At 57.2% G+C, this 115,343-nt stretch carries 97 protein-coding genes, 1 tRNA gene, 1 other RNA gene and 5 riboswitches (2 of these 104 cut by a window edge); of the genes, 57 read left to right on the forward strand and 42 right to left on the reverse strand.

Annotated features, from left to right (window positions below; all coding sequences use genetic code 11):
- A protein-coding gene (gene groL / locus QWU00_RS02820; protein WP_006557940.1) for a chaperonin GroEL crosses the window boundary here: on the forward strand, positions 1-150 show its final stretch. It extends 1,491 nt beyond the left edge of the window; only the last 150 of its 1,641 coding nucleotides appear in the window; the start codon falls outside the window, past its left edge; the stop codon is at positions 148-150.
- Between the two features lie 228 nt (positions 151-378).
- Positions 379-2,082, forward strand: a complete 1,704-nt coding sequence (gene ade, locus QWU00_RS02825; RefSeq protein ID WP_035379615.1) for an adenine deaminase — start codon at positions 379-381, stop codon at positions 2,080-2,082.
- A gap of 481 nt (positions 2,083-2,563) precedes the next feature.
- Here ade and cysE read toward each other — a convergent pair whose 3' ends face one another.
- Together cysE and QWU00_RS02835 are read right to left on the reverse strand one after the other, a co-directional pair.
- Positions 2,564-3,364, reverse strand: coding sequence for a serine O-acetyltransferase (cysE, locus tag QWU00_RS02830; RefSeq protein ID WP_052051298.1), 801 nt, complete (start codon positions 3,362-3,364; stop codon positions 2,564-2,566).
- An 83-nt stretch (positions 3,365-3,447) separates the two neighbouring features.
- Positions 3,448-4,689 carry a UbiH/UbiF/VisC/COQ6 family ubiquinone biosynthesis hydroxylase gene (locus QWU00_RS02835; protein ID WP_035379613.1) on the reverse strand — a complete coding sequence of 414 codons (1,242 nt, stop codon included), beginning with the start codon at positions 4,687-4,689 and terminating at the stop codon, positions 3,448-3,450.
- 213 nt (positions 4,690-4,902) lie between these two features.
- Here QWU00_RS02835 and QWU00_RS02840 point away from each other — a divergent pair, with 213 nt between their 5' ends.
- The gene (locus QWU00_RS02840; protein WP_035379569.1) at positions 4,903-5,241 is read left to right on the forward strand and encodes a P-II family nitrogen regulator; all 339 of its coding nucleotides are present in this window, start codon (positions 4,903-4,905) and stop codon (positions 5,239-5,241) included.
- Position 5,242: 1 nt separating this feature from the next.
- Here the strand turns inward: QWU00_RS02840 and QWU00_RS02845 are convergent, their stop codons facing one another.
- Together QWU00_RS02845 and QWU00_RS02850 are read right to left on the reverse strand one after the other, a co-directional pair.
- Positions 5,243-6,025 (reverse strand): DUF4422 domain-containing protein, encoded by a 783-nt coding sequence (locus QWU00_RS02845; RefSeq protein WP_304651022.1) that lies wholly within the window; start codon positions 6,023-6,025, stop codon positions 5,243-5,245.
- Positions 6,026-6,203: 178 nt separating this feature from the next.
- The gene (locus QWU00_RS02850) at positions 6,204-7,166 is read right to left on the reverse strand and encodes a glycosyltransferase family 17 protein (RefSeq protein WP_081939028.1); all 963 of its coding nucleotides are present in this window, start codon (positions 7,164-7,166) and stop codon (positions 6,204-6,206) included.
- Positions 7,167-7,492: 326 nt separating this feature from the next.
- On the opposite strand from QWU00_RS02850, the gene QWU00_RS02855 reads away from it, so the two are divergent.
- Together QWU00_RS02855 and QWU00_RS02860 are read left to right on the forward strand one after the other, a co-directional pair.
- Positions 7,493-8,887, forward strand: a complete 1,395-nt coding sequence (locus QWU00_RS02855; RefSeq protein WP_052051296.1) for an ammonium transporter — start codon at positions 7,493-7,495, stop codon at positions 8,885-8,887.
- Between the two features lie 201 nt (positions 8,888-9,088).
- Positions 9,089-9,592: a hypothetical protein gene (locus tag QWU00_RS02860; RefSeq protein ID WP_035379567.1), complete on the forward strand. Its 504-nt coding sequence runs from the start codon at positions 9,089-9,091 to the stop codon at positions 9,590-9,592.
- 86 nt (positions 9,593-9,678) lie between these two features.
- Here QWU00_RS02860 and QWU00_RS02865 read toward each other — a convergent pair whose 3' ends face one another.
- The 3 genes from QWU00_RS02865 to QWU00_RS02875 are packed head-to-tail and all read right to left on the reverse strand — an operon-like array spanning position 9,679 to position 12,632.
- On the reverse strand, positions 9,679-10,635 hold the full coding sequence (locus tag QWU00_RS02865) for an aspartyl protease family protein (RefSeq protein ID WP_187668669.1): 957 nt from the start codon (positions 10,633-10,635) through the stop codon (positions 9,679-9,681).
- Positions 10,636-10,638: 3 nt separating this feature from the next.
- Positions 10,639-11,601, reverse strand: coding sequence for a prolyl aminopeptidase (pip, locus tag QWU00_RS02870; protein ID WP_035379565.1), 963 nt, complete (start codon positions 11,599-11,601; stop codon positions 10,639-10,641).
- Complete coding sequence (locus QWU00_RS02875) at positions 11,598-12,632, reverse strand: tyrosine recombinase XerC (RefSeq protein WP_035379563.1); 1,035 nt, start codon at positions 12,630-12,632, stop codon at positions 11,598-11,600. The genes pip and QWU00_RS02875 overlap by 4 nt, the downstream gene beginning before the upstream one ends.
- A 120-nt stretch (positions 12,633-12,752) precedes the next feature.
- On the opposite strand from QWU00_RS02875, the gene QWU00_RS02880 reads away from it, so the two are divergent.
- The 3 genes from QWU00_RS02880 to QWU00_RS02890 all read left to right on the forward strand — a co-directional run bounded on the left by QWU00_RS02880 (position 12,753) and on the right by QWU00_RS02890 (position 17,946).
- Positions 12,753-15,014 (forward strand): primosomal protein N', encoded by a 2,262-nt coding sequence (locus tag QWU00_RS02880; RefSeq protein WP_035379561.1) that lies wholly within the window; start codon positions 12,753-12,755, stop codon positions 15,012-15,014.
- Between the two features lie 250 nt (positions 15,015-15,264).
- Complete coding sequence (locus tag QWU00_RS02885) at positions 15,265-16,440, forward strand: acyltransferase family protein (RefSeq protein WP_035379559.1); 1,176 nt, start codon at positions 15,265-15,267, stop codon at positions 16,438-16,440.
- 36 nt (positions 16,441-16,476) lie between these two features.
- Positions 16,477-17,946, forward strand: coding sequence for a phospholipase D-like domain-containing protein (locus QWU00_RS02890; protein WP_035379557.1), 1,470 nt, complete (start codon positions 16,477-16,479; stop codon positions 17,944-17,946).
- A gap of 124 nt (positions 17,947-18,070) precedes the next feature.
- On the opposite strand, the gene yajC is transcribed toward QWU00_RS02890, so the two are convergent.
- The gene (gene yajC / locus QWU00_RS02895) at positions 18,071-18,436 is read right to left on the reverse strand and encodes a preprotein translocase subunit YajC (protein WP_176364820.1); all 366 of its coding nucleotides are present in this window, start codon (positions 18,434-18,436) and stop codon (positions 18,071-18,073) included.
- Positions 18,437-18,606: 170 nt separating this feature from the next.
- On the opposite strand from yajC, the gene QWU00_RS02900 reads away from it, so the two are divergent.
- The 4 genes from QWU00_RS02900 to mutT all read left to right on the forward strand — a co-directional run bounded on the left by QWU00_RS02900 (position 18,607) and on the right by mutT (position 22,216).
- Positions 18,607-19,479, forward strand: a complete 873-nt coding sequence (locus tag QWU00_RS02900; protein ID WP_035379603.1) for an ATP-binding protein — start codon at positions 18,607-18,609, stop codon at positions 19,477-19,479.
- A 44-nt stretch (positions 19,480-19,523) separates the two neighbouring features.
- Positions 19,524-20,018, forward strand: a complete 495-nt coding sequence (locus tag QWU00_RS02905; protein WP_006559280.1) for a DUF2721 domain-containing protein — start codon at positions 19,524-19,526, stop codon at positions 20,016-20,018.
- 112 nt (positions 20,019-20,130) lie between these two features.
- Positions 20,131-21,237 (forward strand): aromatic ring-hydroxylating oxygenase subunit alpha, encoded by a 1,107-nt coding sequence (locus QWU00_RS02910; protein WP_035379555.1) that lies wholly within the window; start codon positions 20,131-20,133, stop codon positions 21,235-21,237.
- Complete coding sequence (gene mutT, locus QWU00_RS02915) at positions 21,230-22,216, forward strand: 8-oxo-dGTP diphosphatase MutT (RefSeq protein WP_006559885.1); 987 nt, start codon at positions 21,230-21,232, stop codon at positions 22,214-22,216. Before QWU00_RS02910 ends, mutT begins: the two co-directional genes overlap by 8 nt.
- Positions 22,217-22,275: 59 nt before the next feature.
- Here the strand turns inward: mutT and QWU00_RS02920 are convergent, their stop codons facing one another.
- Positions 22,276-22,731 carry a nucleotidyltransferase domain-containing protein gene (locus QWU00_RS02920; RefSeq protein ID WP_081939027.1) on the reverse strand — a complete coding sequence of 152 codons (456 nt, stop codon included), beginning with the start codon at positions 22,729-22,731 and terminating at the stop codon, positions 22,276-22,278.
- Between the two features lie 142 nt (positions 22,732-22,873).
- Positions 22,874-22,953: riboswitch (SAM riboswitch) on the forward strand.
- Between the two features lie 113 nt (positions 22,954-23,066).
- Here QWU00_RS02920 and metZ point away from each other — a divergent pair.
- From metZ to folE, 3 genes are all read left to right on the forward strand, one after another.
- On the forward strand, positions 23,067-24,269 hold the full coding sequence (gene metZ, locus QWU00_RS02925; RefSeq protein ID WP_035379550.1) for an O-succinylhomoserine sulfhydrylase: 1,203 nt from the start codon (positions 23,067-23,069) through the stop codon (positions 24,267-24,269).
- Positions 24,270-24,444: 175 nt separating this feature from the next.
- Complete coding sequence (gene apaG, locus QWU00_RS02930; protein ID WP_035379548.1) at positions 24,445-24,918, forward strand: Co2+/Mg2+ efflux protein ApaG; 474 nt, start codon at positions 24,445-24,447, stop codon at positions 24,916-24,918.
- 41 nt (positions 24,919-24,959) lie between these two features.
- On the forward strand, positions 24,960-25,574 hold the full coding sequence (gene folE, locus QWU00_RS02935; protein WP_035379600.1) for a GTP cyclohydrolase I FolE: 615 nt from the start codon (positions 24,960-24,962) through the stop codon (positions 25,572-25,574).
- A gap of 306 nt (positions 25,575-25,880) precedes the next feature.
- Here folE and QWU00_RS02940 read toward each other — a convergent pair whose 3' ends face one another.
- The 3 genes from QWU00_RS02940 to moaB all read right to left on the reverse strand — a co-directional run bounded on the left by QWU00_RS02940 (position 25,881) and on the right by moaB (position 27,735).
- Positions 25,881-26,540 (reverse strand): POTRA domain-containing protein, encoded by a 660-nt coding sequence (locus QWU00_RS02940; RefSeq protein ID WP_035379546.1) that lies wholly within the window; start codon positions 26,538-26,540, stop codon positions 25,881-25,883.
- 66 nt (positions 26,541-26,606) lie between these two features.
- Positions 26,607-27,188, reverse strand: coding sequence for a DJ-1/PfpI family protein (locus QWU00_RS02945; protein ID WP_035379544.1), 582 nt, complete (start codon positions 27,186-27,188; stop codon positions 26,607-26,609).
- Entirely contained in the window at positions 27,181-27,735 is a 555-nt protein-coding gene (gene moaB, locus QWU00_RS02950; protein WP_035379542.1) for a molybdenum cofactor biosynthesis protein B, read from the reverse strand. The genes QWU00_RS02945 and moaB overlap by 8 nt, the downstream gene beginning before the upstream one ends.
- Positions 27,736-27,938: 203 nt before the next feature.
- Here moaB and QWU00_RS02955 point away from each other — a divergent pair, with 203 nt between their 5' ends.
- Positions 27,939-29,399 carry a carbohydrate porin gene (locus QWU00_RS02955; RefSeq protein ID WP_035379540.1) on the forward strand — a complete coding sequence of 487 codons (1,461 nt, stop codon included), beginning with the start codon at positions 27,939-27,941 and terminating at the stop codon, positions 29,397-29,399.
- Here QWU00_RS02955 and QWU00_RS02960 read toward each other — a convergent pair.
- Together QWU00_RS02960 and QWU00_RS02965 are read right to left on the reverse strand one after the other, a co-directional pair.
- Positions 29,383-32,109, reverse strand: a complete 2,727-nt coding sequence (locus tag QWU00_RS02960; RefSeq protein WP_035379538.1) for an AAA family ATPase — start codon at positions 32,107-32,109, stop codon at positions 29,383-29,385. The two genes, QWU00_RS02955 and QWU00_RS02960, sit on opposite strands and share 17 nt — an antisense overlap.
- Positions 32,106-33,254, reverse strand: a complete 1,149-nt coding sequence (locus tag QWU00_RS02965) for a metallophosphoesterase family protein (RefSeq protein WP_035379536.1) — start codon at positions 33,252-33,254, stop codon at positions 32,106-32,108. Before QWU00_RS02965 ends, QWU00_RS02960 begins: the two co-directional genes overlap by 4 nt.
- A 317-nt stretch (positions 33,255-33,571) precedes the next feature.
- Here QWU00_RS02965 and QWU00_RS02970 point away from each other — a divergent pair, with 317 nt between their 5' ends.
- From QWU00_RS02970 to QWU00_RS03005, 8 genes are all read left to right on the forward strand, one after another.
- Positions 33,572-35,656, forward strand: a complete 2,085-nt coding sequence (locus tag QWU00_RS02970) for an FUSC family protein (protein WP_035379535.1) — start codon at positions 33,572-33,574, stop codon at positions 35,654-35,656.
- Positions 35,656-35,862: a DUF1656 domain-containing protein gene (locus tag QWU00_RS02975; protein WP_006559760.1), complete on the forward strand. Its 207-nt coding sequence runs from the start codon at positions 35,656-35,658 to the stop codon at positions 35,860-35,862. The genes QWU00_RS02970 and QWU00_RS02975 overlap by 1 nt, the downstream gene beginning before the upstream one ends.
- A 15-nt stretch (positions 35,863-35,877) precedes the next feature.
- A complete protein-coding gene (locus QWU00_RS02980) occupies positions 35,878-36,840 on the forward strand; it encodes an efflux RND transporter periplasmic adaptor subunit (RefSeq protein WP_035379534.1) in 963 nt (320 codons plus the stop codon).
- 116 nt (positions 36,841-36,956) lie between these two features.
- A complete protein-coding gene (locus QWU00_RS02985) occupies positions 36,957-37,793 on the forward strand; it encodes a hypothetical protein (RefSeq protein WP_150395647.1) in 837 nt (278 codons plus the stop codon).
- Positions 37,794-37,955: 162 nt separating this feature from the next.
- Positions 37,956-41,300, forward strand: a complete 3,345-nt coding sequence (locus QWU00_RS02990) for an efflux RND transporter permease subunit (protein WP_052051294.1) — start codon at positions 37,956-37,958, stop codon at positions 41,298-41,300.
- A gap of 92 nt (positions 41,301-41,392) precedes the next feature.
- Entirely contained in the window at positions 41,393-41,632 is a 240-nt protein-coding gene (locus QWU00_RS02995; RefSeq protein ID WP_035379533.1) for a DUF3297 family protein, read from the forward strand.
- Positions 41,633-41,734: 102 nt separating this feature from the next.
- A complete protein-coding gene (locus QWU00_RS03000; RefSeq protein ID WP_035379532.1) occupies positions 41,735-42,994 on the forward strand; it encodes an NAD(P)/FAD-dependent oxidoreductase in 1,260 nt (419 codons plus the stop codon).
- Between the two features lie 871 nt (positions 42,995-43,865).
- A complete protein-coding gene (locus QWU00_RS03005) occupies positions 43,866-45,002 on the forward strand; it encodes an MFS transporter (protein ID WP_231551648.1) in 1,137 nt (378 codons plus the stop codon).
- 73 nt (positions 45,003-45,075) lie between these two features.
- On the opposite strand, the gene QWU00_RS03010 is transcribed toward QWU00_RS03005, so the two are convergent.
- The 6 genes from QWU00_RS03010 to ribD all read right to left on the reverse strand — a co-directional run bounded on the left by QWU00_RS03010 (position 45,076) and on the right by ribD (position 52,372).
- Positions 45,076-47,670, reverse strand: a complete 2,595-nt coding sequence (locus QWU00_RS03010) for an MMPL family transporter (protein ID WP_035379530.1) — start codon at positions 47,668-47,670, stop codon at positions 45,076-45,078.
- 112 nt (positions 47,671-47,782) lie between these two features.
- Entirely contained in the window at positions 47,783-48,823 is a 1,041-nt protein-coding gene (locus tag QWU00_RS03015) for a lysylphosphatidylglycerol synthase domain-containing protein (protein WP_035379528.1), read from the reverse strand.
- Positions 48,824-48,875: 52 nt separating this feature from the next.
- Complete coding sequence (gene ribH, locus QWU00_RS03020) at positions 48,876-49,358, reverse strand: 6,7-dimethyl-8-ribityllumazine synthase (RefSeq protein WP_006558368.1); 483 nt, start codon at positions 49,356-49,358, stop codon at positions 48,876-48,878.
- 46 nt (positions 49,359-49,404) lie between these two features.
- Positions 49,405-50,748, reverse strand: a complete 1,344-nt coding sequence (locus QWU00_RS03025) for a bifunctional 3,4-dihydroxy-2-butanone-4-phosphate synthase/GTP cyclohydrolase II (protein ID WP_052051292.1) — start codon at positions 50,746-50,748, stop codon at positions 49,405-49,407.
- A complete protein-coding gene (locus tag QWU00_RS03030) occupies positions 50,733-51,335 on the reverse strand; it encodes a riboflavin synthase (RefSeq protein ID WP_035379525.1) in 603 nt (200 codons plus the stop codon). Before QWU00_RS03030 ends, QWU00_RS03025 begins: the two co-directional genes overlap by 16 nt.
- Positions 51,320-52,372 carry a bifunctional diaminohydroxyphosphoribosylaminopyrimidine deaminase/5-amino-6-(5-phosphoribosylamino)uracil reductase RibD gene (gene ribD / locus QWU00_RS03035; protein WP_222942037.1) on the reverse strand — a complete coding sequence of 351 codons (1,053 nt, stop codon included), beginning with the start codon at positions 52,370-52,372 and terminating at the stop codon, positions 51,320-51,322. Before ribD ends, QWU00_RS03030 begins: the two co-directional genes overlap by 16 nt.
- Before the next feature lie 101 nt (positions 52,373-52,473).
- Positions 52,474-52,623: riboswitch (FMN riboswitch) on the reverse strand.
- Between the two features lie 439 nt (positions 52,624-53,062).
- On the opposite strand from ribD, the gene QWU00_RS03040 reads away from it, so the two are divergent.
- Genes QWU00_RS03040 through petA form a run of 3 tightly spaced genes read left to right on the forward strand, consistent with a single transcriptional unit; the run spans position 53,063 to position 55,807 of the window.
- Complete coding sequence (locus QWU00_RS03040) at positions 53,063-54,307, forward strand: cytochrome b (protein ID WP_231551647.1); 1,245 nt, start codon at positions 53,063-53,065, stop codon at positions 54,305-54,307.
- Positions 54,308-55,132, forward strand: coding sequence for a cytochrome c1 (locus QWU00_RS03045; protein ID WP_081939025.1), 825 nt, complete (start codon positions 54,308-54,310; stop codon positions 55,130-55,132).
- A 3-nt stretch (positions 55,133-55,135) separates the two neighbouring features.
- Complete coding sequence (gene petA / locus QWU00_RS03050; protein WP_035379521.1) at positions 55,136-55,807, forward strand: ubiquinol-cytochrome c reductase iron-sulfur subunit; 672 nt, start codon at positions 55,136-55,138, stop codon at positions 55,805-55,807.
- Positions 55,808-56,174: 367 nt separating this feature from the next.
- Here the strand turns inward: petA and QWU00_RS03055 are convergent.
- The 3 genes from QWU00_RS03055 to QWU00_RS03065 form a co-directional block, all read right to left on the reverse strand.
- A protein-coding gene (locus tag QWU00_RS03055) for an IS3 family transposase (protein ID WP_150395605.1) occupies positions 56,175-57,262 on the reverse strand; the annotation gives its coding sequence in 2 pieces (ribosomal slippage) (positions 56,175-57,001 and positions 57,001-57,262; 1,089 coding nt in all).
- A 206-nt stretch (positions 57,263-57,468) separates the two neighbouring features.
- The gene (locus tag QWU00_RS03060) at positions 57,469-58,032 is read right to left on the reverse strand and encodes a peroxiredoxin (RefSeq protein WP_238706766.1); all 564 of its coding nucleotides are present in this window, start codon (positions 58,030-58,032) and stop codon (positions 57,469-57,471) included.
- Between the two features lie 159 nt (positions 58,033-58,191).
- Positions 58,192-59,757, reverse strand: coding sequence for an outer membrane beta-barrel protein (locus tag QWU00_RS03065; RefSeq protein ID WP_081939058.1), 1,566 nt, complete (start codon positions 59,755-59,757; stop codon positions 58,192-58,194).
- Between the two features lie 373 nt (positions 59,758-60,130).
- On the opposite strand from QWU00_RS03065, the gene QWU00_RS03070 reads away from it, so the two are divergent.
- The 5 genes from QWU00_RS03070 (at position 60,131) to QWU00_RS03090 (ending at position 62,834) form a co-directional block, all read left to right on the forward strand.
- A complete protein-coding gene (locus tag QWU00_RS03070) occupies positions 60,131-60,688 on the forward strand; it encodes a flavodoxin family protein (RefSeq protein ID WP_035380355.1) in 558 nt (185 codons plus the stop codon).
- Positions 60,689-60,852: 164 nt separating this feature from the next.
- Complete coding sequence (locus QWU00_RS03075; RefSeq protein WP_035380357.1) at positions 60,853-61,293, forward strand: hypothetical protein; 441 nt, start codon at positions 60,853-60,855, stop codon at positions 61,291-61,293.
- Positions 61,294-61,495: 202 nt separating this feature from the next.
- Positions 61,496-61,741, forward strand: a complete 246-nt coding sequence (locus tag QWU00_RS03080) for a hypothetical protein (protein WP_035380359.1) — start codon at positions 61,496-61,498, stop codon at positions 61,739-61,741.
- Entirely contained in the window at positions 61,738-61,905 is a 168-nt protein-coding gene (locus QWU00_RS03085) for a hypothetical protein (RefSeq protein ID WP_156105415.1), read from the forward strand. Before QWU00_RS03080 ends, QWU00_RS03085 begins: the two co-directional genes overlap by 4 nt.
- Positions 61,906-62,132: 227 nt before the next feature.
- Positions 62,133-62,834, forward strand: coding sequence for a YfdX family protein (locus tag QWU00_RS03090; protein ID WP_035380503.1), 702 nt, complete (start codon positions 62,133-62,135; stop codon positions 62,832-62,834).
- Positions 62,835-63,075: 241 nt separating this feature from the next.
- Here QWU00_RS03090 and QWU00_RS03095 read toward each other — a convergent pair whose 3' ends face one another.
- From QWU00_RS03095 to QWU00_RS03125, 7 genes are all read right to left on the reverse strand, one after another.
- Complete coding sequence (locus QWU00_RS03095; protein WP_035380361.1) at positions 63,076-64,002, reverse strand: LysR family transcriptional regulator; 927 nt, start codon at positions 64,000-64,002, stop codon at positions 63,076-63,078.
- Positions 64,003-64,102: 100 nt separating this feature from the next.
- Positions 64,103-65,161: a GTP 3',8-cyclase MoaA gene (gene moaA, locus QWU00_RS03100; RefSeq protein ID WP_035380363.1), complete on the reverse strand. Its 1,059-nt coding sequence runs from the start codon at positions 65,159-65,161 to the stop codon at positions 64,103-64,105.
- A gap of 38 nt (positions 65,162-65,199) precedes the next feature.
- The gene (locus QWU00_RS03105; RefSeq protein WP_035380365.1) at positions 65,200-67,503 is read right to left on the reverse strand and encodes an FdhF/YdeP family oxidoreductase; all 2,304 of its coding nucleotides are present in this window, start codon (positions 67,501-67,503) and stop codon (positions 65,200-65,202) included.
- 94 nt (positions 67,504-67,597) lie between these two features.
- On the reverse strand, positions 67,598-68,062 hold the full coding sequence (locus tag QWU00_RS03110; protein WP_035380366.1) for a nitrate reductase associated protein: 465 nt from the start codon (positions 68,060-68,062) through the stop codon (positions 67,598-67,600).
- Between the two features lie 54 nt (positions 68,063-68,116).
- Positions 68,117-68,266, reverse strand: coding sequence for a DUF2474 family protein (locus tag QWU00_RS03115; RefSeq protein WP_081939059.1), 150 nt, complete (start codon positions 68,264-68,266; stop codon positions 68,117-68,119).
- Complete coding sequence (gene cydB / locus QWU00_RS03120; RefSeq protein WP_035380368.1) at positions 68,253-69,272, reverse strand: cytochrome d ubiquinol oxidase subunit II; 1,020 nt, start codon at positions 69,270-69,272, stop codon at positions 68,253-68,255. Before cydB ends, QWU00_RS03115 begins: the two co-directional genes overlap by 14 nt.
- 3 nt (positions 69,273-69,275) lie before the next feature.
- Positions 69,276-70,709 carry a cytochrome ubiquinol oxidase subunit I gene (locus QWU00_RS03125; RefSeq protein ID WP_035380370.1) on the reverse strand — a complete coding sequence of 478 codons (1,434 nt, stop codon included), beginning with the start codon at positions 70,707-70,709 and terminating at the stop codon, positions 69,276-69,278.
- Positions 70,710-71,046: 337 nt separating this feature from the next.
- On the opposite strand from QWU00_RS03125, the gene QWU00_RS03130 reads away from it, so the two are divergent.
- The 3 genes from QWU00_RS03130 to QWU00_RS03140 all read left to right on the forward strand — a co-directional run bounded on the left by QWU00_RS03130 (position 71,047) and on the right by QWU00_RS03140 (position 73,586).
- Complete coding sequence (locus QWU00_RS03130; protein ID WP_035380372.1) at positions 71,047-72,063, forward strand: Dyp-type peroxidase; 1,017 nt, start codon at positions 71,047-71,049, stop codon at positions 72,061-72,063.
- 11 nt (positions 72,064-72,074) lie between these two features.
- Entirely contained in the window at positions 72,075-72,869 is a 795-nt protein-coding gene (locus tag QWU00_RS03135) for a family 1 encapsulin nanocompartment shell protein (RefSeq protein ID WP_035380374.1), read from the forward strand.
- Between the two features lie 378 nt (positions 72,870-73,247).
- Positions 73,248-73,586 carry a tRNA-binding protein gene (locus QWU00_RS03140; protein ID WP_035380376.1) on the forward strand — a complete coding sequence of 113 codons (339 nt, stop codon included), beginning with the start codon at positions 73,248-73,250 and terminating at the stop codon, positions 73,584-73,586.
- 210 nt (positions 73,587-73,796) lie between these two features.
- On the opposite strand, the gene QWU00_RS03145 is transcribed toward QWU00_RS03140, so the two are convergent.
- On the reverse strand, positions 73,797-74,879 hold the full coding sequence (locus tag QWU00_RS03145) for a Rieske 2Fe-2S domain-containing protein (RefSeq protein WP_035380504.1): 1,083 nt from the start codon (positions 74,877-74,879) through the stop codon (positions 73,797-73,799).
- 329 nt (positions 74,880-75,208) lie between these two features.
- A riboswitch (cobalamin riboswitch) is annotated at positions 75,209-75,445 on the reverse strand.
- 421 nt (positions 75,446-75,866) lie between these two features.
- Between QWU00_RS03145 and QWU00_RS03150 the strand changes: the two genes are divergently transcribed.
- A complete protein-coding gene (locus QWU00_RS03150; protein ID WP_035380378.1) occupies positions 75,867-76,766 on the forward strand; it encodes a LysR family transcriptional regulator in 900 nt (299 codons plus the stop codon).
- Positions 76,767-76,771: 5 nt separating this feature from the next.
- On the opposite strand, the gene QWU00_RS03155 is transcribed toward QWU00_RS03150, so the two are convergent.
- Positions 76,772-79,030, reverse strand: coding sequence for a TonB-dependent receptor (locus tag QWU00_RS03155; RefSeq protein WP_035380380.1), 2,259 nt, complete (start codon positions 79,028-79,030; stop codon positions 76,772-76,774).
- 83 nt (positions 79,031-79,113) lie between these two features.
- Positions 79,114-79,331: riboswitch (cobalamin riboswitch) on the reverse strand.
- Between the two features lie 97 nt (positions 79,332-79,428).
- Positions 79,429-79,645: riboswitch (cobalamin riboswitch) on the forward strand.
- Between the two features lie 128 nt (positions 79,646-79,773).
- On the opposite strand from QWU00_RS03155, the gene QWU00_RS03160 reads away from it, so the two are divergent.
- From QWU00_RS03160 to QWU00_RS03170, 3 genes are all read left to right on the forward strand, one after another.
- On the forward strand, positions 79,774-80,187 hold the full coding sequence (locus QWU00_RS03160) for a hypothetical protein (protein WP_035380382.1): 414 nt from the start codon (positions 79,774-79,776) through the stop codon (positions 80,185-80,187).
- Between the two features lie 63 nt (positions 80,188-80,250).
- Positions 80,251-82,317, forward strand: coding sequence for a TonB-dependent receptor plug domain-containing protein (locus tag QWU00_RS03165; protein WP_052051370.1), 2,067 nt, complete (start codon positions 80,251-80,253; stop codon positions 82,315-82,317).
- The gene (locus tag QWU00_RS03170; protein WP_262411404.1) at positions 82,317-83,765 is read left to right on the forward strand and encodes a PepSY domain-containing protein; all 1,449 of its coding nucleotides are present in this window, start codon (positions 82,317-82,319) and stop codon (positions 83,763-83,765) included. Before QWU00_RS03165 ends, QWU00_RS03170 begins: the two co-directional genes overlap by 1 nt.
- 146 nt (positions 83,766-83,911) lie before the next feature.
- Here the strand turns inward: QWU00_RS03170 and QWU00_RS03175 are convergent, their stop codons facing one another.
- Both QWU00_RS03175 and QWU00_RS03180 read right to left on the reverse strand, forming a co-directional pair.
- Complete coding sequence (locus QWU00_RS03175) at positions 83,912-84,688, reverse strand: RBBP9/YdeN family alpha/beta hydrolase (protein WP_052051371.1); 777 nt, start codon at positions 84,686-84,688, stop codon at positions 83,912-83,914.
- 36 nt (positions 84,689-84,724) lie between these two features.
- Complete coding sequence (locus QWU00_RS03180; RefSeq protein WP_035380384.1) at positions 84,725-85,381, reverse strand: peroxiredoxin; 657 nt, start codon at positions 85,379-85,381, stop codon at positions 84,725-84,727.
- A gap of 160 nt (positions 85,382-85,541) precedes the next feature.
- On the opposite strand from QWU00_RS03180, the gene QWU00_RS03185 reads away from it, so the two are divergent.
- Positions 85,542-85,718 (forward strand): hypothetical protein, encoded by a 177-nt coding sequence (locus tag QWU00_RS03185; RefSeq protein WP_156105416.1) that lies wholly within the window; start codon positions 85,542-85,544, stop codon positions 85,716-85,718.
- A 25-nt stretch (positions 85,719-85,743) separates the two neighbouring features.
- Here the strand turns inward: QWU00_RS03185 and QWU00_RS03190 are convergent, their stop codons facing one another.
- The 3 genes from QWU00_RS03190 to betC form a co-directional block, all read right to left on the reverse strand.
- Positions 85,744-86,811, reverse strand: coding sequence for an MFS transporter (locus QWU00_RS03190; RefSeq protein ID WP_035380386.1), 1,068 nt, complete (start codon positions 86,809-86,811; stop codon positions 85,744-85,746).
- Between the two features lie 77 nt (positions 86,812-86,888).
- Entirely contained in the window at positions 86,889-89,279 is a 2,391-nt protein-coding gene (locus tag QWU00_RS03195; protein WP_166443795.1) for a TonB-dependent receptor, read from the reverse strand.
- Positions 89,280-89,286: 7 nt separating this feature from the next.
- Positions 89,287-90,819, reverse strand: coding sequence for a choline-sulfatase (gene betC, locus QWU00_RS03200; RefSeq protein WP_035380388.1), 1,533 nt, complete (start codon positions 90,817-90,819; stop codon positions 89,287-89,289).
- 118 nt (positions 90,820-90,937) lie between these two features.
- Here betC and QWU00_RS03205 point away from each other — a divergent pair, with 118 nt between their 5' ends.
- Positions 90,938-91,870 carry a LysR family transcriptional regulator gene (locus QWU00_RS03205; protein ID WP_035380390.1) on the forward strand — a complete coding sequence of 311 codons (933 nt, stop codon included), beginning with the start codon at positions 90,938-90,940 and terminating at the stop codon, positions 91,868-91,870.
- Between the two features lie 380 nt (positions 91,871-92,250).
- Here the strand turns inward: QWU00_RS03205 and QWU00_RS03210 are convergent, their stop codons facing one another.
- The gene (locus tag QWU00_RS03210) at positions 92,251-95,040 is read right to left on the reverse strand and encodes a bifunctional aconitate hydratase 2/2-methylisocitrate dehydratase (RefSeq protein WP_035380392.1); all 2,790 of its coding nucleotides are present in this window, start codon (positions 95,038-95,040) and stop codon (positions 92,251-92,253) included.
- 644 nt (positions 95,041-95,684) lie between these two features.
- A tRNA-Ser gene (locus QWU00_RS03215) sits at positions 95,685-95,774 on the reverse strand.
- A gap of 215 nt (positions 95,775-95,989) precedes the next feature.
- Between QWU00_RS03215 and rplU the strand changes: the two genes are divergently transcribed.
- From rplU to proB, 4 genes are all read left to right on the forward strand, one after another.
- Positions 95,990-96,304: a 50S ribosomal protein L21 gene (gene rplU, locus QWU00_RS03220; protein WP_006559166.1), complete on the forward strand. Its 315-nt coding sequence runs from the start codon at positions 95,990-95,992 to the stop codon at positions 96,302-96,304.
- 48 nt (positions 96,305-96,352) lie between these two features.
- Positions 96,353-96,622 carry a 50S ribosomal protein L27 gene (gene rpmA / locus QWU00_RS03225; protein WP_006559167.1) on the forward strand — a complete coding sequence of 90 codons (270 nt, stop codon included), beginning with the start codon at positions 96,353-96,355 and terminating at the stop codon, positions 96,620-96,622.
- 109 nt (positions 96,623-96,731) lie between these two features.
- Positions 96,732-97,754, forward strand: coding sequence for a GTPase ObgE (obgE, locus tag QWU00_RS03230; RefSeq protein WP_035380397.1), 1,023 nt, complete (start codon positions 96,732-96,734; stop codon positions 97,752-97,754).
- 185 nt (positions 97,755-97,939) lie between these two features.
- Positions 97,940-99,070, forward strand: a complete 1,131-nt coding sequence (gene proB / locus QWU00_RS03235) for a glutamate 5-kinase (RefSeq protein WP_035380398.1) — start codon at positions 97,940-97,942, stop codon at positions 99,068-99,070.
- Positions 99,071-99,110: 40 nt separating this feature from the next.
- Here proB and QWU00_RS03240 read toward each other — a convergent pair whose 3' ends face one another.
- Together QWU00_RS03240 and QWU00_RS03245 are read right to left on the reverse strand one after the other, a co-directional pair.
- The gene (locus QWU00_RS03240) at positions 99,111-99,776 is read right to left on the reverse strand and encodes a hypothetical protein (RefSeq protein ID WP_035380516.1); all 666 of its coding nucleotides are present in this window, start codon (positions 99,774-99,776) and stop codon (positions 99,111-99,113) included.
- Between the two features lie 86 nt (positions 99,777-99,862).
- On the reverse strand, positions 99,863-100,135 hold the full coding sequence (locus QWU00_RS03245) for a DUF2312 domain-containing protein (RefSeq protein WP_006559171.1): 273 nt from the start codon (positions 100,133-100,135) through the stop codon (positions 99,863-99,865).
- A 259-nt stretch (positions 100,136-100,394) separates the two neighbouring features.
- Between QWU00_RS03245 and zwf the strand changes: the two genes are divergently transcribed.
- Both zwf and QWU00_RS03255 read left to right on the forward strand, forming a co-directional pair.
- On the forward strand, positions 100,395-101,867 hold the full coding sequence (zwf, locus tag QWU00_RS03250; RefSeq protein WP_035380399.1) for a glucose-6-phosphate dehydrogenase: 1,473 nt from the start codon (positions 100,395-100,397) through the stop codon (positions 101,865-101,867).
- The gene (locus QWU00_RS03255; RefSeq protein WP_035380400.1) at positions 101,864-102,313 is read left to right on the forward strand and encodes a hypothetical protein; all 450 of its coding nucleotides are present in this window, start codon (positions 101,864-101,866) and stop codon (positions 102,311-102,313) included. Before zwf ends, QWU00_RS03255 begins: the two co-directional genes overlap by 4 nt.
- A 156-nt stretch (positions 102,314-102,469) precedes the next feature.
- Here QWU00_RS03255 and QWU00_RS03260 read toward each other — a convergent pair whose 3' ends face one another.
- Positions 102,470-103,513, reverse strand: coding sequence for an alpha/beta hydrolase (locus QWU00_RS03260; RefSeq protein ID WP_052051379.1), 1,044 nt, complete (start codon positions 103,511-103,513; stop codon positions 102,470-102,472).
- Positions 103,514-103,656: 143 nt separating this feature from the next.
- Between QWU00_RS03260 and rnpB the strand changes: the two genes are divergently transcribed.
- The 10 genes from rnpB to QWU00_RS03310 form a co-directional block, all read left to right on the forward strand.
- Positions 103,657-104,068, forward strand: an RNA gene (gene rnpB / locus QWU00_RS03265) — RNase P RNA component class A.
- 312 nt (positions 104,069-104,380) lie between these two features.
- Positions 104,381-104,854, forward strand: a complete 474-nt coding sequence (gene mraZ, locus QWU00_RS03270; protein WP_035380402.1) for a division/cell wall cluster transcriptional repressor MraZ — start codon at positions 104,381-104,383, stop codon at positions 104,852-104,854.
- Positions 104,851-105,867 (forward strand): 16S rRNA (cytosine(1402)-N(4))-methyltransferase RsmH, encoded by a 1,017-nt coding sequence (gene rsmH, locus QWU00_RS03275; RefSeq protein WP_035380404.1) that lies wholly within the window; start codon positions 104,851-104,853, stop codon positions 105,865-105,867. Before mraZ ends, rsmH begins: the two co-directional genes overlap by 4 nt.
- A complete protein-coding gene (ftsL, locus tag QWU00_RS03280) occupies positions 105,864-106,850 on the forward strand; it encodes a cell division protein FtsL (RefSeq protein WP_035380405.1) in 987 nt (328 codons plus the stop codon). Before rsmH ends, ftsL begins: the two co-directional genes overlap by 4 nt.
- Positions 106,851-106,886: 36 nt before the next feature.
- The gene (locus QWU00_RS03285) at positions 106,887-108,950 is read left to right on the forward strand and encodes a peptidoglycan D,D-transpeptidase FtsI family protein (RefSeq protein ID WP_035380406.1); all 2,064 of its coding nucleotides are present in this window, start codon (positions 106,887-106,889) and stop codon (positions 108,948-108,950) included.
- Entirely contained in the window at positions 108,947-110,494 is a 1,548-nt protein-coding gene (locus QWU00_RS03290) for a UDP-N-acetylmuramoyl-L-alanyl-D-glutamate--2,6-diaminopimelate ligase (RefSeq protein ID WP_035380407.1), read from the forward strand. Before QWU00_RS03285 ends, QWU00_RS03290 begins: the two co-directional genes overlap by 4 nt.
- Positions 110,491-111,882: a UDP-N-acetylmuramoyl-tripeptide--D-alanyl-D-alanine ligase gene (locus tag QWU00_RS03295; RefSeq protein ID WP_035380409.1), complete on the forward strand. Its 1,392-nt coding sequence runs from the start codon at positions 110,491-110,493 to the stop codon at positions 111,880-111,882. The genes QWU00_RS03290 and QWU00_RS03295 overlap by 4 nt, the downstream gene beginning before the upstream one ends.
- Before the next feature lies 1 nt (position 111,883).
- Positions 111,884-112,978, forward strand: a complete 1,095-nt coding sequence (mraY, locus tag QWU00_RS03300; RefSeq protein WP_006558217.1) for a phospho-N-acetylmuramoyl-pentapeptide-transferase — start codon at positions 111,884-111,886, stop codon at positions 112,976-112,978.
- Complete coding sequence (murD, locus tag QWU00_RS03305) at positions 112,975-114,402, forward strand: UDP-N-acetylmuramoyl-L-alanine--D-glutamate ligase (protein WP_035380410.1); 1,428 nt, start codon at positions 112,975-112,977, stop codon at positions 114,400-114,402. Before mraY ends, murD begins: the two co-directional genes overlap by 4 nt.
- On the forward strand, positions 114,402-115,343 hold the 5' portion of the coding sequence (locus QWU00_RS03310) for an FtsW/RodA/SpoVE family cell cycle protein (protein WP_006558219.1). It continues 225 nt past the right edge of the window; the window shows 942 of its 1,167 coding nt (coding positions 1-942); it begins with the start codon at positions 114,402-114,404; its stop codon lies off the right edge, out of view. The genes murD and QWU00_RS03310 overlap by 1 nt, the downstream gene beginning before the upstream one ends.

Raw genomic sequence — 115,343 nt, forward strand, 5'->3', positions numbered from 1 at the left:
ACCAAGGTTGTTCGCACGGCTCTGCAGGATGCAGCTTCTGTTGCCGGTCTGCTGATCACCACCGAAGCTATGGTGGCAGAACGCCCGGAAAAGAAAGCGGCTCCGGCTGGCGGCCCTGACATGGGCGGCATGGGCGGTATGGACTTCTAAGGTCCTTTTTCCTTACCGTTTTGGACGGCGGCTCCGGCTGCGTTCCGAAACGGGCGGAAAGCCTGAAAGGCGAGTGGCAACTTTGGTTGCCCTCGCCTTTTTCTTTTAAAGAAACAGCATTTGCCTTCCCCACCCGTATCAGGAACAATAACGGATCGGGGCTGATGAGGATTTTTGGAGACTGAGGCCTCAGCCAGCCTCCTGCTTTACGGGGGAAATGAAACAGGCATGACAGGCAGCACACTTTCCAACCGCATTGCACAAGGTTGCGGAACTGAAATAGCGGATACGGTCATCAAGAATGTCCGGCTGTTTGATCTGGTGACCGGAGAGCTTATTCCCACGGATATCGCCCTGTGTGGGGACAGAATTGTCGGCACGCTGGACACGTACGAGGGCAAGCGCGTTATTGAAGGCCGGAACCGTATTGCCGTACCGGGCTTCATTGATACGCACCTGCACGTTGAATCCTCGCTGATCACGCCTTTTGAATTTGACCGCTGCGTTCTACCCCATGGTGTAACCACCGCCATTTGCGACCCGCACGAAATGGCGAACGTCCTGGGGCGGGCAGCGCTGGACTACTTCACGGAAGCCGCGACCCGCACCATCATGGATCTACGGGTCAATCTCTCCAGTTGTGTGCCTTCTACGGCGCTGGAAACCTCCGGCGCATGCCTTCGGGCCGCAGACCTTGCCCCTTACCGCACACACCCCAAGGTGATCGGCCTGGCGGAATTCATGAACATTCCGGGGGTTCTGAACTGTGACCCGGAGTGCATAGAAAAGCTGGAAGCCTTTGAAGGCTGCCATATTGATGGACATGCGCCCCTTATGCGGGGCCGCAAGCTGAATGGCTATCTGGCGGCTGGCATCACCACCGATCATGAAGCCACCACAGCCGAAGAAGCCTTGGAGAAAATCCGTAAAGGCATGATGGTGCTGATCCGCGAAGGCTCCGTCTGCAAGGATCTCAGAGCCCTTGTGCCTTTGCTCACACCACAGACGGCACAGTTCTTCGCGTTCTGCACGGATGACCGTAACCCGCTTGAAATCGCCCATGAGGGCCATCTGGATTACCTCATCCGGCTTGCTATCTCTCTGGGCGTGGAGCCTCTGGCCGCCTATCGCTGTGCCACACTCAGCGCGGCACAGGCTTTTGGCCTGCGGGACAGAGGGCTGATCGCCCCCGGCCGCCGCGCGGATATTGTCCTGCTGGATGACCTGCGCGAATGCCGTGTTTCAGACGTGATCAGCGCGGGCAGACTGGTAAATGATGCCCTGTTTGAAACACGGGATATCCTCCCCGCAACAGGTATTGGCAGCGTGCAACTCCCTGCCCCCGTGACTGCCGTTGATATGCTTGTGCATGGTGATGGAACAGAACGCCCCGTTATTGGCCTGATACCGGGCCAGATCATAACGCCTTTCCTCAAGGCCGATCTGCCTACCGAGGAGAGCGTGGTGCTGCCAGATGTCACGCAGGATATTGCCGCTGTCTGTGTGGTGGCGCGCCACGGGCATAACGACAACATAGGTCGGGGCTTTGTGAAGGGCTTTGGTCTGACCAGTGGGGCCATTGCCTCCTCCGTGGGGCATGACAGTCACAATATCTGCGTAGTGGGCATGGACCCGGCTGACATGGCAGAGGCTGTGAACCATCTGGAAAAGCTGGGCGGAGGCTTTGTTGTTGTGCAGCACGGTAAGGTTCTGGCGGACATGCCCCTGCCCGTGGCTGGCCTGATGAGCGATGCACCGTTCGAGACCGTACGTGACCAGCTTATCACGCTCCGGGCCGCTGCCCGCACCCTCGGCTGCACGCTGGAAGAACCCTTCCTGCAACTGGCCTTCCTACCGCTGCCCGTTATTCCCCACCTGAAAATCACGGATTTCGGGATGGTCGATGTGAACAGAATGGAAGTGCTCTCCTGAATCCTCGCCTACGTCCCGAGAAAGCCATAGCCTCCCGTCGCCGTCCCGCTCACTTGCTTTTTTAAGGGGCTTTAGAAAGTGATTGCCCCCTCCCCAGACCGGAGGCTGGGAGGCTGGGAGGCTGGGAGGCTGGGAGGCTGGGAGGCTGGGAGGCTGGGAGGCTGGGAGGCTGGGAGGCTGGGAGGCTGGGAGGCTATTCAAAAGGTGCAGTCCCAAGCAACGCAAGGGATTTTTGGGGCTAGAACGGGCCTTTGAAGAGCATCGGACAAAAGAAAAACCGGGGGACAACAAACAAGAAGCCTTTAGGGCGAACGTTTACCCACGCTGGTGAGAGAAACGTCTCTCGTTTCTTTGTCCCATCAGGATGAGAAAGCCCGTTGTTCGGCGTGGAAGCAGAGTGCGTGTGAAAAACACACTCTGCTTCCACTTCCTATTTTCTCTTAGGCGCGGAGATTGCGGGGGGCCTTAGACTGCAAGCCGCTCAGATAATATAGTCAATCGGCGGTAGCATCTGGTCCATGGTCAGGGCAGGCATGCCGGAATGACGCGTTCCCACCTTGCGGGCCGGGTTACCAACCACAGTGGTAAAGGGCGGCACGGATTCCAGCACAATGGACCCCGCCCCAATTTTCGCACCTTCCCCAATTTCAATATTGCCCAGCACCTTCGCCCCGGCACCAATCAAGACACCACGGCGCACCTTGGGGTGTCGGTCACCGCTGTGTTTGCCGGTTCCGCCTAGGGTAACTTCCTGCAACAGGGAAACGTCATCCTCGATAATGCAGGTTTCACCCACCACAATGCCTGTGCCGTGATCAAACAATATCCGTCTGCCCAGACGGGCTGCCGGGTGAATATCCACGCCAAACAGTTCGGAGGCGCGGCTTTGCAGATGCAACGCCAGATGCCGCCTGCCCTCATGCCAGAGCCAGTGCGCAATGCGATAGCTCTGCACGGCATGAAACCCTTTGAAGAACAGGAACGGCGTAACATAATCCGGGCAGGCAGGATCACGTTCCCGAATAGCCACCATATCGGCTGCGGCAGCACACACAATCTCGGGCTGCGCGTCCAGCCCTTCCATCACCAGTTCAGAGAGCGCATCTGCCGCAACGGAGCGATCCCCCAGCTTGCGCCCCAACAGGGCAGCCAGTGCGGAGGCAAAATCGGAGTGGCTGCGGATACCCGTGGCCAGCAGGCCGCGCACCAGAGGGTCATTGCAGACACACGCCTGGGCGATCATCTGTTGCCACAGGACTTCCAGTTGAGGGCCGCACGCCATGCTGGCCTCATCAAAATGACTGGATAGAACAGAATTGGAATGCACCTTGTTCATCGGTGAGTTCTCTCCAGAATGAGAAACGATCACATCCCCATGGCGTGGCGCACAAAAGCCTTGCGCAGCTTGGGAAAGCGGTTGACGCCTGCAATACCCAGATCACGCGCCAGACGAATAACGGGATTGTTGTTGCTGAACAGTCTATCAAGAGTATCTGTTGCCGCAAGCATCAGCATATTGGCGGGCCGACATCGCGCCTGATACCGCGCCAGCAACGCCGAGCCACCCAGATCCTCGCCCTTTGCGTGCGCAGTAATCATAATGTCACTCAGCGCGATAATATCCCGAAACCCCAGATTAAGCCCCTGCCCTGCAATAGGGTGAATGCCATGGGCGGCATCCCCAACAAGCAGCAGGCGCGTATCCGTGTAACGCTGCGCATATTGAGCAGAAAGCGGATAGGTCCAGCGCCGCCCCACCGGCGTCACCTTGCCCAGCCGGGTGTTCCCCATACGGCGTTCGATCTCGCGGGCAAACACCTCATCCGGCAGAGCGGCAAACCGTTCGGCTACGCCATCCTTATCACTCCACACAATAGCGGACAGATAGGGGTGGCTCTCTGTTCCGGTCATGGGCAGTTGGGCAAAGGGGCCTGCGGGCAGAAAATGTTCCAACGCGCCGTTATCATGCGGGAATTCATGCGCAATGGCGCAGACAATGGCCGTCTGCCCGTAGGACAGTTTGGTCAATGGAATACCAGCTTGCGAACGCAGGCGGCTTTTCCGGCCATCCGCCGCGACGACGACAGAAGCGCGGAAGGTCCGGCCATCGTGCAGCCGCACCGTCGCGCCATCAGCCTGCCGTTCCACAGTCGCTTCTGCCGGGGCCAGAACCGTCAGGTTGGGCTGAGTGTGCAAGGTTTCATTCAGAGCCACACGGAGCGCCCGTGCCTCCACCATCCAGCCAAACGGCTGGGAGGCATCGTCCCGCGTAAATTCCAGAAACAGGGAGGACGCTGGTTCGCCCGGCCGACCGTCCGTTACCAGAATATCCTCAATGGGGCAGGACTCCAGCGGCAGAACCTCCCACACACCTGCTTCTTCCAGCAGCTTCTTGGGGCCAGCGGCGATGGCGTAGGCGCGCCCATCAAAATCGGGGTGTTCCATGGGCGGAAGGTCGGCACGGTCAATAATGGCGACCGTGATCCCTTCCTTGGCAAGCCGGCACGCCAGCGTTGCCCCAACCGGCCCAGCGCCAACAATGCAGACATCAACATCCGGCAGCGTCTGGCCTGCGGGCGTGGTGTCATGAACAGTGGAGGCAACCATGGTCTTCATTCCTTATGCACATACCCCGGGCGTAAAACAGGCCCGAGGTTCTGGAGGTCTCTCTTCTACCCTACCCCCGCAGAAAGGCCAAAGACGGAGGCTCGTCAACGCTGGAAAAATCTGGCATGTTGCCTCCGTAATGAATTTAACACTCATAAGGCCTCCTGCCTTACAGGACACCTTATGTCTGGAGCCAGAAGGAACACAGGCCAGATGAAGCTGGTGACCGCGATTATAAAGCCCTTCAAGCTTGATGATGTTCGTGAAGCTCTGGCCCCGCTTGGTATTCAGGGCCTTACTGTCTCTGAAGTCAAAGGTTTTGGCCGCCAGAAAGGCCAGACAGAAATCTACCGCGGCGCAGAATACCGCATCAGCTTCCTGCCCAAGATCAAAGTGGAAATTGCCGTATCCGACACACTGGTCGATCAGGTAATTGAAGCCGTGCTGGACGCCGCCCACACCGGCAAGATTGGCGATGGCAAGATTTTTGTGAGCGAACTGGAACGGGTGATCCGTATCAGAACCCGCGAGACGGGAAATGACGCCTTATAATTTACGAAATACCAACGATTTCCCTGGAGGCCACGCAGACTGTTCCTCTATTGTAGCAAATCCAGACATTGAGAAGGCGTTCTGAAATAAAACCAAAAGCGCGTTTCTGGTAGTCATCATAGGCTTTGTAGAAGGGCATTTTCTGCAATTTGAACAAAATGGGAAAGAGCCACGCGCAATAACGATCCAGCACCTCTTTCCTTGCCACCACCATATTGCAGAGAGACAACGCTTTTCCATTCATGACAAAGTCAAATGCCGAGAGATACTGGGGTGCCTCTTGGGCAATAACTTCCCTGACCAGATACATGTCCCAAGCCCCATGCATCACCGCATAGTCTTCCAGCAAAGACACACTGATATGATTGGGGTAGGCAGCAATAAGGTCCACCCCATCACTGAACTCGGCAAAATCGTCACGACTGGCGATTCTGGGTCCCGTTACAGCCTCTGATCTCTCTTCATTCCAGAACTGATCCGTCCAATGCCAGCGCTGCCCAAAATAGCGCCTGTAATGCACCAATCCGGTAATGGCATGATGTGTATTTTTCCAGATCCAGTAAAGTGCCGTCAATTCACAGAAATTCTTATTCAAATAAGAAATATTGTCTCCTGAATCATCACGACAATACCTCAAATTTTCCGTTGTCAGCGCGGCTCCTACCTGTATAGGCGTATAAAGCGTGTCAACCGGTGCTTTGAACGGTTTGTGCGTTGCAACATAAATTCTCAAATCAGACATCCAAGATTTCCCGGCAGAGCATACTCTCTCAACTTCGCTCACTTCGTTCTCCCAAGTCCCGGCGCCATTTTCTGGGGCATGGACTCAAGCACTTAAAGCCTCAGGGACTGCTTTTTTCCGGTAGAGGTTGCGGTGTTCCCCTCAACAACACGCCAACAGAAAGCAGCGGGACCATCTCCCAAAAGCGCCTTTCCCACTCCCGCTGTCTCCATCCTTATTTTTACAGCGTGATATCTGACAAATGTGCGTATTCCTGCGGGGTCACCCATGAAAGCACTTCCTGCGGCGTGTTCTCATGTTTCACAAGGCGAGCATATTGCTGACAGACGTTTTTATATAACCCCTGCAATTCCGCCATGGCTTCATAAATATCCTTAATAAACCCAAGTTCTTTATAATAGGTTTGATTGTCGTTAATAATCAAAGGGTATTCAGGATAGGAAATAGGCACAAAGCGGCACGTTTCCTTGAAATTCCCAACAACACCACCGGAAATAATATGGTTTTTCAAAGCATCTCCCTTGCGCATTGCTGATGGCCACAGATCATGCGCGTGAGAATATGATTCAAATTTATATTTTAACCGCTCAATTCCGCCCAAGTGTGTGAAGTGCCAACCAGAATTATGCAGATCAAGCATTTTCCCTTTGAGCCCCAAATCAGCCGCTATCTTAGTGCGGTCCCATCGGGCCGTGGATAAATTCTCAAACCCAACCAGATATTTCTTGCGTGTGGCGTAACAGGCGCTCCAGCCATTATCGGACTGTTTCAAGTTCATGTAGAATTGAAACATAGGCATGTTGAACGTAACAAACCCGTCAAAATTGGATGCTTCAAGAATAGTTTTGGGCCTGACCAATTCATCAACGTCCGCAATAATGAACATGTCATCATCATCAGCCTGAGCTGCGACACGCAATAACGCGTTTCTCTGGTAATATTCGCGCTGAAAAGGGTCATGCGTTTCAGGAAAATCATCTATCTGCACGTAGATGATCTTTTCCCGCCACGGAAGAAATCTTTCCTTGTTCTCAAAAAAATAACGGGGCTTTTCATGATTGGTGAATGTACGGTTTGATTCGCAGATAACAAAATAATCAACAACCGGATCCATCAGCTTCAATCTGATTTCCAGCATTTCCAGTTCGTTGAAAAATGGAAAGCAATCATATATCTTCGGCATCTTGGCTCCACGAGACGGGGCTACGTCATTCTACACTGTTGCCTGGAGCATACAAAAATTATTAGCTAAATGTAAATACTCGGAAAACCGATAAATATTTGAATAATTTCTATTTTATAAAATAAAAGCATTCAGAATTATTATAAGAGTCCATTTTCATTTTCCAGCTATAAACACCGCCTGTTCTTGGGCAGATCGTGCACCTTCTCCATGTTTACTGAAAGAACCGAATAGGTTACGATCCCAAAAGAAATAAGGTATCAATCCAAGGTTACCATTTTTGCCTTTGCTGTCCCCGCACAGCATTACAGGGAGAACAAGACTCCATGGCCTCGCGGTCCTTTACGGTTTCGCCTGTTTCAGGCGGTTTGAACAGGCAGGCAGTTATTTCCGCTTTGGTGGGTGGTATTCTGCTTCTTCCCTCCGGTTTTGCCCATGCAGCGGATGCTGGGCCTGCCATTGATACGGGTGATACCGCATGGATGCTGATCAGCACCGCACTGGTGTTGATGATGACCATTCCCGGTCTGGCGCTGTTCTACGCGGGCATGGTGCGCAAGAAAAACGTGCTGGCAACGCTCATGCAGTCCTTCGCGCTGTGCTGCATCATGTCCATTGTCTGGATGGTGGCCGGATATTCCCTTGCCTTCACCACCGGCTCCCCATGGATTGGCGGGCTCTCCCGCATGTTTCTGAATGGTCTTGGCGCCCATATTCATAATGGTTCGGATATCGCCTTCACGCTGGGAGCGGATTCTCCTAACGCCACGACCATGACCATCCCTGAGAGCATCTTCATGATGTTCCAGATGACATTTGCCATCATTACCCCAGCACTGATCTCCGGCGCGTATGCGGAACGCATGAAGTTCAGCGCCATGTGCGTGTTCTCCATCATCTGGTCTCTGGTTGTGTATGCGCCCATCGCCCATTGGGTATGGAGCCCGATCGGCTGGCTGGCTGGCCTTGGCACAGCAGACTTTGCTGGCGGCACTGTGGTGCATATCAATGCCGGTATTGCCGGGTTGGTCTGCGCACTTATGCTGGGCCGCCGGAAAGGGTACGGGCAGGATGATCTCTCCCCCTTCAACCTGACCTACGCCATTATCGGGGCCTCCCTGCTGTGGGTTGGCTGGTTCGGGTTCAATGCGGGGTCTGCCGTTGGTGCAAATGGTCGTGCGGGCATGGCCATGGCCACCACCCAGATTGCCGCAGCAGGGGCTGGGGTTGCATGGATGCTGGCTGAATGGCTGCGCACCGGCAAACCGACCGTGCTGGGTGTGATCTCCGGCGCTGTGGGTGGGCTTGTTGCCATTACACCCGCTGCGGGCTTCGTGCTGCCCGGCAACGCATTGATTATCGGCCTGATTACCGGCGTTGTCTGCTTCTGGAGCGCGACCTCCCTCAAACACCTGCTGGGCTATGATGACAGTCTGGACGCCTTTGGCGTGCACGGCGTGGGCGGGATTGTGGGCGCATTGCTGACAGGCGTTTTCGCCTATGGTCCGCTTTCTGCAACAGATGCCAACCCCACGGGCATTGTGGGTTCTCTCCACCAGCTTGTGGTGCAGAGTGAAGCTGTGATTGTCACCATTCTGTGGTGTGGGGCGGTTTCTTTCATTCTGCTGAAGGTGATCGACATGACCATGGGCCTGCGTGTCACGGCCGATCAGGAACTGGAAGGGCTGGACATGTCCCTGCATGGGGAACGGATCAACTAAGTTCCGTCTGCCCTCTTTCAATTCTGAACCCCTCCCCGCGCCAACCGCAGGGAGGGGTTTTTCATGTCTGGGGCTGATTTTGCTTCCAGAACAAGACGGTCGTTTCCAAACACACAACTTCATCATATGCTGCTGATAATTCAGGGCGTGACGGCATGGGGCCGTATTTCCAACCCTGGCTTTGGATGAGGTTTTGTCAGCATGACATCTTCTGCCCGCATTACGCTGGCCGCACTGGCCTTGAGCTGCGCCACCGCACTTTCCGCCCCCGCAGCTCACGCTCTGACTGCAAAAGAGTGCCACCAGAGTTTTGCCGCAGCACGGACTGCTGGCACCCTGAACGGCAAGAGCTACAAGGAATTCAAGGCCGCCACCTGTGATGCGCCTGCAGGTGCCGCCACCACAGCGCCAACTGCATCCGCCCCCAAGGAAACCGCACCGGCCACAGCACCCGCAGCCACCACCGGCACCACGCCTACGGAAGCTGCCAAGCCTGCCACGACTCCCGTCAGTTCAAGCGGCGTGATCTTTCCGTCCGCCGTTGCCTCTCAATACGCCAACCTGAGCGCAGGCAAAGGCCGAATGAAGACCTGTCTAGACCAGTATAACGCCAACAAGACCAGCGGTGGCAACGGGTCCCTCAAATGGATTCAGAAGGGTGGTGGCTACTACAGCCAGTGCAACACACGCCTGAAGGGCGGCTAAAATACTCTGCCGGAACGCCTGCGGGATGTTCCGGCCTCTTCAAGATAACCGTTCCCCGTGTTGCGAAAAAAACGGGGGGCGTGCTCCTACCGTTTGAGAGACGGCATGACGTACAGCTTGCCGGTCCGGTAAGAAATCCAGACTTTGTGCGCCGCAAACCAGTCTGATCCAAGCAGCATATCCACGGAATCCTGAATGGGGGCCACGGTCAGAACCGGGGCTTTTTCTTCTTCAAGCCCGTATTTCAATGACCGAAATTTGTGCCAGTGATACACCTGCCGGTGCCCATCCACACCGCTGGTAATTCCACCGGGATCAGCCTCCAGCATGGTGGACGTCCCCCCCAGACGAGCCACAACGGCCTCTGAGACAATGCGCGAACGTGCGCCGCTATCCACCAACGCTTTCAACGGCTTTCCATCCAGTTCCACCTGAATGGTCACGCGCCGTCCGTCAAACTGCATGGGCAAGGCGCGGTAGATCACATGCCAATCCTGCGGCCCGGCACACACAGCTGATGTTTTGCTGGTGTCCCAGAACGTCAGCCAACCACCGGCCACATCAAATTCCACATCATAGCGGGAGAGCAGATCTCCCCCCACCAACCCTTCTATTGGGGGCTGGGTCTGTGGCTTTCCGGGTAGATATCCAACAGGGATAGACAGCGGCCCCGTCTCCAGACCGCCCATTTTGAAGCTCTGCACAATCACGTTTGGCACCAGACGGCCTAGCCCCCCCGTGCCGCGCACCACCGTATGCACGGAAGGATCAAGCGAAAGACCGAACTGGTCCGCCCCTTCAGGCGAAATCAGACTTCCCTCAGACCCGGTATCCACAATCATGCTTGCGGGATGGCCGTTGATCTCCACCGGCGCATTCAGAAAACCGGCATCATTCCGCAAGGGCAAACGTGCCACGCGCTCATGCTTGCACGCCCCTTCTGCCCCGCTGGCTGGCTGCGGCGCAAAAGCACTCACCACGGCCATCAATGCCATGGAAGATGCAAAAGCCAGATGGCGGGGAAAGGAGCATACGTGCGTCATGGCTCAGGCCAGTTCCCGCGCGAAGCGGTCCGTGGCATTCAACAATGCCGTCAGGATACCGGGTTCAAACAAGGCGTGGCCTGCGGCATCAATCAGATGAAACTCCGCTTCCGGCCATGCGTCATGCAGGTCCCATGCCGTGCGGACCGGGGTGGCCATATCATACCGCCCCTGCACAATCACGGTAGGGATATGCCGGATACGGTCCACATTCCGAATCAACTGGCCTTCTTCCAGCCAACCGCCATGCACGAAATAATGGTTTTCAATGCGCGAGAACGCCAAAGCGTAATCGGCCTCTTCGTGCTGCTGTTCAATTGCTGGGGCAGGAAGAAGGGTGAGAGTCCGGCCTTCCCAAAGGCTCCACGCCACGGCAGCCTTGTGCTGTTCCGCCACATCGCCCGATGTCAGACGTTTGCGATAAGCCGCCATCAGATCACCGCGCTCGGCTACCGGTATTGGGGCGAGAAAGTCTGCCCATTTGTCTGGAAAAATCCAGGATGCACCTTCCTGATAATACCAGAGCAGCTCCGCCCGGCGGAGCGTGAAAATGCCCCGCAACATCAGGGCCTGAACACGGTCCGGATGCGTCTGTGCATAGGCCAGCGCCAGAGTGGACCCCCACGAGCCACCAAAAACAGCCCATTTCTCCACACCACACTGTTCACGCAAGCGTTCAATATCCGCCACCAGATGCCACGTGGTGTTGTTCTCCAAACACGCATGCGGGCGGGACCGCCCACAGCCACGCTGGTCAAACAGCACAATGCGATACAGGGAAGGATCAAACAGCCGCCGTTGAGCCGCATTGCAGCCGCCCCCCGGCCCCCCATGCAGGAAAACCACCGGAACGCCATCCGGGTTACCACATTCCTCCCAGTAAATCTGGTGGCCCTCACCTGTATCCAGATAGCCATGTTTGTAGGGATCAATCTCTGACCACGGGGCGCGGTAGGCGGGTGTCATGAGGTGTGGGGTCCTTCTTTTTCCAAAACTGGTTCGGAGCGCGGTGCAGAAGCCGTTGCAGAGCGCGTTTCACCCTGAACGCCGGAACCGGCCCGAGGGTGAGCACGGCTCCAGACATCCAGCAATCGCGCCTCATCAGCCAATGTATAGCGCTGTGTGGTGGAAAGGCTGGCATGGCCGAGCAATTCCTGAATCACACGCAGATCCGCCCCGCCTTCCATCAAATGCGTGGCGAAGGAATGGCGGAGCGCATGGGGCGTAACATGGTCTGGCAGGCCAGCCAGCCCACGCCATTCCCGCATGGCCTTCTGCGCCACGCCGGGTTGCAGCCGCCCCCCGCGCACGCCGGGGAAAAGCGGCTCCCCCGCCAAAGGAGACGGATGATGTTTCAGCCAATGCTCCAGCGCCTGCTGCACCTGCGGCAACACAGGCACCAGCCGTTCCTTGTTACCCTTCCCCTTGATGCGCAACACGCCGCTGGATGTCATCACACCCAGATCACCCACATTCAGGTTCAGCGCTTCTGAAATACGCAACCCACACCCATACAGCAGCAGGAAGAGTGCCCCATCCCGTTGCTGCGCCATATCCGTATGGGCAAGAGCCGCAATATCTTCCGGCACGGCTTTGGCATCCTGCACACTCAGGGGCCGAGGCAACGGCTTTTTGGTGCGCGGCGTGGCCAGCAAACCAACTGCCGGGTTTTCCACCCCATGCCGCCGCGCCAGATAGCGAAAGAAAGACCTTACAGCCGAAACCCGGCGCGAGCGTGTGCGCGCCGCGCGGTCTGGCGTGCTCTTGCGCACCGTGGCACTGGCGGCCTTTGCCTGTTCATGCGCAAGCCAGGCCCGCATATCCCGCAGGCTTATTTTGGCCAGCCCCGCCATATCAGGCAGGCCGTTCAGGTGCTCGGCCATGAACCCCAAAAAACGGGCCAGATCAGCCCGATAGGCTTCAACAGTCAGCGGTGAAGCGCGCCTTTCCGTGGTCATCCACGCCAGAAAAGTCTGGACGGCCTCTTCCGCAGTCATGCTTCCTCCTTACGCCTCTGAACGGTCTGGCCGCACCTGAAACAACGCCTTACTTGGTCAGAGTTTTTCTTCTCACGCAAGCACTGTTCTTTGGCCGCACAGCCGCTTAAACAGGAACACATGGTGCCAGCTTCCTTCTCCTCCCTTCTGCCTGAGCCGGACAGCCCGACCACCCCGGCGCGGCAGCGGCAAAGGGTGTCTGTTCTGCTGCCCATGCCGTTTCCCGGCCCCTTTGATTACGCCGCCCCGGCCGAGATGGCGCTGAAACCGGGAGACATTGTGGGGGTGCCGCTGGGCCGCAGGCGCGAGACAGGCGTGGTGTGGGAATCAGTCCCCGCCCTACCCGCAGATTTTGCCCCCCCGCCACAACGCACGGTAGAAGCGGCGCGCCTGCGCCCGGTGGCTGAACTGCTGGACCTGCCGCCTCTTTCTGCTGAACTCCGGCATTTTATTGACTGGGTAGCGGCCTATACGCTCTCACCCCCCGGCATGGTGCTGGCCATGACCTTGCGGCTGCATATGCGGGGCGTGCCCACCCCAAGCACTGGCTGGCTGGCCGCCTCCCCTTTGCCAGAAACTCTGCGCATAACCCCCGCCCGGCAAAAAGTGCTGACCCTGCTGCAGGACGGCACGGCCCGCACCACCACGGATATTGCAAATGCTGCCGCCGTGGGGCCGGGCGTGGTGAAGGGGCTGGCCGATGCTGGAGCCCTGAAAGCCGTCAAACTTGGCCCGGAACGCCCGTTTGATGCGCCGGACCCGCACCACAAACCACCCGTGCTGGAAGGGGAGCAGGCAACCGCAACCGCCGCCCTGCGCCAGACCGTGCAGGAAGGCGGCTTCTCCGTCACGTTGCTGGAAGGGGTAACGGGTTCCGGCAAGACGGAAATCTATCTGGAAGCCATTGCCGCCTGCCTTGAACAGGGCAAACAGGCACTGGTGCTTCTGCCTGAAATTGCGCTTTCCGCCCAATGGATGCAGCGCTTTACCCGCCGTTTTGGCACCCAGCCCGCCATCTGGCATTCTGAAATTGGGCAGCGCGCCCGGCGGCTGACATGGCACGCAGCAGCGGATGGCAGCGCCACGGTGGTGGTTGGCGCACGCTCCGCCCTCTTTCTGCCGTTTGAAAAACTCGGCCTGATTATTGTGGATGAAGAACACGAATCCCTCTTCAAACAGGAAGAAGGGGTGATCTACAACGCGCGGGATATGGCCGTGGTACGCGCGCGGCTTTCCGGTTTTCCCATCATGCTGGTGTCTGCCACCCCCAGCCTTGAAACGCTGGCCAATGTGGAAGCTGGCCGGTACCGCCACCTTGTTCTGCCCTCACGCCATGGGGGAGCATCGCTGCCGGAAACCCGGATTCTGGACATGCGGGACCACCCGCCACCACGCGGGCTGTTTCTCTCCCCCGCCCTGACAGAAGAAATGACCGCCACCTTTGAGCGGCAGGAACAGGCCATGCTGTTCCTCAATCGCCGGGGGTATGCGCCGCTCACCCTCTGCCGCGCCTGCGGGCACCGTATGGAATGCCCCCATTGCACCGCATGGCTGGTGGAACACCGGGCCAAAAAACTGCTCTCCTGCCATTATTGCGATCACACCGAGCCCATGCCCCCCACCTGCCCCACCTGTGGGGCGGAGAACAGTCTGACCGCCATTGGCCCCGGCATTGAACGCATTACGGAAGAAGCCAGAAATCTGTTTCCCGATGCCCGTATTCTGGTGATGGCGAGCGATACGCTCGGCGGCCCTGCCGCTACGGCGGAAGCTGTCGCCAAAATCTCCCGTCGGGAGGTTGATCTTGTTATCGGCACGCAGATTGTCGCCAAGGGCTGGCATTTTCCACATCTGACTCTGGTTGGCATTGTGGATGCTGATCTTGGCCTTGGAGGCGGAGATTTACGCGCTGGCGAGCGCACCATCCAGCTTCTGCATCAGGTGGCAGGTCGAGCAGGGCGCGCCAGCACACCGGGGCGCGTGCTGTTGCAAAGTTACACGCCGGAACACCCGGTCATGCAGGCGCTTCTGTCTGGGGATTTTGATGCCTTCATGGCGCAGGAAGCCGCTCAACGCCGCCCCGGCTTCTGGCCGCCTTATGGTCGGCTGGCGGCCCTGATCATCAGCGCGGAAGATGCCAGGGAAGCCGATGCAACGGCCGCCGAACTTGGCCGTAAAGCGCCGTATGGAGAGGGCATACAAGTGCTTGGCCCCGCCCCTGCCCCCATTGCCGTTCTACGCAACCGCCACCGCCGCCGTATTCTGCTACGTACTGTCCGCAGCATTGCGGTGCAGCCCATCCTCCGCCGCTGGCTGAGCATGGTCAAACCCGGCAAAGGCGTGCGTGTGGACGTGGATATTGACCCGGTCTCCTTCCTGTAATGAGCCAGGAAAGCCGAAATAACCAGAAACCTATTACACTATTACTGCAATAATACGCACGTGCTCTCCCTTTCTTCCTGAACAGCCTGTGTTTATTGTCAGAAATGTGGGTCCACACCAAAACAGTCAGACGCTGTTTTGTGAAAGAAAGAACGTGTCCACTATTTTGAATGCCGCACGATCAGTCATTTTATAAACATAATTTTCTCTTCAATAGAGCCGCGAGCCTGTTTGAAAAGCCAGCATCACCATGCCCCAGAATACGGTCAGACCGACAGAAAGAAACGCAGGAATTGACCTTTTGCGTGGCCTTTCAATTTTGATTGTGGTTTGCCACCACCTCAGTATTCGTATTCCCCTTGAGCAAACGCTGGCCTCTTCTTGTCTGCCGCCCCCTGTCCTCAGGCTGTTCGCCTACGGGGGAGGCAATGCCGTTACCATGTTTTTTGTTATCTCAGGTTTTCTGATAACCACCCGAAGTTACCAGACGTTTGGTGGCCTGAAAGACATGAAGGCCTTCCCTTTTCTGGCCCACCGCGCAGCCCGTATTCTGCCTTGCCTGTTTGCTCTTCTGCTCATTTTATCCGTTCTCTCGCAGATCGGTCCGCAATGGTTTCATTTCACAGATGCCGGTCAAACCCTTGGCGGGGCTATCCTGTCCGTGTTGACCTGCACTTTCAACTGGTATGAAGGCCAAACCACCTGGGCTCCTCCCAACTGGGATGTTCTGTGGTCTCTCTCCATCGAAGAAACATTTTATCTCGGTTTTCCGGCGCTCTGCCTGCTTCCTTCCATGCCGCGTCTTTTCCTGTTGGTCGCTCTGGTTCTACTTGGCCCGCTTGATCAAGCAGCTCTGCCGCACAGCAACCCTGTATGGCGCAGCAAGGCTTATCTACCGGGCTTTGGCGCCATTGCAACCGGTGTGCTGAGCGCCATGCTGTGTAGAAAACTCTCTTTCTCTCCCGTTGCAGGATGGACCGTCACACTTGCCGGAGCCTGCTTTGCTCTCCTTGAACTCTGCGCAGGGCCCGCTTTGTGGGAGATCGTTGGAAGCTGGTATGTGGTATTTCTCACTGGTGGGGTGGCGCTGATGTTGATCGGATTGACACATGTAGCGCGCAGCGGACACAGCACGGCCCCTCGCTGGGGAACAGGCTGCCTGCAAAGTTTTGGCCGCCTCAGCTACGAAATCTATCTGACCCATATGTTTGTTGTCATGCCGGCCGTTACCCTGTTTACGGCGGCAGGAGGCACAGCGGAGGGGCTGGGCCTGGCGCTCTACCCGGCCGTGGTAGGGGCCTCATGGGGATTAGGGGCGGTTGTTGCGCGGTTCTGGTCTCGTCCAGCAGCCCGATGGCTGGACCAGCGCTGGAAAAACAGCTTACAAGCCATACCGCGTAAACCACCACGCGTCTCACCGCCCTGAACAGGCACACCCCTAACGGCAGGACACCACCGGCATATGAGGGACAGGCAGCTTTTGCAGCCCGGAAAAACATGCTGGCGTGTTGAGGATGCCGACCGTTTTTCCGTTATTATTGATGCTGCTGATTATTTTGTGGCAGCCCGTCGCGCCATGCTGGAGGCCCGGCACAGTATTCTGCTGCTGGGCTGGGATTTTGACCCGCGCATAAAATTTGGCGAGCCCGAAAAAGGAGAGCCCGCCACGCTGGGTGCGTTCATTCTCTGGCTTGCAGAAAGAACCCCCACGCTGCAAATCCGGCTGCTCCGTTGGGATACGGGCGCACTCAAGTCCCTGCTATGCTGGCGCTCACTGCGCACCCTTGCCCGCTGGGCCATGCACCCCCGCATTACCTTGCGGCTGGATGGAAAACACCCGTTCTCGGGCTCGCAGCATCACAAAATTGTCGCCATTGACGACCAGCTTGCGTTCTGTGGCGGAATAGACATGACCGTAGGGCGATGGGATACCCGCGCACATCGGGATCATGACCCCCGACGCAAAAGCCCGGATGGCGCAGCGCTGAAACCCTGGCACGACGCCACCAGCATGTTTGATGGAAAAGCAGCCCGCGCCATTGGAGATCTGGCCCGTGACCGCTGGAAGACCGTAACAGGCGACTGTCTGCCCCTGCCCGCCAGCCGACATACATGCTGGCCCGAGGGGTTTACCCCCGCCTTTGAGGCCGTAAGGCTGGGCATAGCCCGCACCATTCCCAAAATGGAAGACACAGCCCCCTGCCATGAAATTGAAGGGGCCTATCTGAGCCTCATCGCCCGTGCACAGCGATTCATTTATGCTGAGAGCCAGTATTTTGCGTCCCGAAAGGTGGCGCATGCCATTGCAAAACGCCTGACGGAAAAAGACGGGCCGGAAATAGTCGTCATCAATCCACTTTCAGCCGAAGGCTGGCTGGAGCCTGTGGCCATGGATACCGCCCGCGCCAGACTGGTTGAGGCGTTGCAACGGCTGGACACGCATGGCCGCTTCCGCCTCTACCATCCGGTAACGGAGGGAGGCGCGCCCATTTACGTTCATGCCAAGGTAACTGTGGTTGATAGCGATATCCTGCGGGTTGGTTCCTCAAATTTCAACAACCGTTCCCTGCGGCTGGATACCGAATGCGATGTCCTTCTCTGCACGGATGAAGGGGACAACGCATCATCTGGCCCAAAAATTGCAGCACTGCGGAATGATCTGCTGGCCGAGCATCTGGGCGTCACCCCTGCTCAAGTGGCAGACCTGCTGGAGCAGACAGGCTCCCTGATTGAAACTATTGAGCGGCTGCGCTCCCCCGGCCGCACGCTGACCCCTTACCATGTGCCCGCTCTGTCAGGCATTGAGGAATGGCTGGCTGACAATGAAATTCTGGACCCACATGGGCCAGACGAGATTTTTGAGATGCCGGGCCGCAATAGCCTATTCAAAGGATGGGCCGCCCTGCGGAGGAAGTGCCGCCCGCGCGGCTGATTCCCCGGCGGCACGCTCGCCGGTGTCGCACTCTCGCAGCCCCAAGGGGGACAAAGGGGAAAGCCAGACAAAAAAAGCGGGACCATGCCCGCTTTTTTCGTACCGAGGCTATGAGGCCTTGGGCTTATTTTTTAGGCTGCGCAGCATCATTGGCCGGCTTGGCCGTGCTGGTCAGGACCGTGGTAATGGTGTCCCGCAGTACCATGACGCGCACGTTAGGCGCAATTTCAACTTCCACCTCGGCAGCGTCTTCACGGCTTTTCTGCACAACGCCCACTACGCCACCGGCTGTAACAATACGATCACCACGGCGCAGGGTTTTCAGCTCATTCCGCAGTTGCTTCTGCCGCTGCTGCTGCGGGCGAATCAGCAGAAAATACATGATGGCGAACACCGCCACAAACGGCAGAAAGGACATAATGCTGGACATGCCGCCGCCCCCTCCGGCCGTTTGCGCGTAAGCTGTGGAAATAAAGAAATCAGACATTATGGCGGGCCTTCCAGAAGGCTGGTTGCATCAACAGAGTGGCTGACCATAATTTTCGCTGCTCGCGCGTCAAGCGTCTGTGTGCGGAATGGCGCTTTCTTCAACGCTCATGTTGGCTTAGGTTTCCGGCCAAAGACCCCGTTGTAAGCTGTAAGGACCCCAGACTGATGGATATGACCACACCCCAGCTTTCTGTTCTGGAACGTATTGCCTCAGCGCTTGAACGCCTCTCCCCCCCGCCCCCCAGCCTTGAGGGCGTGAACAAGGCTGATGCGTTTGTGTGGCATCCGGAAGGGGGAAAGCTGCTGCCAGTGGCCCATGTGGCGCATGTGCCCGTCACCCTGCTGCAGGGCGTGGACTCCCAACGCCAGACGCTGCTGGACAATACCGAGCACTTTGCGCGTGGTCTGCCCGCCAACAACGCCATGCTGTGGGGGTCTCGCGGGATGGGCAAATCCTCACTGGTCAAGGGCGCACATGCACTGGTCAACAGTGTGGACGGCAAACCGTGCGAACCCGGCAAGGGCCGCGTGGCACTGATTGAAATTCAGCGGGAAGATCTGGCCACCCTGCCGGAGCTTCTGGCCATGCTGCGTGAAAGCTCCCGCCGGTTTATCCTGTTCTGTGATGATCTGTCCTTTGAAAAGGAAGACCGTGACTACAAAGCCCTGAAATCCGTGCTGGATGGTGGTATTGCGGGCCGCCCGGAGAATGTCCTGTTCTACGCTACCTCCAACCGCCGCCACCTGATGCCGCGTGACATGATCGAGAATGAACGCGCAACTGCCATCAACCCCTCAGAAGCCACGGAGGAGAAAGTCTCGCTCTCTGACAGGTTCGGGTTGTGGCTGGGCTTTCACGCCTGCCCGCAGGATGTGTTCCTTGACATGGTGCGCACCTATGCGAGAGAACGCGCCCTTCCCATCAGTGATGAGGATCTTGCGGCTCAGGCCAATATGTGGGCCATTACCCGCGGTGGGCGCTCCGGCCGGGTGGCGTTTCAGTTCATTGAGGATCTGACAGCCCAACTGGCGGAAGGCCGCTAGCTCCTTCTCATACTGCCTGCCCATAGTACCAAGGAACCTGCTTTATGGCCCTCCCCGTTTTTGGAGGTATTGCTGCTGAACCTGTTGATAGCGTAGCCCACATTATCCAGATTGCCCTGACACCTGTGTTCATGCTGTCGGGCATCGGAACGTTGCTGAACCTGTTCAATACGCGGCTGGCGCGCGTGTCAGACCACATAGAACAGGCCAACGCCCTGCTGACGGATGATAATGATGACATGGTCCGCAACAGGATCCTTGAGCGGCATCTGGTGCGCCTGCACCGCCGCACCCTGATGCTGGATGCCGCCATTCTGGCCGGTGGCCTTGGGGGAGCAGCCTCCTGCGGGGCGGCGTTTGTCCTGTTCATGGGCAGCGTGCGGGACTCTTCCGTGGCCAACTGGCTGGTGTTCCTGTTCGGCGCGGCGCTGGCCTGTACGGTGGGCGCGCTGGGCCTGTTTCTGGGGGACAGCCTGATTTCCTGGCACGGTCTGAAGCGTGAAGGCCCGCTGCCCCGCCCCACGCCAAAAACAGCCTAACGACGCGCTATTGCTTCCACGCCTTGCCTCTTTGTGTGATATGAGGTTGCATGCGTCGCGATACGGCAGCATCAGAGTGACGCAGCCCTGGTATTCATTTGATTGAGGCGAGATGGACCACACCGTTCAGACCGATACCCCAGCCCAAACCGAAACGCACGGCGCGGATCCCCTTAAAACGGACCTTCGGCGCATCCGGTCCAATCCGGATTTCTGGTATCCTGTTGCGTGGTCGAAGGAACTGAAGCCTGGCAAGACCATTGGCACACGGTATGCGGGCACGCCTATTGCCCTGGTCCGCCCGGATGAAGGGCCGATTTTCGCACTTGAAGATCGTTGCGCTCATCGTCAGGTACCCCTCAGCAAAGGCAAAGTAAACGGACAGTCCGTGCAATGCTGTTACCATGGCTGGGCCTATGGCCGTTCAGGCCGCTGCATTGATGTGCCTTATCTGGGCAAGGGCAAATTGCCCAACGGCGTGCGTACCTTCCCCTGCCGGGAACAGGACGGCCTGATCTTCATCTTCCCCGGTGATCCGGAAAAAGCAGACACGGTTCCGCTCGCTCCGCGTCTGGCCCGTGTGGGAGACGCTGGCTACAAGACCCGCTCCTTCGGGCGAGAAGTGAAATGCCACTACAGTTTCATGCATGAAAACCTGATGGATATGAACCACCAGTTCATGCACATGAAGCAGATGGGCCAGATGCGCCCGCGCTTTCTGGGCCAGAAACGCGAAGCCGGTCTGGTGGAAGCGCGTTATTCCTTTGCCCGCACAAGCGGCAAGCAGCCTTTGGGTGAAGCGCTGATTTTTGGCGAGCGGCGGGATTCTTCCGAGAAGTTCCAGCACCGCGATGTCATGACCATCCGCACGGAATATCCGTATCAGACCCTGCGCATCCAGACGGGCGATGAAGACCCGGTGATGGACCTGTGGATTGTCTATACCCCGCAGGATGCCGAGGAACTGACGAACCGCACGTTTGGTCTGCTCTCCGTCAAGCGGCCCAAAATGCCGGGTGTTCTGGAACTGGCATGGCCGTTCCTTGTCGCCTTCACGGAACGGATTTTTGCCGAAGACCGTGAAATTGTGGAACTGGAACAGAACGCATGGCGCGAACTGGGCGGAGACCACAATGTGGAGGTCTTCCCTGTCATCAACGCCCTGCGGGGGCTGCTGGCAGAATGTGGGGTTCCACCCGCACCCGCCAAAAATGCATGATATCGTCTCGTTGATGCTTGAGGCGCCGCCCTACCGGCTGCGCCCCCTTCTGCCAGATGATGCCACTGCCCTCCACCGCCTGGTCAATGACTGGGAGGTGGTGCGCATGCTCAGCCGCCTGCCCTTTCCCTACCCGCGTGAACTGGCGGATGACTGGATTGCCTCCACCCTTGACCAGCACCGGGCACGGGAAGGCTACCATTTTGCCATTCTGGACGCGCAGGACCGTTTTCTGGGCTGCGTGGGGCTGCGCATTGAAACCCTGCCACAGGTAGGGCGCGTTGGCGTACTGGGTTACTGGGTTGGCCGCCCCTACTGGGGGGCTGGCGTTGCCTCCAAGGCCGCAGGCCGCGTGGCGCGCTGGGCCTTTGCCAATCTGGATATCACCCGCCTGCGCGCCACTGTTGCGGAAGATAACGTGGCCTCCGCCCGCGTGCTTGCCACCGTTGGGTTCAAGCCCATTGGCACGGACAAACAGATGTTTGTGGCGCGGGGCAAGGACTACCCTGTGCAGATTTTTGAAATGACACGCGCAGACATGGATCACACCACCCACCCGAACCCGGAGCCTGCCACAGTGCGACGGCTTGTTCTGGTTTCCGCTGCGGCGCTGATTGACAAGGAAGGCCGCATTCTGCTGGCCCGCCGCCCGGAAGGGAAAAGCATGGCCGGGCTGTGGGAATTCCCCGGTGGAAAAGTGGAAGCCGGAGAAACCCCGGAAGCCGCGCTGATCCGTGAACTGGAAGAGGAACTTGGGCTGGACGTTTCACGCGCCTGCCTGGCTCCTTTCACCTTTGCCTCACACAGCTACCGTGCCTTTAATCTGCTGATGCCGCTTTATCTGTGCCGCAGATGGAGTGGCACCCCTACACCGCGTGAGGGACAGGCGCTGGCGTGGGTTGCTCCAAAAGATCTCGGTCAGTATCAGATGCCCGAAGCTGATCTGCCGTTTATTCCGCTTCTTCAGGAACTGCTGTAGCTTTTTCCGTATCCGCCAATCAGGCGGCGCAGAGTGGGTGAGAGAACATCTCTCTCTCCTCAGCTCTGCCGCACGGCGCGGAGAAGTTTTTCCAGCAAGGCTGCCGGGTCATACAGGATGCGGCAGCCGTCAGACACAACCCGATAGGTGCCCCCGTCCAGTGGAGTTGTGTCTGCCCATGAGGGCAAACCGAAGCTCAGTTCGACTTCATCCCCTTTTGCCGCAAACCAGACCCTGCGGGACCAGACCGCACCGTGACCTTCATCCTGTATCTGCTGCGGTAGGCCCATCTCTGCTGGCCATGCAACATCCCGCACCCACGCGCCATTTTCACGATAACCTTCCGGCGCGGTGGTCAGGATCATGATGTCCATATCAGACTCAGCACGTGCCGCGCCTCTGGCATAGGAGCCGACAAGAGCCACGCCCTGAACGGTGGGCTGTGTCAAAGCCCACGAGACCAGAGCCTGACATACGGCGGGCGCATCCATCTGCTTTCTCCTTGAAACGCTCATGCCATCCTCTTTTGCGGAGGCGGCTTGTAAAGGTTTTTATCAAGCCTCCCTCTCGGCACAACGCTGGTGCCGCTCTATTCCACTCTTGACGAAACACAGAGCAGTTCGCATAACCATTTCTGTCTGGTGCTTTTATTTTCCCGCGCTGGGCCCTCGTGATTTGTACGGCCGGCTTGCGGCGAGGTAAAACAGACGCGCTAAAGAGGCTTTGGGCAGGCGTGTCCTGTCCCATGGTTTCCACGGTCAGATGAGCAAGTATGACTGAAGCGGAAACACCTCATTGTCCGTGCTTCTCTTCAGGCCATCATGAGCAGGAAAGAACCGGATACCTCATTATGAGTGAAAACAAGACCCCTTCCACCTGGCGCCCCGCAACCCGCCTGCTGCACGCAGGCCTGGAACGCACGGAATTTGGTGAAACCAGTGAAGCCGTGTTCCTGACCTCCGGCTTTGTGTATGACAATGCCGAGCAGGCCGCCAAAACCTTTACGGGTGAGGTGGAGCACTATCAGTACAGCCGCTTTGCCAATCCCACCGTTACCGCGCTGGAACGCCGCCTGGCCGACCTTGAAGGCGCGGAAGCCTGTGTAGCCACCTCCACCGGCATGGGCGCGGTTTCCTCCGCTCTGCTCTCTCACGTCAAGGCTGGTGAACGGGTTGTGGCCTCCCGCGCGCTGTTTGGCTCCTGCCATTGGATTGTGGCCAACCTGCTGCCCCGTTACGGCGTGGAAACCGTGTTTGTTGATGGGGCAGACCTGAACGCATGGGCAGAAGCCCTTTCCAAACCCACCGCTGCCGTGCTGCTGGAAAGCCCATCCAACCCCATGCTGGATGTGCTGGACATCCGCGCCATTGCAGATCTGGCCCACAAGGCAGGCGCGCTGGTTGTGGTAGACAACGTATTTGCCTCCCCCATTTACCAGAAGCCGTTGGAACTGGGGGCTGATGTGGTTGTGTATTCCTGTACCAAGCACATTGATGGGCAAGGTCGCGTTCTGGGCGGTGCCGTGCTGGGCCCCAAGGAGTGGATTACCGAAACACTTCAGCCCTTCACCCGCAATACCGGCAACGCGCTATCTCCCTTCAATGCGTGGGTCATGCTCAAAGGGCTAGAAACGCTCTCTCTGCGTGTGGATGCCATGACGCGCAATGCTGCCGCCGTGGCTGATTATCTGGCGCAGGCACCGGGTATTGTCAGCGTGCGGTATCCGGGCCGCAAGGATCACCCGCAATATGAACTGGCCCAGCGCCAGATGTCTGGCGGCGGCAGCCTGGTGGCGTTTGAAGTGGCAGGCGGGCAGGAAGGCGCATTTGCGTTCATGAACGCGCTGCAACTCATCGCCATTTCCAACAATCTGGGGGATGCGCGTTCTCTGGTGACGCATCCGGCCACCACCACCCACATGAAGATCGGGCCGGAAGAACGGGCACGGCTTGGCATTTCCGATGGCGCCATCCGCTTCTCCGTCGGGCTGGAAGACAGTGCAGACCTGATTGAAGATCTGGCCCGTGGCGTAGCGGCCCTGCCCCGCAGCTAAACAGACCGAGCTTACTCGCCCTTTCTGCCGCGCCGTGGCAGAAAGGGCACAGGCGGCTTCCCTGCTGCGCGTGTTCATGATAGGGGCAAAGCACAGTTGCAGCCTGTTTTGGCACTGCCTTCCTCTTTTTTGTGCACAAGACACGCCATTCCACGCATCAGGAGCAGGAGAACCCATGTCCGACTGGTCGGCTTCACCGCCCATGTCCCATGATCCGGAAGACGCCTTGAACGAACTCTTCTCTTCAGTTCCGGCCTACGAGGCCGTAACCGAGGATGTGCGCGTCTGTGTGCAAGTGTTCTGGCTACCCGACCAGTCTGAACCTGATGAGCACATGTATTGCTGGGTGTATCGCATTCGCATTGAAAATGCAGGCTCCGCCACTGTGCAACTCACAGAACGCACCTGGCACATCACGGATGCCTCCGGCCGCACAGAATATGTGCATGGAGAAGGCGTGGTGGGTGAACAGCCCGTCATCCGTCCGCAGAACGGGTTTGATTATACCTCTGGTGTGTCCCTCACCACGGCCGGCGGATTCATGCGTGGGTCTTACCACATGCGCGACCTCAATTCAGGCCGCCGGTTTGAAATCGCCATTCCGGCCTTCAGTCTGGATAGCCCGTTTCAGATCCGGCAGATCCATTAGACCCACCCCTTCATTCCACAAGACATATGCTGGAGCTTGGCATGAGCAGCGACTCTCTGCCCGAAAACGATAACCGTCCGTCACGCACGGAAGCCGAACAGGCCGTTCGCACCCTGCTGCGCTGGGCCGGGGATGACCCCACCCGTGAAGGGCTGCATGATACCCCGTCCCGCGTGGTGCGTGCGTATGAAGAATTCTTTGAAGGGTATGAAACAGACCCTCGTTCCCTGCTGGAACGCACGTTTTCAGAAGTGGAAGGGTATGACGAGATTGTCCTGCTGCGGGACATCCGGTTTGAAAGCCACTGCGAACATCATCTGGCCCCCATTATCGGCCGTGCTCACGTAGCCTATCTGCCGCGTAGCCGCGTTGTGGGCATTTCCAAACTGGCCCGTGTGGTGGATGCCTTCGCCCGCCGCCTGCAAATTCAGGAACGGCTGACCGCCCAGATTGCCAACACCATCAACGATGTGCTGGAACCTCATGGCGTTGCGGTTATCATTGAATCCAGCCACGAATGCATGACCACGCGCGGCGTGCATCGCCCCGGTGTGTCCATGGTTACCAGCAGCATGTTGGGCGTGTTCCGCACCAATTCTGACACGCGGCGCGAACTGATGGCCATGCTCAATCGTCCCAGCGCCTGCGAATACTGAGAAACGACTGAAAGGCCTGCCTGATCTGTCTGGCAGGCCTTTTCTTCCTTAAGGCAGGGGCTTTTTAAGCCCAAAAAGGGCCACATCGGCCCCTCGCCTGTTTTTTCCCGAGACAAGTTCCACGGTCAAAGTAGCCCGTCTCCTCTTTTCCAAGGGACGCCGCCGCCTTGGCACCAGTTTGCGTTTTCTTGAAACGCCGTTGCCCTGTCAGAAGGAAATCCTTCCTCACGCCTGCCATAACCTGTTTAGACAAACGTGTGGAACACCGGGCCGGGCAGGTATATCTGCCTCAGCCAGCCCTCCTGATCAGTCGGGAGCTTTTTCGGTCACGTGATAGGTAATGGCCACGCGATCATCATGATGCGGGTAGCGCACTTCCGGCACAATCGTCACACCGATATTCTTCTTCACATACAGGGCCTGCACGGCTTTTTCATCACTCAGCACTTCTGCTGGCGTAACTGTCTGGCCCGGCTGGATGTGGAGCGCTTTGTGCAGAGCCGCACCAGAAATATGCAAGTTGCCGGTAAAGTCCGCACTTTCCAGCTTGAGCGGACGAGCAGGCTCGGCAGCAGCGCCTGTTTCCTCAACCGTCCACTCTACAATCACGTCCTTGCCGTTGATCTTGAGGTTCTGGTGGAATTTTCCGCCCACATTTTCCTGCTGGTAGACTTTCATCACATCCTGCAATCCCTCGGTAATGCGGGATTGGGAAATGGTGTCTCCAACATGAAAGGGCACTGCCGCCATCAGACGGTTTGAGGGAATGCGCTGGTTGCCCTCAATGGTCAGTTGCTTCAGCACCAAGGGCGTATTGACGGGCGGTAACGCGGTAGCTTCCTTGCCCTGCGGCGTCTGGGATGGTGCATCAGACGGCGGAACGGAGGTTGGCGTTTGCGCCCATGCCGGAACGGCTGCCCCCAAAAGAGCAAACCCGATTACGGCACAGGGTACGGCGTTACGCATTAAAACTGGCTCCATCCTGTTAAAAACACGCGTCATGATGCACAACAGGATGGGGATGCCAATGCACTAAATAGAGACTGACGCTCCCAAAACCGTGAGGAACTGGGCCAGCCAGGCGGGGTGCGCAGGCCATGCGGGCGCTGTCACCAGTTCGCCATCGGTGACGGCATCCGTTACCGGAATATCGGCATAGGTCGCGCCCGCCAGTTCTACTTCCGGGCGGCACGCCGGATAGGCAGAAACCTTGCGCCCCTTGATGATATCCGCTGCGGCCAGAAGCTGCGCGCCATGGCAGATGGCTGCCAGAGGCCGATCAGCAAAGGCTTTCACAATCTCAATCACGCGAGCATTCATGCGCAAATGCTCCGGCGCACGGCCACCGGGGATAATCAGCCCAATGTAATCATCGGTATCAATATCCTCAAACGTGGCGTTGAGCGTAAAATTATGCCCGCGCTTTTCGCTGTAAGTCTGCGCGCCCTCAAAATCATGAATGGCGGTTATCACATTGTCCCCTGCCTTTTTGCCGGGGCTGACCACATCCACCTTGTAACCCAGCATCAGGAGCGCCTGATACGGCACCATGATTTCATAATCTTCAACATAGTCGCCTGCCAGCATCAGCAGTTTTACGTCATCATCAGCCATGGTGGTCTCCTTCGCTCAGGTGTTCCCGCAGGCGGGGCATCAGTTCCACAAAGTTGCAGGGACGGTGCCGGCTATCAAGCTGAAACACCAAAATATCGTCCCATCCGTCCTTCACAGCACCCGTGGAACCGGGCAGCGCAAACAGGTAGGTGCCGTTCGCCACACCCGCCAGCGCGCGTGACTGGATTGTGGACGTGCCAATTTTCCTGTAGGATAGCATCCTGAAAAGTTCGCCAAAGCCTTCAATGCGCTTTTCAAGGACGTCCTCAAACGCTTCGGGCGTCACATCCCGGCCGGTCACACCTGTACCGCCGTTGGTTATGACAACATCAACCAGAGGATCGTTTATCCAGTTTCTAAGCTGTTCTGTAATCTGTTGCACATCATCCCGCACAATCGTGCGGTCCGCTAGCACATGGCCTGCGGCCTCAATACGAGAGACCAACGCCTGGCCAGATGTATCCGTCTCCAGTGTGCGTGAATCCGATACGGTCATCACTGCAATACGCACCGGCAGAAACGGGCGGGTTGTATCAATCTTGCTCATAAGAGTGGGGTCATTCCCTTTATTTCTGATGCAGCAACGCATCACTCGTCAAAAAAAGCAGACCAGCGCCCTAAATTCACCGTTAAACACGTTCATTGGGAACCAAACCATGTAAAAATGTTTTAATCCGAACACCGCCCCAACCAAAAACGAAAACTTTCTTCGGCAAAGTTTCTTTATCCACGAGAAAAAATCAACACATCATGGCACTCTCTTCTCCTGGCCTGTCTTCCTTTTGCGCGCTTTCCCTTACCTGTCTGCTTGTTTCGGCCTTTTCCAGTCAGGCTCATGCCCAGATCCTTACGGGCGGCAACAGTTCAGTCGGGCTCTGGCCCAGTCTGGAAGCCAATAATGAAGCCAGCCCTGTTGAAGATCCCGGTCCACTGTTTTCCGCTCCCTATGGCCACAACCATTTCTTTGGGGACTGGTGGGGCGCGCAGCCTTGGCTGCTGGACCACGGCATCCATATTCTGGCTGACGTGCATGAAGAACTGGCTGGCAACTTCAAGGGGGGCCGCAAGCAGGGGGTCACCAACGCCGGGCAGGTTGGGGTGGAACTGGATGTTGACTGGGGCAAGCTGACCAACACCAAGTTTATGGACGGGTTCTGGACCCACATGATGGTGGTGAACGGCCACGGGCGGAACCTGAGCACGGATTACATTGGTGATTCCATTGGCGGTGTGCAGCAGATCTACGGTGCGCGTGGGAACGTGGTGGCGCATCTTGTCTATCTGTATGGGGAGCACTCCTTCCTGAATAATCATCTGGACATCAGTGCAGGCTGGATTCCGGTTGGCAGCTTTTTTGCCGCCTCCCCCCTCTACTGTATGTATATGAACGTGGCGGTGTGCGGTAACCCCGCCCCTAATAAATACACGGAAGGCAACCGGGACTGGCCCTCCGGCAACCTGGGTGCTGTTGCTCGTGTCATGCCTACAAATGACACTTATATTATGGCTGGTTTGTTTGCCGTTTCTCCCCATGCCTTCAACGGTGGTATTTCCGGTTGGGCATGGGCACAGGACGGCTTGGGCAAATTTTCAACCCCGGTTGAAATCGGCTGGATGCCGTCCTTCGGCAAGGACAAGCTGGTAGGCCATTACAAGGCCGGGTACAGCTACGATAACTCCAAATACAAGGATCTGTATGAGGACGTGAACGGCAACCCATGGGTGCTAACCGGCCAGCCTGCCCGTTACCATGCAGGCCGTGCCAGCGCCTGGGTGCATGCAGACCAGATGCTTGTACGCAACGGAGAAGGCCCCACCAACGGCCTGATCGCCATGGCTGGCTATATGTGGACGGACGGCAAAACCACCGCCATGTCCCACCATATCTGGACCGGCATGCTGGAAACCGGAAAGCCATGGGGCCGCCCGCTGGACAGCATTGGCGTTATGTATCAGTGGCTGAACATGAGCCGCACGGTGGCCTTGCAGCAGGAAGCCTCCATTTTTGGTGGCCAGCCCTTCCAGTCCAACCAGTGGGGGCAGGTATGGGGCGTGCAGTCGCACGAAAACATTTACGAATTCTTCTATAACGCCCATGTGGCCAACGGGCTGACCCTTCAGCCGGACTTCCAGTATATCAACCGCCCCGGCGGCACCACCACCTTCCATGATGCCGCCGTTATGGCGCTTCAGTTCAACGTGGTTCTGTAAACTCCGCCAAGGGTTGCAGGGTTAACGCCCTGCCACCCAGCGTTGCAAAGGTTTCTGCCCGGCAGGTCAGCACCAGAATCTGGAAGCGTGTGGCGGCATCAGCCAGCACATCAAACACGCGCTCCAGCCGCAGGGAATCAGAAAAGCTCAGGGCATCATCCAGCACCAGAATGCTGCTGCCCTGCCGCGCATGCAGCAGTTCTGCAAAGCCCAACCGCACCAGAACGGAAATCTGCTCCTGCGTGCCATCCGAGAGCTTGTTGAACTCCTCCGCCTGCCGACGTGTAAGCGCCTCCACCCCGAAACTTGTATCAAACGCCACGCTGGCACCCGGAAAAACGGCCGAAAAAGCTGGCTGAATGGTGCGCCGTAACGGGGCCAGATAGCGTTCGGTCTGGGTTCGCTCTGCCTGCCCCAGCGTGTTTTGCAGCAGCACAAGTGCTGCCCGCTCCCGTTCACAGCCCTCGCGTTCAAGGCGCAGGCGCTCTACCGCACGGCGGGCCTCGGCTATCTGCTCATCCACCCCTTCGCCTTCTGCCAGACGGACGCGGGTTTCCCGCCCGCGAATATCTTCCCGCAACCGGGTGATGGCGGTCCGAGCCGTATCCAGAGCCTGTTCGCGCCGTCTGATACCGCTTTCCACCACGGAAAGAGGTTGTTCCTCCTGCCGAGCCTGCGCCAGTTGTTCCACGCGGGCCTGTGCGGTGGCCTGCGCACGCTGCGCCTCCTCAGCCCGTTGGGCAAGAGCCTCATCTGCTTCCCGCGCCACGCTCACGGCCTGCTCACGCTGAAGATGCTCCAGCGCCTGCGTTAGCGCGCGCAACGCGGCGTCCGCTTTGTCCTGTTCAGCCTGAAGCACGGCACAGGCGGCCTGCTCATCCCGTTCGGCGTGACGAGCATTCTCGGCCTCGCGCGCGGCCTGGTCTTCGGCCTCAGCCGCCTGATCAGGCGTCAGGAGCGTATCAGCACCACACGGCGGCACGCCGTCAGCGTCGACTGTAGCCCCCTCTCCCTCGGCAATATTTTCCTTACGGGCCAGCGCCAGATCAGCATCCTTTTGCATGATCGTCTTGCGCAACGCCGCAAGCGCCTGGCCGCCGTTATCGCGTGCCAGATCGGTGCCGTCTGGCAATGTCGCCCTGTAGGCAGCACGCGCTTCCACCAGACGAACTTCCGCCTGTCGATGCTCCTCAAAACGGTGCTCGGCCTCCACAACATTCTGGCAGCCAGCCTGTTGCAGCAGGGTTTCCAGTTGGGCAAGGGTGGCCTGAACCTTACCCTGCACATCGTCCTGTTCCTGCCGGGCTGGTGTGATCTGAAACTGCCCGACACCTTCGATCTGTACGGTAGTGGTGGCGGTCAGGCGTATTTCTCCCTCACGGCAAGGGGCGCCGTTCAACGTCACGCGCTGCGCTGCTTCGGGCAGCAGGGCCATGCTCAGAACAGGGGCGTTTGCCTCCAGCAAGGCAACTGCCTGCTCATGCTGCCGCGCGGCCTTGCGCATACGCTGGATGCTCGCTTCATCCACACGCAGAGCCGCCAGAATAGCCTGTTCCTGCTCCAGCCGCGCAAAAGCGGCTTCCGCACGATGCAAAAGCGCCCGCTCCTGCGCCAACGTGTCCTGCATCTGCTGCAACGTCGCGTGCCGGGCCGCCACCATACGCTGCTGTCTGCGGTGCTGGTGATGCTGTTCAGCCTGTTCCCGTTTCTGACGACACAGATCAAGGCATCGCCGGGCCTGCCGCACCTTTTGCGCCAGCCCATCCAGCGTCTGCTGGCTCTCGGCACACGCGCGCTCAAGGTGCAGTTGCCTTACCTTATTTTCCTGCCGCCTTTCCTGTTCCTGCCGCGCGCTTGAACAGGCCGTAATGGCAGCGGTCAGTGCCGCACGGGCGGCGTGTTCCTCGGCATCCAGCCGCAGCACCTTGTCCCGCACAAGGCGCAATTCTTTCAGCGCGGCTTCTTCATGCGTCCTGCGCTCCGGGTCTTCCTGCTCCCGCAGGATGCGGCGCGCCTGTTCCAGCGCCACCAGATCTTCCTCCAACGCCGCTTTACGCGCTTCAAGAGTTTGCAAACGGTCCTGTGCGGCCTGTTCCTGCTCCAACGCCTGTTTGTAGCGGCCAGTCGGTTTCCCTGTGGAGGCTGTCTGCAACAGAAGCAGGCGGTCCCGCACTTTAGCCAGTACGGCACTGGCCGCAGCACCGCCTACGGCTTTTTCCACGCCCTGTTCAAGGCAATCCCGCAAACTGGCATGGCCTGCCTCATTCAGGTTTGGCTGGGTAAAACTTTCTCCCTGCCCCACCAGCAACGCATTCCATAACCCTGCGGCCTCGCCTTTCCCTGCGTCCGCCAACCCCAGCAGATCCCGCAGCTTTTCTTCCGCCTGATCCCCTTCAAACTGCTCCGGCCCCAGCCGCAACCGCGCGCAGGTTTTGGTCAGAAACCGTTTTTCCAGCGTGCAGGCCATACCCTTCCAGGTAAAACTCAGGGCCACATGAGGCGCGCCTCCGCCATAGGGTGCAAACCCCTTGATCACGCTGCTTCTGGAAGAATGGCGCAGGGTCAACGCGGCCCGCAGCGCCAGCAACAATGTGGATTTTCCGGCTTCATTCGGGGCAGCCAGCACGTTTAACCCCGGCCCCAACCCATCAAGCCTTACCGGCGAAGCAAAACGGCGAAACCCTTCCACCTGCACATCAGTCAGGATCATGCTGCCTGCCCTCCCACTTCATTCCAGAACAGAAAAAGCCGTTGCAATGCATCGGCCGCCACTGCGCCTTCCTCTCCTCCGCCCTGCGCCTGCTCAAGCAGCACCTCCGCCGCCGTGCGCACGGCCCCACCGGGGCCAAAGCGTTCCAGATCATCCAACCCGGCGGAAAGCTGTGGCGCGCCAGACAGACGCAGACACGCCACCGCCCCGCTCAAACGGCGGATGATGGTGCTTTCATACAGCGCCATATCGTCCACAGTCAGCAAACCGGAAACCACCAGCCACACCAGAACAGCCCCCGGATTATCCGGTGCCACACCACGCACACGGGCTTCCAGCGCGTGAATATCCTCAGCGTTGGTTAAGGTCACATCCTCAAACTTTTTCCAGACATAACGCCCGGTTCTGTGCCGGGTAACCTCTGGTTCGGCGCGTGGGCCACGCAGGTTTACCACCAGCGCCTCGCCGCCACCGCCACCACCGGCCCCAAAACGGTCTGTCTCCGGCGTGCCGGAATACGCCGTGCGGGCATCAATCTGGCAGAACCCGTGCCAGTCTCCCAACGCCAGATAGCTCAGCCCCGCCTTTCTGGCCCGGTCTATGGCAACCGGATTATGCTCGGCTTCCTCTCCATTGCCAAAGCCGGTTACCGAGCCATGGGCCAAGCCAATCCGCAAGGCATCCGGCGGGGTGGGCGCTTCATCCATATAAGCCGTCAGATCACTCAGCACATGGCGGCGCTGCAGCACGACAGGCAGCAACCATGCCTCTTCAGCCCCCACCAGCCGAACGGGGCCGGGTTGCCGATGCACCGTCACGTTTTCCGGCACGGCTCCCTCACGCAGCAGCCGGGCCCAGACGCCTTCCGGTGTATCCGCATCATGGTTGCCGGGAATAAGGTGCCATTGCACATCGGCAAACTGGCGCATACGCTCCATGGGCTGATGCAGGGTTTTCTCGGTTGGGGTTTCATGCTCGTACACATCCCCCGCAACCAGCACATGGGCAGCCCCTTCCTGCCGGGCCAGTTGCCCCAAACGCCGGATAACCTCTACCCGCTCGGCCTGAAGGGCGCCCAGAGTGTCATCATCCGCAAAACGGAATGTCCGGCCAATCTGCCAGTCAGACGTGTGCACAAATTTCATCACATGATCCCATCCGGCCTTATTCCTTCCCTTGAACATCACATTCCGAAGAAGAAAACCATGGCGGGTGCGCCTTTGTGACACCTTATTCAGTCGCCATAAAAGACTGTGGGCTCTAGGGTTACGCCTCCCCTCAAACCAAAACAGGCCAGTCATGCGCATTCCACGCAACCCCGACCAGCGTTACAGGCATCACGCCAGAGTTTATATTTTAATTTAATAGACTTTATACGAACAGGATTCGGGAGACTGGCGAGTTTGAGTCGCGCAGGTTTGGCGCAAATGGTTCCGAGTAAAGCGGCACGGGCGGAAAAAGGATGAGTATACAACACCCAGCCGCTTCTACTGTCGGCTTCTGGAAAGGCGTGCGTCTTCCTCTGCCAAGAGGCATGTTCCCGCCCGGCTGGTTCCTGTTCTGCCTGCGCACATGGCTTTCCGCTGTGCTGGCATTGAGCACAGCCTTCTGGCTGCAACTGTCCTCACCCGGTTCGGCCGCCGTAACCGTGATGATTCTGGCGCAGCCCCTGCGCGGGCAGGTGCTCTCCAAGGCAGTTTACCGGCTGGCTGGCACCATGATCGGCGCGTTTGTTGCCCTGTTCCTTACCGCCTGCTTTAATCAGGAGCGCGGCGTGTTTCTGGGGGGCGTGGCGCTGTGGCTGACGCTGTGCACCATTATCGGCACGCTGGAAAAAGATTTCCGCGCCTATGCCGCCATGCTCTCCGGCTACACCGTGGCCATTGTGGGCATCAGTTGCATTGATAATCCGGCAGCCGCCTTTGATGTCACGGTTAACCGCGTGTCCGCCATTATCGTGGGGATTGCCGCCACTGCCGCCGTGAACGACTTTTTTGGCTCTCCCACCGCCTTTGAAAAACTGGCCGCCAACCTCCACCGCACCGCAGACATGGTGAAGCGCATTGCGCGTGAAGCCATAGCGGGCCACGGCATTCCTGATGAGACAGCCTGCGCCGGGTTGGCAGGCGAGATCATCGCCCTGACGTCTCAGGCCTCCTTCGCCAAAACGGAACTGCCCGATGCCCATGTGCGGCTGGCCGGAGCACGCTCCGCCATGGTGGCCCTGCTGGAAATGCTGAGCTGTAGCCGCGCCATTGCCGCTGTTCTGCGGCGCGGAGAAATTTCCGGCCCGGTGCTCAACCATATCCGCACAGCTTTTGGAGATGGCACACCCGTCGTTTCTCCCCGTCAGGCCGTGCATGATCTGGAAGATCTGGCGCGGGAAGCCCATGCCGAGGAACTCTCCCGCGGGCCGACGCTGGATGAGGCATGGCTGATTGAACGCTCCATGGCCCTCCTTTCTGATGCCCGCTGGGCCGCGGACGGGATTGATGCCTTCGAGAACGGTCGCCGCGCCCGCACAACTGCGCCCGACCTGAAAATTGACCAACATCAGGACGTGATTGCCGCCCTGCTGGCCGGGCTGCGCACACTGGTCGGCTTTACGGTCGCTGCCGGGCTGTGCGTGATTTCTGATATTCCGGCCACCTATACGGCGCTGTCTCAGGTGGCCATTATTCTTACGCTGGCGGCCACCACCTATAATGCCCGCGGCTTTGGCATGGGGGCGCTGATCGGCACCCCTCTGGCCGTTGCGGTTGCGGCAGTCATCAATTTTGGCGTGTTGCCGCACGGCGCGGACATGCCGTTTCTGGCCATGGCCATTCTGCCCGTTATTTTCGCGGCCTGCCTGCTGCTGCTCAACCCCAAGACCGCCACCGTGGGGTTCAACGCCGGCGTGTTCTTCTTTGTCATTCTGGGCGTGGCGAACGAACAGAATTACGAGCCCTCGGCCTTTATTGACCGCAATGTGCTCTATCTGTTTTCGGCCATCATCATCTTCATCTCACTGGTGCTGCTGCTGCCTCCTTCGGCCAACCGCCGCCGCTTCCGCGTGGCGCTGACCATCGGGCATGATCTGCGGCTCCAGTTTGAAGGGCATGGAGAACAGGCAGGCTCCGCCCTGATCAGCCGCCATTATGACCGCCTGTGCCGTATTCTGGAATGGAACAGCTATCTCCCCTCCAACAAGGCCAAGACCCGCGTGTTCATGCGGCTTTCCAGTCTGGATGAACTGAACGTGGAACTGGCCCGTGCCCGCCGCCATCTGCAACGTGCCGCCACCATCCCCGCTATCCGTGCGGATGCGGAGGCCGCCTACCGTTCCACCATCATCTACAATATTGATGCCGCCGTTTACCGCATGCGCCACAAGGCCCGCCTGCTGCTTGACCACAGCATCACCCTGCCACATGGCCAGATGGCCACAGCGCTGGCGGCTGTCTCCGCCATGGTGGGGGCCATCCGGCTGCTGGAACATAACCGCTCGGCCCTGCATCTGTATGATCTGCTGCCGCTGCCTGACCAACGCTGGAAGGCCACCTGATGGAACTTGACCTCAGGCCCGTTCTGGATGTGGGGGGACTGCTTGTGTCCTCTTTTGTGGTGCATGCCGGGCTGGCCATTGCCACGCTGCTGATCCTGAGCCCCATTCTGGCAAAGGTGCGCGCCCGGCGCGTGATCTGGAACCTGCCACTGGCTGAATTCGGGCTGCTTGTCTGCCTGATTGGCCTTTATACCATTCTGCTGTGAAAGGACTTTCCCACCGTGTTTGAACGCGCCCGCCGCGCCCTGCAGTTTGTCACGACCGGGACAATCCTTGCCATTGCCGCCATTGTCGCTCTGGTATTGTGGGATTATTACACCGCAGCGCCCTGGACCCGTAACGGCCAGGTGCGTGTGCAGGTAGCCGATATTGCCCCCCGTGTTTCCGGCCAGATTATTGACGTGCGCGTTCGGGACAACCAGTTTGTCCATGCGGGCGATGTTCTTTACGATATCGATCCGTTTGATTTCAAAGTCGCCCTCGCCACGGCTACTGCCCGTGTGAATGAGCGACAGGCGGACATGGTGCTGAAAGACACCCAGCAAACCCGGCGTGACAAACTGACGGAAGTTGCGGCCTCACGCGAAGAAAAGCAGGTTTATCAGGCCACGGCGGATATTGCGAAAGCCCAGTATGGGGAAGCCATGGCGGCGCTCTCTCAGGCCAAGATCAATCTGGACCGAACCCACGTGCGCAGCACGGTGACAGGCTACGTTACCAACCTGATCATGCGCGTGGGGGATTTTGCCACGGCGGGAAAATCCAACATCCGGGTGATTGATGCCTCATCCTACTGGGTGGACGGCTATTTTGAAGAAACCAAGATCCGTGCCATTCATGTGGGAGACCGCGTGCGGATGGATCTGATGGGCTATCGCGCGCCCATGTGGGGCCATGTGGTCAGTATCACACGCGGTATTGCCACGCCCAACGCCACCCCGGCCACACAGGGCCTGCCCTCGGTTGATCCGGTCTATACCTGGGTGCGGTTGGCGCAGCGTATTCCGGTACGTGTGCATATTGATAGCATCCCGCCCGGTACCCAGCTTGCCGCAGGCATGACAACCACCGTCACCATTGTGGGCAGCAAAGGCAAACGTGCGCATGACACCCTGACCGAAACTTTTGACCGCCTGCATGATACCCTGATGGGCGGCACAGGTGGCAGCGGCACCCGCGACTAAGCAAAAGGCACGCCATACACCTCCCAAAAAACCCGAGCACATACGCGCTGCCGCGCTCTTATGAGTGCCTCAGCAGGTGCGGGCTGCAACACCAACTGGACGGCACAGGCTGAGGCATGGCACATAGTAGCGCCATGATGCACTCCGCTGCCCGATGTGTTCTCCTTGCGTCCTGCGCGGCGCTGATCGGCCCGTTTCTGGCGCTGTATTCATCCCCTGCCCATGCGGCGGTTGATCTGGATGGTAAAGGGGTCAGCATCAGCACCCCCTGTCTTTCCAACCTGCATGTTGCAGCCTCCACCGCCATTCATGGTGCCGTGCAGCTTCCCGATATTCTTCCACCTGGCGTTACGGCCAAAATTGGCCCGGATAACGTGGTTTACATCACACAAGCCAACTGCACGGCGGCAACACCCTTGGCCAGCGCGCTGACGCTTACCACACGCCCAAGCACCCCGCTGACCATAGATAATGCAGGCCGCACGGCGGTTCTGCTGGATGACCGCAAAAGCACCGTATTTATTCGCGCCGGGTCTGCCCCGGTGGAAATGGGTAAGGCGGGAGAGCTCGGGCTGGTCTCCGCTTCCACTGGCCCCATTACCATCCGCACTTTGTCCGATTCCGCACGCATCCGCTCGGAAACAGCGGCACCCATCACCATCCGCGCCATTACCGCCCCCGCTCTTGCCCTGTATCTGGGGGGCTCAGCCACATTGACTGCACAGAGTGGCCATTTGCAGGCGCTTGAAATTACCTCCGCCAGCACGGGAGACGCCGTAATGCACGGGGATACGGATGTGGGCGTTTTTCATGTCATGTCCAGCGGCAGTATTATCGTCAACAAGGTATCCGGCACCTTGGCGACAGAGCGGGATGGCAGCGGCAAAATTATTCCAGATGCCAGTGCACCACCCGCCCGCACCCACGCTGACCGCGTGACCGCAATACCATAGCCCTGCGCTTTTTTCCGTCTGGCAGGAGCAGAAGTGCCCTCTGATACCAGATTGGTATTTTCGTTGCTTAGTTCCAACATTATGCTGCACGAAACTGACATAACGGTTTACTCCGGCCCAGCGGGCCGGAAAAAGCCGTCCCTCACGTAAGGAAGACCCCGCTTGTCCATCTGCCGACTTTTTATCATGCGGCCTGTCGGCACTATTCTGATGGCCATGGCTTTTGTGTTGGCTGGCGTGTTTGCCTACCGCGCCATGCCTGTGGCTGATCTGCCCAATATTTCCGTGCCGGTGATCTATGTTGTGGCCTCCCAGCCCGGCAGTTCGCCGCAGCAGATGGCCAGTTCCCTCACCACCCCGCTTGAACGGCATCTGGGCCAGATTGCGGGCCTGACCAGCATGCGCTCCGATTCAACGGACAAGGATGCCTTTGTCCTGATGTTCTTTGATGACAGCCGTGACATCAACGGGGCCGCGCGTGATGTAGAAGCCGCCTTGCAGGCCGCCCGGCAGGACATGCCCAACACGCTGCTGATGCCGCCGCAATATTACAAGGCCAACCCGTCTGACAGCCCGATCATGCTGGCGGCCATGACATCAGACACACGGACATCCTCCTCCCTGCGGGATCTGGCCGAGACGCGACTTAAACCCCTTCTTTCCGGCGTGAAGGGGGTGGGCTGGGTAGAACTGGTGGGGGCATCCAAACCTGCGGTGCGGGTAGAGATGAACCCCCTCCTGCTCTACAAATATGGCGTGGGGTTTGAAGACGTCCGATCAGCGCTGGCCTCTGCCAACGCCAACACCCCCAAGGGCTTTATCGAGTCCGGTGGACAGCGTCTGACACTTGAAACCAATGATCAGGCCCGGACAGCAGAACAGTATCGGGAACTGGTAATCGGCTACCGCAACGGGCGGCCTGTGCGGCTGACGGATGTGGCCAAGATACGCAATGGCCCGCAGGATGAGCGTAAGGCGGGCTGGTATAATGACAAACCGGCCATTATCACGGTCATCCGCCCGCAACCGGGTGCTAACGTGATTGAAGTCACGGATGCCATCCGCGCGCGTGCTGAAATTCTCAGTAACGCCCTGCCGTCGGATGTTTCGTTCAAGCTGGTGTCAGACCGCTCTGTCTCCATCCGTGGCGCGCTGGTTGATACGCAATACACGTTGCTGATTTCGGTTCTGCTGGTTGTGCTGGTAGTGCTGGCCTTTCTGCGCAGTTGGCGTTCCACGCTTATCCCAGCCATTACCGTGCCCATCTCTCTGGCCGGATCTCTGGCCATCATGCATCTGCTGGGGTTCTCGCTGGATACCCTCTCGCTGATGGCGCTCACCATCGCTACCGGCTTTGTGGTGGATGACGCCATTGTGGTGGTAGAAAACATTGCCCGCCACATGGAAGCGGGCATGAGCCGCATGGAAGCAACACTTCTTGGCTCGCGCGAGATTGCGTTTACCATTCTCTCCATCACCATTTCCCTGATCGCGGTTTTTCTGCCCCTGCTTCTGCTGGGGGGCGTACCAGGCAAGATCTTCTTTGAATTCGCCATGACGCTGACAACAGCCGTCACGGTCTCTTTCTTCCTGTCCATCTCGCTCACCCCCATGATGTGCGCTTACATGCTGGAAGTGCATCATGAAGGCGCACCCAAGCCTTCCGGCGGCAATGTTCTGGTACGCATGGCGTCTCTTCTGGCCGATGCCACGGACAAGGGGCTGGAATGGCTGATGCGCGGCTACACGCGCTCGCTCCGGTGGGCGCTGCGGCATCCGTGGCTTATTTTTTCCTCTCTGCCGCTCAGCTTCTTTGCCACCATCGGCATTCTGATCGTGATGTCCAAAACCATTCTTCCGGCTGAGGATATTTCTCTGATCCAAAGTTATCTGAGCACGGATCAGACCAGTTCCTTCACCGCCACCTCGGCCAAGGCCCGCAAGGTAGTGCAGGCCATGATGGCTGACCATGATGTTGAAGCCGTTCTGGGCTTTGCAGGGGAGGACTCCGCTAATAACGCGGAAGTCTTTGCACAGTTGACGGACAAAGCGGGCCGCACCTCAACCCCGGAGCAAATTGCCGCTCGCGTGCGGGCGCGTGTGCGCGATATTCCTGGCCTTACCGCCAGCATTTCCAACGCGGGGGATATCAACGGCGGCGGCCAGCGCCAGCATGAAGGCACCTACACTTACATTTTCCAGAGCGATAATGATGAGGACATTTACACTTGGGTGCCGCGCCTGACGGAAGTGCTGCGCAAGAGCAAGGTTCTGGTTGGCGTCAACAGTCATCTCTCTGGCAACGGCACGGCCATGCATGTGCTGATCCAGCGTGATACCGCAGCCCGTTATATGGTAACGCCCCAGTTGATCGGGAATGCGTTATATGATGCCTTCGGGCAGAGAACGGCCTCGGCCATATCCACACCGCTGACGACCTATTACGTGGTGATGGAAGTTGAGAAATATTTCCGTGAAAATCCCGATACGCTCAAAACGCTCTGGGTCTCCACCGCAGGCGGCACGGCGTCCGGCGCCATTGCCTCCAACACCGTGCGCGTCAAAAAACCGACAGACGCTTCAACATCGCAGGCCGTCACCCTGAGCGAACAATCCTTCCGCAACGCCATTGCCAACCGGCTGGCAGGCGGTGGTGCCGGCGCTTCCAACGGGTCTGCTGTGTCCTCTTCCTCTGAAACCATGGTGCCGCTCCCCACCGTGGCGCGGCTGATCACCACCCCCACACCGCTGGAAGTCAGCCACGAGAACGGGTTTATCTCCGGCTCCATTTCCTTTGACCTCGCCCCCGGAAAATCTCTGGGCGATGCAACATCGGAAATTCAGAAGGCCATGGTCGGCCTGCACACTCCCGTTGCCTTGCACGGAGATTTCTCCGGTCAGGCAGGGGACATGAAGAAAAACATGATCAATGAGCTGCTGGTGTTTGTGGCAGCATTGGCCACCATGTACGTCACGCTGGGTATTCTGTATGAAAGTTACATCCAACCGTTAACTATTCTCTCCACCCTGCCCTCCGCCGCTGTGGGAGCCATGCTCACACTCTGGATCTGTCGGGAACCGTTCTCCCTGATCGCCATGATTGGCGTTATTCTGCTGGTGGGTATTGTAAAAAAGAACGCCATTCTGATGATTGATTTTGCCCTGCATGTGGAGCGGGAGCAGAACCTGCCGCCGCAGGAGGCCATTTATCAGGCGTGTATTACCCGCTTCCGCCCCATTCTGATGACAACCCTTGCCGCCGCCTTTGGTGCGGTGCCCCTTGTGTTTGGCCACGGTTATGGCTCTGAACTGCGCCGTCCGCTGGGCATTGCCGTGATAGGAGGGCTGGCCACAAGCCAGTTGCTTACCCTGTATTCCACGCCGGTTGTCTATTTGTTCATGCACCGCTTTAGCGCCTGGACACGCCGTAAAGCTGGGGCGGTACGCAACCGCTTTAGCCGAATGCGCCGACCAGATGCAGATATCGCGTCCTCCCGCCCTTCCTGAGGGGATGCACCCTGCGGTAAGTCACATGGCCATTCCGGCCAAAAGCCGGTAAGACACGAGCCATTCATCCAACCAGACAAGGATAAGACACCATGTCAGCCGATACCGTGCCCGATCGCCTCTCTGTCAATCCGGAAAGCCCCTTCTTCAATGGTGACCTTCTGGAACGCGGGATTGGCGTACGCTTCAAGGGCGTCGAAAAAACCAATGTGGAAGAATACTGCATCAGCGAAGGCTGGGTGCGGGTGGCCGTTGGCAAGACAGTTGACCGCCACGGCAACCCCCTGACCATGAAACTTCAGGGTCCGGTGGAAGTTTGGATCAAGGACTGAACTGCTCTGAGCACATACCACATCGACAATTAAAGAACTTAACTAATAATCGATGTGTGTTAATTTAATTGTGTAAATATGACAGCGTCCAGGGAGACATACATGGCCCAGCCTGAAACCGGCACCAAGCCGGACCTTCGCTACACCGTTGTTATCGTGGGGGGCGGCACTGCCGGCATCGCGGTTGCGGCCCGTCTTCTGCATGAACGCCCCAGCCTTGATATTGCTATTATCGAACCCTCCACCACCCACGCCTACCAGCCGGGATGGACACTGGTAGGGGCCGGGGCCATGACCCTGAAAAGCACCCTGCGGCAGGAAGGCGGGCTTATTCCCTCCGGCTGTACGTGGCTGCGTGTCGCTGCCGCCTCCTTTCAGCCTGATGAAAATCGGGTAACGCTGGAAGACGGGCGCACCGTGACCTACAATCGTCTGGTGGTCTGCCCCGGCCTGCAACTGGACTGGGACAAGATTGAAGGCCTGAAAGAAACGCTGGGCCGCAATGGCGTATGCAGCAACTATTCCAAGGAAACGGTGGAATATACCTGGACATGCATTCAGTCCCTGGCTGGCGGCACCGCCCTGTTCACCCAGCCGCCCATGCCTATCAAATGCGCGGGGGCTCCGCAGAAAATCGCGTATCTGGCATCTGACTACTGGCGCAAGCATGGCACGCTGTTCCGCACCAATGTAGAATTCTGCCTTGCCGGGGATGCCCTGTTTGGCGTGGCGTATTATCGTCCGTCCCTGCAGGAAGCCGTTGATTATTACGGCATCAACCTGCAGTACAAGCACAATCTGGTTGCTGTAAACGGTCCGGAACGCAAGGCGACATTTGCCGTCACCAATGCGGAAGGCCAGACCGAGCATGTGGTGAAAGAGTTTGACATGCTGCATGTCACCCCACCGCAGAGCGCGCCGGACTTCATCAAGCAGAGCCCGCTGGCCAATGGTGGCGGTTGGGTAGATGTGGACCCCACCACCCTGCAACACACCAAATACCCCGCCATTTTCGGGCTTGGGGACGTTATCGGGACGTCAAACGCCAAGACCATGGCCGCAGCCCGCGCCCAGACGCCCGTTATCACCAAAAACCTTCTGGCCTCTCTGGATGGCAAGCCCCTGACCGGCGCGTACGATGGCTATGGTGCTTGCCCGCTGACCGTAGCCTATGGCAAGGTTGTTCTGGCCGAGTTCCTGTATGGCGGCAAACCCGCCCCCAGCTTCCCTTACGATCAGCGCAAACCCAGCCGCTTTGCCTGGTTCCTGAAGTCCACCGTGTTCCCGCGCGTGTACTGGGACATGATGCTCAAAGGGCGCGACATCACGGTGCCGCACCATCCGGACTGGACCAAGTCCTGATAGAATACTGACTCAAAGCGCCTTTTTCCTTCGGGAGAGAGGCGTTTTTCAGAGGTTGCCCTACGCGGCAGGCGCATCGCTCCCAAAGCCCATGCTGCGCACAAATCTTAAACGCGCCACTATTTCACAAAATCATTCACTGTATCAGCGGCCTTATCGCACTCCGTCTTCCCTTAAGGTTGGAGGTGGGGAACTTCGTCGCGCGGCACGGCGCACACCGTAGAGGGACATGAGAGAGATAAGGACCAACAAGGCTGTTTCAGGCCTCAAAAACGGTTTTGCCGCCACAATACGATGCCATTCCAGCAAAAGAGGCAACGCTTCTGGCGTAGAGGGGACATCCGCGCTCCGCTTCTGATTTTTGAGATAAGCCCCTAAAAAACGGGACTGAAAAGGCTGACAGAGAGTTATCAGCCGTTACTGCTCCTTCCTGCTCTCCTGATTTCCGCTTCCACAACATCGGCCTGAAACATTTGCGTTCAGAAAACGCTGATGGATATGAGCGCGGCATCACCGCGTTTTTCGCTTCGCGCCTGAAGAGGGGGAGAACCAAAGGGAAAATAAGGTACATACGCTGATCTTATGCTGCCACATCCGCATAGTGCACTCTTTTTCCTGCCAAATGCCGCCTGTCAGAGCCGTCCTTCTCTTCACTTGCCCACTGACACGGGCATAATGATGCGCTCACCCAGCCTCCATATGCGTGCTACAGGGCCACGCCACCCCTCTCCATTTTTCTTCTGCTTCGTGGATCCTTCGTGACCTATCAGACTCTCTTTCTCTCCCATTCTCCTCCTCTTTCCGTTCCCCAACGCCCAGAGCAGCAATTATGCCGGATGGGTGGTGCAAAAAACCGGAGGTATGTTCTGTCATGATGGCACGGCTGATTGTGCTCTCTCTGGGCGCGTTTGTGTGGCAGGTGACGGAAATCCTGCCTATCGGGTTGCTGACAGATATCGCCCATGGGCTGAATGTCTCGGAGGCTCAGGTGGGTATGCTGGTTACGGGCTATGCGTGGCTGGTCGCCCTGACTGCCATTCCGTTGACCATTCTGACATCCGGTATGGACCGCCGCTTTCTTGTTGCGCTGCTTCTGGCTTTGGTGGGGGCCGTAAACCTGCTCTCAGCCATGGCGCCCAGTTACACCCTCATGGCGCTGCTGCGCATTGTGCTGGCGCTGGGGCATGGCGTGTTCTGGTCCATTATTTCCGGTCTGGCCGTCAGGCTCGCGCCCGAACTCCCCATTGCGCGCGCAACGGCCATCGCTTTTACGGGCGTTGCCGTTGCATTTGCGGGCGGTATTCCTCTGGCCTCCGCCATCGGGCACTGGGTTGGCTGGCGCGCTGCCTTTTCCCTCAGCGGGGTTCTGGGCGTGGTGGTGCTGGCGGCTGCACTGGTGTTGTTGCCGCCGCTCCCCAGTGCCAAGCGGCATATTGATATCCGCCACCTGATACGCCAGCCCGTATTGCGCTACATCGCCCTGCTGACTGCCTGCGCCGTCACCGCCCATTTTACCGCCTACACTTACGTGGTGCCGCTCCTGCAAACGCTGGCGCATGCGCCATCAGCCCAGATTCCGCTCATGCTGCTGGTATTTGGCGGAACCGGCATTCTGGGCAACTGGGTTGGCGGGCGGCTCCCCTTCTCTGCCGGGCGAACAGTCGGGTTTTCCCTGATCGGCCTTGTGGCCAGCTTCGGGCTGCTGGTGCTTTCCGCTCAGTTCAATGCCGTGGCGTGGGTTGATCTGACCCTGTGGGGCATGGTTTCCGCCCTTATGAATCTCGGTCTGCAAAGTTACGCACTGGAACTGGCCCCCAGCCAGCACGAAGCGGCCTCCTCATTTTGCGTCACGGGCTTTAACGCCGGTATTGGCACAGGCGCGCTGGTGGGAGGCATGGTGCTTTCTGGTGGCGGGGCCATAGCGGTTATGGTCTGTGGAGCCGTGCTGGCCTGCGTGGCCTGGGTTGTGCTGCAAAAAAAGCCGCAGCGCCAAGCCGCTTCCTCCTGAACTCGTCCGTAAAAAAAGGCTCCTTCATGGAGCCTTTTTTACGCACAGCCTGATGGCTCGGGGCAATCAGAGCTTATTCCTTATCAATATCCCGCTTGGGCAGCAGAGCAGGCACAAACACCAACGTTGCCAGCAACGTGCAGCCCAGAGAGAGCAGCAACAGCCGCCCCATGCTGGCCGTGCCAGGGTGATGGGAAAGTGCCAGAGAGCCAAACGCGGTGCCTGTTGTCAGGGCAGAGAACAGAACAGCGCGCGCAGTGGGAGACGCCAGCGGGTGCTGCACACCATCCCGCCAGTTCATGACGAAATAGATGTTGAAAGACACCCCAACGCCCAACAGCAGCGGCAGGGCGATGATGTTGGCAAAGTTCAGTGTTTCCGGCAGCAGCACAATCAGGATCACCGTCATGAGGGCGGAAAGCATCAGCGGGGCCAGCACCAGCGCCATATCCCGGATACGGCGCAGAGCCAGAAAGAGGATCAGCGCGATCATGACAATGGCGGCAGCCGCGGCCTGTTCAAACGCCCGCACGATAGAGCGCGCGCTCTCCACAATATCCACGGCTGTCCCGGCAATATCTGGCGCTTCCTTTTGCAGGGATGTCACAAACTTGCGGAGCGCCCCACTGTTGGACATCACACCATTGGGGTGCACTTCCACCAGCGCACGGCCATCGGGCAGCAGGTAATCATCCGCCAGTTCAGGCGGCACGTCTTTCACCGTGACCGGCTTTGCCTGAAGCATCACGCGCAACTGATCCAGTTCCTGCGGCAGGAAGCGCACCAGCGCCGTGTTGGCATCCTGCACGATCTGGTCAGATGACGTGGCAAGTTTCGCCAAAGCCGCCTGAATACGACGGAGCGGGTCCTGCTGCGGCAGCTTATCCAGAATACCGCCAAGAGCCGTGGCCGTGTTCTGCGCGGCATCCCGCAGCGCCTGCGCATCCGGCGCTGGTTTGGGAGACGGCACAATCAGGGTGGGCAACAATACCGTCGCGGCGTCCTGAATCAGGGCGAGTTTTTCATCCTGCTTTTCCGGCACGAAGGAACCCAGCCACATGGCATCATGCACGCCGGGCACTGCGGAAAGACGCGCAGCCTGCGCCTTGGCTTCATCCAGAGATTTCACCAGCAGTTCCGCACTGTAAGGCGAAGACTGCGGGTTTGTCATAAGCAGATGCAGCGCCTTCATCCCCTCAGAATTGGGGTTCTTCGTGTGCAGCGGGTCACCATCAAATTGCAGGCGCGGCACAAGAGCCAGCCCTGCCACAGCTACGGCGCCAAAAATACCCAGCAGAATCTTGCGGTGGTGACGGATTTTCACATCCACCGGCTGCATGAAGGCATAGCCCATGCTCGGGCAATCCAGCGGCGGATGAAAGATTTTCAGCAGGGCCGGAAGAAGGCTGGTGGTGCAAACAAACGCCACCATCATGCCAATGCCGGCAATTAGCCCAAGCTGGGCCACACCCAGAAAAGCGGTGGGCGTAAAGGCCAGAAACCCGGCGGATGTTGCCAGCGCAGCCACCAGAATCTGGTGCCCGGTTTCATCTCCCGTTTCGGCCAGCGCGGCCAGAATGCCCTGCTCGCTTTCTCCATTCTGGTGCTGGGCCCGGAACCGGACCGAGAACTGAATGGCAAAATCCACCGCTATCCCGACAAACAGAATGGCGAACGCGACCGAGATCAGATTAAGCGTGCCGACCGCCAAGGCAGCAAAACCGGTGGTCAGCAGCAGCCCCACAACCAGCGTAAGCACAATAGGCAGCACCACGCGCCAGGAATGCACGGCCAGCGTCAGCCATAACGTCACCAGAGCCAGAGACCCCAGTAACCCCGCCACCATGCCTTCGGCCACGGTGGCAAATTCCTCGTCATCAAGCTGCACCTGGCCGGTGAGATGCACCTTTACATGCCCGTTGCGCACAAACTCCAGAGACTGCGCCGCCTTGCTCATGGCATCCGCCGCTGCGCCACCCGGCTGGAAGGAGCCGTAATCCAGCTTGGGCTTGGTGATGACAAACTGGTAACGCCCGGCCAGATCGGACAGCTTGCCCCCCAGCAGTTGCTCCCACGAGAGAAGCTGCGGGTGCCCGGCCGCCGCTTTTTCCATATTGTCAGCAAAGCCGGAAAGCGCGGTCTGAAAGCCACCCAGATCCGCCTGCCCCTGCTTCACGCCCTCGGCGATAAGGGAAAGGGTGCCAAACAACCCACGGGCAGAGGGGTCCTGCGCCAGAGCGGACAGGAAGGGCTGGGCCGTAATGGTGTCATTCAACACCTGGGAAAGCGGCTGCGGGTCCAGAAACATCAGGCCGTTGCGCACCAGATACGGGTTTGCATCCGGTCGCTCGGCAAAGTTGAAGTGGGTGTGGTCGGCTCCAAGCCGCTCCGCCAGCAGGCGGGCGGTCTCACGCCCTTCCTCCGGCAGGTCGGCCTCAATCACCGCAACCAGAAGGTTTTCTTTCTGCGGGAACAGTCGCCCCATTTCATCAGACCGCTGTTTCCACTCCAGCCGGTCAGAGAGCATCTTGCTGGTATCTGTGGTGACCCCCAGAAAATTCATGCCCGCAAAAACGGCACCACCCGAGAGAATGAAGAACAGGGCGACCACAGCGTAAGCGTGACGGGCGCAGAATGTAATGAAACGACCTATGGGTGCGGAGAGCATAGCTGGCGATCAGTTCCCAAAAATTCACGGCGCAAGGCCAAAAGCTGTTTTCGTTTGGCCCAACCGCCCCGCTTCATGCAAGGGATGATGTCAAAAGCAGGCACGTCCCGCGTTACAGACCAGAACGGGAAAGAGGATTTTTACCCACAGACTGAGCGCAGGATGCGGGCCGTTCGGCCCCTTGTGCGGGGGTATCCCACCTGTGTTCAAGCACCTGCCACAGGCAAAGGGACGGCACACCCCATGCAATTTCTCGCACACGTTTGATCAGGGAAAGCGCAATGGCGACGGGGGGCGCCACGCCAAACAGGCTGCCCACCAGAATATAGCCGCCTTCAGAAACCCCAAGGGCGCCGGGCACGGCAAAGCCTGCGGATTTTGCGGCCTCACCCACGCCCTCAATCACGAAGCCAACGGCCAGAGAGCGGTCATGACCCAGAAAATGCAGAATCAGGCACACTTCCACCGCGCCCAGCGCCCATGCCAGATACTGAAGGATCAAAGCAGAAACGGCGTTCCGCTTAACCTTGTAAAGGCCGAGCACTTCCTGATGCAGCCCGCGTATGCCATCCACACCGTTCCAGCCAAGATGCCCCGCGATTTTCACCAGCAGCACCTCAACAAACGCCACGGCCCCCAACCACTGGCTGGCGAACACCGCAAGCCCGATGGCCAGCGCCACCAACGCGCTTTCCAGCAGCTCATCCGTCACATGGGAGCGTTTGACCAGAAACAGCAGCAGGCCCAGCCCCACGAAGGTGAATAATACCTGACTGAGCAGTTCGAGCGTGAGATCACAGATGGTCGCGGCGGCTACCTTGCGTGTGCCTAGTCCACGCTTGGCCAGCAGGCGGCTGGACCACACCTCTCCCCCAACCTGCGCAACAGGCAGAAGGTTGTTAATTCCCTCCCGCACGCAGCGAAGGGCAAAATAATCCTGCCAGGAAAGGGGAGAGCCATGTTTATGGCCCGCAATGGTGCGCCACGCCTGAGCAGAAAGCGCAACCTGAACCGTATGAAAGACAATGGCGGCCAGTACGCCCCAGCCGCCCGTCATCACCAGAGAAAGGATGGAACGAGCGCCGAACTGCATCAGCATCCAGACAGTCAGCCCCAGTCCCAGAAGACCTGCGATGACGGTAACCCGCTTCATTCTTCCCCCTGCTTTTTCAGGGCCGCACGCTCACGCTGCGCCCCTGTTCTGATCAGACCTTAATCTGACGCAGCAAAGCAAGTGACTCCACACACGCAGCGGCCGCTTCACGTCCTTTGTTATGAATGTCATCGCGGGAGCGAAGTTCCGCCTGCTCATCGGTATAGGTGGTCAACACCCCAAACGCGATGGGCACTTCCGTCGCCAGAGAAGCCTGCATCAAGCCCATGGTGGTGCCCAGACTGATGAATTCAAAATGCGCCGTATCACCCTTGATCACGCAGCCAAGGCAGATCACGCCTTCATACCGGCCGGATTTTGCCAGTGTCTGCGCCAGCAGTGGCATCTCGAATGCGCCGGGGGCTGCAAAAATATCGTTCTCACCTACGGTAATATTGTGCTCGCCCAGCCACGCAATGGCGCCATCGCGCAAGCCGCCCGTCACGTCCTCATTAAAGCGGCTGACAATCAGGGCCAGACGCGGGGCGGGAACCAGATTGAGGTCCGGCAGGGAAACCGGAATCCGTGTGCTCATAAAATCATCCTTGCTTTGCAGACAGTCTCAAATTCAGGCGGCCGGTTCAGACCGCCGCGCTGACCGTGGCGTCACTCACGGAAAAGTTACTCAGCCGATGCCCCATGCGTTGCCGCTTGGCGTGCAGATACGCCCGGTTGAAGGGGTTAACAGGTGTTTCCAGCCCGATTCTCTTGCGCACCATGAACCCACGCGCTTCAAGCGCGCGCACCTTGTCCGGATTGTTGGTGAGCAGATCAAGCTGCCCCACGCCCAGATCACGCAGAATGGCGGCGGCGGATGTCCAGTCCCGCACATCGGTTGCAAAACCCAGCTTGTGGTTGGCATCCACCGTATCCAACCCGGCGTCCTGAAGTTCGTAGGCGCGAATCTTGTTTACAAGCCCAATGCCCCGGCCTTCGTGCCCACGCACGTAAACCAGCACTCCGGTTTCCGCCTGCCCTATGGCTTTCAGGGCTGCGTGCAACTGCGTGCCGCAATCACACCGCAAGGACCCCAGCGCATCGCCCGTCACGCATTCGGAATGCAGCCGCACCAGTGGCACAGCACCGGGCGCTGCGGGGTTACCCTTCACCAGCGCCACGTGCTCCACATCCTGCGCATCTCGGAACGCATGGATCACCAGATCTTCCCCGCCATAGGCGCTTGGCAAAGAGGCTTCCGCCAGATCCGCCAGCGCTTCTTCCGGCAGGGCATCTGCCACGGGTGCCGGGTCCGTAACATCAGAGGCCAGTGGCTTCAGCCCGTGCGCACTGATCCACCGCACCAGTTCCGCAATGGAGATGATGGGCATGTCATGGGTGCGGGCATACACTTCCAGTTCCGGACGGCGGGCCATGGTGCCGTCCTCATTCAGAATCTCGCAGATCACGGACGCAGGGCGCAGCCCCGCCAGCTTGAGGAGATCAAGCGAGCCCTCCGTATGGCCAATCCGTTCCAGCACGCCACCGGGGGCCGCACGCAGCGGGAAGATGTGGCCCGGTGTGGCCAGATCAGCCGGAGTTGAGGTTTCAGACGCAGCAACCTGCACCGTATGTGCCCGATCAGCTGCGGAAATGCCGGTGGAAACCCCTTCCCGCGCTTCAATGGAAACCGTGAAGGCCGTGCTGTGGCGGGCCGTATTATCCCGCACCATCATGGGCAGGCCCAGCCGCTCCACCTGTTCCGGCATAAGCGGCAGACACACCAGCCCCCGCGCATGGGTGATCATGAAGTTCATGGCCTCGGGCGTCATGAACTCGGCGGCCATCACCAGATCGCCTTCATTCTCACGGTCTTCATCGTCCGTCATGATAACCATGCGTCCGGCCCGCAGGGCTTCAACCGCCCGTGCCAGCGCCGCAGAGGGAAGAGCAGGCACCACAGCCGCCCCTTTCACTTTGTCTGGCATAGAACCTCCACGTATTTTGCAATCACATCCACTTCCACATTCACGGCATCTCCCACGGAAAGGGTGCCAAGCGTGGTGTGGGTCCAGGTATGGGGGATGATCATCAGCGCAATAGAAAATACGCCGTCTTTCACGTCCCCAATCTCGTTCAGGGTCAGGCTGATGCCATCCAGTGTGATGGAGCCTTTTTCCACCATGTAGCGGCGCAGGTTTTCCGGCACCTCAAACACCACGCGGCGGGCATCGCCCGAGGGCGTACACTCGGCAAACCGCGCTGTGCCATCCACATGCCCTTGCACAATATGGCCTGAAAGCCGGGTGGCAGGGGTTACGGCGCGTTCCAGATTGACACGGCTGCCAGCCTTGAGCGCCCCAAGGGTGGAGCGATCCAGCGTTTCACTGCTGATAAAGAACCGCGCCACGCCGGTTGCCGCAGGTTCAACTGCTGTCAGGCACACGCCATTCACGGCAATACTTTCGCCTTCAGCAATATCTGTGAGCCCCGTATCCACTTCCACCATCAGGGATTTGTCTCCCGGTTCGGCTTTCAGAACATGGCCAAGAGAGTCTACTATTCCGGAAAACATGCTTGCTCCTGCGTGCACCGAGCCCACTCTGGAAACAGAGCAAGCGGTGTGACATCATGACGGGTTGAAACGGTGTAATGGTCCACCCCCGCGGCGTTCTGGCGAATGGTCAGCCAGTCGTCCCACAAATTCAGTTCTTTCAGGGCGGCCAGAAGTGTTGGCCCGGCCTCCACCAGCACCCACAGGGCATCTGTCTTGGCCAGCAGGGCGGGAAGATCGGCACAGGAGCGGCAGAACAGAACATCAAACTGCTTCTGCCGTTCGGCCAGCCAGTCTTCCGGTGTGTGCGCCTTCTGGCCACACACCACCAGCAGACGGCGACGGTCCGCGTAATCAGGCACATGCCGCACGGTAAAGGCCGGGTTATCTGCCATAACAGTGCCCGTGCCTGTCACCACGCCATCCGTAGCGCGGCGCAGCACATGCGCGAATTTCAGAGATTCGGGAGAAGTGAAGGTTGTCTGCCCTTCAGGCGGCACCATTGTACCAGCACTGTTCACGGCCTGCTTGACCGTAATCCACGGTCTGCCTTCCGTCATTTTACAGGCAAAGGGGGCAAGTAACGCCTTGCACAGAGAAAACAGTGCTGCCCCGTTTGCGCTTTGGGCCAACCAGTGCACGGTAACGCCCGCTTCTGTCAGGCGCGCTCCGCCACCGCCCGCAACAGTGGGGTTGGGATCTTCACTGCCGATCCATACGGTTTTCACAGGAGACTCAAGCAAGGCTTCCGTGCAGGGGCGTGTGCGTCCGATATGATTACACGGCTCAAGCGTGACCACGGCTGTCCGCACACGGTCAAACACACCAGCCTGCTTCGCCTGTTCCAGTGCAAGACGTTCAGCGTGCAGACCACCCGCCTTGTGGTGGGCCGCAGCGCTCAGCACCTCGCCTTCCGCATCCAGCAGCACGCACCCTACGGCAGGGTTAGGCGCTGTCTGACCCAGATAGCGACATGCTTCTGCCACAGCCGTACGGAAAGCCTGCCCGACCTGTTCAGGCACAAACACTGGCGCAAAGTGCGAAGGATTTTCCTGCAACGCCCTGACTCCATTATCTGCCTTGACCACACCAGACAGACTCAGGGCATACAGCGGCTTTCACCGCCTGCCGCCTTCCATACAGAAAGGGCAGACGCCGCCATCGTTCTCTCTCATCCGGACTATCACCGTCGGCTCCGGAATTACACCGGATCTGCTGACCCTGCCGTAGCAGGCGCTCGCGGGCTTATGGCAGGCTGACCTGACCACTTACCGCCGGTAGGGAATTGCACCCTGCCCTGAGAACGTCACACCCGCCAGAAAAGCGGCTGCACTTCGTATGATGGGGATAATACGCTCAGCATGCAAGAGAGAAATACATCACGCTTTTGAGTGAGCCTTTAGCGTGCTTCTCCAACCCTCTGCACCGGCTGGGTTTTGCCGCCCGTGCCCACGCTCTGCAATCTTGTAAAATGTTTCGGTTTATTTATGATTGAACCCATAGCACGCTTCTCTACAAGACCGACCGAGGCCCGCATGATCTCCGTTACCATTCTTCCTGCAAAACCGATCATAAAAGTCTGTATATGAGCCTTCCTGCCGGGAGTTTTGCAGCCTCAACACCTTGTTGTGCCGCAATAAACTTACACAGCCTGCTTTTTCCGGTCCTTGTCCCGCTGGTCCATTCCGCCTGATCTGGATACCATGGGGCCAAGACCCGGCCCCTCTCCGCATTCTATGGAACCACCCATGACCAAACCCAATATGACAGGCCAACCGCCCTCGCGCTCAACAGAAGAAAGTTCTGGCGTGGCCGGGTGGATTGACCGCCGCCTGCCTGTCATCAGTGGTTTCAGGGCGGAGTATATTGATTTCCGCATGCCGAAGAATCTGAACGGCCTGTGGAATTTCGGTGCGATTCTCACGGTCGTTCTGCTGCTTATGCTGGCTACCGGCACGTTTCTGGCCATGCACTTCATCCCCACCGCCACTGAAGCCTTTCTCTCGGTAGAAGCCATAGACCGGCAGTTGCCTGGCGGCTGGATGCTACGCGGCATGCATGTGGTCGGGGCCAACCTGTTTCTGGCAGCGCTCTATATCCATCTGTTTCGTGGGCTGTATTACGGCTCCTACAAGGCCCCGCGTGAAATTCTGTGGATCAGCGGCCTTGTTCTGATGGTGCTGGTCATGGCCACGGCTTTTGCCGGGTACGTGCTGCCATGGGGGCAGATGTCCTTCTGGGGTGCAGATGTCATCAGCAAAGCCGTAGGCGCTGTGCCGGTTATTGGTGGCACGCTGGAGCATATTCTGGCGGGCAGTGACCAGTTGGGCGATATTTTCCTACACCGCTTTTTTGTCATTCACTTTATTCTGGCATTTCTGGTTGTCGCGGTTGTGGGCATTCATGTGGTGGCGGTGCATGTGGCGGGCTCCAACAACCCATTAGGTATTGAGCCCAAAACTCCCAAAGACACTCTACCCTTTCACCCCTACTTCACCAGCAAGGATCTGATCGGACTGGTTCTGTTTGCCCTGATCTTCGCGCTGCTGATGTTCTTCTGGCCCGGCCTGCTGACTGAACCAGACAATTACGCCCCGGCAGACCCCATGCACACCCCGGCGGATATTGAACCGGAATGGTACTTCCTGCCCTTTTACGGCATGTTGCAGTCCGTGCCGTCCAAGTTCGGCGGCCTGCTGGCTGCGGCTGGCTCCCTGCTGATTCTTTTTGCCCTGCCATGGCTGGACCGTTCCCCCGTGCGGTCCATGCGCTTCCGGCCTCTTTGCCGCGTCGGCCTGCTGGGGCTGGTCGTGGCGTTTGTGCTGCTGGCGCTGGTCGGCAAACACCACGCTCAGGGAAGCTGGATGGCGCTTGGGCGCATATCTCTGCTCTATTATTTTGGCTATTTTCTTGTGCTCCTCCCCTTGGCACCGCGTCTGGAAAAAACACGCCCCTTGCCTGCCTCCATTTCCGCTGCGCAGGGAGACGCCTGAATGTCTGTTCGCGCATTTTTAGGGGGCGCATGCCTGCTCTCCAGCCTGTTCCTGGCAACACCTGAGCAAACCGCTCTGGCTCAGACGCCCTCCGCTCCGGCTTCTTCCCCGGCGGCTGCACCGGCAGAACCCGCAGCCCCGCCACACCAGAAATGGAGCTTTGACGGAGCGTTCGGGCAATTTGATCAGGCCAGCCTGCAACGTGGCTTTCTGGTGTATGACCATGTGTGTTCCACCTGCCATGGCATGCGCAGCCTGACCTATAATGATCTGGCGGGCATCGGCCTGAGCCCCAAAGCCATTTCAGACCTTGCGCATAGCAAGCAGTTCCCCGGCCCGGTAGATGAAGATGGGCAGCCGACAACCCGCCCCGGCACGCCGGATGACCACTTCAAATCCCCCTTCCCGAGTGAAGCCGCCGCAGCAGCCATGATGGGCGGCGTGGCCCCGCCTGATCAGTCCCGCCTTGCCCTGATCAAGCCCCACGGGGCAGACTGGCTTTACGCGTTCCTGACCGGCTACCGCATGCCACCACCGCCCGGAGCGCCCATGGTGCCCGGCAAGTTCTACAATGAATGGGCTGACGGCCACCTGATTGGTATGCCCCCGCCCTTGGTGGAAGGCGGCGTGAGCTTCCCCGATGGCACCAAGGCCACGGTTGACCAGCAGGCCCGCGATGTTTCAACTTTTCTGGTCTGGGCTGCTGACCCACACCGCAATGCACGCCACCATATTGGCAAAGGGGTTGTGCTTTACCTGATTGTTCTGCTTCTGCTGGCCATTGCATGGAAGAAGAAAATCTGGAACCGCCGGGACGGACACTGAGAGATGGAAAACACCCCCCCTACACCGCAGGACACGCCTGAAACGGATACCCCCGAACAGGCACCCGGCCGCCGTGATTTTCTGGGCATGGTCACCATTGCCGGGACCGTTACGGGCGTTGCCGCGTGCTCCATCCCGTTTGTAGAAAGTCTGACACCGCAGGACAGCGCCTCCGCCCATCTTCCGGTGGATGTGGACCTCTCCAAACTGGCCCCCGGCCAGCAGACCACCGTGGTCTGGCAGGGCAAGCCCGTGTTCATTCTGCACCGCACGCCAGAAGACATTGCCAAACTACAGGACGCCACGCTGACAGACCGCCTGCGGGACGGTGACTCGCATGATCTGCAACAGCCCGCTTATGCCAAGAACTGGCATCGGTCGCTCACGCCTGAATACGGTGTGTATGTTGGCATCTGCACCCATCTGGGGTGTGTGCCGTCCTACGCCCCGGCTCCCGGTGGCGCGCCGCCTGACGCCAAAACCACCCCGGCGGGTGGCTACGCCTGCCCGTGCCATGGCTCAAAATTCGATCTGGCTGGCCGCGTGTTCAAAGGCGCACCTGCCCCCTATAACCTGCCGGTGCCGCCCTATTTCATGCCCACCCCCACCACCATCCGGCTGGGTGAGAACCCCAAAGGGCAAGACTTCGACTTCTCAACCATCGTGCAGATCTAAATATCAAAACTCACCCCGTCAGCACCGCGCTGATAGTCTGGCAGGGGTGGGTGCGTTGTTCATCGACCTGATTGAGGAATCCCATTTTAGCACTGAGGTGCCATTGATTTTCTGGCCTCGGTGCACTAGGCACCGGAGCGCTTGGCGTCCCTTTTCCGCCTTCAGATTTTTAGCGATTATGCGGAAAAGCGGTCAGGGCTGATCAGGCTATCTTTTAACGGCGGAATGCGTTGATTTTTCGTTCCGACACCGCCCACGGTGTCTTCATATCCACCGCTTCAACCTCAAAACCTCCATCTTCCCCGCAAGTGCTGATTTTCAACCAGCCGGTAATCCCCCCATTTTTAGTGGGGCGTTGAATGAGAATTCAGGCAGCTGTTTTTAGTTTCTGGGCGGGGGTTAGCCCGCTGTTCCCCATGTTGGGTCTGTCATGATTATATGTCCAGAGCCATTGTGTTGCGACCTCCTGCACGTCCTGAATGCTTTCAAACAAATACTGCTCCAGCCATTCCTGCCGGACAGTTCTGTTGTAGCGTTCAATATAGGCGTTCTGCTGCGGATTACCCGGTTGCGTATAGATCAGGGTAATCCCCTGTTTTTCGGCCCATGAAACCAACGTATGACTGACATATTCAGGGCCATTATCCATTCGGATGGCTTCTGGCCTGCCACGCCACTCCATAACCTGTTCCAGACAGCGGACAACCCGACAGGCTGGCAGGGAAAAATCAACCTCGATCGCCAGTCCTTCACGATTGAAGTCATCCAGAATGTTCAGGAGCCGAAAAGCACGTCCATCCATCAGCCTGTCCGCCATAAAATCCATGGACCAGACCCTGTTGGGAAGGGCCGGAACCGACAGCTTTTCAGGCTTTTCGCGAACCAGACGCCTGCGGGGTTTAATCCGCAGGTTGAGTTCCTGTTCCCGATAGATCCGATAAACCCGCTTATGATTCCAGACATGTCCCTGCACATTGCGCAGATACAGGAAACACAGACCAAATCCCCATCTCCTGTGAGCCTGGGTCAGTCCCACAAGAAGATCGGCAATCCTGTCGTTCTCCGCTGCCAGTCGCGGACGATAGCGAAAGCAGGTCTCGGATATCCCAAAAATCCGACAGGCCAGCGCAATGCTGACCCTATGATGCGCCACAGCTTGTGCGGCCAGTTCCCGGCGCTGGGCTGGCCGCTTCATTTTTTTCCAAGGGCTTCCTTCAGGATATCCGTCTGCATGCTCAGATCCGCATACATGCGCTTCAGCCGACGGTTCTCCTCTTCCAGAGCCTTCATCTGACTGATCATCGAAGCATCCATGCCGCCATATTTCGCGCGCCACCGGTAAAACGTGGCGTTGCTAATCCCATGCTCCCGGCACAGGTCAGGAACCGGGACACCGCCCTCAGCCTGGCGGATCACACCCATGATCTGGGCGTCAGTAAAGCGATCACTCTTCATCAGAATCTCCTCAATTCTTACGCTGAGAAAATTCTCATTCAAAAGCCACTCTTTTTATGGGGGGATTACCAGCCCATTCGTCTGAGCCGGTTCTCCTCTTGCGTTAAAACCCTGGGATGCATGGCCGAACTCTTGCGGCGTTTCCTATCCAGAGCAGCTCCGTTTGCCTGATCCAGCAATGAGGCCGCCTTTCCTGTTTCTATGCCTCAGTGCACTTTGGCATGCCATGCGGTGACAGCATCCAGCGTTTTAGTAACATGCGTTTCCGGGTCCTGACTGGTATAGCTCAGCAGAATCTGGCCATCCGGCGCAATCACATAGGATGTACGGTCGGAGTGCAGAAAGGTGCCCTGCGTGCTAAGTGATTTGTACAGACCGGCCACTTTCGCGCCAGGATCGGCCAGCACGGCAAACTTGTTTCTGCACTCATCCTTTGAGAAATCAGCAACACGATCCACATTCCCCGCTGTCACCCCCACAACGGTTGCGCCCTGTTTGGTAAAGGTATCCGTTGCCTCGGCAAGAGCATGCGCTTCCAGCGTGCATCCTTGGGTGAAAGCCGCCGGAAAGAAATAAAGCACCACGGGGCCTTTTTTCAGCGCATCCTTGAGAGAGAACGTTAGCGGTTTTCCGCCAAGCGCGCCCTGAAGCGTAAAATCAGGCGCTGCCGCACCTTCCGCCAGCGCCGCATGAGCGGAATGCGCCCCCACAAACGGCACAGCGCTAATACACAGGCCTATCGCCGCTACAGCAGCACAGGACTGCCTCATCACTGCACGCATTACTTTGTTTTTCATCATGCTTTTAACCATCCGGTTCGAGTCATGAGGCATCATGAGCCTAAACGGCACAATTCAACAATGCGCATCTTGATCACCCCCTGCCCGACGCTGGCAGGCACCCACCTTTCCCTCACCGCATGTCAACATTCAGAAGGCCCAGACTGCATCGCAGTTGAACCACAGCATATTGTTGGTGCCGTTTGTAACCACCGGGTTCTGCACCGTTCCAGCCTGATTGAAAGGCCGCGTACCATTGAGCGATTTATCCAGCCTGATTTCCGGCCGCAATGTCAGTTTGCCCAGCCCCAGATTTCTGTTGATGAAGTCCGGACGGTAAGAGGCCCCAACCGTCAGTTCTCCATAGGTGGTGGGTGGCGCATTGTAATAGGGGTAAGGCCGGTTGCTCAAAGAATGTGTGTAGGACATGAAACTGGCATATTCGCTGACAGTCCCACCCGTATTATCCCGGAAAACCTCGCCGCGCAGATTGAACGTCAGCCATGGTTTGATATCCCACGCCAGATAGCTGGTGACCCCATACACATCATCCCGTGTGGCGTTATCATGCAGATAGGTGCCGTCCACCGTAACGCTGAGCTTATCATTCACATGATAGGTGGCCATGATATCCCCATTATACTGCATGAGGTGATTGGCATCAGAACCAAGGCCCGCGCTGGTCCAGCCGTCGGGAGATGTCACGGCCCGCCCGTTGTTCCCTTCCGGCCCGAACCGCCCCATGGCGTGAATATCAAGCTTGCCATCCAGCAGATGGTTGAAGGCAAAGCCAAAATACCCCTTGGGTTTGTTATTGTTGCCTGCCGCGCCAAAGGTAGTGGAATTTCCGGCATCCACGCCCAGAATCCAGTCCACATGCTTGCTAAGGTGCATGGTGGCCACAATGCCCACTGTCTGGAAGGGCACAATATAATCAGAAGCGTAATTGAAGGTATAGAAAGGTCGGGCCAGCGCGGGCGTGCCTTCCGCGCCCATCAGGCCGTACATCTGACCCACCTGCACATCAATGCCGTGTTTGAAAATCCAGGGAAGATGCACGTCCACATGGGCCTGTGTTGGTGCCCACTGATACAAACCCGTAATAGCGCCATCGCCCATGCCGATTGTAGGATCAAACCGTGCATCGGAGCCGTACATGGCCTCCAGCACAAACCCAATGCCATATCCGCCGCCAACGTCCGTTACCGGGTGGGAGAGTGATCCCATAATCTGGTTCATGGTAACGGTATTGGCGCGATCATTATAATACTGGCCAAAGTTTCGGCCTGAGCGCGTCCATGGGTTGCCGGTAATTCCGGCTTCAATGGAAAGGTGTCCTTCCAGTCCATCCCAATAAGATGCTGCATGCCCCGGCCTGGGATGAAAGAGATTGCCAATATGGGGCTTGTCCTGCTGTGTCGCGGCAACAGGAGCCGCCTGCTCTGTCTGAACACTTTTAGGTGACAGGGGTTGGTGCTTTTCCGCAGGCGCTACTGCCGCAGGTGATATGGGCTGAGGCGACGACTGTCGGGGTTGCAGTCCCCTCTTTCCGGCACGGGCAGCGGAAGGATACAGGTGCGCGCGTGCGGGATGCGTCAGGGCCGAACGGGATTGAGGCGGATGCGCAAGCGATGATCTGGCATGCCCCTGCGGCATGCTACCCGTTATCATTACGCTCCCCAGAGCCACACCTGCCAGCCAGCTTTTATGCACCATTGGTCCGCATCATTTCTTGTTCTTTTTGAGCCCGACCTCCCACGCCGGTCCGCCGGGCTCCTTGCCGCGTTCATGCGGCCATTTCATGGCGCACGGAAGTAAATCATTTGCCTCTCCGTACACCGCAGCCGTTAACCGCTTTCACATCTTGTAGCTCTCTACACGCATCTTTCAGAGGGGCCTGATCACACATCTGCCATGCCCCTCCCCACAGCACCTTCTGCCACAAAGCGCGCCTGTGCCACCTCACACCCGGAGTATGATATGACTTTTCATTAAGGCCGATTATCAAACAGAACGAAGGAAGCCATTGTGGCCCCCATGCCGATGGCCACGCCAGTAGCCACCGCTTCTGGTTCATGGAGAAAAGACTATGGCTAATACTGTTGTTGTTTATCATTCTGGCTATGGCCACACCCGCCGGGTGGCGGAACATGTCGCCAAAGGAGCCAATGCGGAACTTGTCGCCATCAATGAACACGGGGATCTGACGGAAGCAGACTGGGCCAAGCTGAATGCTGCCCACGCCATTATCTTCGGCGCACCAACCTACATGGGAAACGCAAGCTGGCAGTTCAAAAAATTTGCTGATGCCTCCTCCAAAATCTGGTTCACCCGTGGGTGGGAAAACAAGATTTTCGGTGGTTTCACCAACAGCGCCAGCCTGAATGGCGATAAAGGCTGCACTCTGGCATGGCTGAGCACGCTGGCCGCACAGCATGGTGGTATCTGGGTCAGTCTGGGCCTGTTGCCCAGCAACACCAAGGAAGCCAAACGCACGGATCTCAACAATCTGGGTGGCTCCATCGGGCTGCTTGTGCAGAGCCCGGCAGATGCCAGCGTGGATGAAATTCCGCAGGGGGATCTGGATACAGCCGTCCATTATGGCAAGCGCGTTGCAGACGTAGCGGCCCGCTTCTCCCCCGCCTAACGTTCCCTCTTGTCAGCAGACGCCCCATAATACGGGGCGTCCTGTTTTTTTGAGTCTCGTTGTTTTCAGCCCCTTGCATCCGATAACAGTTTCAGGCGTTTCAGCCAGAGTTACGGAAACAGATCACACCGTTCCTTACGGTGCCCTTGCAAGGATAACTGGTCATGAAGAACACAGCATTCCGTGCCTGTTTTATTGCGAGCCTTCTGGTTATGGGCATGCCTGCCCCGCTGTGGGCCACCAGCAGAATGAGCCGCCTGCCCCATAAGCCTTTTGCGCAGTCCGGTGCCGCACCGCGTGCTCTCCCCCCAGCGCCAAATACCCCGCGGACTCCCACCGCCAGAACAGCCACGCCACCCCCGCGCTATTCAGGTGGAACGGGCAATGAACTGGTTGACCGGCTCAATAATGCCCAGTTGAACCAGAACTATCGTGGCCCGTATTACTATCCCGGCCAACCTGTTCCCCCTTTTCAGGCTACCGCTCCTAATCGGCTCCCTGCTTTCAGCGCCACGCCCCCCTCTGCCACACCAAGCCTCCAACGGTCTGCACCACCACAGCCTCCGTCAACCCTGCCTGCCTCCAAGGGAACGCCTTTCCGATAAAAAGCCCCCCGCGTATCAGAGCGTTACAGAAAGCGCCCCGAACTGACCTCCAGACATGAGGGTAAACTTACGTAGTTTACCGACCGTTTTCTGTGTGAATAACTGCCATGCTCTCGCCACCGCTGTGATTTCGGGCTGCATGATCCCATCTCTAAAGCAGAGTTGAGTCCGAACAGGACAACACCTGAAAAAGAGAGACATCATGCCGCACGATAAAGCCCCACACGAAACGAGTTCATTATACCATCTGGCAGAGCGCACCCTTGCGCAGCCTAAACTGGCCACCAAAGCAGAGGTGCTGGAACTGGCGACATTTGTGCTGAAAGGAGGCGAACACGCCTCTGAGGTGGAACGTGAAATTGCCAAAAAAGCGCAGCATAATCCTGAAGGTGTGACAGCAGCAGAACTACAGGGACTGGCAACAAAAGTACTGGCAGGCCGTAAATGAGCCATCCATCCCATACTCCCCCGGCGCTGTCTGCCCTTCAGAAAGAACTGGACGATCTGCAACGCAAAATTGCTGAGGCAGAAAAGAATGAACCCAACCATGTAAGTGCTCTGCGCAAACGCGAACGTGAGATTTCGGAAGAAATGACCCGCCTTTCCCGGTAGGAAAGGCATTGCTGCCATGTAAGGTCTGCCCACCCGGTATGGGCGGGCAATCTTCCGTGCCGGGGCGGAATGGGCTAGAAACGCAGAGTTGTTTCTGTTTTCCGCTTTGGTAGGCGCAGTGCCTATTTTGTGCTGCGTATCGAGGCTTTTTATTTTTTGCCGTGGCAACATGCCCTCCCTTACGGAGGAGCACCCAGCCCGATTTTATAGATGAGATGAGTATAGATATGCGCTTTATCCCCCTTATGGCCATTGCCGCCAGCCTTGCCGTAACCCCGGTTGCCAGCCACGCCACATCCCTGCACACACATTGGGAACAGTACAAGGCAGGCCGGGCATTTCGCCATCTGTCCAATGATGGACAGAAAGCCTTTGGCGATATTCTCAAAGCGCGTGATCTGCTGGCTGCCGGCAACACAGATGCCGCCATCCCCGCACTGTATGATGCCAACAAGCGCCTGACCGCAGCAGGCAAGGCCAGCACCAAGTTCAAGGCAGCAGAAGCCTCTTTGCAGCCTGCCCCCCAGCATGCACCGGCATCTGGCCATGTGCCTGCCACTACGCCTACAGACTGGATTCCGGTAGGGGGTGAATTTATTGCAAGCGAAACGCTGGCTCCTGAGAAAAAGGCTGCCGTGGCCACCGCCAACAAGCAGCTTCAGGCTGGTGACACGCAGCAGGCAGCCCAGAGCATGCAGGTTGTGGGTGAAGATGTAGACTTCATTGTCGCACTGGCACCGCTGGCACAGACACAGGGCGCCCTTAACCGCGCCACTGTCTTCACAGAAGGCCGCCAGCCCAAGGAAGCACTGGATGCACTTGACCAGACACTGAACAACCTTGTCTTTGTGTCTCAGGATTTTGTGGAAACAGCTATTCCTGCCACACAGGGTGGCAAAGCGGCCTCAGCTCCGAAAGCACAGAAATAAGACTGCTCTCTCAAAGAGGTCTGATTTAACTATAAGGCCTTTTTCAGAAACAACGGTGTTGCAAGCGTTAAAGGCAACACCGTTGAGCCCAAAAACTCCTTCTATAGCCCCTACGGCCAAAAACTTCCGCAGCCGAACCTTACTGGGGCCTTTAGCCCGGGTGCCCGGGTTATTAAACTGGCGTGATGCAGCCTTGGCTGATACCGCCACTCCTTTTCTGAAACTCTGATAATCTCCCTTTTCAGGCTGGCTGCGGGCAACATAAATTATCAAACTTATGCCTGAAATCTATTGTGAGCGCGACCTTCCATACCGCATCAAAAAAATCGGATGGGAGACGCTCGTTCAGCCGCACCAGACCTATGGAGCCTGCGGAAAATCCAACCAGTCTGCGCATCTGCAATCTGCCAACGGGAGGCACCCTGAGCGGGAAAGAAGAAATAGGCAGGATGGTCGCAAACCGGCCACTCATTATTTCAGCATGGATCACTTCAAGAGACCCGGTTTCAAGACGAACAATCGGTTTGACCCCAGCCGCCTGAAAACCAGTATCCACCAGTTGCCTGCACCGCATGGTCTGACTAAGCAGCGCCAGCGGAAAATGTGCTGCATCCTCCCAACTGATGTCACGCCCCTCCGGGAAAGCATACGCGGAGGTACCAGCCAGCACCTGCTCTTCCTCATAAAGGGAGCGAACAATAAAGGCCTGCGCCTGCGGGCACTCCTCGTAATACATAATGCCGATATCAAGCTGCTTTTTGGTAAGCCGCTCAATAATATCCGCATTTGTCAGAACAGAGACATCACAGGAAAAGTCGCCAATTTTTTCCTGAACCGCTTCCATAAGTGCTGGCACAATATGCACGGCGGTTGGAATAACCCCTATTTTGAGCGCACCGACCAGATCCTGCTTTGTCAGTGAAACTTCATTCTGCATTTCCGTAACACTGTGCAGAATATCATGTGCCCATTTCAGAATACGGGCACCTTCTACCGTAAAGCCAAACACCTTTTTCTTGCGGTCTATAATAACAACGCCCAGCTCCTCTTCCAATTGCCTTACGGCGCGGGAAAGCGCAGGCTGGGACACGTTACAGGCCACAGCCGCTTTTGAAAAACTTCTGAATTTGTCTATCTCTCGAAGATAGTAAAGCTGCTTCAGAATCATATGTACTCCGCAAAACACGCTCTACCTGAAGAGAGACGTGCCATAAATGACACCAGCAGCCCCCTTCTGCCATCAGAAAGGCCAGCCTCTTACACAGCCATTACCCCCCGATGTAATGCATTTCGATTTTATCCTGCGTGTATGGTCTCTTCGGAATGGTTTTGCCCGCAGGGTGAGTAGCTCGTTCTTCGCTGTAGCGATCTGTGCGCTGGCTCCATATATGAGAGAGAACCGTGCGCAAAACCTCGTCATCCCCAGCATGCCGCGGGTTACGCAGAAGCGCCCGTAAATCCGTGCCCTGCGTTGCAAAAAGACAGGTATAGAGCTTTCCATCTGAAGAAAGACGCGCCCGCGAGCAGGCACCGCAGAATGGGGCGCTGACAGAGGAAATAAACCCGATCTCCCCCGCACCATCCACATACCCATAACGGCGCGCCACCTCACCCGGATAATGAGGAGAGAGTGCCGCCACCGGCCAGATGGCGTTGATGCGCGTTAGCAATTCCTGAGAGGGCACAACATCCATCCTCTCCCACCCGTTACGGTTGCCAACATCCATGTATTCAATCAGACGGACCACACATTCTGTATTGCGAAAATGGGCAAGCAGATCAGGCACACCAGCATCATTTACGCCACGCTGCACAACAGTATTGATCTTTATATGTCCTTGAAAACCGGCCTGTTCTGCGGCTTCAACGCCTTTCAGTACCGCAGCCGGGTCTCCCCTGCCACCGCTCATTCGCGCAAACACGGCGGGGTCAAGACTATCCAGACTGATAGTCACGCGCTGCAACCCTGCCTGCCGCAGTGCCTGCGCGCAACGCGGCAACAACACCCCGTTGGTTGTCAGGGCAACATCCTCAATACCCGGCACATGGACCAGACGCTCTATCAGATCAGGCAAGTCGGCACGCAACAGCGGTTCACCACCCGTCAGGCGTATTTTGGTTACGCCCAGACTGGCCGCAACCCGCGCCACGCGCTCTATTTCATCAAAATCCAGCCGGTCCCTGGGGGCCAGAAACTGAAACCCTTCATGATACGTGCTCTCCGGCATGCAGTAGGAACAGCGGAAATTGCACCGATCCATAACCGATATCCGCAAATCCCTTAGCGGGCGGCCATGCCTGTCAACATCCTGTGCAATGTTGCGCACTGGCTCTCTCCTGTCAGCCATAGCTGCCCGGCTGCCCCTTACCCGGCAATTTTGATAGGCGGTGCTGACGCCACACTTTCCACCACTTTTACGGGAATGGATTTGGCTGCGGGTGTGCCACTGATTTCATCAAAATAATCCAGCGGCAAAAGAGGGTTGAGTTCCGGGTAGTATCCGGCAATCGCCCCACGAGACATGGGGTAAGCAATTACGCTCAACCCATCCACATACCGCCTTACGCCATCCTCACTATAGGTTTCCAGTCCGATAACAGCACCGTTCTCCAAGCCCCGCTCCGCCATGTCTTCCTTGTTCATGAAGATAACAAGCCGGGTGTTATACACCCCGCGATACCGGTCATTATTACTGTAAATGGTGGTGTTATACTGGTCATGCGAACGGATGGTGGCCAGCCGCAACATAGCCTTATCGGTTATGGGCTCATTTACCTCCAGCCCCGGCATGACGAGAAAATTGGCTTTACCATTAGGCGTTTTCCACACACGCCGGCGCGGTGGAATATCCAGATGGAAGCCTCTGGGGTTTTTGATCTTCTCCGCAAAATCAGCATAGATTTCGGGATACACCTCGGCAATTTTGTCGCGTATCGGACCGTAATCCACCATATACTGCGCCCATGCCGTTTTAGAGTTGGGCAGTGCTTCCATGGCCATACGGCACACAATTTCCGTTTCCGGCAGAACATGATCACTGACCGGTTCAAACACCCCACGGGATGCCGTCACGTTCGACATGGCATCTTCAATAGTTATGAACTGCTCGCCTGCCGCCGTACGAATAATTTCAGACCGCGCAACAACAGGCAGGATCAGCGCATCCTTGCCATGCACCAGATGCCCTCTGTTCAGTTTTGTGGCAATGCCAACCGTCAGGTTCAGCTTACGCATAGCGGCATAAGAGCGGGGGGTATCCGGCACGGCATGAATAAAATTGCCACCCAGACCAATAAACACCTTGGCCGTACCAGCTTCCATGGCTTCAAGAGCCTCAACCACATGGTGACCGTGCTCACGCGGGGGCTCAAACCCAAACGCATCCCGCACGCGGTCCAGATAAAGCTGGGTTGGTTTTTCATCTATCCCGACCGTGCGATCCCCCTGCACATTGGAATGGCCGCGAATAGGTGCAATACCGGCACCAGGTTTACCAAAATTCCCGCGCAGAAGCAGAATATTGGCCACCTGCTGCAACAGGCGAGAGCCTTCCTGATGCTGGGTCAGCCCCATACCGTAGCAGATAATAGTGGCTTTAGAGTTTTTGTAAATTTCACCAATTTTACGGATCTGTTCTTCAGAAACACCGGAAATACGGGTAATATCCGCCCAGGAACATCCCATCACATCCTCCCGCAACGCCTCAATTCCTGCGGTGTGTTCCTGAATGAAAGCGGTATCCAGCACGTTCTCCCCACGCGCCTCGGCTTCAAACAGCACTTTCATCATACCTTTGAAAATAGCGAGATCTCCGCCAATCCGCACATGCACGAATTCGCTGGAAATTGGGGTTGAACCGAACGTACCCATCTGCAGCACATCCTGCGGCTCCGTAAAACGGATGAGCGCCCGTTCCGGCATGGGGTTAATCAGAATAATCGGCACGCCGCGTTTGCGGGCTTCCACCAGATTGGTCATCATGCGTGGCGAATTTGTGCCCGTATTCTGCCCCACCACAAATATGGCCTCAGCGTGCTCAAAATCCGCCAGCACAATTGTGCCCTTGCCAATGCCTATAGATGGCGGCAGGCCACGGCTTGTAGGCTCGTGACACATGTTTGAGCAATCAGGAAAGTTGTTGGTACCAAATTCACGAATAAAAATGGAATACAGGAAAGCCGTCTCATTCGCGGTGCGGCCCGATGTATAGAACTCGGCCTGATGTGGGCTTTCAAGCGCCTGCAAATGGCGGCCGATCATGGCGAACGCATTATCCCATGTGACGGGCACATATTTGTCTGTTGCGGCATCATACCGCATGGGCTCTGTCAGGCGACCCTGCATTTCCAGCCAGTAGTCACTTTTCTCCATCAGCTCCGTAACGGTGTAGCGCTCAAAAAAATCACGCGTGATACGCGCCTTTGTGGCTTCATGCGCAAGCGCCTTGGCACCGTTTTCACAAAACTCCAGTTTTTTACGATGATCCGCATCAGGAAAAGCGCAGCTTGGGCATTTAAAGCCCCCCGGCTGGTTCATGGCCAGAAGCCCGCGTGATCCCTTGACAAGAACACTTTGCTCCATCAGCACTTTTGCCGTGGCCCCTGCCGCCCCCCAGCCTCCTGCTGGATGATGATAGGGCTTGAATTCAGACTGTTTTTCTTTGCTCATGATATCAACCCTCTTGATAGGCGGCAGAGTAGTGCATGCCCCGCGCAGCACGGTTTTCTGATCGTCACTCTTTGTAAAACAGCGTCAGCAGATATCAGGCGTGTTCTGGTTGCAGCACGCCAAATTCCTTCATGGCAGGCACAAAGTTTTCGTTTTCATGCTTTGAACGTGCCAGTTTGATCAGTGCAAAACGCTGAAGCGGCGTCAGCCCCGCCCATTGGGCTGGTGTGGGCGGCACCACGCCATCCACCTGCGCCTGCCCCATCACCGCCTCCGGCATCCGATCAGGCTCCTGCCAGTCTGCCAGAGTGGGGGCGTCCAGCGGCCGGAGGGGCTCATTACTGCGGGCTGCAATCAGGTGTGCCACAAGAGCGCGATACGCGGCCTGTTCATCTGCTGTGGTGCAGGGGAGTTTCGTCAACGTCTCCCGGTCTTCACGCGAGAACTGGCTCCATTGCCGCAGGCTCAGCTTAATGCAGACAATATCCAGCTTCTGTCGTGCAATCATTGGAATGCAACGCAATGACCCGGCAAAATCACGTTCAAACTCAAAAAGCATCGGACCCTGTCCTGAGTGAGCGGTGGAGGAAAGAGCGGCAAAAGCGTTGCCGCCCTACTTGGGAATCAACAAATGGAGGAAAGATGCTGCGGCAATGAACGCCGCCGTGCTGAGCGACCAGATGACCACAAACCAGCCAACCCGCGCGCCGGTCCGTTTGGGTGCGCCATCCCCATTGCCCTGAACAATATCAGTGATAGCCATCTGTTTCCGTCACCTTTCCGCGAAACACGCGATAAGAGTAGATTGTATAGGTCAGGATGATGGGCAGCAGGATGGCCGTGCCAACAAGCTGAAAAAACTGGCTTGAGGGCGGAGAGGACACATCCCACAACGTCAGCCCCGGCGGCACGGCATAGGGCCAGATGGTAATGCCCAGCCCGGAGAGGCACAGAAAGAACCAGCCCAGCGCGCACAGGAACGGCCCCTTAGAGTGGTCCCGCCGCAGGCCCATGACCATCAGGCCACCAAGCAGCGCGACCAGAACAGGCACAGGCGCAACAAACAGCATATTGGGCCACGCCGTCCAACGGCGCAGATAAGGCGCATGCAGCAGCGGGGTCCAGATACTGACAGCAACAATGCAAAGGAAGAGCCCCACAGCCAGACGCGCCGCCCACCTGCGGCACGATGCCTCCAGAACGCCGGTTGTACGCCAGATCAACCATGTTGCGCCCAGCAGGGCGTAGCCGCACATCACTGATAAGCCACACAGAATGCTGAACGGCGTCAGCCAGTCCAGTGGCCCACCGGCAAAAGCGCCATCCGTAACGGTAACACCCTGAACCACACCGGCCAGAATGGCACCCTGACAGAAGGCGGCCAGGCCGGAGCCGACCATAAAACCTGTGGTCCAGAGCCGCTCACGCGGGGTGCCGCGCGTCATGACACGAAATTCAAACGCCACGCCCCGGAAGATCAACGCCAGCAACATCAGCACGATGGGTAGGTAAAAGGCGGGCAGCAGAGTGGCATACGCACCGGGGAAAACCCCATACAGCACGGCGCCGCCCAGAACCATCCATGTCTCGTTCCCGTCCCATACGGGGGCGATGGTGTTCACCATCACATCCCGGCGGCCGGGATCACGCTCCAGCGCAAAGAGCATGCCGATGCCTAGATCAAAACCATCAAGAATGACGTAAATACTTATGGCTGCAATCAGAATGACAGCCCAGACAATGGGGAGCCAGTATGCAAAGTCCATCATGGATCAGGCTCCTTTGCCAGCAGACGGGTCAATCACATCCGGATGCATGCGGGCTGCCAGAATATCGGATGCGTGAGAGGGAGGAGTATCATGTTCGCCTTCCTGCGGCGCACGCCCCAGCAGGCGCACCAGAATGCCCATGCCAGAACCAAACACCAGCACATACACCACCACAAAGGCCGTCATGGTCACAGCCATGCTGGACAAAGCAATGGGAGAAACGCTGTCTGACGTGCGCAGCAGGCCGTAAACAGTCCAGGGCTGACGGCCGACTTCGGTAGTGATCCAGCCGCACAGCAGCGCCAGAAAACCAGCGGGAGCCATGCACAGGGCAACACGATGGAAGAGTGTATTTGTAAACAGGGTGCTGTTGCGCCGTAACCAGAGGGACCAGAACCCCACAAGCGCCATAAGCATGCCCAACGCCACCATGATGCGGAAGGAGAAGAAAATAACAGGCGATGGCGGCCGTTGATCACGGGGGAAATCCTTCAGCCCCGGCACCTTGCCTTCCAGACTATGGGTGAGAATGAGTGAACCCAGCAGCGGCACCTTGACGGCATAATCCGTCCGCTCTTCCTTCATGTTGGGAATACCAAATAGCAGTTCCGGCGCACGCCCTTCTGATATCCAGTCACCTTCCATCGCTGCAATTTTTGCGGGCTGGTACTTCAACGTGTTCAGGCCATGGGCATCCCCGGCCATGATCTGGATAGGAGCCACGATGGCGGCCATCCACATGGCCATGGAGAACATCACCCGCACAGGTTCGCTGGCAATCCGCCCTTCACGCCGGGCCTTGAGCATGTGCCACGCCCCGGTTGCCCCAACAATGAACGCCACGGAAAGAAACGCCGCCAGCCCCATATGCACCAGCCGGAACGGGAAAGAGGGGTTGAAGATAATGGCCAGCCAGTCCGCTGGCATGAAGCGCCCAGTTGTGGGATCAATGCTGTAGCCGCGCGGCGTCTGCATCCAGGAATTGGAGGAAAGGATCCATGTCATGGAAATCAAGGTGCCAATGGAAACGCAGCACGTGGCGGCAAAATGCAACCCCCGTCCCACCTTGTTCATGCCGAACAGCATGACGCCCAGAAAACCCGCCTCCAGAAAAAAGGCGGTCATGACTTCATAGGATAACAGCACCCCGGTAATTGGCCCGGCCTTTTGAGAAAAGACAGACCAGTTGGTGCCAAATTCATAGGACATGACCAGGCCGGAGACCACGCCCATACCAAAGACAATGGAGAAAACCTTGATCCAGTATCGGTAAAGATCAAGAAAAACAGGTCTTCCGGTCTTGAGCCACAGCCCCTCCAGCACAGCCAGATAGGCCGCCAGTCCAATGGAAAAAGCGGGGAAAATAATATGAACGCCTACTGTAAAGGCAAACTGAAAGCGCGCCAGAAGAAGCGCAAGGTCATGGGCAGGCTGCATTGGGTCTCATCCAAACATATGCATGTGGCTGCTCCACCAGAAAACAGCCTCCACAAACCCTGAAAGAAAGGGGCTGCTTCCTGCCATAAACGCCGCAGGGAACCATCCTGTTCCGCAACGAGCCACAATGCTCTTGCCCTGTACTAGATCAGCAAGAGCTCTGCCGTCCAAGACCTTTTCCTTATATAATAATAAACAGCAGTTATAATGGTGACCCGTTTGTGATCATTCTTCTTATCTGTCGCATTCTTGTATCTTGCCACGCTGCGCTGCATGCCTATGCTATGGCTCTGATATCGTTACACGATCGCGTTGTTGCGCGAGGAGCTTCAGACCGTTGGCCACACCTCAACCCATTGACACAAAACTGACCCAGGCCGCCCTTTTCCTGGTGGTAACCCTGAACAGTGATACCCCGGATGCCGCGGCCATAACGCAGATCAAGGCCCTTATGGGTGACCTGTCCTCCCTTGTTCGGGGTGTGGGATTCCGGGTGCCTGACGGCAGGCTAAGCTGCATTACGGGCATTGGGTCCAACGCGTGGGATCACCTTTTTGGCACACCACGCCCGCGTGAATTGCATCCCTTTCGGGAAATCAATGGCGTGCATCACGCCCCCTCCACACCGGGAGACCTGCTGTTCCATATCCGCGCCACCCGCATGGATCTGTGTTTTGAACTGGGCACGGCTATCGTGTCCCGGCTGGAAGGCGTCGCCTCCGTTGTGGATGAAGTTCACGGTTTCAAATATTTTGATGAACGTGATCTGCTCGGCTTTGTCGATGGCACGGAAAACCCCACCGGCCAGCCCGCCCTTGATGCGACCCTGATTGGTGAGGAAGACCCGGCTTTTGCTGGCGGCAGCTATGTCATTATTCAGAAATACCTGCATAACCTGAAAAAAAGGGATGCCATCCCCACTGAAGTGCAGGAACATATTATTGGCCGCAAGAAACTATCGGATATTGAACTGCCGGAGGCCGATAAACCAAGCTATGCCCATAATGTGCTGACCAATATTGAAGAAAACGGGCAACAGCTTCAGATCGTGCGCGACAACATGCCGTTTGGTGAAGTGGGTAAAGGAGAGTTTGGCACCTACTTTATCGGCTATGCGTGCTCCCCTTCCCGCACGGAACAAATGCTGCAAAACATGTTCGTGGGCAAACCACCCGGAAATTACGACAGACTTCTGGATGTCAGCACCGCCGTTACGGGAACGCTGTTCTTTATTCCCACAAGTGATTTTCTGGACGGCGCGCCTGATCTGGAAACAGCCGATCAGCCAGCACCAGCCCCCTCACCTACCCCTGATCTGCCGAGCGGCTCTCTTGGAATTGGGTCACTCAAATAAGGAGTTCTGACATGAACAATCTGCACAGACATCTGGCTCCCATTTCCTCCGCCGCCTGGGCCGAGATTGAAGATGAAGCCGCCCGCACCATCCGCCGCCATCTGGCTGGCCGCCGGGTTGTGGACACATCAGACCCCAAAGGCACCGCTTTTGCCGGTGTGGGCACAGGCCGCGCCAAACAGATTGAAACACTGGGCGACGGTGTGCGGAGCGTTCTGCGGGATGTTCTGCCGCTGGTGGAACTGCGTGTTCCCTTTACCGTATCACGCGATGAAATTGATGCCGTGGAACGCGGCTCCCTTGATTCAGACTGGCAGCCAGTCAAGGACGCTGCAAAGAAAATTGCCTTTGCAGAAGATCGCGCCATTTTTGACGGATATGCCGCAGCAGGCATGACGGGCATCCGTCAGGGCACGTCAAACACGCATCTCAAACTTCCTGCATCGGTCAAGGATTATCCTGCCGTTATTTCTGCCGCGCTCAATGAATTACGTCTGGCGGGCGTCAATGGCCCTTATTCCATTGTGCTGGGAGCCTCGGCATTTGAGGCCGTCAACGGCGGTGATGATGAAGGGTACCCCATCCGCAAACATCTTGAGAGCCTGATTGACGGCAAGATCATCTGGGCCCCCGCCATTGAAGGTGCGTTTGTTGTCTCCACCCGTGGTGGCGATCTGGCGCTGGATATTGGGCAGGATTTTTCCATTGGCTATTTGAGCCACACGGCTGAAACGGTGGAGCTTTACCTGCAGGAAAGCTTTGTCTTCCGTGTGCTGACAAGTGAAGCCACTGTCGCCATTGACTAGTACACCTAAGGCCGTAGCCGTCTCCACAAGACGGCTACGGTTGATTACGCCCTACGCTCCCCGGTTTTCTGGATAGAACACAGAACGAGTTCTTTCCTCCACTCGCCTGCCCCCTGGCACTCGCCCCCAAGAATAAAAGCACCCTCTTCTGCAAAAATTGATCACCGTTTGGGGCAAGCCTATCAACAATAGGGAGGAAAAGTGTGCATTGGTAATAGCGCCTCCCCGCATCTCCTTGAGAAGCACGGTTTTATCTACCGTGTTATCCAAGTGGGAGATATGCTCCACTCATCCAGAAACAGGTAGTGACAGTTCCGGAATTATTGCCCCCTAAAGACAGTTTGAAAACTTGCTTCACACAAAAGGAAGACTCGTCTCATGACCACGATTTCCATTGATGACTTCACCAAAATCGATATTCGCGTTGGAACAATCACTGATGTCCAGCCTTTCCCGGAAGCCCGCAAACCAGCTTGGAAACTAACCATTAACCTTGGCGCAGACATTGGGCTGAAACGCTCCAGTGCCCAGATTACGGAGCTCTATTCCGCCGAGGCTCTGATTGGCCAGAAGGTTGCCTGTGTGGTGAACCTGCCACCCCGCCAGATTGGCCCGTTTGTTTCTGAAGTTCTGACCTTGGGCTTCCCTGATGATCAGAAGCGCGTGGTTCTGACTATCCCTGAACGAGATGTGCCTGATGGCAGCCGCCTCTTTTAAAAAGGCGTTTTTTTCTTATAACTATACAGAACAATACACCCACTACCCGTTTTGGTATAAAGGTATCCTTTGGTGGGTGTTGCTCTCTTATGGAAGAGCACTCTTTCTGTTCAGAGTGGCGTGCGTCTGATTGAAAGGCTGTGCACATAATGACGCAAACGGCCTGCCCTCTGTCTGCTTGACGCATCACAGCACTGCGCAAACAAGCTTTCACTCCCCCTGAGGGGGCGACACACCTCTGTCTCGCAAAAGCTGCCGCAAGGCAAGAATAACAGGAAAAACTTCCACGTTATGATCGCCCCCCAGTTCCTTCCATGCTTGCTGTTCCAGTTCCACAATTTCACGATCTTCAAAGAAGACGCGCTCTGTAAAAGCAACCAGCACGGGCCATGCCAGATCAAGCAGAAAGGGCACTTTCAGCCGCTTGATTGATAACAGCCCGAAAACCCGGTTTGTCAATTCCTGCCTGTCTTGAGGAACATAAGAGATCCATAACTCCATGACAGGCTCATCAATACCCTGCGTTTCAATACGCAGGGTTTGATAGGGATACTGTGTGCGGATGGTCATCACATCCCGGTAAGCGAAGTCCCGGCCATCCTTACGCCTCTGGCCGTAAATCAGGGCCTCACTCAAGGGTTGCTTGCCGCCTGTACGGGCAAATGTATAACGCGCTTCTACAAAGTCCTCACCACGATCCATGCCAAGGAAACGGGGTTTCATTTTGCCTACAAGCCGACTGTGCAACACCTGATGGTTCATATCCATCAGGTTTTCATGCATGAAACTGTAATGACAATTGACCACCTGCCCAAAACGTCTGGTACGATAACGTTTATCTCTTACACGTGGAAAATCAGGAAGCGGTTTGGTCTCGGCCAGCGCCTGATTGCCCATGAAAACAAAAATAAGCCCGTCTTTTTCCCGGCACGCCCACGGCTTGAGGCGAAGGAGACCCGCATCGGCAGCGCCATTTTGGGAAACACACTGCCCTTTCCTATCATATTTCAGACCATGAGCCAGACAGCTTATAAAATCCCCACAAACAGCACCTTTGCTCAGCGGCACCTGCTTATGGGGGCACAAACCATCCAATGCGTAAGGAGCGCCGTTTGTAGGCCGCACCACCACCAGAGGATGGCCCGCAAACTGAACACCAAGAGCTTTACCGGGGCGCACTTCACGGGACCACGCAACGGGGTACCAAAAATTCGGATCACTTCTGACCCGTCTTAAATCAGCTTTTTCTAATAATGCAGCCTGCAAGGAATTTATAGTAGATCCATTTTTCATACTTATGGCCATCCCACACAACGCGGCTCAGACACAGGAAAAAAGATCTTCCCCTTGTAAGGATAGGGCTTCTCCTGCTTTTTTCCTGAACGCGTATACTCAGTTATCCGTCTTGAAAAGCACGCATTCCCGTTTGATTTTTGAGCAGATGCCTCAGACGGTAGAAGCCTTCCGCTTAGGGCAAACACGAATTTTACTTTTTTGCTGAGAAAAAGCGGAGCTCTTCAGGAACGTAAGCGCCCCTGACGGTTCTTGCGTGAAAAACGGCTGACACATGCAGCAGACAGACATGTCACTTTTCTCCTCCCTTCGGTACATCCCGCCCGACGGCTGGTGGCTGGACGATGGCAGGTCTCCTGGCTCGCGGATTATGGCTTGCTGATTCAACCTTCCCGTTTCCTGATGAAAACAGTGGCGCACGTTCTACGCGACCAAACCAGAAGCATACCGCCTACAGTTGCGGGAGCAGCCTCCGACTACGCCTTCAAGGTCACTCATTGACCCCTTGAGCATGACGGTGTTCCCTATTAACCCGCTTGCACGGGACCATCGAAGCGTTTTGCAGATACATCATGGGCCTAACCACCCCTCCCGCGCAAGATGCAATATAACATGGTAGAAGAACACAGCCATTAGCTCTGTGCATGGACTATAAAGAACGAAAATATAAGAACGCACCCATTCTAAAAGAAAGTAAATTCCTCAGACCTTAGAATAGGACTCAAAAATTCCGTCGAACGTTTTCACTAATATCACGCAGGCTGAGAACAGTATTGACATTATTCGCATAAGACACAGAAACACAGACGTTCTTTTCCCTTTCAACAAGAAGGTCTGGGTTAGGAAAAACGAGAGTATGGGTTGTAGCCCTTAAACACTTTCCAGATGCAAGAAGCAGAGGATCTAAAAAGGAACGCTTTGAAATCATGAATAAAAATGGTATAATTTTCATAATTATATAAATTATACGCATACACGGAGCATTGCATGCCTGTTCTTGAACGTAGCCATCTGGCCATTATTCAGGAAGTTGCCCGCGAAGGATCGCTTACGGCAGCCGCAGCCAAGCTTAATCTGACCCAGCCTGCGCTCAGCCATGCCATTCGCAAGCTGGAAGACCAGCTTGGCGTGAAAATCTGGCGGCGGGAGGGGCGCTCCCTTACCCCCACCCAAGCCGGTGAGTGGTTGTTATCCCTTGCCAACCGCTTGCTGCCGCAGTTTGCACTGGCGGAAGACAGGTTGGAGCAATTTGCCAATGGCGAGCGAGGAACCTTACGCATCGGTATGGAATGCCACCCCTGCTACCAATGGCTTCTGAAAATTGTCTCACCGTATCTGGATCAATGGCCCAAAGTGGATGTGGACGTGCGCCAGAAATTCCAGTTTGGCGGGATTGGGGCCCTGTTCAGCAACGAGATTGATATTCTTGTCACGCCAGATCCACTTTACAAACCGGGGCTGAGTTTCACCCCCGTTTTTGATTACGAGCTTGTTCTGGTTGTGGGGCCGGACCACCCCCTTCGGCACACCAAATTCATCCTGCCCCAGCAACTTGCCGGGGAAACCTTGATCACCTACCCGGTCCCTTCAGAACGCCTTGATATCTTCACGCAGTTTCTTCAGCCTGCTGGCATCAGTCCACGCCAGCAAAAGCAGATAGAAACCACGGACATCATGCTGGTCATGGTCGCGCATGGGCGCGGGGTTGCAGCCCTCCCCGGTTGGCTGGTGGAGGAATATGCATCCCGCTTTAATCTTTATCCCGTCCGGCTTGGCAAAACGGGTATTGCCAAGCAGATTTTCCTTGGTCAGCGCGAAACTGATGCCGACATTGAATATATGCGCGCCTTCATCCAGTTTGCGGCAGGAGCCATACCAGCCCCCTAACGCGCTCAGAACCCCGCCTGAACGCTAATGGAAAAAGAACGCGGAGCCCCCAGCAGAATCTGCCCCGGATAACTGGTGTCTGCCCACTGCACAAAATGCTTATTGCCTATGTTATCAATCCGGCCATACACCGTAACACCCTTGTAAGCATGCCATCCTGCAAAAACGTTTACCAAGGCATAATCTTTCAGGCTCAGGGTGTTGGCGTAATCCCCTTTACGCGCGGAAACATACCGTAACCCGGCCCCCAGATCGAGTGGCAGATCCGCCACCCGAGACCAAATCCCCCACAGGTTGGCCGTAACAGCCGGAACGTTGGGCACCTGATTACCAGAAGCATTCAGAGCGGCGCTGGGATGAAACGAACCATAACGTGAATAGGTGTACGCAACATTCCCGGACAGGCTCCAGTGTTGGTTCAGCACAAGATCACCCTGCCATTCCAGACCACGGGATTTCTGAACACCTGCCGTCGCCACCGTATCTGCGCCTGTTGCCACAAGCATGCGGGTGCGCCGGATATCATAAAACGACAGCGTTGTTGTAAAACGCCCGTGCCATGTGGAGGCCTTGACGCCAATCTCGCCCTGACGGGAATGGCTCAGGCGGCTGAACTGCCCCCGGTTAGCAAGAAAAATGTTAGACCCCGGAGGATCTTCCGCCGTGGTGTAAACACCGTAAAGACTGATATCTTTTGTCAGATCCCACACCGGGCCAATACGGAAATTGTCGGGATTGTAGTGTCCCTTGAAACTGCTGGCCGCATTGAAGCCACCGTTCTGATTGTAGTTCTGACGGTTAAGGGCAAGCCAGTCATACCGAAAACCGCCTACAATACGTAGATTATCCCGAACAGTGAGAACATCTTCCAGAAAAAGACCGGCCTGCACCATGGTTGTAGGTGATTTACGGAAAGGATATTCGCCTGCAAACGTGCCCAGCGATGTCTGCTCTGGGCTGACAAGAGAGACACTATCCGCATAGGACGCATCAGGAAAACCGTGATTACGGATAAACCGGAGATAATAGGCATCTCCGCCTAACACAAACCTGTTTTTCATGCCGAATATTTTGAAATCAAACTGCGTATGGAGGGTATCTCCTACCTGATGCTGGTTTTGATACACATAAAATCTGTCACGCCCAATCCGGCCTGGCGCGATATTGTTCCCTCCAGCATCCACCGCGCCTGTATTGCCAATGTAGCTCAGGCTTTCGGCATTGTTCCAACGGCGCTTGGAATACACAAAATAACTGCTGTTATGAATCTGGATAGTGGGGCTTACCTGCCAGTCAAGATGCAGGGTGGGCGTTGCGTTGACAGAACCCGCTCTTCCATCACGCACGTTATAATAGCGCCACAAAGACCCTCTGGTGATCCCCAGCCCCTTGGAGGAACTGAGCAAGCCGCCAACGCGCCCGCCTGTCTGTGCAAGAGAGACCAGAGGCGTGCCATAATAGGTGGAGAGACGGTCTGTCAGGTAATCCATGCTCAGGCGCGCAGTGAAACGGTTTGTTGGTTTCCACAACAGCGTGGTTGTAAAATCATCTGAATGTGGATCTGCGCCTTTTACAAACCCGTCAGATGATGTGCGGCTGAAGTCTGAGCGAATGGCAAGCGTTTTTGTAATGGGCACGGACCCACCCACACCTGCATTCCAGGTGTTGAAGCTGCCGTAGGATAAGAGCGCATTGGCATGGGCTGCATCAAAATCCGGCGTTCTGGCGCGCATGTCCACCGTGCCGCCGACAGCCCCTTGTCCGTACAGCACGGAAGAAGGACCCTTCAACACCTGCACGCTTTCCAGATTGAAGGTATTTTGGGGCCGGTTAACCATGGTTGTTGGCCCGAAATAAAGACCATCACGCAAGATGAGGATCTGGTTTCCCGTAAAGCCGCGCATCATCAACTGTGCCGGGCTACCAGGAGAACCACCGGAGGATACACCCGGCGCACTGTCCGCTGCGCTTTCTGCCTGCGCGTAACCACGCTGCATCATCAGATCATGCTGAATAACGTTAATGGTGGCAGGCGAATGCTGGATGGAAAGACCAAGCCGTCCACCAACACCAGCCACCGTTTTCAGGAAGGCCGTTTTCCCATGCGTGGTGATGTATTCCGCTTTTCCGACGGATGTAACATTCTTGGAAAGAGGGCCGGTTACACCCTGTTTCTGATCAGAACCGGTTGTTTCTGCATGGCCCGCGCTCATGCAGAAAAGGCCAGACGCCATAAGCGTCACGATATAATAAACTGGTCGCACGGAATAGCTCCACCAAACATCACCGCGGTGGAGACGAGAGAGCTTCGCCTCGCCCCCGAATCACCCCGTTCGGCGGCTCCGTCCGTGACTTTTCTGCAATGGCAGGTCTCCTGGCTTGCTGGTCAACGGTGTGATGGATACCTTCCCGAACACCCGAAGGGGTATTCAGTGGCGTCATGTTTCCAAAAAACCTCACAGCGCACAGTTGCGGGGGCAGCACCGGCTTTTAACCGTTTTCCCTCTTAGCCTTGCAGCATCCCGGCAAGAGGAGGCTGAAGGCACCATAGCGATAGGCTGATAGACACAAACCCGTGAATTTTGTCAACGTGCGCGACATTTTTCCGAGCACTTCCCCAGTCTGCAAAGAATATTGCGGACTGCCCCATTTGTGTGCATTAGTTTGCTCACTTGTCGACAGTCCCGTGCGAACGGGCGAACAGGGAATGCCGTACGCCTTAGAGACCAAGGGCAAGTCGGCAGCTGCTCCCGCAACTGTATGCGGTATGGGTCTGATTTTTCCGCTGCAAAAGCGGGCCACTGGTGTCACCACCGGGAAGGCTGAATCAGAACCGATTATCCGCGAGCCAGGAGACCTGCTGTCGTCGTCTGACCGTGCCGCCGGGCGGGATGTACCGGAGGCTGGAGAGCGTACTGTGCAATATGCCGCTGTGTGGTGTCTGTCTCATGCCTTGAAAAACGCAAGGCTTTGTTCCTGCTTTAGCTGGCGGGGAGATTTCTGAGAGATGATACCCGGTTTTCCTTCTCCACCCCGCGCCCGCACACCGCATGATGGTCTGCATCCGCTGGTGCGCACCATGATTGAACGCTGCCCGTCCCGTACGGATGCACTCAGGGCGGCCCTTATGGCGCACATGCCACCGCCCAATACAGAACCGGACATTGTTCAAAGCGGTTACAGCATTTTTATGAAAACCTTCGGCCCCTGCCCCCGCCCGTACCAGGACAGAGGCACTGCACTGGAAGCCGCTTTTCGGCCCATGCTGGCCCATGCCCTTGATCTTCTGGACGCGCTACCGCCCAAGCTGGCCTTTCAGACCACGAAAGACGCAGAGCATATTGTGCAGACATATGTCACGGTGCACTGGACAGTTGGGGCTAGAGCCGCCGCCATGGCGCTTTATGATGGCGTGACCTGAACCACGTTCTCTGATCCTGTCACGCATTTCCCGTTAAACTGCCTTGCTCCGGTTGCTCCCCTCATGCCCGCACCCCCTTTTATCAGCCTCACCTTTCTGGTGTGGTTCCTTACTTCTGGCACTTTGCTGGCCGCAGAAAACACCGCCCCTTCCGCCATGCCGGCACACGTGACAAAAAATAAATATGGTTCCAAAAAGAAGAGACTACAGCATGAACATCTGACTGTGGTGGGGCATTCTCTTGAAGACACGCTCCCTGAACACCTTGCCCGCTCAGGGGTAAAAGTGGATGTTGTTCGGGCGCAAGCCATACGCAACGGAAACTATGTTGATGTGGCTCAGGCTCTCTCCGCCCTCGCGCCCTCCATGTCCGTCGCGCTCAAGAATGGTCCTTTCGATTACGCGGATGTTTCCCTTATGGGCTCACGCACCGAAGATGTGCTCTGGTTAGTGGACGGGGTGCGGATCAACAACCGCCTCTACGGTAGCACCCCGCCCCTTGATACACTGCCAGCCGCCATTGTTGACAGAATCGAAATTCTGGATGGAGGCCAGTCCCTTTTTTATGGCACGCAGGCCGTAGCGGGGGCGGTGAATATTGTTACCCGTCCTTTTTCCGATCATCTCACCGGCCAGATAACCGCATCTGGAGACAGCAACACCGGCAGACATCTTGACGGGTATCTGGCCAATGCGATTGGGAAACATCGTTTTGTTGTCTATGCCTCGGGGGACGGAACAGACGGCTATCGCGCGTTTCGGAAACAGGATTATCAGCCTAGCGCAACACATCGGGACCGTAAATATTCCGTTTATACCGTTGGCGCAAAATACAATGTGGACATTACGTCAAAACTCAATCTGACAGCCACCTACCAGCATACCATTGCCAACCTGGACTATGCCCGCCCTTACCGGGTGGCAAAAAATACAAATGACCGGGTGGAAGATCTTGCCACGCTCAAACTGGATTTTCATCCGCTGGAGCGTCTGAATTTCTATGTGAAAGGGTATTACCATAACTGGGATACCCATTATGACACGATTTATAATGATCTAGAGCACCCCGGCCAACGTGATGTGCTCTACCGCAATGCCTATTGGGGGTATGAAGATTACGGCGTCAATGTGCTTGGGCGCGCCATCCTGCATCGGGGGCTGGAAGCATGGTTCGGCTATGACATGCAACGCTATGGGGGGCAGGACAACGTTCTGCGTATTCTTCCGCAAACGGAAATGACCAACGCAGGCTTTGCACAACTCAGAATGACCCCAGACCTGCTTCCTCATGCCCATATTGCCGCGGGTTTCCGTTACAACAGCCCCACTACCGGACGCTCAGCCACAATCTGGAATGTGGTAGGGCGATATGATCTCCCCTTCAATCTGTATGCAAGAGGTGAAGTGGGCACCAACTTCCGCCTGCCGACGGCTGAAGAACTGTTTGCTGATGATCCGCAGGATGAAAGAGGTAACCCGAACCTCAAGCCCGAAAGAAGCCTGAGTGCCAATTTCTCCCTTGGCCAACGCCTGCAAAGTGGCCGTTTTGGAATACACTGGGACCTGACAGGCTTTGTTCGGCGGATTGATAATCTGATTGACTACACAACCTTTGATGAAAAAACCGGCCAGGAGGTTTTTGGTAACGAGAACGGAACCGTACATGTGAACGGTGTCAGCATTTCAGGGGGAATGGAATTCAACCATAGTTTTTCATGGGACACCGCCTTTACATGGAACCACGCCCGCCAGAATAACGGGTTGCAAATGGTGCAGATTCCCCGCAGCCTCGTTAAAACCAGTCTGGATTACCACCCAAAGGATCTGCCTTTTGGGTTAACCGCAACATTTGTTTATACGGGGTCACAATATATCTCTGTTTCGGGGCAGAGAATAAACTATGGCAATTACCCTGTTCTGAATGTGTCGGGCCGTTATTATATTGATAAGGAGCGCCGCCACACCTTGAATTTCAGCATTCAGAATCTGACTGGCGCGGAATACGGCAGACCAAGCCGTGGGTGCAAAGATACATCGGCTGATGGTCCGTACGGATGCTCCCTCCCTTATCGGTATGTTTCTCTTGGGTGGCCACGCACGTTTCAGCTTGCCTATACCTATCGGTTCTGATGCCCAGATTAACAAAATTGGCTTTACGCACCTTATATCTTACCCACAGGTGGGCCGGAATCTGCATGGGCCTGCTTATGGTTTCATGGTGCGCTTCTGGCATTGTCATGCTCTGGCACGGATGGCCGCAACCGGATGAGAAAGCCCAGCAGGCCGTTTATGCTCCACTGCATCTGCCGGATACTCTGCCTGATATTCCCAGCCTGAGCGCGCCCAATGCTCAGTTCCGTGGGTTTCGCCTTGCCTCGATTGGAGATGAACCTGTTCTGACCCTCTATCCAGCCAAGGGTTCATCCTTCGCAGTTGATTTAAGGACAGGACACACTGGAACAATTACCCCAGAAGACGCCAGCGTCAGCGCTCGACGCTATGCGCAGGCCACCGGCACCTATCAGGAACCCGTTTTTGATGGAACCACCACGGATGACCAATGGGTGCTGGATACGCACGGACGGCAGGATGGTTTCCACCGCTACCGCTTTGAAGATATATCAAGAACTTATCTCTATGTTTCTCGCCTGACAGGCGATGTTGTGCAGGCCACCACGGCAGCATCCCGGCGCTGGGCTTGGGTTGGTGCCATTGCTCACTGGCTGTACCCGGCACTATTACGCAGGCATCCCGCTCTATGGCAGCAGGTTGTTATTGTTTTTTCGGGCATAGGCGTGTTCCTGACCATAACCGGGCTTTTGGTGGGGGTTTTACGCCTGCGCCGTAAATGGCCGTTTTCCTATTATCGACGCTGGCATCTTGTCCACCATCTTGGCGGCACAGTATTTGGCCTTCTGGCGTTATCCTGGATTACAACAGGATTACTGACCATGAACCCGGCTGGACTTTTTGAAAGTGAGCAGGCTCTTCTCTACCCGCAACGTGTGAGTGGCGCTGCGAATGGGCGCACTATTCAAACACTTCTTCAGAAACTCATCACCAACCACCCATCCGCATGGACGCAGGTTCAGGGTGTGGTTCTGGCCGACAAAGTGTCATTACGTGTTGAAAAAAGAGACGGTCACTCCGAGCGTTTGACCGCACAGCTTCAACCGGAACGTCTGACACCGGACATGCTGGAGAAGAGCCTGCACCAGCGGCATGTTCTTTCCCCACAGTCTGACCTCTCCCTCATAACGCGGCCCGATGCCTATTATTTTAACCATGCCACACGCATCCGCACCTTCCCCGTTCTGAAAGGGACCGCGCCTGATGGCACGCTTCTCTACCTGAACGCGCAAACCGGAGAACTGGTCGCAGCGTTTGATACCCCCGCCAAACAATCCCGATGGATTGTTTACGGGCTGCATGACCTTGACCTATGGGAGTGGCTCCGCAAACCGGTTGCAAGATGGACTATTGTTTTTCCACTCCTATGCGGTGTCCTGCTGATTTACCTTTCAGGCGTTATCATTGCCGCCAAACGCCTGAAGTGGAAAATGGGCAGAAGAACCTGATTAAATCATGATTTCCCGCAAGTTATATCCGTAAGGGATCATCAGCATAGCCCCTCGCTCTCCAGCAACATCCAGGGAAGAAACAAGGAGTGCCTACATTTCTATCAAGCGTAGCGCATGACGACGCCACGCACCCGGCATAACAGTTATTGCAGCACCTTTTTCTGCTGTTGGGAAACAGGTTGCCTGTCCAGTAAAATGCCTTGTGCCAAACGGTCGAGAAACAACAGACCATCCAGCCAGCAACCAATCTCACTGTGGTTGCCTATATGCCCAACACGCCCGGCATCCACAAAAGTGGCCCCCCAATAGCGCGCCAGAAAGCGGGCTCGGCGGACACTCAGCCATGGGTCATTTCTGCTGGCCACAACAAGGGCCGGAAAAGGCAGGTGAGATAACGGAACGGGGCTAAAAGCTTCCACCCGATGCGCATCTTCCTGCGGGCTGTTCTCCACGTCCGCCGGGGCCACCAGAAGCGCCCCGGCCACCTTTGACAGAAGCCCTTTGTGGGCAGCATGCACAGCCACAATACTGCCAAGACTGTGCGCCACAAGCAGAACAGGCTTTTTGCTACGGGCTACGGCGCTGGCAAGCTTTTTCAGCCAGCCATCATAAGAAGGCTTGGTCCAGTTTTCCTGCCGCACACGCCGTACAGCACAGTTATTCTGCGCAAACACCTTCTGCCAGCGAGATTGCCAATGCTTCGGCCCCGAACCATCCAACCCGGGCACAATCACAACCTCAAATGGCGCCAGGGAATAAGAAAGATGATGAAACACATCTTCCGGATCTGTGCTGATATCCCACAGTTTCCGCTCAATATGGCGGAGCGCTGTATGGTACGCAGCATTATCCCAAGGGGTGGCGGGAGATGACACGCGCTTTTCTCCCGCAGCATAAGTCAGGGGCTCATTCTTGTTCATCACAGAATGCCTTGCGTTATCGGGCGGAACCGAAAATCAGGGAACGGACGGTGTTTTGTGGTCTGCGGAAAGTTTGACCAACCGCAAATAGGGCTTGAGTGCCTTCCACCCTTGCGGAAACAGTTTCCGAGCCTCGTCATCACTCACGGATGGCGCAATAATCACCTCTTCACCCGCGCGCCACTCTGCTGGTGTGGTGACTTTCTGGCTGTCTGTCAGTTGCAGGCTATCCAGCACACGCAAAATCTCGTCAAAACTCCGCCCGGCTGAGGGAGGATACGTCAGTGTCAGTCTGATTTTCTTGTTGGGATCAATAATGAAAACACTCCGGACCGTTACTTTCGGGTCGGCTTCCGGGTGGATCATGCCATACAGGGTTGCCACCTTTTTATCGGCGTCTGCCAGAATGGGGAAATCAACCGTGCTGCCCTGCGTTTCGGCAATATCGGCTTCCCATGCGTTATGATCTTTCAGTTCATCCACAGACAAGCCCAGAACCTTTGTGTTCCGCCTGGCCCATTCTGGTGCAAGACGGGCCACCGCCCCCAGTTCCGTTGTGCAGACAGGCGTAAAATCCTTGGGGTGACTGAACAGAATACCCCAGTCAGACCCAAGCCATGAATGAAAATGAATAGGCCCTTGTGTGCTGTCCTGCACAAAATCCGGGGCCGTTTGTCCGAGTTGAATGGTCATATCCGCCGCTCCAAATCACATCAGGAAATATGAAATAAGTTAACCACATATTTTTGTCGTTGTAAAAATTATAATTCAATATATTTAAGTGGATTGAGAGAGGGAGAGTCTTACGCACAGGAGGCTCTTATGGCTTATTCTGAGCAAAGGAAACGCGTGTATGCTGAAAACAGCACTTTGGCCGGGAATTGTCGTGGTCAGTTTCTTGCTTGTGGCAAGTGGTCTGGTTGCATCCCAACCTGATGCAAAATCAGCCATGCTCTCTCTTTCTCAAGCCACATCATGCCTGTTTCAATATGACGTAGTACAAACCACGTTTGAAACCGCAGCACGCTAAGAAGAGCGGACTGAAGCGCGTTCTTTTATTCCCCGTCTTTTCCAAAAGGTTTCACAAAAGATGTGCCAACACTTGAAACAAGACAAAGCAGGAAACTGAGCACCCCTATCCACGCATAATGGCCGGCTGTACCCGCAAACCCCGCCAATAACGTTGTGCCTGCCTGTGAGAGCATCCATGCCCCGCCGGAGCGGGCCGCCAGCCGCCCAGATGGGTCCACCAGGCACGTTAGCCCCACAAGACTGGGATAAATAAAGAACCACAGCGCATAATTTAACGAAAACGCAGCGCAAAATAGTGTTTTGGAAGGTGGCCACGCCTGAAGAATGCAGATCAGGCCCGTAATGACAATGGTAGGGGCCAGAAACCGCATACTGGATGCGGTGCGGCTGAGTCTGACACTCGCCAGACAAACACCCAGCCCCAATATGTTTGCGAAAGCCGAGAGCGTGCCAAAGGCTGCCGGAACCAGTCCGATTGAAGCCGCAATCCGCTCCGTGAACGGCCATACGGCCAAGCTTCCCCCTGTGTAACATAATACGGCCAGCAGGGCTGCAGCCTCCTTGCCAGACATCTGCGCCCTGCTGTGGGCCACCGTTGGGGTTTTGCCGTGTGTATCTGGCAACAGAAGCATCAGGGGGGCCAACACAAGCACAATACACGCCAGCGTCAGGAAAATACCGGCCTGCCCGGCCGCTGTCCCAATATAGGGCAGGAAGAGGCTGGACGCCGAAAAAACGATGGTCTGCACCACCATGACAAAAGACAGCACAAAAACGGGACTGCCCAGCCGGCTGGCGCCAATGTTTACCACTGCGTTCAGCGCACCAAGCCCCAAGCCAGAGAGCACCCGCAGACCCAGCAAACCCCAGAACACATGCATGACGGCGGAGGATGCCTGCGCCACAATAACAGCCCCAGCGGCCATGAGCGCCAGAGAGCGCAACCGCACGCGAGCGGCATAGGAGGCAATGCCGGTCATGGCCACAGCGTAGGAGAGCATTTCCACGCAACTCCACACACCTGCCTGCACAACACTGACCTGATGGCTCTTAACCAGTTCTCCCACAGCAAAAGGGCCAAGCGAATTCATGCTGTGCGCTGCACAATCCGCCGCGCTGATAGCCGCTAACGCCCAAAAACCAATTGTACGCGAGGAGCCAGACACCCCTACAAAGCCCGCATGACTTCAAAGCCGAATGACCGTAAGTCACCGGGGTATCTGCTGATATTACGGTTAAAAAACCCGCCAAATGCGTTTGTGTATGTCATCTGGTTTGTAATGTTATGTAACCAGAAAGCAACTTCAGTTTTTTCATCCACGGAGTGCCAGGCTATCCTGACGTTACCCGTAATAACCGGCTTTTGAGAAAAGGCGCGACGCACCAATGCCTGCGTCTGGGGTGAGGCCAGAAAAGCCGCCGGTGTAGAAGGATGCACATCAGACCATGCCTGAAACCGGTAACGGCTTGTGTAGCGCCAGTCTGTCTGGAGTGTAAAATCGCCAAAAGAAACGGGAATTTTATAGCTTAACAGAAAGTTGCTTGTCACATGGGGCGCCCGCTCCAGTGGCTGGCCGGAAAGATCCACCGGATTACCGCCATTGATAGGCGCAGGAGCACTGGCATTCCGAAAACTGGTGTAATGTGCATCCTGATAAGAGACACCAAACGAGCCGAACAGATTTTCCATCGGGCGCACCTGCCCTTCAAATTCAAACCCATTGGAAACGGCACGTGCCGCATTTGTTGTATGGGTGCCAGTATTTTGCAGGATTGTTACCTGCATGTTGTTATAATCATAATGGAAGCCAGACAGGTTTAGCTGCGCCTTGCCGCGCCACAGCCGCGCCTTGAAGCCCCCTTCATAATCCGTGAGCACTTCAGGGTTATACAGGCTGAAATCAGAGGCCGTTGCAACGTAGGTGTTGTAATTGCCCGTCCGGAATCCACGCGCATACCGAAGATACCCGATAATGCCATGCGAGAAGCGATATTTCAGGCTTGCATCTTCACTGTCCCGATTAAAGGTTTTCTTCAAAGGTGGCCCACTGATGGCCTGCCCTGTTGCAGGGTCAATAAAGGTGCCTGTATTGGTGTTAATATAAGTCAGCGCACGGTTGCCCGCATAATAAGGGTTGGAATCCTGAGTGTTATAGGCCCATGCCTCGCCATTGGCATTGCGTGTTTCGGATGTAAAGCGGCCGCCAATATCAAGTGTCAGACGGCGTGTAAGATCAAACGACAAGGCCGAGAAAACAGCCGCATCCTGTGTGTTGATATTAAAACTGGACGCGTTACCGTTCGCCCCGAAATCAATAGGGCTGTAGAGAGGCTGCTGACTGTAGGATTGCGTCATGTTTCGTAAATAATATACCCCGCCAATATAGCGTATTTTCTTGTTCTGAGGAGATGCAACACGAATTTCGTTACTTAAAACACGCCCAACCCCACCAATGTTTTCCTGATAATCAACAGGGGCCGGGCTGGCATCATCATCTGAAAAAACGTTGAAGTGATTCCATTCCAACGCAAAAATGTTGCTCAGGCTCCAGCCGCCCGCAAAGTCATACCGTGCGTTGACGGAAAGTCCTGCCCGCCGGGTTGTGGCATCCGTGCGACCATTGTTCTGAATATTCCTGCGGGACCCTTGAGCATAGCCCTGCGCATCCACTCCGCCTTCCAACAACCCCACATGATCAATAGGCACTTCCGTTCTGTTACGCCCGATATGCCCCTTTATCAGAATGGAAAAATTATCAACCGGCTTGGCCAGAATCTGGCCACGCATATCATAATACTGGTAGCCCCCGGTTGGGTTTTTGTGCGTTCCGTTATAATATTGCCCATCCATACGCCTGTTAACTATGGCAAAACGCGCCATCAATTTATCTTTGATAATAGGGCCGCCAATCGCTCCTTCCTCACCCAGAAGGCCATAGTTGCCTGCTGTGCCACGCACATACCCATCCAGCGTGTTGGTTGGCTTTTTAGTGTAGTAGGACACCATGCCGGCGGTTGTGTTCTTGCCCTGCAACGTGCCTTGCGGGCCACGAAAGACTTCCACATGGTCCAGATCATAAATCGGTACGCCTTGGGAGGCACCACTATCCAGAAACACTTCATCCTCAGAAACACCAACGGCTGTTGTCATGTTTGCTGAAAAATCGTTCGTGCCGATCCCGCGCAGGCGGTAGCGTGGATTTGTGGAACCAGACGTACTTTCCGCCATCAGACCTGGAATATCTCGCGCTAGAGAAAGCGCATCCCGCACCCCTGTTGTCTGAAGGGTCTTGCCGGTTAACGCCACGATGGAAGCCGGCGTGTTGTTGGCCTGCTGCGTACGCCTGTTTGAGCGCACGGTAATTTCTTCCAGACTGGCAGACCCTTTTTTATGAGGCATACCGGCTGATGCCTTCTGCGTGCTCTGCTTTTGCGGCACGGCTCTCTGCGCCGGGAAGACCTGATACCGCTCGGTTTCTGCGGCATACGCGCTGCACGTGGCCCCGACAGAAACAGCCAGAATAAATGTGGTCCGATACGGAAGGCGATAAAACACCATGACGATATTACCCGATACCCTGTGGCAACAGCCGAGCTTCCGCCTCAAGCTGCTCCAAAGGTCTGTGATTTCTGATATAAGCGCGATGCGCATTGGCAGGAGGCTGATAATCCCATGAGGTACAGCGCCCCGTGGCCAGCGCGCGCTTGACAAGTGCGCGCCGCTGTTGGCTCAGCAGCACACTTTCGGTAAGTTTCCCAAAATCCCAGCGCTGCAAAGCTTCAGTCCGGAATGCATGGGCTATGGCCGCATAAGCCGGAACCTGCGCAAGGTTCCGCTCTTCATCTCTATCTTCCGAAAGATCATATAGTTGATCAGGATCACCCGGTGTATGGATAAACTTCCATTTCTCCCGCCGGATCATGACCGTGGGTTCAAATGTGCCTTCCCCAAGATATTCTCCAAACACCTCATCCACGCCCCATTCCTGCCCTTTCAGCAAGGGGGTCAAATCCCGCCCATCTGTCTGCGGGGCAGCCGCGGCTCCCGCCAGCGCACAGAGTGTCTCCCCCACATCTGTCAGGTTGACGGCCTGTGTTATACGCAAAGGCTGATCATCATCAGGGGTGGACATAATAAGCGGAATACGGCCAGCACCTTCGCGGAAAGACATCTTATACCACTGCCCATGCTCGCCCAGCATTTCACCATGGTCGCTGGTGAAAACAATGGAGGTGGTTTTGTCCAAACCCGTTTCCCGCAGCACCGCCAGCAACTGGCCAAGCTGATGGTCCACATAAGAAATGGCTCCGTAATAAGCCCGTCTGGCGCGCAGGATATCCGCATTGGAAGGCGGCTGGGCTTCAATGCCACAGGCCGCGCGAATACGGTCTTCCGATGGATGAGCCTCCACTGCGGCAGGAACATTTGGCAGTGAAATTTCACTGTCAGCATACAGATCCCACCAGCGCGGTTCGATATTGAATGGATCATGTGGGTGAGTGAAGGAGACAACCATGCAGAAGGGGCGCGTGTCTTCCCGCTTACGCGCCAGATCAAACAGTTTGCGCCGGGCCGCATAGGCAACTTCTTCGTCAAAATCAATCTGGTTACTGCGCAATACCGGCCCTGCATTTAGAACGGAATCCATAGAATGGAACCAGTCAGGCCGGTCGGTCTTATCCTGCCAGTTGGGAACCCACGTGAAATCTGATGGATAAATGTCTGTTGTCAGGCGTTCCTCAAACCCATGAAGCTGATCAGCCCCGACAAAATGCATTTTGCCGGCCAGAATGGTTTGATACCCGGCATTACGCAGCCTATGCCCAAAGGTGGGAATATCTGAATGCCATTCACACCCATTATCAAAAATACCACTATGTGACGGTAAAAGGCCGGTCATGAACGCCCCGCGTGAAGGCCCGCAGAGGGGGCTTGCCGTGTAAGCGTTGGCAAACACCTTCCCCCGTCTGGCAAGGGACTCCAGAACAGGAGCCTTAACAGGCGAAGGGTCACGCCCGCCCAGTAGCGCGGGCAGCGCCAAGGCCGTTAGCTGATCCGCCACCACAACCAGAAAATTCAGAGGAGTGCCTTTTGTCACGGTATCGTTTCCATAGTCTTATTTAACGATTTGAAATAGTTTTTCAATCAAAAATAAACACATAATGTTTGTTGTTTGTGATGTATCTACGTACATATGTGTGATATAAGCCTGGGTTATGACACCCAATCAGGTAGAATATCTTCTGCGTTCCCTGCGGCTGCTTGAAACCGTAGGCCGATGCGGCAGCTTCAGTGCGGCCGCACTTGAATTGGGCATGTCTCAGCCCGCCGTAAGCCAGCAAATTGCACAACTGGAGAAAATTCTGGGGGTCACGCTGTTTGAGCGCCGCCATAGAGGCGTTTCTTCAACCGATAACGGGAAGGCCCTTTACACAACGGTGACGGAAGTTCTCAGCAAGATCCACACCGTTATGGACAAGATATATGAACAGAATACACGTGAAAAACTGACAGTCCTGACTGACTATGGCTTCGCGGCCAACTGGCTCCTTCCCCGCCTGTCTGATTTTGAAGAGCAGTGCCCTGATGTGGATATCAGCCTGCTGACCACTCAGGTCCAGCAGGACAGGAAGCCAGACCAGCACACTCCACCAGCCGATTTATCCATTCTGTTTGGAGAAAAACCACAGGTTCCGGAACAGGAATCCTTCTGCCTTTTCAGCGAAGAAATTTATCCGGTTTGCAGCCCTAATTATCTTGAACAGGCAGGCCCGTTTACAAAACATGTAGATATTGCACGCGGCCGCCTTCTGCACCTGAGCGGCCCTGACCGGAAATGGTTTACATGGGAAGACTGGTTCAAAGCCGTTAGCCTTCCAACTCGTTCCTCAATTCCCCTTAAAAATTCTCTCTCTTTTGGAAACTACCCTCTTCTCCTTCAGGCTGTGCTGCAAGGGCAAGGGATCGGATTAGGTTGGAGGCCACTGATTGATGATCTTCTTGGAACAAAACAGATTGTTCCTATTTATGCAGAGCCGCTAAGAAGTAGCCGCGGATATTTTGTCTCTGTCATTCAAAAGAAAAAGGAACACACAGCCTTTTTTATTGAATGGATTATCAGAGAAGCCCAAAAAAATGCTGCCATTTAGGATGAAAGAAGCGGGCACGAGAATGACCGCAGAAAAAAGCCCTTCCTTGCCTCCAAAGCGTTCATAAATGTTACGCCTTGATCCCCTTGGCCCAAAGACCTTTTCGGCTGCCATCATACGTAAAAATGCGCTCTTTAGGGTATAGCAATATACCGTGCCATCATTAAAAATGATCGAAGAACTCTTACCCATGATTTTCGCTATAGAGCAATATTAATGGGTGGTGATCATCATTTAACTTGAAAGATGGATTCTGGAATTATCCAGCTTGGTCGCGGTTACGAAACCAGGTGCGGATAACACCTGGTTTCGTATCTAGGCGCAACAAGATATCAAACGGAGTTTTTACTGCTCCGAATGATCAGATCCAAGCCTGGCCCTTAGTAATGCACGGACAAAGAGTCGAGCGGGGCAACTTTTGGTGGAGCGAACTTGGTGAGTTCGATCCCTTCAACCGCAGCCTTATATTCCTCCTTGGTCGGCATCCGACCAAGAATTGCCGACAATACGACAACAGGGGTTGAGGCCAGCAGGGATTCACCCTTCTTATCACCAGAGTCCTCAACAACACGCCCCTGGAACAGACGGGTCGAAGTTGCCAAAACGGTATCGCCCTTTTCTGCCTTTTCCTGATTCCCCATGCAGAGGTTACAGCCAGGACGTTCCAGATAGAGGATGTTCTCGTATTCGGTCCGTGCGTTGGCCTTCGGGAGCAGGTCACTGAATTCGAAACCGGAATAGCGTTCCAGGATCTCCCAGTCCCCTTCCGCCTTCAGCTCATCAATGATGTTGTAAGTCGGCGCAGCAACAACCAGCGGTGCCTTGAATTCTACCTTTCCCTGCGCTTTCTCAAGATTCTTGAGCATCTGCGCCACGATTTTCATATCGCCTTTGTGCACCATGCAGGAGCCCACAAAGCCAAGATCTACTTTTTTATTGCCACTGTAGTAGGAAACCGGGCGGATCGTATCATGGGTGTAACGCTTGGACACATCCGGGTTATTGACATCCGGATCGGCAATCATCGGCTCGTTGATCTCGTCGAGATCAACCACCACTTCGGCAAAATATTTCGCATTGTCATCGGGGGCCAGCGCAGGCTTTTCACCCGACCGTATCTCGGCAATGCGTTTATCCGCTTTGGCGATCAGACCCTTCAGTGTGCCTGCGGCATTCTCCATGCCTTTGTCAATCATGATCTGGATGCGCGACTTGGCAATTTCCAGAGATTCTATAAGCGGCTCATCCTGCGAAATACAGATCGCCGCTTTTGCCTTCATCTCTGCTGTCCAGTCAGTGAAAGTGAAGGCCTGATCGGCAAGCAGCGTCCCGATATGCACTTCAATGACACGCCCCTGAAAAACGTTGTCGCCGCATTGCTTGAGCATCTGCGCCTGGGTCGCGTGCACCACGTCACGGAAGTCCATATACGGCTTCGTCGTGCCTTTGAACGTGACCTTGACCGATTGCGGGATCGGCATCGTCGCCTCACCAGTGGCCAGTGCCAGCGCCACGGTGCCAGAGTCGGCACCAAAAGCCACGCCCTTGGACATACGGGTATGGCTGTCACCACCGATAATGATCGCCCAGTCATCCACAGTGATGTCGTTCAGCACCTTGTGAATCACATCCGTCATCGCGTGATAGACGCCCTTCGGGTCACGCGCGGTGATCAGGCCGAAGTTGTTCATGAATTTCATGAGCTTCGGGATATTTGCCTGTGCCTTCTTGTCCCACACGGATGCTGTATGGCAGCCCGACTGGTATGCACCATCCACAAGAGGCGAAATGACGGTGGCCGCCATCGCTTCAAGTTCCTGCGCGGTCATCAGACCGGTTGTGTCCTGAGAGCCGACAATATTCACCTTCACGCGAACATCCGACCCCGCATGCAGGGTCTTGCCCGGCGTTACGCCAACGGCGTTGCGATTAAAGATCTTCTCGACTGCGGTTAGACCCTGACCGTCAACCGTAATTTCCTTATTGGGCGCAAAAACCCGTGGTGCCTCAATCCCCAGCGTCTGAGCCGCAAATGTCTGGAGCTTCTTGCCAAAAACGATAGCGTAAGAACTACCGGCCTTCATGAACTCCATCTTCTGGGGTGTGAAAGACGCAGCAATATCGACCAGTTCCTTGCCATTCTCGTCACGGAGCTGCTTGTTCTTCACATCAATTGTCAGAACAGTGCCGGTCGCAACAGAATATTTCTGCTCAAGAACAGGATTACCATCCTTATCCAGAACTGGTTTACCGTCTTCGCCGGTCTTCCTGACCCAGTTTTTCAGGTTCAGACCGATGCCGCCGGTCACATCAACTGTGGTTGCAAAAATAGGCGAGATGCCATTCGTCCCTGCGACAATAGGGGCGAAGTTAACGAAGGGCACATAGGGGCTGGCCCGCTTACCGGTCCAGAGCGCCACGTTGTTCACGCCCGACATACGGGAGGAACCAACGCCCATCGTGCCCTTTTCCGCAATCATCATCACGCGCGCATCGGGGTGCTGCTTCTGCAGCGCAACGATTTCCTTCTGTGCTGCGGGCGAGATCATGCATTGGCCGTGCAGTTCGCGATCCGAGCGGGAATGCGCCTGATTGCCCGGTGACAGAAGATCAGTCGAGATATCGCCTTCAGCCGCGATAAAGGTCACAACCTTGATTTCGTCTTCAACGTCCGGAAGCTTGGTGAAGAACTCAGCCTTGGCATAGCTCTCGAGCACGTCCTTCGCGACGGCATTACCCGCCTTGAAGGCATCACGCAGCCGGAACATGTCTGCATCATAGAGGAATACCTGCGTCTTCAGCACCTCGCCCGCCTGCTTGGCGATGGGGCCGTTATCCCCCAGAGCAACGTCCAGAAGCACCTTGACCGACGGGCCGCCTTTCATATGCGAAAGCAGTTCGAGGGCAAAATTCGGCGTGATCTCCGGAACAACCGTTTCGCCCAAAACGATCTTCTTCAGGAAGTCCGCCTTCACACCTGCAGCACTCGTGGTGCCGGGCAACGTGTTGTAAATGAAGAACTTGAGGGCATCGGCCCGGTGCTCGTTACCGGGCTCCTCAATCAACGTAATAATGTCACGAACGAGACCGCCATCGTCGATTGGCTTGGGAGCAAGCCCCTGACTTTCTCTGTCCTTGATTTCGATCAGGTAATCTGAGTAGGCGTTCATCGCAATCCCAACATCATTGAGGTGTATGGACCTGAAACATGGCCCTGCAAACCAGCTTTTGATAGCTTGGACTGATCCCAGCTACACCGGCATTTGTCATGTCAATTTTCCGGCACTGGACATAGACTCAACCTATAAAATGGTGGCTCCGTTCAGGCCATGCAGAGAGACCTATTACTTAAAGCAATGACACCCAATTGATAGCTGCATATCAGAACACAACGTCAGAATAGTCATATCTCAAGCAGTTCAATGCCCCCTACCGGCCCCCTGAGGGGCAAAAACGCCTGCCCCGTTTAAAAAACATTCAGAGAGACAGCAGACAGAACCAGCGCTCATTGTCTGCCTAGCTTGAAATCAGGCCATGAGGACGTCAAACGGACACCTTGTGAACACCCCACGTATGAAAACCACTCAAAGCCGAAAGGGTGCGGGCTGAGATCATGAGCCAGAGGGGAGTATAAAAACTTGCCTTAGTATAGGATTCTGGACGCCTGACATCACCAACAATAATCAGCATTTGTTATTGAATTACTGTTTTGTCGTTACCGCTTAATAAAGAAACAATATATGCAGCCCGCAGAAACCTGCGATTTGTTGTGAGAAATCTCTACTGGATATACCAACGCCTTAGCGCGACAGACTGGCGGAGAGGGAGGGATTCGAACCCTCGGTACGATTGCTCGCACAACGGTTTTCGAGACCGCCCCGTTCGACCGCTCCGGCACCTCTCCGTGAAGCTGGCTTATAAGCGGGCTTGAATGAGCGTGCAAGCGGGATGCTGTGCATGTTTTTGTTGACGGAGGCCACTGCAAACATTTAAAAGGCCGCACCACTCCCCACAGAGGGAGGCATGCCGCCTGTGCGGCACAAGAACAAAAAGCGTCCAGACCACTCGCCTGCATACCGCCGCGGGAGGTTGAGAGATCGGAAAGAGAGACCGTTTATTATGTTCGCAGTTATCCGCACCGGCGGCAAGCAGTATCGGGTTGAGCCCAACATGGTGCTCAAGGTTGAAAAACTGGAAACCGAAGCTGGCGCAACCATCACGTTTGATGAGGTTCTTGCCGTAGGTGGCGAAGGCACCACCACCATTGGCGCCCCCACCGTAGCTGGCGCAAAGGTGACGGCAACCGTCATCGCTCAGGACCGCCTCAAGAAGGTCATCATCTTCAAGAAGCGCCGCCGGCAGAACAGCCGCCGCAAGAATGGTCACCGTCAGCCGGTTACCGTTCTGCGCATTCAAGAGATCAACGCCGCCTGAATCCCGCATCAGGGTTCAAGAGCAGGCAAGACCAGGAGGACTTAGGTCATGGCACAAAAGAAAGCTGGCGGTTCATCCCGCAACGGGCGCGATAGCGCCGGACGCCGCCTTGGCGTCAAGAAATTTGGTGGCGAACAGGTTGTTGCCGGTAACATCATCATCCGCCAGCGCGGCACGAAGATGAAGCCGGGCGCAAACGTTGGTGTTGGTCGTGACCACACCATCTTCGCTCTGATTGATGGCAGCGTTCGCTTTGAACGTCGCGCTGAAGGCCGCGTGCACGTTTCTGTTGATGCGCTGCCGGCTGCTGCTGAATAAGCATCAAGCACCCCTGCTGCGCGTTATACCCGTGGCCGGAATGGCGAAAGGGGCCGGTCCTCAGGATCGGCCCCTTTTCCTGTTTTGGCACTGAAAGTACCCTTACCCCATGAAGTTTCTTGATCAGGCAAAAATCTATGTCCGTTCGGGCGATGGTGGAGACGGCGTAACCGCCTTCCGCCGGGAGAAGTACATTGAGTTCGGCGGACCGGACGGTGGAAATGGTGGCCGCGGTGGCGACATCATTTTTGAAGCCGTGCCCAACCTGAACACCCTGATCGACTTCCGCTACACCCAGCATTTTCGCGCCCGCAAAGGCGGAAACGGTGCAGGGTCAGACCGCACGGGGGCCGCAGCACAGCCCGTTATCATCAAGGTGCCCATCGGCACCCAGATCATGGATGATGACCGCGAGACTCTGCTGGCTGACCTGGATGAGGCTGGCAAGCGCGTAACCCTGTGCCGTGGCGGAGATGGCGGGTTTGGGAACGCCAACTTCAAGACCAGCACCAATCGCGCCCCTCGCCGCTCGGACAAAGGCTGGCCGGGTGAGGAACGCTGGGTATGGCTGCGCCTGAAGCTGATTGCGGATGTGGGCCTTGTGGGCATGCCCAATGCCGGCAAATCCACCTTCCTGTCTGTTGTCTCCGCCGCCCGCCCGAAAATTGCGGATTATCCCTTTACCACCCTGCACCCGCAGCTTGGGGTTGTTCGCCTCTCCATGACGGAAGAGTTCGTGGTCGCGGATATTCCGGGGCTGATTGAAGGCGCGCATGAAGGCACAGGCCTTGGAGACCGCTTTCTGGGCCATGTGGAACGCTGCGCCGTGCTGCTGCACCTGATTGACGGTGCTGCGGGCAATGTTGTGGATGCGTGGCGCACCATTCGCCATGAACTGACGGAATATGGTGGCGGTCTGGCTGAAAAGCCGGAAATTATTGCGCTAAACAAGAATGATGCCATGACCCCGCAGGAAGCTTCAGCACGCCGCCGAGCGCTGGAAAAAGCCAGTGGCGCACCCGTCATGCTGATTTCTGCCGCCTCCCGCCAAGGGGTGCCGGAACTGCTGCGGACCATTCAGGATCGCGTCACGCTTATTCGTCGGGAGGAAGCGGAAAACGCCGCCTCCTGACAGACCCAGACCAACACCTGAAAACCGGCACAAGAATACGGGAAGAGGATAAGGCATCGCACAACTGTTTCACCCCCACCTTGGGGTGTAAACGGACATATTCCGGCCCTGTGGATACTCGCAGCGGGCGGGATATGCTTTAACCCTCTCCGGTAAAGGCCACACTGCCAGTAACGGATTCTTCCATGACCGGACGCCCCACTCCCCCTTCCCTCTCTTCCGCACGGCGGCTTGTTGTCAAAATTGGCAGCGCGCTGGTGGTGGATGCGGAAAACGCCGCCCCTCGGCAGGCGTGGCTGGCCAGTGTTGCGGAAGATATCGCCCTGCTGAGAAAACAGGGAACGGACGTTACGGTTGTCTCCTCCGGCGCCATTGCGTTGGCCCGCCACACACTGGGGCTAACCAACGGACCACTGCGTCTTGCAGAAAAACAGGCTGCTGCGGCTGTCGGTCAAATCAGTCTGGCGCAGGCCTGGAGCCATGCTCTTTCTGCACAGGGTTTAACAGCCGCCCAGCTTCTGCTGACGCCCGAAGATACGGAAGACCGCAAGCGCTACCTGAACGCTCGTGCCACACTGGAAACCCTGCTGGGCCTTGGGTGTGTACCCGTCATCAACGAGAACGACACCATTGCCACGGCTGAAATCCGCTTTGGAGACAATGATCGTCTGGCCGCCCGCGTGGCGCAGATGACGGATGCCGATCAGCTTGTTCTGCTCTCTGACATTGATGGACTGTATACAGCAGACCCACGCACAGATCCCACCGCCACCCATCTGCCAGTGATTGAAACACTGACGCCTGATATTGAAGCCATGGGAGGCGAACCACCGCCCGGCTATTCTTCGGGCGGAATGCGCACCAAACTGCTGGCGGCCAGCATTGCAACACGCTCAGGCTGCGCAATGGCCATTGCGTTGGGCAAGACACACCACCCCCTGCGCGCGTTGCTTGAAGGAGCCCGCTGCTCCTGGTTCCTGCCGCAGACCTGTAGCCAGACAGCCCGCAAACAATGGATTGCAGGCAGCCTGACCCCGGCTGGCGAGATCATGATTGACCTGGGCGCGGCAGATGCCCTGAACCATGGCGGCTCCCTGCTACCTGCCGGTGTGAAAGGCGTGAAGGGAGACTTTACGCAAGGTGATCTGGTTGTAGTGATTGACGAGAGCGGGCGCATTCTGGCCCGTGGCCTGACATCCTACGATGCGGATGACGCCCGGCGGATTGCGGGCCATCGCTCATCGGAACTGGCAGGCATTCTTGGCTGGCAGGGCCGTGACGAGATCATTCACCGTGATGATATGGTGATGGTCTGACACCCCGGCATAGAGCGCCGGGGAATTTTTTAAAGCCACCCTATTCCTGAATGGAAGGTCTGCCCGGCGGCCAGTTCAGCATCGGCTCCGTGCGGCCTGTTTCAGGATCATGACGTCTGGGTGTGTGAAGATCTTCCCGCTCACGGGAGAAATCCGGGCGGTAGGGCGGCTGATTGGCATCAGGTGCCAGATCCCGCCGCCGGATATGCGCCTGCGGTTCGGCACGCTCTTCTTCCCGCTCAGACACTGGTTCGTGCCAAGGCATCCGGCGCGTGGACAGAGGAGAGGAACGTTCCGAGGCAACGTGCGGTGCAGGAGGCGCATCCTGCCGCGGTTCATAGGCGTCTGAAACGCGCGGCGCACGCAGCGGCCCCAGAACCGGTGGTGACGGCGGCCCCGCAGGGCGCGCAGGTTCGGGAGGACGCACTTCTTCCACCACAGCCTGTCCGGGTGGTTGGGGCCGGTCATACATATCCCGTGACAGACGGCCTGTTTCCACACCCTGCACAGATGCCAGACGCAGGGAAATGGCCCGCACATCTGCATGCAGTTCCTGCACAAGCAGTTCAAGCTCCGCCAGACGCCCTTTTACGCCAAACACGGCAAAGGGCATCATGAGGAAGCCGAGGCCAAACACAATCCCCACCGCCATGAGCACAAGCTGCGCCCAGAGTGGCATCCAGTCAGGAAAAGACAGTGACATCATAAACAGCAGACCCCACGCGCCATTTTTCCGCACGTTTCCCTAGCAGTTTCCATCAGGAAATACGCCATCAGGAGCCGTGCAGCCCGTTACATGCCCAATGCACGACGATAGATATCAAGCAGGGTTTCCTGCTCCTCAATTTCTGCGGGCTCCTGCTTGCGCAGACGGATGATCTGTTTGATCACCTTTACATCAAACCCGGCGGACTTTGCTTCTGTAAAGATATCCTTGATATCCCCGGCCAGCGCCTTGCGTTCTTCTTCCAGACGCTCAACCCGTTCAATAATGCTACGCAGCCGGTCTGCGGCAATGCCACCTACAGCGGCGTCTTCCCCACCGGAAAAACCTTCGTTATCCATGCGTCAGTCCCCCTGTTTGCTTGCCATGCTCAGGCCATCAGGCGTGCAGCCACGCTGCCCGCACGACCTGTGCACCAAAGCGGCGGGCTTATCGCGCGCGGGGCCTGCGGTCAATTGCCTTGACAGCCGGAAGCCTTGCAGACAAACCCTGCCCCTTGCTCGCCTCCCCTTCGGGCTCGTAACAACGACAGTGTGCATCACCACTTCTGTTCCCGGCGTTTATAAGGGAACCCCACGCATCCTGCGGGAGTAAAATTTCATGGCGCATGTCAATCTGATTGACCCCTTTGACTTCATAATTTTCGGCGCCACGGGCGATCTGACAATGCGCAAGCTGCTGCCTGCGTTCCTGCGCCGCTTCCATGCCGGAGAGTTCACACAGGATGCCCGCATTATCTGCATTGCGCGCTCTGCCCACACCCCGGACAAGTTCCGCCAGCAGGTGCGGCAGGCGCTAAAGGAATTTGCGGCAGATACGGCCAAGGACACCACGCTGCTTGACCAGTTTCTCAGCATTGTCACCTACGTGGCGCTGGACGCCACCAAGCCGGACAGCAACTGGGATGAACTAAAAGACGCCCTGAAGGATCAGGCCAGAACGCGGGTTTATTATCTGGCCACCGCCCCGGCCCTGTATGCGCCGCTATGTGCTGCACTGGCCGAGCATAAGCTGATTACGCGCGCCACCCGTGTGGTGCTGGAAAAGCCAATCGGCGTGAGCCTGAAAACCGCCACCCAGATCAATGATGGCGTGGGCCGCTTCTTTCCTGAAGAGTCCATTTACCGAATTGACCATTATCTGGGAAAGGAAGGGGTGCAGAATCTGCTGGCCCTGCGCTTTGCCAACCCGGCACTGGAAAAACTGTGGAGTTCAGATGCCATAGCCCATGTGCAGATTACGGCGGCTGAAACCGTCGGCGTTGGCTCCCGCGGTGCGTATTATGACGAATCCGGCGCCATGCGGGATATGGTGCAGAACCATCTGCTTCAGGTGCTGTGCATGTTGGCCATGGATGATCCGGCCTCCCTCAGCGCGGATGATCTGCGCAACGAGAAGCTGAAAGTGCTGAATGCCCTGCGCCCCATGACCCCGGACATGGTGCGCCAGAACGTTATCCGCGGCCAGTACACTGCGGGCCGCATTGAGAACAAGGATGTGCCCGGCTACGCGGAAGATCTGGGGCATGACCGCGCGACCAACACGGAAACCTTTGTGGCCATCCGCACCAAGATCCGCACCTCCCGCTGGGGCAACACGCCGTTCTACCTGCGCACGGGCAAGCGGATGGCGGCCAAAACCACCGAGATCGTGCTCCAGTTCCGCCCTCAGGTCTGGCCCATTTTCACCAATACCCCCTCCCCGGGCCGGTTGGTGATCCGCATTGCTCCGGATGAAGGCCTCTCGCTGGTGCTTGCCTCCAAGGACCCCGGTGCGGGCGGTTTCCGGGTGCGGAACGCCGCGCTGAACATGTCTTATGAAAACCAGTTCACGATGGAATATCAGGATTCTTACGAGCGGTTGCTGCTGGATGCCGTGCGCGGCAACCCCGCCCTGTTTATTCGTCGTGATGAAGTTGAAGCCTCATGGCGATGGGTGGAACCCATTCTGTCCTCATGGCGGCAGGGACTTTCCCCGCTGGAACCTTACCCGGCCGGAAGCTGGGGCCCGGCCTCCACCCGCGCCCTTCTGGCGCGTGATGGAGCCATGTGGCATGAGGACATGCTGACATGACCGACAAACCCAAACCCTCCATTCCCCCGCGTGGGCCACTGAAGAAGCGCAGCCTGCGCCAGCACATTGTGCGGCGTCTGGCTCTGGTTCTGCCCATTACGGTGCTGATGATTGTGCTGGCCAAGAGCGGCATGATTGACACCCTGACAGACCGCTACACCTTCCGGCCCGAAAGCTGGTTTGATGATAGCGCCCTTGTGCGCCACCTGCGTGTGGTGGTGACCCATAACGGCATGTCTCATGATCGGCCGGACTGCCTGCTGTTTGTAGTGAACGGGAATGATCCGCCCAATGCCTCCCGCATTGATGTGATGCAGAAACATTCCGGCACATGCCCCGGCCCCAAGGGCGATCTGCCCAAACTGTTCACGTTACAGGTGGACCGCATGAACCGGATTATTCAGTCTGACCAAGGCTCACCGGGCACGTTCCTCCCTCTTCCATAGAAGGGTCATGGAAGCATCCCGCAGATAAAGTCTGACAACGGTTTCTCCCATCGGACTTTATCCAACGGCCTTCAAGACCATGCGGGGTGACCTCCCACCCTCAATTAACCAAACACTGAAACGGAAGGCGCGTTTACCCCGCCTTCCGTTTTCTGTTTATGGGGTAAAGGCCTTGCGTAAGGCGCGGCCGCCCCGTCTGAGCGCGAACTTACCGGGCGGCATCAGGGAATAGAAATTCAGAAACCCATGCACAGCGCCACGGCAACACAGATACTGTACGGGCACACCTGCCGCAGTTAGCGCCCGCGCATACGCCCCCCCCTCATCCCGCATGGGGTCACATTCCGCTGTGATAATCATGGCGGGGGCCAGGCCGTGCAGGTCAGGCTGGTGGCCGGGCACAAAACGCGGGGAGGTCCAGTCCTCCTCACGCGCGATATACTGATCTCCATACCATTCCATGGAGCGGCGGGAGAGAAAATAGCCTTCGGCATACAGATCATGGGACGGGAACGTTTCCGCTCCGTATAGGGATGGGTAATATAGCAGTTGCAAGGCTGGCTGGGGGCAACGGCCCGCTTTTGCATCCTGCGCTACCACTGCGGCCAGATTTCCTCCTGCGCTATCTCCGGCAACGGCTATCTTGCCGCCCCAATATTGACGGGAAAGATCTGCGAGCCATCGGTATGCCGCCAGCGCATCATCCGCTGCGGCAGGATAAGGATGCTCTGGCGCCAGACGATAATCAGGCATCAGCACCGCCGCGCCAGAACTGCGCGCGAGACGACAGCAGATGCCGTGATGGGAGTTCAGCCCACAATGCACGAACCCGCCGCCATGAAGATACAGCACGGCGCCCCGCACCCGCCCATGGGGAATATAAAGCCGTGCGGGCATAAGGCCCGCAGCACCGGGCACGGAGAGAGCGTACACCTTGCGTAAAGGCACGGAAGAAAGGCGCGTGGGGAAGGAAGGCGTATCCATGGCCTGCCGCAATGCCTTGAGAAAGGCCTCCTGCTCCTGCGTGTGTTCCACAGCTTCTTCCGGCACGGGTAACGGGTCTGGCGTGGTTGCATCGGCTTCTGACTGTTTACGCCGCCGTTGCGCTTGCCATCTGATCCACCACAGCAACAAACGCGCTGATAACGCAGGCCGTACTGGCATTGTCTCTGCGTGCAAAAAGCCTGATGGGTCCACCATGAAACGCTGCTTCTCCTTTTTATGCTCCTTAAGAGCGCACCATGCCAGCAGATACAAAGCTGTCACATCCTGTTCATAAAGGGCAATGGTGCAGCGTGTGTTTTCGCTTGACCTGGTCCGGCTCTGGCAGCAGGGTGCGCACGCCAGACGGCTGGACGGTCGCTGCCTTGCTTTGCAAGGGGGAGGAAAGTCCGGGCTCCACGGAAGAACGGTGCCGGTTAACGACCGGCGAGGGTGACCTTAGGGAAAGTGCCACAGAAAACAGACCGCCTTCCGGGTTCTGCCCCGTGGGAAACCGTGGGACAGCACTGAAGGTAAGGGTGAAACGGTGCGGTAAGAGCGCACCGCTCCTCCGGTAACGGAGGAGGCACGGTAAACCCCACCGGGAGCAAGACCGAATAGGAGCGGCAGAAACCCGCAAGGGTTTCAGGGGTTCTTTCGCCCCGTCGCTCGGGTTGGTTGCGTGAGGCCCGCTGCAAGGCGGGCCCCAGAGGAATGACCGTCCACGCCCCTTTTGGGGCCGGACAGAACCCGGCTTACAGGCCGTCTGGCATCTTCCATTTTTCTGCCCCAAAGCATGGGCTTTCATGGGTGTTCTGCCATGTTCACCCCTCAAATGAGAACATTTATAGAACAAATAATGTCAATCTCTTGTTTGGTTTTTCAGTATTGGTATTTTACCCCCCTTGAACAGTTCTAGGACAATACTTTGCAAACCGCAGTTTTCTGCTGTTTTTTCTGTTGTTTTAATTTGCTTCCCATAAAATCCCATGCTATCCCAAACATCACCATGAAAGTGGTGGAGGCGGCACCGTTCCCCGCTGTTCTGTGAACGGAAAGGTCTGACTCGGAAGGATTTCGTCTCTCGTGAGTGTGTTCCTCGGCACGCATGAAAATCGATTCGACGCCAAGGGGCGTGTTTCGATTCCAGCCGGGTTCCGCTCAGTCCTGAAGGCCCAGCATACTGAAGGCGACTCTCTGGTGATTCTCCGGCCATCGCACACCATGCCCTGCATTGAAGCCTGGCCCGCCGCCGCGTTTGCCCGCCTGACTCAACCGCTTGACCGGCTGGACATGTTTTCTGACGAACACGACGATCTGGCCGCAGCCCTGTACGCGGATGCCTACCCCATGGACCCGGACCGCGAAGGCCGTATCATTCTGCCTGATTTCCTGCGTGAACATGCCGGACTGACAGAAGCCGCCAATGCCGCCTTCATGGGTGTTGGGCGCACTTTTCAGATCTGGGAACCCGAAGCCGCCAAGCAGCGCCGTGCAGAAGCCCGCCTGCGCTCCCGTCGCGTAAGCATTCCCGCTGCTCGGGATGGCGAGGCATCATGAACGCTCTGCCTCTGTCCCTCCCCACCTCTGTCTCCAGCGGCCACATTCCCGTCATGCTGACGGAAGTACTGGAAGTCCTGAAACCGGCTGATGGCAACGCTATTCTGGACTGCACCTTTGGCGGCGGCGGATACACAACCGCCATTCTGAACGCGGCCGACTGCACCGTATGGGCCATTGACCGTGATCCGGACGCCATTGTGCGCGGCAACATTCTGGCAAAAGCCTTTGCCGAAGCCTCTGGCAAGCCGCGCCTGCACATGCTGCACGGCAGCTTTGGCACCATGCGGGATTTGACGCAGCAGGCAGAAGCCCCCGCTTTTGATGGCATTGTGCTGGATCTGGGCGTGTCTTCCTTTCAGTTGGATGAAGCCGAACGCGGCTTTTCCTTCAAGCAGGATGGCCCGCTGGATATGCGCATGGCCCGCACTGGGCGCACGGCGGCGGATGTGGTCAATACCGCAAGTGAAGCCGAACTGGCTGACATTTTCCATTTCTATGGTGAGGAACGACACGCCCGCCGCGTGGCGCGCGCCATTGTGGCGGACCGTGTTGAAACCCCCTTCACCACCACGGCGCAACTGGCGGGGCTGATCCGCCGGGTTGTGCCGTCTGACCGCTCTGGTATTGATTCCGCCACCCGTTCCTTTCAGGGCCTGCGCATTGCCGTGAATGATGAGCTTGGCGAAATTGAACGCGGGCTGGAGCAGGCGCTTGATCTGCTGGCACCCGGCGGCAGACTTGTTGTTGTGTCCTTCCATTCTCTGGAAGACCGCATTGCAAAACGTGTTCTGGGCAATGCCACCGGCAAGAGCCAGAGCTTCTCCCGCTATGACCCGCGTGCAGCCATGACAAAGGCGGATGATGCTCCCTTTGTTGCGCTGACCGGCAAACCCGTTCGTCCGGGTGATGCAGAATGTTCCGCCAACCCACGTGCCCGCAGCGCACGCCTGCGTGCCGTTGCAAAGCGCCCTACTGATGTTTCCTTCTCAGGCAAAGGACTGAATCCATGATCCCCCGGCCTTTTACTTGCTGCTGCGCTGTCCTGGCCATTGCATCGGGATTCTTTCTGTACACCAAGAAACATCAGACAACGGTTCTAGATCAGCAGATTTCCAAAATCGTGTCTGATACGGAGCGCATGCGCTCCCAGACCGCCATGCTGCGCACGGAATGGGCGCTGGAAAACCAGCCTGAACGCCTGACCCGTCTGGCCGAGCACCATCTGGCAAGCCTGCACCCCATGGACCCATCACAGTTCGTACGCATGGCGGATCTGGACAAGCACCTGCCCTCTACCGGGCGTGGTCCGGCGGAAGATCCGCGGGCTGGGCTGGTCTCTGCTACACTGGCTTCTGCTGACTCTGTTGCCGCACCTGCCGTTACGGCTCCGGTTGTGCATGCGCCTGCCGTGGTTACGGCGGATGCCAAGCCTGTAGCGCGTCATGACCGCAATGATGACGATACGGCAGAAACGCCTCGCACCCCTACCCTTGTGGCTGATGCTACTCCTGCCCATGCACGACCGCCCATTCGCGCCGTTATCCGGCATGATGTAGCACCCCACATGCTGGATGAAGACACCAGTGATGCACCGGCTCGTACGGTAGCCGCCGTTACGCGGCCTGCGCCCGTGCGCCACGCCCCCACGGTTCTGGCTGATGCCGCACGCCCGGCAGCACCCGTGGCACGGCCTGTTACCACAGTGGCCAGTCTTGCTCCGGTTGCGCAGCCTGTCACACACCGCACGGCCCCGGCTGTTGCCCATGTAGCGGCTCTGACCCCGCGCCCTGCGCCGCAGGAGAACGAGACCGAACAGCAGGTTCGCCATCCGCTGCCAGTTACGGTGGCAAGCTGGCACGCCACGCGCACGCGGCGCACCGCAGCGCCAACCACTGGCTATGTTGAAGCGCGGGCCAATTCCTCCTACAGCAGTGGCTCGTTGCTGGAGCGCGGGGGAGATGCCCTGCCGCCGCCGGTGCCGCTCACCAACTAATTTTTGTCTCTTGTCTGAAAGTGTCTATCCCCCGCAATGGCCCTACCGCCGCACGAACCTGAAAACACCTCCCCTGTGGGGCGCACTGTGCGCGTCACGGGTGATGACCTTCGTGCGCGGACCCATCGGGATCAGATGCATGTCAGACTTCTGGGGGTAGCAGGCGGCTTTTGCGTGCTGTTTGCGGTTGTGGCCGTCAAGCTGACCATCGCCACCGTACTGCACCCCATGGCACCTGAAAAACGCCAGATTGCGCCTCAGGTTCCTGAAATTCCAAAGATCGACCCCAAAGCCAGTCTTGCGGGAGATTTCTCTCTGCCGCAGGTGCATCGCGCCTCCATTGTGGACCGCAATGGCCAGACGCTGGCCCTTTCCCTGCCGGTGGCACAGGTATACGCCAACCCGCAGGAACTGATTGACCCGCAGGATGTGACACAAAAGCTGAAATCCGTTCTGAAAGATCTGGATGAAGCCGAGACTGTGCGCAGGCTCTCCCTGCCCAAACAGTTTGTTTATATCGCCCGCAACATCTCGCCCCAGCAGGAACTGGCCATCAACAGTCTGGGTATTCCCGGCATCTATTTTGAACCGGGTGAACGCCGCCATTATCCGCTTGGCCACATGGCGGCCCAGATCATGGGCACGGTGGATATTGATGATCACGGCGTGGCGGGCGTGGAGCGCTATTTTGACAAGCGCCTGATGTCTGACCATCGCCCGCTGCGGCTTTCACTGGACGTACGCGTGCAGTCCGTAGTGCGGGATGAACTGGCCAACGCCATGACCACATTCCAGGCCATTGGGGCGTGCGCCATTGTGATGGACGTGCACACTGGCGAGATTGTCGCCATGGTCAGCCTACCTGATTATGACGCGAACGAATTCAACCACGCCACAAATGATGCCCGCTTCAACCGGGCCGTGACCGGGCTGTATGAACCTGGCTCCACCTTCAAGCTGCAAACGGCGGCCATGGGGCTGGAAACTGGCACCATTCATATCTGGGACCGCTTTTCTTCCGTGCCGATCCATGTGGGCCGCTTCAAGATTTCCGACATGAAGAGCGATCATTTCAGTGAGTGGCTGACGCTACCTGAAGTGATGGCCTATTCCTCCAACCCGGCTGCGGCCCACATCGCACTGGATGTTGGCGGCAAGAAGCAGGCGGAATGGATGCGCAACATGGGCTTTTTTGCGCCCGTGCCAGTGGAACTGCCAGAAGCCGCCCGCCCGCTGGTGCCGCACCAGTGGAGTATTTCCACCACCATGACCGTTGGCTTCGGGCACGGTATGGCAGAACCGCCACTGGCCATTGTGCGCGGCACCGCCGCAACTGTGAATGGTGGCATTCTGCTGAAACCCACCCTGCTTGAACGGGAAGATGCCGCCGCCGCCATGGCTGGCAATGCCCCAGACAATCCGCTGGCTCAGGGTGTGCAGACCGCAGCCCTTGAGCAGGCCGTTGCCCAGCCCAAGCCCGCTGCGGCCGCAGAAACGCCCACCGCCCAAACCGATACTGGAGAAGAGCCTCTTCCGGCACCGGAAGGCACGCGCGTGATCTCGGAGAAGAATTCCTCTCTGTTGCGTCGCCTGCTGCGGCTGGATGTCACCAGCGGCACCGGACGCACGGCGGAATCTCCCGGCTATTTTGTGGGTGGTAAAACCGGCACGGCAGAAAAGATCGGCCCGCACGGTGGCTATCTGAAGCACGTCAATATCTCGGCCTTTACGGGCATTTTCCCCATGAATACGCCGCGTTACGCCGTGTACGTCATGCTGGATAGCCCAAAGCCCACACCCCAGACACACGGATGGACAACGGCTGGCTGGAACGCAGCACCTACTGTTTCCAAAATTATCTCCCGCATTGGCCCGATGCTTCAGATCTTCCCGGATACGGCGCATGCAGCGGAAATTGACGCCGCCATGGCGCTGCCCATGCACCCGCCAGTGCCGCGTGGCGTAAGGCCTCTGGGGCCGGGCAATGATCCCGGTGATCCGCGCAAGGCAGAGGCTGCCCGCAAAGCAGAAAAAGCGGCTGAAAAACAGAAGCTGGCCGAACTGAAGAAACAACACGGAAGCGAGGTTATGGACGAATGAGCCTTTCCCTGTCCTCATTACGCCATATCGCTGGTCTGACTGACGCGGAACTGCACGCCACAGGGCTGTCTGACGGCCACCCGTCTGATACCCTGAGCGGGAACGTAAGCGTAACGGCCATTACGGCAGACAGCCGTGCTGTAACGCCCGGCACGCTGTTTGCCGCCGTGCCCGGTGCAAAAGCCGATGGACGTGCCTTTATTGCCAGCGCCGTTGAAAAAGGGGCCGTTGCCGTGCTGGCCCCCACCGGCACCACATGGCCCGAAAACGTGCCAGAACGCCCGCTTGTATTGACCCCAAACCCACGCCACGCACTGGCGGTAATGGCTGCCGCGCTTGCGGGCCCGCAACCAGAAAACCTTGTGGCCATTACAGGCACCAACGGCAAAACCAGCACTGCGGACTTCCTGCGCCAACTATGGACACTGCAAGGACTGAAGGCCGCCGGGCTAGGCACGCTTGGCCTGACGGGGGTAGATCTGCCGCCCATCACCATGCCGGCCCTCACCACACCAGACCCGGTGGCACTCGCCAACGGTTTGGCTGCGTTGGCACGCGCGGGTGTGCAACATGTGGCGCTGGAAGCATCCTCCCACGGGTTGGAACAGAACCGGCTGGATGGCCTGCATCTTTCCGCCGCTGGCTTTACCAACCTGACGCGTGATCATCTGGATTATCACGGCACGGTAGAAGCTTACCGTGAAGCCAAACTGAAACTGTTTGCTGACCTGCTGCCCAGTGGCCGTATTGCCGCCGCCAATGCAGACATGGACAGCGTGACGCTTGATGCCCTGCGTGCCATTGCCCGCACCCGTAACCTCACCCTGCGCACGGTGGGAGAGGCCGGAGAGACAATACGCCTGATCACGCACACCCCCCTCCCCTCCGGTCAGGAACTGGTGCTGGATGTGGGCGGGCAGAAACACACGATCTCGCTCGCTTTGCCGGGCCGGTTTCAGGTGGATAACGCCCTGCTGGCCGCAGCCCTTGCCGCGCCGGATGATGCCGCACTGATGCAGATGGTGGACCTTTTGCCGCAGTTGCAAGGTGTGCGCGGACGGATGGAGCGCGCGGTTGTGCTGCCTAACGGCGCCAGCGCTTATGTTGATTACGCCCACACGCCAGATGCACTGGCCCGCCTTCTGGCCTCGCTACGTCCGCACGCCCTTGGGCGTCTGATTGTGGTGTTTGGTGCAGGCGGAGACCGTGACAAGGGCAAACGCCCCCTGATGGCGCAGGAAGCTGCACGCGGTGCGGATATCGCCATTATTACGGATGACAACCCCCGCACGGAAGATGCCACCGCCATTCGTGCCGATGTTAAAGTGGGTGCGCCGGATGCTCTGGAAATTGGGGGCCGCCGTGCCGCCATTGCCGAGGCGCTGGCCATGCTCGGCCCGCAGGATGTGCTGGTAGTTGCCGGTAAAGGGCACGAACAGGGCCAGATTATTGGCACGGAAGTTCATCCGTTTGATGATGCTGATGTTCTGCGCACGCTGGCCGGGCAAAAACTGGCGAACGCCGCTCCGGCGGCACAGGCATGAGTGTGCTCTGGACGCGGGAGGAACTGGAAGCCGCAACAGGAGGCCAGTTTACAGGAACCCCGCAAAACGATGCGGGTGTTACCGGTATCTCGATTGATACACGCACGCTGGCACCCGGAGACCTGTTTATTGCCCTGAAAGGCGATAACAGTGACGGCCACGCCCATATCGCCATGGCCCTTGAAAAAGGGGCCGCTGCCGTGATGGTGCATGACACCACGGGCCTTGCAGACCCACGCCTGCTGGTTGTGGCGGATACGCAGGAAGCGTTGCAGGCTTTGGGCCATGCCGCCCGCGCCCGGTTTGGGGGGAAGGTGGTGGCCGTTACCGGCAGTGTGGGCAAAACCACCACCAAGGACATGCTGCGCGTGGCCTTGAGTGCGCTCGGCCCGACCCATGCCGCCGTGGCCTCCTACAACAACCATTGGGGTGTGCCGCTTACCCTCGCCCGTCTGCCGCATGATGCGGCCTATTGCATCAGCGAGATCGGGATGAATCATCCCGGTGAGATTTTGCCTCTGGCCCGCATGGTGCGCCCGGATGTAGCGGTGATCACCACAATCGGGTCTGCGCATCTGGGCCATATGGGCAGTCTGGACGCCATTGCGCAGGAAAAAGCGGAGATCATCACCGCCCTGCCTGCTGGTGGCACCGCCATTGTGCCGGATGATGCCCACGGACAGGCCATATTCCACGCCGCCGCGCAAAAGGCCCATGCCACCCTGTGGCTCAGCGGCCTGAAGCCGGACAGCTTTGCACATCTGGATACTCTGAACGCGGTAGAAGGTGGTTCGACCTTTAAGGCTCATCTGGGGCAGTCAAGTGTGCCGGTGCGGCTGGAAGCACCCGGTGCGCATCTGGCCCGCAATGCGCTGACAGCCCTTGCCGTGTGTGCGGCCTTCGGGGCCGATGTTGCCCGTGCGGCAGCAGCGCTTGCCAGCTTCCGCCCCGGCAAGGGGCGTGGTGCGCTGGCCACCATTGCCGGGGGCGATATCACCCTGCTGGATGAGAGCTATAACGCCTCTGCCGCGTCCATCCGCGCCACGCTGGATGTGCTGCGCCTTCTTCCTGCCTCCCGCCATATTGCCATTCTGGGCGATATCCGTGAACTGGGAGAGTTTTCCACCGCGGAACATGCGGCACTGGCCCAGCCAGCCGCTGCTTCTGCTGATCTTGTTTTTTGCTGCGGACCTCACATGAAATCCCTTTTTGATGCCCTGCCTGACGCTAAACAGGGCGCATGGGCGGACAACGCCGCCACTCTGGCTCCTCTGGTCTGCGCCGCGCTGCGCAAGGGAGACGCCGTTCTGGTGAAAGGGAGTTTAGGCAGCCGCATGCGGGACGTGATTGCAGCGCTGACCACCCTGAGCACGGTGGAGCCTGCCTGAGATGCTGTATCTTCTTGCCTCCAATTCCATCCATGACGGGCATCTGCCCCTTTTCAATCTGCTACGCTACATCACGTTCCGCGCGGGCTGCGCCTGCCTGACGGCGCTGGTGATCAGCCTGCTGATGGGCAAACCGCTGATTGCCATGCTGCGGCGCATCCAGCGTGGTGGGCAGCCCATCCGCGCCCTTGGGCCGGAGCGGCACCTGCTGGAAAAAACCGGCACCCCCACCATGGGCGGTGTGCTGATCCTGTTCTCTCTCACGCTGTCTGTACTGGTGTGGGGAGATTTGCAGAACGGGTTTGTGTGGGCTGTGCTGCTGACCACGCTGGCGTTTGGCGCGGTAGGCTTTGCGGATGATTACCTCAAGCTCTCCCGCCGCAATACAGACGGCGTTTCCAAACGCACACGGCTAGGGTGTGAATTTGCAACCTCCCTGTTGTGTGGCTGGTGGCTGCAATCCCTGATGCCAGCAGACCTTGCCAACATGGTGGCCTTTCCGTTTGTAAAAGACCTGCTGCTGCCATTGGGCTTCGCCTTCCCCATCTTCGCCATGATCACCATTACCGGTTTTGGCAACGCCGTGAACTTCACGGATGGGCTGGACGGGCTGGCCATTGTGCCAGTGGTGATTGCCGCCATGGTGTTTGGCATTCTCTCCTACGTGGTGGGCAACCATGTATTTGCGGATTACCTGCAGGTGCATGCCGTGCCGGGCACTGGGGAACTGGCGGTTTTCTGCGCCGCTCTGGTCGGGGCCGGGCTGGGCTTTCTGTGGTTCAACGCCCCGCCTGCCTCCGTATTCATGGGTGATACAGGCTCGCTCTCTCTGGGCGGCGCGCTGGGCGCTCTGGCCGTGGCCATCAAGCATGAACTGGTTCTGTGCATTGTTGGGGGCCTGTTTGTGGTGGAAACGCTCTCCGTCGTCATTCAGGTGTTCTGGTATAAGCGCACTGGGCGGCGGGTGTTTCTGATGGCCCCCATCCACCACCATTTTGAGAAAAAAGGCTGGGCGGAACCGAAGATCGTGATCCGGTTCTGGATTATTTCCGTCATTCTGGGGATGTGCGGTCTCGCCACATTGAAACTGCGATGAACTCTTTTCCTTCCACGCTCTTCACGGGTCATCATTACGCCGTTCTGGGTTTAGGCCGGAACGGCGTGCCTGCTGTACTGGCTCTGGCCAAGGGCGGTGCCCGTGTGCAGGCGTGGGATGATGGAGAAACCGCACGCACGGCGCTGGCCCACCAATGCGCCGATCTGCCTGCGGATGTTGCCGCCCGCATAACCTGCGCGCCGATTGAAACACTTACGGGGTTTGACGGGCTTGTGCTCTCCCCCGGTATTCCGCACGTCCTGCCAAAGCCGCACCCGGTCGCCCTGCTGGCCAAGGAAGCAGGCGTGCCTATCCTTTCCGATGCAGAACTGCTGTATCAGGCCGTGCGACATGCTGGTAGCAAGGCACGGTTTGCGGGCATTACCGGCACCAACGGCAAATCCACCACCACAACATTGCTGGCCCACATTCTGGCTGAAGCCGGAGTGCCCGTAGCGGCAGGCGGCAACCTTGGGCCCGCAGCCCTTGCATTACCGCTGCTGCCCGATAACGGCGTGTATGTGCTGGAAATGTCCTCCTACATGCTGGAACGGCTGGACACCCTGCGTTTTGATGCCGCCTGCCTGCTGAATCTGACCCCCGATCATCTGGACCGCCACGCTGGCATGGAAGGCTATGCACACGTCAAAACGCGCGTGTTTGCAGGCCAGACAGAAGCCGATCTGGCCGTGATTGGCGTGGAAGACCAATGGTGCCGCGATATCGCTGCCCACCTGAAAGCTGGTCCGGCCCGCTGCATCACCATTTCCGGCGCACCTGTCACCCCACCCAGCGATGTGTACGGACAGGCCAACGCCATATGGCACAATGCCCGGAAGGTGGCGGACATTGGCCCCGCACTGCCCGGCAGCCACAATGCGGAAAACGCGGCTGCCGCCTATGCCATGGCCTCCTTCCTTGGCATCACGGACAACCAGATTGCCACGGGCCTGCATACCTTCCCCGGCCTGCCCCACCGCCAGAAAGTTGTGGCCGAGCAGGATGGCGTTGTGTTTGTCGATGACAGCAAGGCCACCAATGCGGATGCGTCCTCCCGCGCGCTGGGCTGTTACGATAAACTGGTGTGGATTGCAGGCGGCATGGCCAAGGAAGGCGGCATCGCCTCTCTCGTGCCCTATTTTCCCCGTATGGCGCATACGTTCCTGATTGGACGCGATGCGGAAGAACTGGCCGCCACGCTAGAGGCCCATAATGCGCCCTATACGGTGGTTGGTACGCTGGAAGCCGCCGTTCCGGCGGCCTACGCCGTGGCACGGCAGACCCAGACCCCGGTGGTGCTGCTCTCCCCCGCCTGCGCCAGTTTTGACCAGTTCTCGGGCTTTGAAGCCCGAGGCCTGCGTTTTCAGGAACTGGCGCGCACGGTCAGCGCCGAGACAACACCGCAGACAGGAAAGAACGGCTGATGCCTGGTTATTCCCGCAGTGATGATTCCGCTCTGGGCCGCTGGTGGCGCAATGTTGATCGCACCACGCTGATCTGTGCGTTCATTCTCATCGGGTTTGGCTACATCCTCATGATGGCCGCAAGCCCGGCGGTTGCCGTGCGCATTGGTGCATCACGCAACATGTTCATCTTCAAACAGATGATGTTCCTTGCCATTGCCGGGGTGATTGTAACCGGGGTTTCCACCCTCTCGCGCAAGGCGGTTCTACGGCTCTCCCTTTTGGGGGGCGCGCTGATGCTGGGGGCCACGGCCCTGACACTGGTGCACGGCATTGAGATCAAGGGCGCTCGCCGCTGGATCGCGCTGCCGCTGATGTCTCTCCAGCCCTCCGAATTCCTCAAGCCCTGCTTTGCAGTGGTCACGGGCTGGCTGCTGACACAGCGGCGCCTGTCCAAATATTTTCCGGGCATGCTGATCGCGTTTGCGCTGTTTGGCGTCATTCTCATGCTGCTGAAATCCCAGCCGGATATCGGCATGCTCACGGTTATTACCACCGTGTTCATGACCCAGCTTTTTGTGGATGGGCTGAGCCTTGTGCTGGTGGGCGTGGGCGTGGCCTGCATGATTGGTGCGGGCATTTCCGCTTTCTTCCTGTTCCCGCACGTGCGCTCCCGCGTGGAGCGGTTCATGCACCCCGGCGTGGGGGATCACTACCAGATTGACACCGCCCTGCGCGCGTTTGGCAATGGTGGCCTGACCGGCCGTGGCCCCGGTGAAGGCCGCGTAAAAGACCTTCTGCCCGATGCCCATGCGGACTTCGTGTTTGCTGTGGCGGGCGAAGAATATGGCATGATTGTCTGCATGCTCATTATCCTTGTGTTCGGGGTGATTGTGGTGCGTACCCTGCTGCGGCTGATCCGTGAGGATGACCCGTTTGTGGTCATCTCCGTTACGGGTCTG

Source organism: Acetobacter tropicalis (genome assembly GCF_030644465.1).
Taxonomy (GTDB): domain Bacteria; phylum Pseudomonadota; class Alphaproteobacteria; order Acetobacterales; family Acetobacteraceae; genus Acetobacter; species Acetobacter tropicalis.

Coding starts and splice junctions, on each gene's coding strand:
- ade (WP_035379615.1), top strand. CDS start 379: ATGACAGGCAGCACACTTTCCAACCGCATTGCACAAGGTTGCGGAACT.
- cysE (WP_052051298.1), bottom strand. CDS start 3,364: ATGGCGTGCGGCCCTCAACTGGAAGTCCTGTGGCAACAGATGATCGCC.
- QWU00_RS02835 (WP_035379613.1), bottom strand. CDS start 4,689: ATGGTTGCCTCCACTGTTCATGACACCACGCCCGCAGGCCAGACGCTG.
- QWU00_RS02840 (WP_035379569.1), top strand. CDS start 4,903: ATGAAGCTGGTGACCGCGATTATAAAGCCCTTCAAGCTTGATGATGTT.
- QWU00_RS02850 (WP_081939028.1), bottom strand. CDS start 7,166: ATGCCGAAGATATATGATTGCTTTCCATTTTTCAACGAACTGGAAATG.
- QWU00_RS02855 (WP_052051296.1), top strand. CDS start 7,493: ATGGCCTCGCGGTCCTTTACGGTTTCGCCTGTTTCAGGCGGTTTGAAC.
- QWU00_RS02860 (WP_035379567.1), top strand. CDS start 9,089: ATGACATCTTCTGCCCGCATTACGCTGGCCGCACTGGCCTTGAGCTGC.
- QWU00_RS02865 (WP_187668669.1), bottom strand. CDS start 10,635: ATGACGCACGTATGCTCCTTTCCCCGCCATCTGGCTTTTGCATCTTCC.
- pip (WP_035379565.1), bottom strand. CDS start 11,601: ATGACACCCGCCTACCGCGCCCCGTGGTCAGAGATTGATCCCTACAAA.
- QWU00_RS02875 (WP_035379563.1), bottom strand. CDS start 12,632: ATGACTGCGGAAGAGGCCGTCCAGACTTTTCTGGCGTGGATGACCACG.
- QWU00_RS02880 (WP_035379561.1), top strand. CDS start 12,753: ATGGTGCCAGCTTCCTTCTCCTCCCTTCTGCCTGAGCCGGACAGCCCG.
- QWU00_RS02885 (WP_035379559.1), top strand. CDS start 15,265: ATGCCCCAGAATACGGTCAGACCGACAGAAAGAAACGCAGGAATTGAC.
- QWU00_RS02890 (WP_035379557.1), top strand. CDS start 16,477: ATGAGGGACAGGCAGCTTTTGCAGCCCGGAAAAACATGCTGGCGTGTT.
- QWU00_RS02900 (WP_035379603.1), top strand. CDS start 18,607: ATGACCACACCCCAGCTTTCTGTTCTGGAACGTATTGCCTCAGCGCTT.
- QWU00_RS02905 (WP_006559280.1), top strand. CDS start 19,524: ATGGCCCTCCCCGTTTTTGGAGGTATTGCTGCTGAACCTGTTGATAGC.
- QWU00_RS02910 (WP_035379555.1), top strand. CDS start 20,131: ATGGACCACACCGTTCAGACCGATACCCCAGCCCAAACCGAAACGCAC.
- mutT (WP_006559885.1), top strand. CDS start 21,230: ATGCATGATATCGTCTCGTTGATGCTTGAGGCGCCGCCCTACCGGCTG.
- QWU00_RS02920 (WP_081939027.1), bottom strand. CDS start 22,731: ATGAGCGTTTCAAGGAGAAAGCAGATGGATGCGCCCGCCGTATGTCAG.
- metZ (WP_035379550.1), top strand. CDS start 23,067: ATGAGTGAAAACAAGACCCCTTCCACCTGGCGCCCCGCAACCCGCCTG.
- apaG (WP_035379548.1), top strand. CDS start 24,445: ATGTCCGACTGGTCGGCTTCACCGCCCATGTCCCATGATCCGGAAGAC.
- folE (WP_035379600.1), top strand. CDS start 24,960: ATGAGCAGCGACTCTCTGCCCGAAAACGATAACCGTCCGTCACGCACG.
- QWU00_RS02940 (WP_035379546.1), bottom strand. CDS start 26,540: ATGCGTAACGCCGTACCCTGTGCCGTAATCGGGTTTGCTCTTTTGGGG.
- QWU00_RS02945 (WP_035379544.1), bottom strand. CDS start 27,188: ATGGCTGATGATGACGTAAAACTGCTGATGCTGGCAGGCGACTATGTT.
- moaB (WP_035379542.1), bottom strand. CDS start 27,735: ATGAGCAAGATTGATACAACCCGCCCGTTTCTGCCGGTGCGTATTGCA.
- QWU00_RS02955 (WP_035379540.1), top strand. CDS start 27,939: ATGGCACTCTCTTCTCCTGGCCTGTCTTCCTTTTGCGCGCTTTCCCTT.
- QWU00_RS02960 (WP_035379538.1), bottom strand. CDS start 32,109: ATGATCCTGACTGATGTGCAGGTGGAAGGGTTTCGCCGTTTTGCTTCG.
- QWU00_RS02965 (WP_035379536.1), bottom strand. CDS start 33,254: ATGAAATTTGTGCACACGTCTGACTGGCAGATTGGCCGGACATTCCGT.
- QWU00_RS02970 (WP_035379535.1), top strand. CDS start 33,572: ATGAGTATACAACACCCAGCCGCTTCTACTGTCGGCTTCTGGAAAGGC.
- QWU00_RS02975 (WP_006559760.1), top strand. CDS start 35,656: ATGGAACTTGACCTCAGGCCCGTTCTGGATGTGGGGGGACTGCTTGTG.
- QWU00_RS02985 (WP_150395647.1), top strand. CDS start 36,957: ATGGCACATAGTAGCGCCATGATGCACTCCGCTGCCCGATGTGTTCTC.
- QWU00_RS02995 (WP_035379533.1), top strand. CDS start 41,393: ATGTCAGCCGATACCGTGCCCGATCGCCTCTCTGTCAATCCGGAAAGC.
- QWU00_RS03000 (WP_035379532.1), top strand. CDS start 41,735: ATGGCCCAGCCTGAAACCGGCACCAAGCCGGACCTTCGCTACACCGTT.
- QWU00_RS03005 (WP_231551648.1), top strand. CDS start 43,866: ATGATGGCACGGCTGATTGTGCTCTCTCTGGGCGCGTTTGTGTGGCAG.
- QWU00_RS03010 (WP_035379530.1), bottom strand. CDS start 47,670: ATGCTCTCCGCACCCATAGGTCGTTTCATTACATTCTGCGCCCGTCAC.
- QWU00_RS03015 (WP_035379528.1), bottom strand. CDS start 48,823: ATGAAGCGGGTTACCGTCATCGCAGGTCTTCTGGGACTGGGGCTGACT.
- ribH (WP_006558368.1), bottom strand. CDS start 49,358: ATGAGCACACGGATTCCGGTTTCCCTGCCGGACCTCAATCTGGTTCCC.
- QWU00_RS03025 (WP_052051292.1), bottom strand. CDS start 50,748: ATGCCAGACAAAGTGAAAGGGGCGGCTGTGGTGCCTGCTCTTCCCTCT.
- QWU00_RS03030 (WP_035379525.1), bottom strand. CDS start 51,335: ATGTTTTCCGGAATAGTAGACTCTCTTGGCCATGTTCTGAAAGCCGAA.
- QWU00_RS03040 (WP_231551647.1), top strand. CDS start 53,063: ATGACCAAACCCAATATGACAGGCCAACCGCCCTCGCGCTCAACAGAA.
- QWU00_RS03045 (WP_081939025.1), top strand. CDS start 54,308: ATGTCTGTTCGCGCATTTTTAGGGGGCGCATGCCTGCTCTCCAGCCTG.
- petA (WP_035379521.1), top strand. CDS start 55,136: ATGGAAAACACCCCCCCTACACCGCAGGACACGCCTGAAACGGATACC.
- QWU00_RS03060 (WP_238706766.1), bottom strand. CDS start 58,032: ATGAGGCAGTCCTGTGCTGCTGTAGCGGCGATAGGCCTGTGTATTAGC.
- QWU00_RS03065 (WP_081939058.1), bottom strand. CDS start 59,757: ATGGTGCATAAAAGCTGGCTGGCAGGTGTGGCTCTGGGGAGCGTAATG.
- QWU00_RS03070 (WP_035380355.1), top strand. CDS start 60,131: ATGGCTAATACTGTTGTTGTTTATCATTCTGGCTATGGCCACACCCGC.
- QWU00_RS03075 (WP_035380357.1), top strand. CDS start 60,853: ATGAAGAACACAGCATTCCGTGCCTGTTTTATTGCGAGCCTTCTGGTT.
- QWU00_RS03080 (WP_035380359.1), top strand. CDS start 61,496: ATGCCGCACGATAAAGCCCCACACGAAACGAGTTCATTATACCATCTG.
- QWU00_RS03085 (WP_156105415.1), top strand. CDS start 61,738: ATGAGCCATCCATCCCATACTCCCCCGGCGCTGTCTGCCCTTCAGAAA.
- QWU00_RS03090 (WP_035380503.1), top strand. CDS start 62,133: ATGCGCTTTATCCCCCTTATGGCCATTGCCGCCAGCCTTGCCGTAACC.
- QWU00_RS03095 (WP_035380361.1), bottom strand. CDS start 64,002: ATGATTCTGAAGCAGCTTTACTATCTTCGAGAGATAGACAAATTCAGA.
- QWU00_RS03105 (WP_035380365.1), bottom strand. CDS start 67,503: ATGAGCAAAGAAAAACAGTCTGAATTCAAGCCCTATCATCATCCAGCA.
- QWU00_RS03110 (WP_035380366.1), bottom strand. CDS start 68,062: ATGCTTTTTGAGTTTGAACGTGATTTTGCCGGGTCATTGCGTTGCATT.
- QWU00_RS03115 (WP_081939059.1), bottom strand. CDS start 68,266: ATGGCTATCACTGATATTGTTCAGGGCAATGGGGATGGCGCACCCAAA.
- cydB (WP_035380368.1), bottom strand. CDS start 69,272: ATGATGGACTTTGCATACTGGCTCCCCATTGTCTGGGCTGTCATTCTG.
- QWU00_RS03125 (WP_035380370.1), bottom strand. CDS start 70,709: ATGCAGCCTGCCCATGACCTTGCGCTTCTTCTGGCGCGCTTTCAGTTT.
- QWU00_RS03135 (WP_035380374.1), top strand. CDS start 72,075: ATGAACAATCTGCACAGACATCTGGCTCCCATTTCCTCCGCCGCCTGG.
- QWU00_RS03140 (WP_035380376.1), top strand. CDS start 73,248: ATGACCACGATTTCCATTGATGACTTCACCAAAATCGATATTCGCGTT.
- QWU00_RS03145 (WP_035380504.1), bottom strand. CDS start 74,879: ATGAAAAATGGATCTACTATAAATTCCTTGCAGGCTGCATTATTAGAA.
- QWU00_RS03150 (WP_035380378.1), top strand. CDS start 75,867: ATGCCTGTTCTTGAACGTAGCCATCTGGCCATTATTCAGGAAGTTGCC.
- QWU00_RS03160 (WP_035380382.1), top strand. CDS start 79,774: ATGATACCCGGTTTTCCTTCTCCACCCCGCGCCCGCACACCGCATGAT.
- QWU00_RS03165 (WP_052051370.1), top strand. CDS start 80,251: ATGCCCGCACCCCCTTTTATCAGCCTCACCTTTCTGGTGTGGTTCCTT.
- QWU00_RS03170 (WP_262411404.1), top strand. CDS start 82,317: ATGCCCAGATTAACAAAATTGGCTTTACGCACCTTATATCTTACCCAC.
- QWU00_RS03175 (WP_052051371.1), bottom strand. CDS start 84,688: ATGAACAAGAATGAGCCCCTGACTTATGCTGCGGGAGAAAAGCGCGTG.
- QWU00_RS03180 (WP_035380384.1), bottom strand. CDS start 85,381: ATGACCATTCAACTCGGACAAACGGCCCCGGATTTTGTGCAGGACAGC.
- QWU00_RS03185 (WP_156105416.1), top strand. CDS start 85,542: ATGCTGAAAACAGCACTTTGGCCGGGAATTGTCGTGGTCAGTTTCTTG.
- QWU00_RS03190 (WP_035380386.1), bottom strand. CDS start 86,811: ATGAATTCGCTTGGCCCTTTTGCTGTGGGAGAACTGGTTAAGAGCCAT.
- QWU00_RS03195 (WP_166443795.1), bottom strand. CDS start 89,279: ATGGTGTTTTATCGCCTTCCGTATCGGACCACATTTATTCTGGCTGTT.
- QWU00_RS03205 (WP_035380390.1), top strand. CDS start 90,938: ATGACACCCAATCAGGTAGAATATCTTCTGCGTTCCCTGCGGCTGCTT.
- QWU00_RS03210 (WP_035380392.1), bottom strand. CDS start 95,040: ATGAACGCCTACTCAGATTACCTGATCGAAATCAAGGACAGAGAAAGT.
- rplU (WP_006559166.1), top strand. CDS start 95,990: ATGTTCGCAGTTATCCGCACCGGCGGCAAGCAGTATCGGGTTGAGCCC.
- rpmA (WP_006559167.1), top strand. CDS start 96,353: ATGGCACAAAAGAAAGCTGGCGGTTCATCCCGCAACGGGCGCGATAGC.
- obgE (WP_035380397.1), top strand. CDS start 96,732: ATGAAGTTTCTTGATCAGGCAAAAATCTATGTCCGTTCGGGCGATGGT.
- proB (WP_035380398.1), top strand. CDS start 97,940: ATGACCGGACGCCCCACTCCCCCTTCCCTCTCTTCCGCACGGCGGCTT.
- QWU00_RS03240 (WP_035380516.1), bottom strand. CDS start 99,776: ATGATGTCACTGTCTTTTCCTGACTGGATGCCACTCTGGGCGCAGCTT.
- QWU00_RS03245 (WP_006559171.1), bottom strand. CDS start 100,135: ATGGATAACGAAGGTTTTTCCGGTGGGGAAGACGCCGCTGTAGGTGGC.
- zwf (WP_035380399.1), top strand. CDS start 100,395: ATGGCGCATGTCAATCTGATTGACCCCTTTGACTTCATAATTTTCGGC.
- QWU00_RS03255 (WP_035380400.1), top strand. CDS start 101,864: ATGACCGACAAACCCAAACCCTCCATTCCCCCGCGTGGGCCACTGAAG.
- QWU00_RS03260 (WP_052051379.1), bottom strand. CDS start 103,513: ATGGTGGACCCATCAGGCTTTTTGCACGCAGAGACAATGCCAGTACGG.
- rsmH (WP_035380404.1), top strand. CDS start 104,851: ATGAACGCTCTGCCTCTGTCCCTCCCCACCTCTGTCTCCAGCGGCCAC.
- ftsL (WP_035380405.1), top strand. CDS start 105,864: ATGATCCCCCGGCCTTTTACTTGCTGCTGCGCTGTCCTGGCCATTGCA.
- QWU00_RS03285 (WP_035380406.1), top strand. CDS start 106,887: ATGGCCCTACCGCCGCACGAACCTGAAAACACCTCCCCTGTGGGGCGC.
- QWU00_RS03290 (WP_035380407.1), top strand. CDS start 108,947: ATGAGCCTTTCCCTGTCCTCATTACGCCATATCGCTGGTCTGACTGAC.
- QWU00_RS03295 (WP_035380409.1), top strand. CDS start 110,491: ATGAGTGTGCTCTGGACGCGGGAGGAACTGGAAGCCGCAACAGGAGGC.
- mraY (WP_006558217.1), top strand. CDS start 111,884: ATGCTGTATCTTCTTGCCTCCAATTCCATCCATGACGGGCATCTGCCC.
- murD (WP_035380410.1), top strand. CDS start 112,975: ATGAACTCTTTTCCTTCCACGCTCTTCACGGGTCATCATTACGCCGTT.